99 protein-coding genes, 3 pseudogenes and 1 riboswitch (2 of these 103 running past the window's edge) are annotated in these 115343 nt (G+C 63.5%); of the genes and pseudogenes, 46 read left to right on the top strand and 56 right to left on the bottom strand.

Annotation, left to right across the window (positions count from 1 at the left end; all coding sequences use genetic code 11):
* Both DV532_RS11690 and DV532_RS11685 read left to right on the top strand, forming a co-directional pair.
* On the top strand, positions 1–884 hold the 3' portion of the coding sequence (locus DV532_RS11690; protein WP_056796788.1) for a tetratricopeptide repeat protein. 172 nt of this gene lie to the left of the window's left edge; only the last 884 of its 1056 coding nucleotides appear in the window; its start codon lies off the left edge, out of view; the stop codon is at positions 882–884.
* A 78-nt stretch (positions 885–962) separates the two neighbouring features.
* Complete coding sequence (locus DV532_RS11685; RefSeq protein ID WP_056796785.1) at positions 963–2606, top strand: response regulator; 1644 nt, start codon at positions 963–965, stop codon at positions 2604–2606.
* Here the strand turns inward: DV532_RS11685 and DV532_RS11680 are convergent.
* A pseudogene (locus DV532_RS11680) lies at positions 2586–4652 on the bottom strand (ATP-binding protein). The gene DV532_RS11685 and the pseudogene DV532_RS11680 overlap by 21 nt on opposite strands.
* Before the next feature lie 181 nt (positions 4653–4833).
* Between DV532_RS11680 and DV532_RS11675 the strand changes: the two are divergent.
* Both DV532_RS11675 and DV532_RS11670 read left to right on the top strand, forming a co-directional pair.
* The gene (locus DV532_RS11675; protein WP_056796782.1) at positions 4834–5520 is read left to right on the top strand and encodes a type 1 glutamine amidotransferase domain-containing protein; all 687 of its coding nucleotides are present in this window, start codon (positions 4834–4836) and stop codon (positions 5518–5520) included.
* Between the two features lie 133 nt (positions 5521–5653).
* Positions 5654–6463: a CSS-motif domain-containing protein gene (locus DV532_RS11670; RefSeq protein WP_056796779.1), complete on the top strand. Its 810-nt coding sequence runs from the start codon at positions 5654–5656 to the stop codon at positions 6461–6463.
* A 19-nt stretch (positions 6464–6482) separates the two neighbouring features.
* On the opposite strand, the gene hppD is transcribed toward DV532_RS11670, so the two are convergent.
* The gene (hppD, locus tag DV532_RS11665) at positions 6483–7559 is read right to left on the bottom strand and encodes a 4-hydroxyphenylpyruvate dioxygenase (protein WP_056796776.1); all 1077 of its coding nucleotides are present in this window, start codon (positions 7557–7559) and stop codon (positions 6483–6485) included.
* A gap of 295 nt (positions 7560–7854) precedes the next feature.
* Here hppD and DV532_RS11660 point away from each other — a divergent pair, with 295 nt between their 5' ends.
* Together DV532_RS11660 and rarD are read left to right on the top strand one after the other, a co-directional pair.
* Positions 7855–9441, top strand: coding sequence for an EAL domain-containing protein (locus tag DV532_RS11660; RefSeq protein ID WP_056796774.1), 1587 nt, complete (start codon positions 7855–7857; stop codon positions 9439–9441).
* A gap of 32 nt (positions 9442–9473) precedes the next feature.
* The gene (gene rarD, locus DV532_RS11655; RefSeq protein ID WP_056796770.1) at positions 9474–10361 is read left to right on the top strand and encodes an EamA family transporter RarD; all 888 of its coding nucleotides are present in this window, start codon (positions 9474–9476) and stop codon (positions 10359–10361) included.
* On the opposite strand, the gene DV532_RS11650 is transcribed toward rarD, so the two are convergent.
* Positions 10324–11895: a TerC family protein gene (locus DV532_RS11650; protein WP_056796767.1), complete on the bottom strand. Its 1572-nt coding sequence runs from the start codon at positions 11893–11895 to the stop codon at positions 10324–10326. The genes rarD and DV532_RS11650 overlap by 38 nt on opposite strands.
* Positions 11896–12207: 312 nt before the next feature.
* On the opposite strand from DV532_RS11650, the gene DV532_RS11645 reads away from it, so the two are divergent.
* Complete coding sequence (locus tag DV532_RS11645; protein ID WP_056796765.1) at positions 12208–12789, top strand: LysE family translocator; 582 nt, start codon at positions 12208–12210, stop codon at positions 12787–12789.
* A gap of 5 nt (positions 12790–12794) precedes the next feature.
* Here DV532_RS11645 and DV532_RS11640 read toward each other — a convergent pair whose 3' ends face one another.
* Together DV532_RS11640 and DV532_RS11635 are read right to left on the bottom strand one after the other, a co-directional pair.
* Positions 12795–13577, bottom strand: a complete 783-nt coding sequence (locus tag DV532_RS11640) for an AraC family transcriptional regulator (RefSeq protein ID WP_056796762.1) — start codon at positions 13575–13577, stop codon at positions 12795–12797.
* Between the two features lie 78 nt (positions 13578–13655).
* Positions 13656–14810 (bottom strand): hypothetical protein, encoded by a 1155-nt coding sequence (locus DV532_RS11635; protein ID WP_056796760.1) that lies wholly within the window; start codon positions 14808–14810, stop codon positions 13656–13658.
* Positions 14811–15130: 320 nt separating this feature from the next.
* Between DV532_RS11635 and DV532_RS11630 the strand changes: the two genes are divergently transcribed.
* From DV532_RS11630 to DV532_RS11620, 3 genes are all read left to right on the top strand, one after another.
* Positions 15131–16750, top strand: a complete 1620-nt coding sequence (locus DV532_RS11630; RefSeq protein ID WP_056796758.1) for an NADP-dependent glyceraldehyde-3-phosphate dehydrogenase — start codon at positions 15131–15133, stop codon at positions 16748–16750.
* Positions 16751–16860: 110 nt separating this feature from the next.
* Positions 16861–17328 (top strand): VOC family protein, encoded by a 468-nt coding sequence (locus DV532_RS11625; RefSeq protein ID WP_056796755.1) that lies wholly within the window; start codon positions 16861–16863, stop codon positions 17326–17328.
* Between the two features lie 64 nt (positions 17329–17392).
* On the top strand, positions 17393–18574 hold the full coding sequence (locus DV532_RS11620; protein WP_056796752.1) for a hypothetical protein: 1182 nt from the start codon (positions 17393–17395) through the stop codon (positions 18572–18574).
* A 105-nt stretch (positions 18575–18679) separates the two neighbouring features.
* Here the strand turns inward: DV532_RS11620 and ilvA are convergent, their stop codons facing one another.
* The 4 genes from ilvA to DV532_RS11600 all read right to left on the bottom strand — a co-directional run bounded on the left by ilvA (position 18680) and on the right by DV532_RS11600 (position 22900).
* Positions 18680–20239, bottom strand: coding sequence for a threonine ammonia-lyase, biosynthetic (gene ilvA / locus DV532_RS11615; RefSeq protein ID WP_082476761.1), 1560 nt, complete (start codon positions 20237–20239; stop codon positions 18680–18682).
* A 180-nt stretch (positions 20240–20419) separates the two neighbouring features.
* Positions 20420–20851 (bottom strand): PACE efflux transporter, encoded by a 432-nt coding sequence (locus DV532_RS11610; RefSeq protein WP_056796748.1) that lies wholly within the window; start codon positions 20849–20851, stop codon positions 20420–20422.
* A gap of 42 nt (positions 20852–20893) precedes the next feature.
* Positions 20894–22192, bottom strand: a complete 1299-nt coding sequence (locus DV532_RS11605; protein ID WP_056796745.1) for an ATP-binding protein — start codon at positions 22190–22192, stop codon at positions 20894–20896.
* 6 nt (positions 22193–22198) lie between these two features.
* Positions 22199–22900, bottom strand: a complete 702-nt coding sequence (locus tag DV532_RS11600) for a response regulator transcription factor (RefSeq protein WP_056796743.1) — start codon at positions 22898–22900, stop codon at positions 22199–22201.
* Between the two features lie 271 nt (positions 22901–23171).
* Between DV532_RS11600 and DV532_RS11595 the strand changes: the two genes are divergently transcribed.
* The 3 genes from DV532_RS11595 to mobA are packed head-to-tail and all read left to right on the top strand — an operon-like array spanning position 23172 to position 28123.
* Positions 23172–24347, top strand: coding sequence for an efflux RND transporter periplasmic adaptor subunit (locus DV532_RS11595; protein WP_056796740.1), 1176 nt, complete (start codon positions 23172–23174; stop codon positions 24345–24347).
* A gap of 11 nt (positions 24348–24358) precedes the next feature.
* Entirely contained in the window at positions 24359–27487 is a 3129-nt protein-coding gene (locus DV532_RS11590) for an efflux RND transporter permease subunit (RefSeq protein WP_056796737.1), read from the top strand.
* 60 nt (positions 27488–27547) lie between these two features.
* Entirely contained in the window at positions 27548–28123 is a 576-nt protein-coding gene (mobA, locus tag DV532_RS11585; protein WP_056796734.1) for a molybdenum cofactor guanylyltransferase MobA, read from the top strand.
* Positions 28124–28832: 709 nt separating this feature from the next.
* On the opposite strand, the gene DV532_RS11580 is transcribed toward mobA, so the two are convergent.
* From DV532_RS11580 to peaA, 5 genes are all read right to left on the bottom strand, one after another.
* On the bottom strand, positions 28833–30506 hold the full coding sequence (locus DV532_RS11580; RefSeq protein ID WP_056801202.1) for a fatty acid CoA ligase family protein: 1674 nt from the start codon (positions 30504–30506) through the stop codon (positions 28833–28835).
* 125 nt (positions 30507–30631) lie between these two features.
* The gene (gene peaD, locus DV532_RS11575; RefSeq protein WP_056801199.1) at positions 30632–31753 is read right to left on the bottom strand and encodes a quinohemoprotein amine dehydrogenase subunit beta; all 1122 of its coding nucleotides are present in this window, start codon (positions 31751–31753) and stop codon (positions 30632–30634) included.
* Positions 31754–31785: 32 nt separating this feature from the next.
* Positions 31786–32109, bottom strand: coding sequence for a quinohemoprotein amine dehydrogenase subunit gamma (qhpC, locus tag DV532_RS11570; RefSeq protein WP_004375838.1), 324 nt, complete (start codon positions 32107–32109; stop codon positions 31786–31788).
* A gap of 1 nt (position 32110) precedes the next feature.
* Positions 32111–33541 (bottom strand): quinohemoprotein amine dehydrogenase maturation protein, encoded by a 1431-nt coding sequence (peaB, locus tag DV532_RS11565; RefSeq protein ID WP_056801197.1) that lies wholly within the window; start codon positions 33539–33541, stop codon positions 32111–32113.
* Between the two features lie 49 nt (positions 33542–33590).
* The gene (gene peaA, locus DV532_RS11560; RefSeq protein WP_056801543.1) at positions 33591–35156 is read right to left on the bottom strand and encodes a quinohemoprotein amine dehydrogenase subunit alpha; all 1566 of its coding nucleotides are present in this window, start codon (positions 35154–35156) and stop codon (positions 33591–33593) included.
* A 493-nt stretch (positions 35157–35649) separates the two neighbouring features.
* On the opposite strand from peaA, the gene DV532_RS11555 reads away from it, so the two are divergent.
* Positions 35650–37143, top strand: coding sequence for an aldehyde dehydrogenase (locus DV532_RS11555; RefSeq protein ID WP_056801196.1), 1494 nt, complete (start codon positions 35650–35652; stop codon positions 37141–37143).
* 180 nt (positions 37144–37323) lie between these two features.
* Positions 37324–37587, top strand: a pseudogene (locus DV532_RS11550) (hypothetical protein); the annotation flags it as partial.
* Between the two features lie 37 nt (positions 37588–37624).
* On the opposite strand, the gene DV532_RS11545 reads toward DV532_RS11550, so the two are convergent.
* From DV532_RS11545 to mnxG, 23 genes are all read right to left on the bottom strand, one after another.
* On the bottom strand, positions 37625–38917 hold the full coding sequence (locus DV532_RS11545) for an NAD(P)/FAD-dependent oxidoreductase (protein WP_056801192.1): 1293 nt from the start codon (positions 38915–38917) through the stop codon (positions 37625–37627).
* Positions 38910–39587, bottom strand: coding sequence for a S8 family serine peptidase (locus DV532_RS11540; RefSeq protein WP_056801190.1), 678 nt, complete (start codon positions 39585–39587; stop codon positions 38910–38912). Before DV532_RS11540 ends, DV532_RS11545 begins: the two co-directional genes overlap by 8 nt.
* Complete coding sequence (locus tag DV532_RS11535; RefSeq protein ID WP_056801187.1) at positions 39577–41310, bottom strand: ABC transporter ATP-binding protein; 1734 nt, start codon at positions 41308–41310, stop codon at positions 39577–39579. The genes DV532_RS11540 and DV532_RS11535 overlap by 11 nt, the downstream gene beginning before the upstream one ends.
* Position 41311: 1 nt before the next feature.
* Complete coding sequence (locus DV532_RS11530) at positions 41312–43222, bottom strand: sigma-54-dependent Fis family transcriptional regulator (RefSeq protein WP_056801185.1); 1911 nt, start codon at positions 43220–43222, stop codon at positions 41312–41314.
* A gap of 258 nt (positions 43223–43480) precedes the next feature.
* The gene (locus DV532_RS11520; protein WP_056801183.1) at positions 43481–44329 is read right to left on the bottom strand and encodes a CsgG/HfaB family protein; all 849 of its coding nucleotides are present in this window, start codon (positions 44327–44329) and stop codon (positions 43481–43483) included.
* A gap of 34 nt (positions 44330–44363) precedes the next feature.
* Positions 44364–44777, bottom strand: a complete 414-nt coding sequence (locus DV532_RS11515; protein ID WP_056801181.1) for a curli assembly protein CsgF — start codon at positions 44775–44777, stop codon at positions 44364–44366.
* Positions 44774–45175 (bottom strand): curli production assembly/transport protein CsgE, encoded by a 402-nt coding sequence (gene csgE / locus DV532_RS11510; protein WP_056801179.1) that lies wholly within the window; start codon positions 45173–45175, stop codon positions 44774–44776. Before csgE ends, DV532_RS11515 begins: the two co-directional genes overlap by 4 nt.
* Entirely contained in the window at positions 45172–45699 is a 528-nt protein-coding gene (locus DV532_RS11505) for a type II secretion system protein (protein ID WP_056801177.1), read from the bottom strand. The genes csgE and DV532_RS11505 overlap by 4 nt, the downstream gene beginning before the upstream one ends.
* Entirely contained in the window at positions 45674–46048 is a 375-nt protein-coding gene (locus DV532_RS11500; RefSeq protein WP_056801175.1) for a type II secretion system protein, read from the bottom strand. The genes DV532_RS11505 and DV532_RS11500 overlap by 26 nt, the downstream gene beginning before the upstream one ends.
* A 5-nt stretch (positions 46049–46053) precedes the next feature.
* Positions 46054–46533, bottom strand: a complete 480-nt coding sequence (locus DV532_RS11495) for a type II secretion system protein (RefSeq protein ID WP_056801173.1) — start codon at positions 46531–46533, stop codon at positions 46054–46056.
* On the bottom strand, positions 46530–48395 hold the full coding sequence (locus DV532_RS11490; protein WP_056801171.1) for a secretin N-terminal domain-containing protein: 1866 nt from the start codon (positions 48393–48395) through the stop codon (positions 46530–46532). Before DV532_RS11490 ends, DV532_RS11495 begins: the two co-directional genes overlap by 4 nt.
* A complete protein-coding gene (locus tag DV532_RS11485; RefSeq protein WP_056801169.1) occupies positions 48392–48901 on the bottom strand; it encodes a hypothetical protein in 510 nt (169 codons plus the stop codon). The genes DV532_RS11490 and DV532_RS11485 overlap by 4 nt, the downstream gene beginning before the upstream one ends.
* Positions 48901–49464 (bottom strand): GspMb/PilO family protein, encoded by a 564-nt coding sequence (locus DV532_RS11480; RefSeq protein WP_056801167.1) that lies wholly within the window; start codon positions 49462–49464, stop codon positions 48901–48903. Before DV532_RS11480 ends, DV532_RS11485 begins: the two co-directional genes overlap by 1 nt.
* Complete coding sequence (locus DV532_RS11475) at positions 49451–49993, bottom strand: hypothetical protein (protein WP_056801165.1); 543 nt, start codon at positions 49991–49993, stop codon at positions 49451–49453. The genes DV532_RS11480 and DV532_RS11475 overlap by 14 nt, the downstream gene beginning before the upstream one ends.
* A 1-nt stretch (position 49994) precedes the next feature.
* A complete protein-coding gene (locus DV532_RS11470) occupies positions 49995–50816 on the bottom strand; it encodes a hypothetical protein (RefSeq protein ID WP_372339987.1) in 822 nt (273 codons plus the stop codon).
* Entirely contained in the window at positions 50770–52488 is a 1719-nt protein-coding gene (locus DV532_RS11465; RefSeq protein WP_056801161.1) for a GspE/PulE family protein, read from the bottom strand. Before DV532_RS11465 ends, DV532_RS11470 begins: the two co-directional genes overlap by 47 nt.
* 60 nt (positions 52489–52548) lie before the next feature.
* Positions 52549–53082, bottom strand: a complete 534-nt coding sequence (locus DV532_RS11460) for a response regulator (protein ID WP_056801159.1) — start codon at positions 53080–53082, stop codon at positions 52549–52551.
* A 248-nt stretch (positions 53083–53330) separates the two neighbouring features.
* Positions 53331–53972 carry a SurA N-terminal domain-containing protein gene (locus DV532_RS11455; RefSeq protein WP_056801157.1) on the bottom strand — a complete coding sequence of 214 codons (642 nt, stop codon included), beginning with the start codon at positions 53970–53972 and terminating at the stop codon, positions 53331–53333.
* Between the two features lie 12 nt (positions 53973–53984).
* On the bottom strand, positions 53985–55505 hold the full coding sequence (locus DV532_RS11450; RefSeq protein ID WP_056801155.1) for an ABC transporter substrate-binding protein: 1521 nt from the start codon (positions 55503–55505) through the stop codon (positions 53985–53987).
* A gap of 71 nt (positions 55506–55576) precedes the next feature.
* Positions 55577–56242: an SCO family protein gene (locus DV532_RS11445; RefSeq protein WP_056801153.1), complete on the bottom strand. Its 666-nt coding sequence runs from the start codon at positions 56240–56242 to the stop codon at positions 55577–55579.
* Positions 56239–56895, bottom strand: a complete 657-nt coding sequence (locus DV532_RS11440; protein WP_056801151.1) for an SCO family protein — start codon at positions 56893–56895, stop codon at positions 56239–56241. Before DV532_RS11440 ends, DV532_RS11445 begins: the two co-directional genes overlap by 4 nt.
* A complete protein-coding gene (locus DV532_RS11435; RefSeq protein ID WP_056801149.1) occupies positions 56892–58868 on the bottom strand; it encodes a cytochrome D1 domain-containing protein in 1977 nt (658 codons plus the stop codon). Before DV532_RS11435 ends, DV532_RS11440 begins: the two co-directional genes overlap by 4 nt.
* A gap of 18 nt (positions 58869–58886) precedes the next feature.
* Positions 58887–64739: a manganese-oxidizing multicopper oxidase MnxG gene (gene mnxG / locus DV532_RS11430; protein ID WP_056801147.1), complete on the bottom strand. Its 5853-nt coding sequence runs from the start codon at positions 64737–64739 to the stop codon at positions 58887–58889.
* 590 nt (positions 64740–65329) lie between these two features.
* Here mnxG and DV532_RS11425 point away from each other — a divergent pair.
* Together DV532_RS11425 and DV532_RS11420 are read left to right on the top strand one after the other, a co-directional pair.
* Complete coding sequence (locus DV532_RS11425; protein WP_056801145.1) at positions 65330–66400, top strand: enoyl-CoA hydratase/isomerase family protein; 1071 nt, start codon at positions 65330–65332, stop codon at positions 66398–66400.
* Positions 66401–66416: 16 nt separating this feature from the next.
* Entirely contained in the window at positions 66417–67568 is a 1152-nt protein-coding gene (locus DV532_RS11420) for an acyl-CoA dehydrogenase family protein (RefSeq protein WP_056801144.1), read from the top strand.
* 123 nt (positions 67569–67691) lie between these two features.
* Here the strand turns inward: DV532_RS11420 and DV532_RS11415 are convergent, their stop codons facing one another.
* Positions 67692–68624: a LysR family transcriptional regulator gene (locus DV532_RS11415; protein ID WP_056801142.1), complete on the bottom strand. Its 933-nt coding sequence runs from the start codon at positions 68622–68624 to the stop codon at positions 67692–67694.
* 123 nt (positions 68625–68747) lie between these two features.
* Between DV532_RS11415 and DV532_RS11410 the strand changes: the two genes are divergently transcribed.
* Positions 68748–69008, top strand: coding sequence for a DUF2790 domain-containing protein (locus DV532_RS11410; protein ID WP_056801140.1), 261 nt, complete (start codon positions 68748–68750; stop codon positions 69006–69008).
* Position 69009: 1 nt separating this feature from the next.
* Here the strand turns inward: DV532_RS11410 and DV532_RS11405 are convergent, their stop codons facing one another.
* On the bottom strand, positions 69010–69702 hold the full coding sequence (locus DV532_RS11405) for a tRNA (adenine(22)-N(1))-methyltransferase TrmK (protein ID WP_056801541.1): 693 nt from the start codon (positions 69700–69702) through the stop codon (positions 69010–69012).
* 137 nt (positions 69703–69839) lie between these two features.
* On the opposite strand from DV532_RS11405, the gene DV532_RS11400 reads away from it, so the two are divergent.
* Both DV532_RS11400 and DV532_RS11395 read left to right on the top strand, forming a co-directional pair.
* Positions 69840–70220: a RidA family protein gene (locus tag DV532_RS11400; RefSeq protein WP_056801138.1), complete on the top strand. Its 381-nt coding sequence runs from the start codon at positions 69840–69842 to the stop codon at positions 70218–70220.
* Between the two features lie 212 nt (positions 70221–70432).
* Complete coding sequence (locus DV532_RS11395) at positions 70433–72433, top strand: U32 family peptidase (RefSeq protein WP_056801137.1); 2001 nt, start codon at positions 70433–70435, stop codon at positions 72431–72433.
* Between the two features lie 17 nt (positions 72434–72450).
* Here the strand turns inward: DV532_RS11395 and DV532_RS11390 are convergent, their stop codons facing one another.
* Positions 72451–73779, bottom strand: coding sequence for a sigma-54 dependent transcriptional regulator (locus DV532_RS11390; protein ID WP_056801135.1), 1329 nt, complete (start codon positions 73777–73779; stop codon positions 72451–72453).
* 342 nt (positions 73780–74121) lie between these two features.
* Here DV532_RS11390 and DV532_RS11385 point away from each other — a divergent pair, with 342 nt between their 5' ends.
* A complete protein-coding gene (locus tag DV532_RS11385) occupies positions 74122–74388 on the top strand; it encodes a hypothetical protein (protein ID WP_013972506.1) in 267 nt (88 codons plus the stop codon).
* 106 nt (positions 74389–74494) lie between these two features.
* Here the strand turns inward: DV532_RS11385 and DV532_RS11380 are convergent, their stop codons facing one another.
* The 4 genes from DV532_RS11380 to cobW form a co-directional block, all read right to left on the bottom strand.
* Complete coding sequence (locus DV532_RS11380) at positions 74495–75061, bottom strand: VWA domain-containing protein (RefSeq protein WP_056801133.1); 567 nt, start codon at positions 75059–75061, stop codon at positions 74495–74497.
* Between the two features lie 101 nt (positions 75062–75162).
* The gene (locus DV532_RS11375) at positions 75163–76185 is read right to left on the bottom strand and encodes an ATP-binding protein (protein WP_056801131.1); all 1023 of its coding nucleotides are present in this window, start codon (positions 76183–76185) and stop codon (positions 75163–75165) included.
* Position 76186: 1 nt separating this feature from the next.
* Positions 76187–79951 (bottom strand): cobaltochelatase subunit CobN, encoded by a 3765-nt coding sequence (gene cobN / locus DV532_RS11370; RefSeq protein ID WP_056801129.1) that lies wholly within the window; start codon positions 79949–79951, stop codon positions 76187–76189.
* A 3-nt stretch (positions 79952–79954) separates the two neighbouring features.
* Positions 79955–81022: a cobalamin biosynthesis protein CobW gene (gene cobW, locus DV532_RS11365; RefSeq protein WP_056801127.1), complete on the bottom strand. Its 1068-nt coding sequence runs from the start codon at positions 81020–81022 to the stop codon at positions 79955–79957.
* Between the two features lie 99 nt (positions 81023–81121).
* A riboswitch (cobalamin riboswitch) is annotated at positions 81122–81335 on the bottom strand.
* A 378-nt stretch (positions 81336–81713) separates the two neighbouring features.
* Between cobW and DV532_RS11360 the strand changes: the two genes are divergently transcribed.
* Positions 81714–82733 carry a branched-chain amino acid aminotransferase gene (locus tag DV532_RS11360; RefSeq protein WP_056801126.1) on the top strand — a complete coding sequence of 340 codons (1020 nt, stop codon included), beginning with the start codon at positions 81714–81716 and terminating at the stop codon, positions 82731–82733.
* Between the two features lie 140 nt (positions 82734–82873).
* Here DV532_RS11360 and DV532_RS11355 read toward each other — a convergent pair whose 3' ends face one another.
* Entirely contained in the window at positions 82874–83305 is a 432-nt protein-coding gene (locus DV532_RS11355; protein WP_372339986.1) for a multidrug/biocide efflux PACE transporter, read from the bottom strand.
* A gap of 91 nt (positions 83306–83396) precedes the next feature.
* Here DV532_RS11355 and DV532_RS11350 point away from each other — a divergent pair, with 91 nt between their 5' ends.
* The 9 genes from DV532_RS11350 to DV532_RS30895 all read left to right on the top strand — a co-directional run bounded on the left by DV532_RS11350 (position 83397) and on the right by DV532_RS30895 (position 95468).
* The gene (locus DV532_RS11350) at positions 83397–84251 is read left to right on the top strand and encodes a LysR family transcriptional regulator (protein ID WP_056801121.1); all 855 of its coding nucleotides are present in this window, start codon (positions 83397–83399) and stop codon (positions 84249–84251) included.
* A gap of 640 nt (positions 84252–84891) precedes the next feature.
* The gene (locus tag DV532_RS11345) at positions 84892–86637 is read left to right on the top strand and encodes a hydantoinase B/oxoprolinase family protein (protein WP_056801119.1); all 1746 of its coding nucleotides are present in this window, start codon (positions 84892–84894) and stop codon (positions 86635–86637) included.
* Positions 86638–86650: 13 nt separating this feature from the next.
* Positions 86651–88735, top strand: coding sequence for a hydantoinase/oxoprolinase family protein (locus tag DV532_RS11340; RefSeq protein WP_056801117.1), 2085 nt, complete (start codon positions 86651–86653; stop codon positions 88733–88735).
* A 148-nt stretch (positions 88736–88883) separates the two neighbouring features.
* The gene (locus DV532_RS11335; RefSeq protein WP_056801115.1) at positions 88884–89840 is read left to right on the top strand and encodes a helix-turn-helix domain-containing protein; all 957 of its coding nucleotides are present in this window, start codon (positions 88884–88886) and stop codon (positions 89838–89840) included.
* A 111-nt stretch (positions 89841–89951) separates the two neighbouring features.
* Positions 89952–90914: a T6SS effector BTH_I2691 family protein gene (locus tag DV532_RS30660; protein ID WP_177339534.1), complete on the top strand. Its 963-nt coding sequence runs from the start codon at positions 89952–89954 to the stop codon at positions 90912–90914.
* On the top strand, positions 90835–93111 hold the full coding sequence (locus DV532_RS11330; RefSeq protein WP_177339533.1) for a T6SS effector BTH_I2691 family protein: 2277 nt from the start codon (positions 90835–90837) through the stop codon (positions 93109–93111). The genes DV532_RS30660 and DV532_RS11330 overlap by 80 nt, the downstream gene beginning before the upstream one ends.
* Before the next feature lie 197 nt (positions 93112–93308).
* Positions 93309–93863, top strand: a complete 555-nt coding sequence (locus DV532_RS11325) for a DUF6708 domain-containing protein (protein WP_256659111.1) — start codon at positions 93309–93311, stop codon at positions 93861–93863.
* 421 nt (positions 93864–94284) lie between these two features.
* Entirely contained in the window at positions 94285–94701 is a 417-nt protein-coding gene (locus DV532_RS11320; protein WP_056801110.1) for a hypothetical protein, read from the top strand.
* On the top strand, positions 94698–95468 hold the full coding sequence (locus DV532_RS30895) for a DUF6708 domain-containing protein (RefSeq protein WP_256659110.1): 771 nt from the start codon (positions 94698–94700) through the stop codon (positions 95466–95468). Before DV532_RS11320 ends, DV532_RS30895 begins: the two co-directional genes overlap by 4 nt.
* A 24-nt stretch (positions 95469–95492) precedes the next feature.
* On the opposite strand, the gene DV532_RS11310 is transcribed toward DV532_RS30895, so the two are convergent.
* Both DV532_RS11310 and DV532_RS11305 read right to left on the bottom strand, forming a co-directional pair.
* On the bottom strand, positions 95493–96386 hold the full coding sequence (locus DV532_RS11310) for a DUF2950 domain-containing protein (protein ID WP_056801109.1): 894 nt from the start codon (positions 96384–96386) through the stop codon (positions 95493–95495).
* A complete protein-coding gene (locus tag DV532_RS11305; protein WP_056801107.1) occupies positions 96383–97852 on the bottom strand; it encodes a DUF3300 domain-containing protein in 1470 nt (489 codons plus the stop codon). The genes DV532_RS11310 and DV532_RS11305 overlap by 4 nt, the downstream gene beginning before the upstream one ends.
* A gap of 272 nt (positions 97853–98124) precedes the next feature.
* Between DV532_RS11305 and DV532_RS11300 the strand changes: the two genes are divergently transcribed.
* Positions 98125–98370, top strand: a complete 246-nt coding sequence (locus DV532_RS11300; RefSeq protein ID WP_056801104.1) for a hypothetical protein — start codon at positions 98125–98127, stop codon at positions 98368–98370.
* A gap of 11 nt (positions 98371–98381) precedes the next feature.
* Here the strand turns inward: DV532_RS11300 and DV532_RS11295 are convergent, their stop codons facing one another.
* A complete protein-coding gene (locus DV532_RS11295; RefSeq protein WP_056801102.1) occupies positions 98382–99041 on the bottom strand; it encodes a VIT1/CCC1 transporter family protein in 660 nt (219 codons plus the stop codon).
* A 130-nt stretch (positions 99042–99171) separates the two neighbouring features.
* On the opposite strand from DV532_RS11295, the gene DV532_RS11290 reads away from it, so the two are divergent.
* A complete protein-coding gene (locus tag DV532_RS11290; RefSeq protein ID WP_056801101.1) occupies positions 99172–99423 on the top strand; it encodes a hypothetical protein in 252 nt (83 codons plus the stop codon).
* A gap of 81 nt (positions 99424–99504) precedes the next feature.
* Positions 99505–100224 (top strand): TorF family putative porin, encoded by a 720-nt coding sequence (locus DV532_RS11285; RefSeq protein WP_056801099.1) that lies wholly within the window; start codon positions 99505–99507, stop codon positions 100222–100224.
* Here DV532_RS11285 and DV532_RS11280 read toward each other — a convergent pair.
* Positions 100221–101093, bottom strand: coding sequence for a DMT family transporter (locus DV532_RS11280; RefSeq protein WP_056801097.1), 873 nt, complete (start codon positions 101091–101093; stop codon positions 100221–100223). The genes DV532_RS11285 and DV532_RS11280 overlap by 4 nt on opposite strands.
* 109 nt (positions 101094–101202) lie before the next feature.
* Positions 101203–101598 (bottom strand): RidA family protein, encoded by a 396-nt coding sequence (locus tag DV532_RS11275; RefSeq protein ID WP_056801095.1) that lies wholly within the window; start codon positions 101596–101598, stop codon positions 101203–101205.
* A gap of 203 nt (positions 101599–101801) precedes the next feature.
* Here DV532_RS11275 and DV532_RS11270 point away from each other — a divergent pair, with 203 nt between their 5' ends.
* The gene (locus tag DV532_RS11270; protein WP_056801093.1) at positions 101802–102122 is read left to right on the top strand and encodes a hypothetical protein; all 321 of its coding nucleotides are present in this window, start codon (positions 101802–101804) and stop codon (positions 102120–102122) included.
* A gap of 45 nt (positions 102123–102167) precedes the next feature.
* Here DV532_RS11270 and DV532_RS11265 read toward each other — a convergent pair whose 3' ends face one another.
* Positions 102168–102380 (bottom strand): PLDc N-terminal domain-containing protein, encoded by a 213-nt coding sequence (locus tag DV532_RS11265; RefSeq protein WP_056801091.1) that lies wholly within the window; start codon positions 102378–102380, stop codon positions 102168–102170.
* A gap of 96 nt (positions 102381–102476) precedes the next feature.
* Positions 102477–102947, bottom strand: a complete 471-nt coding sequence (locus DV532_RS11260; RefSeq protein WP_056801089.1) for a hypothetical protein — start codon at positions 102945–102947, stop codon at positions 102477–102479.
* A gap of 161 nt (positions 102948–103108) precedes the next feature.
* Between DV532_RS11260 and DV532_RS11255 the strand changes: the two genes are divergently transcribed.
* Entirely contained in the window at positions 103109–104116 is a 1008-nt protein-coding gene (locus DV532_RS11255; RefSeq protein WP_056801087.1) for a GlxA family transcriptional regulator, read from the top strand.
* Between the two features lie 29 nt (positions 104117–104145).
* Here DV532_RS11255 and DV532_RS11250 read toward each other — a convergent pair whose 3' ends face one another.
* A complete protein-coding gene (locus tag DV532_RS11250; protein ID WP_056801085.1) occupies positions 104146–104817 on the bottom strand; it encodes a TetR/AcrR family transcriptional regulator in 672 nt (223 codons plus the stop codon).
* A gap of 177 nt (positions 104818–104994) precedes the next feature.
* Here DV532_RS11250 and DV532_RS11245 point away from each other — a divergent pair, with 177 nt between their 5' ends.
* Complete coding sequence (locus DV532_RS11245; RefSeq protein ID WP_056801083.1) at positions 104995–105879, top strand: DMT family transporter; 885 nt, start codon at positions 104995–104997, stop codon at positions 105877–105879.
* Here the strand turns inward: DV532_RS11245 and DV532_RS11240 are convergent.
* On the bottom strand, positions 105876–106760 hold the full coding sequence (locus tag DV532_RS11240; protein ID WP_056801081.1) for a hypothetical protein: 885 nt from the start codon (positions 106758–106760) through the stop codon (positions 105876–105878). The two genes, DV532_RS11245 and DV532_RS11240, sit on opposite strands and share 4 nt — an antisense overlap.
* Positions 106761–106957: 197 nt before the next feature.
* On the opposite strand from DV532_RS11240, the gene DV532_RS11235 reads away from it, so the two are divergent.
* The 8 genes and pseudogenes from DV532_RS11235 to DV532_RS11200 all read left to right on the top strand — a co-directional run bounded on the left by DV532_RS11235 (position 106958) and on the right by DV532_RS11200 (position 113453).
* Positions 106958–107938: an aliphatic sulfonate ABC transporter substrate-binding protein gene (locus tag DV532_RS11235; protein WP_056801078.1), complete on the top strand. Its 981-nt coding sequence runs from the start codon at positions 106958–106960 to the stop codon at positions 107936–107938.
* A 16-nt stretch (positions 107939–107954) separates the two neighbouring features.
* Positions 107955–109346, top strand: coding sequence for an LLM class flavin-dependent oxidoreductase (locus DV532_RS11230; RefSeq protein WP_056801077.1), 1392 nt, complete (start codon positions 107955–107957; stop codon positions 109344–109346).
* A 106-nt stretch (positions 109347–109452) separates the two neighbouring features.
* The gene (locus tag DV532_RS11225) at positions 109453–110289 is read left to right on the top strand and encodes a bifunctional allantoicase/(S)-ureidoglycine aminohydrolase (protein WP_056801075.1); all 837 of its coding nucleotides are present in this window, start codon (positions 109453–109455) and stop codon (positions 110287–110289) included.
* Positions 110290–110608: 319 nt separating this feature from the next.
* Complete coding sequence (locus tag DV532_RS11220) at positions 110609–111010, top strand: DotU family type IV/VI secretion system protein (protein ID WP_056801073.1); 402 nt, start codon at positions 110609–110611, stop codon at positions 111008–111010.
* A 242-nt stretch (positions 111011–111252) separates the two neighbouring features.
* Entirely contained in the window at positions 111253–111435 is a 183-nt protein-coding gene (locus DV532_RS11215; protein WP_056801071.1) for a hypothetical protein, read from the top strand.
* A 667-nt stretch (positions 111436–112102) separates the two neighbouring features.
* Positions 112103–112240: a hypothetical protein gene (locus DV532_RS31210; protein ID WP_177339536.1), complete on the top strand. Its 138-nt coding sequence runs from the start codon at positions 112103–112105 to the stop codon at positions 112238–112240.
* A 110-nt stretch (positions 112241–112350) separates the two neighbouring features.
* Positions 112351–112665, top strand: a pseudogene (locus tag DV532_RS11205) (transposase).
* A 188-nt stretch (positions 112666–112853) separates the two neighbouring features.
* Entirely contained in the window at positions 112854–113453 is a 600-nt protein-coding gene (locus DV532_RS11200) for an START domain-containing protein (RefSeq protein WP_056801067.1), read from the top strand.
* Positions 113454–113511: 58 nt separating this feature from the next.
* On the opposite strand, the gene DV532_RS11195 is transcribed toward DV532_RS11200, so the two are convergent.
* On the bottom strand, positions 113512–113934 hold the full coding sequence (locus DV532_RS11195; protein ID WP_056801065.1) for an Lrp/AsnC family transcriptional regulator: 423 nt from the start codon (positions 113932–113934) through the stop codon (positions 113512–113514).
* 195 nt (positions 113935–114129) lie between these two features.
* Here DV532_RS11195 and DV532_RS11190 point away from each other — a divergent pair, with 195 nt between their 5' ends.
* A complete protein-coding gene (locus DV532_RS11190; protein WP_056801063.1) occupies positions 114130–115182 on the top strand; it encodes an ornithine cyclodeaminase in 1053 nt (350 codons plus the stop codon).
* A 23-nt stretch (positions 115183–115205) separates the two neighbouring features.
* Here the strand turns inward: DV532_RS11190 and DV532_RS11185 are convergent, their stop codons facing one another.
* Positions 115206–115343, bottom strand: the final stretch of a protein-coding gene (locus DV532_RS11185) for a LysR substrate-binding domain-containing protein (RefSeq protein ID WP_056801062.1). It continues 744 nt past the right edge of the window; only the last 138 of its 882 coding nucleotides appear in the window; the start codon falls outside the window, past its right edge; the stop codon is at positions 115206–115208.

The following is a 115343-nucleotide window of genomic DNA, read 5'->3' as shown; positions in this document are numbered from 1 at the left end:
TGTACCAACAGCTGCAACGCAACGATCTGCCGCCCATCCGCCGCGCGGCCCTTTACGCCGAACTGCCCAATTACCCTTCGCCACAAGCGTTGAAACTCGCTCGCCAAGACCTGGAACATGCCGACCCATTGGTGCGCCGCACGGCCATTGCCGGTATCCGCCGCCTGCTACCAGCGGCGCAACGCAGCTTGGTGCTCGGCCCGCTGCTGGACGACGAACAGCAAAGTGTTCGCTTTGCTGCCGTGGATGCCCTGCTGGGCCTCGATCCCGACGCCATAGGCCTGTATTTCGGCCCGCTGCAAGCAGCCCTTGAGCAATACCAGCAAGCTCTGGAGCAGCAGCCCGAGGATGCCGCTGCACAAGTGCACCTGGCGCGCCTGTACCTGCATGAAAACGACTACACCCAGGCCGCCGCCGCGCTGCAACGCGCCCTGACAGTAGCGCCTGACAACCTCGACGCATTGGCGACCCAAGTACGCCTGCTGGAGCGCCAGGGCCACCACGATGGCTCGCGGCAGGTGCTGGCCCAAGCGCTGGCGCAAAGCCCCGACTCTGCCTTCCTGCAGTATGAACTGGGGCTCTGGCTAAACCGTCATGAACAGCGCGAATACGCCTTGCTGGCCCTGTCTCGTGCCGTCGAGCTAGACCCGGACAACGCCGACTACCGCTATACACTGGCGGTCACCCTGCATGACCTGGAACAACTCGACGCCGCGCAAAAACAGCTGGAAACCGTGCTCAGCCGGCAGCCGGCCAATCGCCGGGCGCGGGTGTTGCTGATTCAGTATTGGAAGGAGACCGGCCAGCTACAGAACGTGCAGGTACTGTTGGCCGAGCTGGAGCAGCAGAACCCGGATGACCCCGTACTGCAACAAGGCCTTTAGGCAACGACCGAAATTTGTTGAACCCTGGGCGTGAGGCCAGGGTCCAGCCAATATCGAACCACCTGAAGGAGAGGCGTTTTGACCAGTTCGTTGGCGCTGGACGAACGTGCCTTGATCTTGGCACCCCCGCCATTAGCCGCAGAAACCGCTCGCCTGCTCAACTGCGCCGGCATAGATAACCTGTGCGCTGTCGACTTGGCCAACTTGCAGGCGTGCTTGGCCGAAGGCGCAGGCCTGGCGATCATTGCCGAGCAGGTGTTCAACCAAGGCCCAAGCTTGCTGTTGCAGGCATTCATCGACCAGCAACCGCACTGGTCGGACCTGCCTATCGTGCTGCTCACCCAGGGGCCGGCGTCAGCTATCGGTTCGCGCAACCACCCGGTGGGAAACCTGATGCAGGTCGCCGCCCCGTTCGAGAACGCCCATCTGCTGCACCTGGCCCAGTCCGCCCTGCGCAGCCGGCGACGGCAATACCTGGTACGCGACCAGTTGCTTGACCTGCAGCAACGCCTGGACGCCCACGGCGCGGCCCCCGCCGAGGAGCAAGCGCGCAGTGAGTTCGCCCGCCACCAGGCGCGCAAGATGGAAGCCATTGGCCAACTGGCCGGCGGCGTGGCCCATGATTTCAACAACCTGCTTACCAGCATTGGCGGCAGTTTCGAACTGATCGATCGGCGCCTGCAGCAGGGCCGTAGCGACAGCTTGGACGCGGTGCTGCGCATGGGCCGCGAGGCGGTGTCACGTGCCGCCCGCCTGACCCACCGCCTGCTGGCGTTTTCTTCCCGGCAATCGCTGCGCAGCCAGCGTATCGACCTGCACCACCTGCTCCAAGTGCAGCGCCTGGCGGCCTGCCTGAGCCCCGCCGTGACCTTGCAAGTGCACATCGCCAAGGGCCTGTGGCCCGTCGAAGCCGATGACCAGCAGTTGCAGGAAGCTGTCGACAACCTGCTGGAAAATGCCTGCGAAGCCATGCCCAGTGGCGGCGTGCTACGCGTCGCGGCAAGTAACCAGCGCATCGGCAGCGGGCAATTCGACGGCGGTGCCTTAGCCGCCGGTGACTATGTGAACCTGCGCATCAGCGACGACGGCCAAGGTATGGCAGCCAACACGCTGGAGCACGCTTTCGAGCCATTTTTCAGCACCAAAGCGATCGGCCAGGGCATCGGCTTAGGCTTGTCGATGGTATACGGTTTCAGCAAACAGTCCCGCGGCCATGTCACCCTGCGCAGCCAAATCGGCCGAGGTACCCAGGTAGACCTGTACCTGCCGCGCCATGTCGGCCAGGCCCAGGCATTGGGCAAGCCCATGCAGCCCGTGCAAGGCGGCCGAGGCCATCATGTGCTAGTGGTCGAGGACGACCCCCATGTACGTCAATTGCTGTGCCAGGCCCTGCACGAAGAGGGTTTTGCCTGCCATAGCACCGCCAACGCCAATGAAGGGCTGAAGGTACTGCGCTCGAACCAACCGGTGGATCTACTGCTCAGCGATGTGGGCTTGCCAGGCATGAATGGCCGGCAACTGGCCGAGATTGCGCGCAGCCTGCACCCCCGTTTGCCGGTGCTATTCATCACCGGCTACGCGGAAACGGCCATGGCTCGCGAGGGTTTCCTTGAGGCGGGCATGCAGCTAATCGGCAAGCCCTTCGAGCTGAAGCAACTGCAGGCGCAGGTGATGCAGATTCTGGGTAAACCCGGAGCCGCCTCAGCCATCGAGCATGCGTAGCGCTTCATCGGCAAGGTCCGCCAGCGGGAACGGCTTGTTCATCAATGCCGTGCCAGGCTGCGCGAGAAACTGCGCCTCGACTGGCTGGTCCGCGTAACCGGTGATGAACAGAATCTTCTGCTGTGGCAGCTGCATGCGCATCGCCTTGGCCACTTGTCGGCCGCTGAAACCGCCCGGCAAACCAATGTCGGTGATCACCAGGTCGAAAGGGCCGTCATTGCGGAAGCGCTCCAGCGCCGAATTGGCATCGCCCACCTCCGTGACATCGAAACCCCGCTCGGTCAGGTACTCACGCATCACAGCACGCAAATTCAGCTCGTCATCGACCAACAGCAGGCGCTCGCCCCGCGCCATGCACTGCGAACGCGGTGCCAGCTTAGGAACCTCGGGTACCGGGTCATGGCAGCGCGGAAAAAGCATCGAGACCTTGGTGCCCTGGTCAGGCACCGACTCGATCCAGGCGTAGCCCCCCGATTGGCCAACAAAGCCATACACCATCGACAGCCCAAGCCCAGAACCCCGCCCGATGGGTTTGCTGGTGAAAAACGGCTCGAAGGCCTTGGCGATGTCCGCCGCCGGCATGCCATGGCCATCATCCTCTATATGCAAGGCCACGTAGTCGCCTGGCGGCAGGCCATGCTCATCCGGAAAACTCGCGTTCAGCCGCCTGTTGACGCTATGCAAGGTCACATTACCACGCCCCAGGCACGCTTCACGGGCGTTGGCACAGAGGTTGATCAAGGCATTTTCAAGCTGCGGCACATCCAGGTTGACCGCCCACGAGGTGACATCCAGTTGCCAATGCAGGCGCATTTCAGCACCCAGGGTGCTCCGTAGCAGGGGTTCGCTCAGCCGCAATTGCCGATTGAGGTACAACGGCTTGGGCGCCAGGGGTTGATGGCGGGAAAACGCCAGCAGGCGATGAGTCAGTTCCATGGCCCGCTGCACCGAGTCGCGCGCCACCTCCACATAGGCCTCTACCCGCTCCACGCGCCCCTCCTAAAGGCGCCGTTGCAGCAGTTCGAGGCTGCCGCCAATACCGGACAGCACGTTGTTCATTTCATGGCCCATGCCCCCCGCCAACTGGCCAACCACCTCCATCAGCTCGTGGTTGCGCATCAGCGCCTCGGACTGGCGCGCGGCCTCTTCGCGGTCTTCGGTAATATCCCGGCCAACCGCGGTCAGCAGGTTGCCGTCGAACCGCGCACTCCAGCGAAACCAGTGATAATGGCCTTCACGGTGACGCAGCCGGGTCTCCAACTGCTCGGTGTTGTGGTATTGCAGAAACCCGGACACGGCCACCTGTACTTCCGCACGGTCCGCTGGGTGCACCAGTTCCAGCACCGACACATCTCGAACCTGCGCTTCAGTCCAGCCGAGGATGTGGTGCCAGGCGGGGTTGGCGGCATGCACCTTCAGCTCAGGGGTAATGGTCATCATCGCATCACGCGACAACTGCCAAAACTGCTCGCGCTCCGTGACATGCCGCTCGATCTGGCGCTCAAAGTGTTGCGCCTGCGCGCGCCAATGGCGGTACGCCTCGCCACTGGCGGTGGTCTCGATCACCGTGTGCAGAAACCCCGCCACACTGCCCAGCTCATCGTGAAGCGGTGCATAACCGAACGCGCACCACAGCGGCTCGGCACCCTCGCCACAGGTGATACGCAACGGTGGGTCCTCGACAAAATTGGAGCGCCCTTCAAGCGCCTTGAACACCCATGGCCCCATCGCCGGCCAAACATCGCGCCATAACGTATCGAACGGTTGGCCCAACGCATCCGGGGCAACGGGCCGTAAGGCCCGGTAGGCGCCGTTATGGACCACGCTAAGGTCTGGCCCCCACACCACAGCGCACGGGAACGGTGACAAGTGCATCATGTCGACGGCAATGCGCAACGAGGCTGGCCAACGCGGCAACGGCCCGAGCGATGTGCGCCCCCAGTCGAATCGTGCAATCCGTTCGCCCATCGTCTCGACCGACGGTGCAGTAGGCGGTTGCAGCAGAACCTGCGGTGCAGGCTCACGCGGTGTACCGTTAGCGACCAATATCGTAACTCCCGCACTGCTCTAGGTTGACCACCGGTGCCACCAGCGCCTATGGATTGGATTCACGTTAGCACAGCACGCGCCACACCATGGCGCACTTGCAGGTGGCAGCTATGCTGATTAGGTTTTCCCTCGGGCCAGGGAGCAACGGCCCATTCAGGTTGCCGACGGGAGCGTGGTCATGAGCAAGAAAATGCTGGTGGTGCTGACTAATACGGCCAAGTATCCGACCCTCAAGCGGGCGACCGGGTTGTGGCTGGGAGAAGCCGTGCACTTTGTGGAGAAAGTCGAACACGCCGGCTATACGGTGGATTATGTCAGCCCACTGGGCGGCTACGTCCCCGTCGACCCGCACAGCCTGCAAATGGCCCCCGACCTGGATTGGCAATGGTATGACGACAAGCGCTTCATGACGCGCCTGGGTAGCACCTTAAGCCCCGGCCAGGTGAAGGCCGAAGAGTACAGCGTTATCTACTACACCGGCGGCCACGGGGTGATGTACGACTTCGCCGATAACCAGGCCCTGCAGGAGCTGGCACGCCGGGTGTATGAGAACAAGGGCATTGTCGCGGCGGTGTGCCACGGTGTTGTCGGCCTGCTGAACATCAAGCTCAGTGATAATAGCCTGCTGTTGAAGGACCGCCAGGTGACCGGCTTTTCCAATACCGAGGAAAAACTGGCCGAACTGGACAAGGTGGTCCCCTTCCTGACGGAAAACGAGCTGGGCGCCCGCGGTGGGAGCTATAGCAAGCATGATGACCCGTGGCAGCCGTACGTGGTGACCGATGATCGGCTGATCACCGGGCAAAACCCCGCCTCCACGGCTGCGCTAGCCGAGAAAGTGCTCGCAAAACTAAAAGGTCGGTAGATGCCTATGCCGGTGATTCCGTTTTCCCAACCGGCACACTGCACTCGGCCTACAGCCGGGTGATCTTTGAGTAAATAGGCTCAGGGTTGCGCTGTTCACCACGAGCAGCTTCGGACCGGAGATCAATTGGCCTATGTCAAAATTCACGCACGCCGGGCGCAGCTTGCTGGAACTGCTGCTGCTCCTTGCGATGGGGCTGGTACCCGTGTGTACCGGGTTACTGGTGATGTTTTTCCAACTGGAAAAGAAACTCGCAGAAAACGCCAGCGTCTCGGTCAAAGAGGCCGTGTTCAGTGTTGACCAGGCGCTGGACCGGCTACATGAGGCCGCCCTTCTGGCGCTGCCTTTGGCAGGCAAACCTTGTAGCGAGGTCATGAGCACCCTGCACAAACAGGTGGCCAGCTACTCCATGATAAGGTCGCTGTCTCTCGTCGAGGGTAACCAGGCCTACTGCAGCAGCACCCCTGACTCATTGCCGCAGCTGACGGCCTTTGCCATGTCCGGCAACCGCGTCGAACTAGCCAACGCCCCAAGTGCAGCGCCCCCTAAACTGCTGATCAACTATTACCTGCCTAGCAATGAACAAGCCGTAATCCTGACCGCCCATGCCACACAGCTACGCAACGAATTGAATGCTTTCCAAGACGGTTTGACGTTGCTGCTGGAATTTGACGACCGTTACCTCTGGAGCCACGGGGACAGCCGCGACGAGCAGCGCCCGTCACAGTCCGAGTTTCCTGAAAGTGCGCTTTCGGCCAAGTATGGGTATCAGGTCAAGGGCGGCTACGCTGAAGGCTACACCGCCCGGGAGGCCCGCCAATCGATGCTGCAGACCCTTCCGTCACTGATGCTGGTGGGAATAATGACCAGCTCGATTGGCTATATGGCCCTGTTCAGGACCCGTGCCAGCAAAAGGCGTAGCACCGCCGCCGACAGTGCATGACGGCGGCACCCAGGGGGCGTCAGTCGGTGCTCAGCACACCGCGGCGCACCTGGTCGCGTTCGATAGATTCGAACAGAGCCTTGAAGTTGCCTTCGCCAAAGCCATCGTCACCCTTGCGCTGGATGAACTCGAAGAACACCGGGCCAAGCAGGGTTTCCGAGAAAATCTGCAGCAGCAGGCGCTTGTCATCGGGCTGCGAGGAACCGTCAAGCAGAATGCCGCGTGCTTTCAGTTGGTCTACCGGCTCGCCGTGACCAGGCAAACGCTCTTCGAGCATTTCGTAGTAGGTTTGTGGCGGTGCAGTCATGAAGCGCATGCCAAAACCTTTCAAGGCATCCCAAGTCTTGAGCAGGTCATCGGTCATGAACGCCACGTGCTGGATGCCTTCGCCGTTGAACTGCATCAGGAACTCTTCGATCTGCCCGGACCCCTTGGACGATTCTTCGTTCAGCGGGATACGGATCATGCCGTCGGGTGCGGTCATGGCGCGCGAGGTCAGGCCGGTGTACTCACCCTTGATGTCGAAGTAGCGGATTTCGCGGAAGTTGAACAACTTCTCGTAGAAACCCGCCCAGTACGACATGCGCCCGCGGTATACGTTGTGGGTCAGGTGATCGATGATCTTCAGGCCGGCACCTACCGGGTGGCGGTCTACGCCTTCGATGAACTTGAAGTCGATATCGTAGATCGAGCTGCCTTCTTCGAAGCGGTCGATCAGGTACAGCGGCGCACCACCGATACCCTTGATCGCTGGCAGGCGCAGCTCCATTGGACCGGTTTCGATTTCTACCGGCTGGGCGCCCAGTTCCAGGGCGCGAGCATAGGCTTCATGGGCATTGCGCACGCGGAACGCCATGCCACACACCGACGGGCCGTGCTCGGCAGCGAAGTAAGAGGCGATGCTCTTGGGTTCGTTGTTCAGGATCAGGTTGATGTCGCCCTGGCGATACAGGTGCACATCCTTGGAGCGGTGGGTGGCCACCTTGGTGAAGCCCAGCATCTGGAATACTGGCTCGAGTACGCCAGGGGTTGGCGAAGCCAGTTCGATGAACTCAAAGCCCATCAGGCCCATTGGATTGTCGAAGATATCAGCCATGTTAGTGTTCTCATCTGCAGCGAAAAATTATTGATTGCGTGGGATGTGGAACAAAAACGGCGGTGCACAGGGGATGCCCCGCACGCTGCGGGCGAGGAAGTCACCAATGATCAGCTTGAACCCATGGTATGTCATATGGACACATTCTCGGCGGGCTTGACCCTTCGGATTTGAAGGACCTTATTGTTGTATTCGTAAACCGATTCTACATTGCGTAAAATGGTTTGTCGCGTTTTAGTTGCTTGCGCATGGCGGCAACCGGCTATCCTCTCGTTACCTTCATATAGAGGTCAGCATGCCCCTTACCGTCAAACGCCCGGCCAGCTTGAGCTGGCGCACCCTGCTGCCGTGGCTAGTCGGTGTACTGCCCGTGGCGTTTGGCCTGGGCGTGATGAACTGGCAGATCGAGCGCGAAATGCAGGCCAGCAGCCAGGCCACCAGCCGCCAAGTGGTGGAGCATGTCGAGCGTATACTCGACAACCTGTCCAGCGCTGCCAACGCCTTGCTGCCACTTGCCGGCAGCCCCTGCGAACCGGCCCAGCTCACGCTGCGCGCCCAGGTCACACGCAACGCCTTCGTGCGTTCGACCAACCTGTTCAAAGCTAACCAGCTGTATTGCTCCTCGCTGTTCGGCGCCTTCGACGAACCGGTCAAGCCCAGCGACTACGCCGACGGCAAGCTGTGGCTGATGGAAGGCAACTCGGTTACCCCCGGCCACCCGCTGCTGGTGTACCGAGCCAGCGACGGTGACCGCGGCGCGATCAGCACGGTTGATGGCGACCACCTGCTGACGGCACTGCGCTTGATTGGCCCCGACGAAGACCTGCAGATCCGCGTGGGCGATGCCTGGATGGGCAAAGATGGCATCGTGCACCCAGGCGTGCCACCCGCCGCCACCCATGCCAATGTGCTGCTGGGTTCGACGCGTTACCCGTTCAGTGTGCATGGCGGCTACAGCGCCAACCAGCAGGGCCGGCTGTGGCGCAGCCACTACCCCGCCCTATTCGGCTTGCTGCTGGTGCTGGGCGCGGTGGCCGCGCTGATGTGCCGCTGGCAGATCCGCCGCGCCACCTCGCCCCGTGCTGAACTGCGCCGGGCCTTGCAAGCCGATGAGTTTCTGCCGTATTTCCAGCCGGTGGTGCGCAAGGGCGATTACCGTTGGGCCGGTGCCGAAGTGCTGATGCGCTGGAACCACCCACAGGAAGGACTGGTAAGGCCCGACCTGTTCATTCCCTACGCCGAACACAGCGGGCAGATCGTCGCCATGACCCGTGCGCTGATGACACACACCGCGCAAAGCCTGGCGCCATATGCCGGGCTGTTGGAGGACGGTTTCCATATCGGCGTCAACATCACTGCCGACCACTGCCGCGACTTCAGCCTGCTGGACGACTGCCGCACCTTCCTCCAGCACTTCCCGCCGGGCCGAGTGCTGCTGACCTTGGAGCTGACCGAGCGCAAGCTGATCGAAGCTACCCCAGTGGCCTTGGAACTGTTTGAAAAGCTCGACGCCATGGGTGTGAAGATTGCCCTCGACGACTTCGGCACCGGCCAGTCCAGCCTCAACTACCTGCGCCAGTTCAAGGTCGACTACTTGAAAATCGACCAGAGCTTCGTGGCCATGATCGGTGGCGACGCGCTGTCGCTGCATATCCTCGAGACCATCATCGAACTGTCGGCCAAGCTGGGCCTGGGCATCGTTGCCGAAGGCGTGGAAACCGAAGCCCAGCGCGACTACCTGGCCCGCCACGGGGTGGACTTCCAACAGGGTTACCTGTTCGCCAGGCCCATGCCGGCCGCCCAATTCCTCGAAGCGCTGGCCGCTCGCCCAGGCGCATCGCGGTTGCCGCAAGCCGCGCCCCCTGAGATCATGCGCGGCTGATCCAACCGCTCAACTCCTTATTCGAGGCATTCGTGTCAAAAGGCATTCTTTCGTCGGTCATGGCGTCCTGTCTGTTCGCCGTGATGTACTTCTACACCTCCCTGCTTACGCCACTCGATGGCGAAGAGATTTTTGGCTGGCGTACCCTGTTGACGCTGCCCTGCCTGACCCTGTTCATGCTTGTCTCGAAGGATTGGAAACGGGTGGGCGAGCTGCTCGCCAGAGTAAAACGCACGCCGCTGCTGTTGCTGGGCATGCTCGGCACATCGTGGCTGATGGGTGTGCAGTTGTGGCTATTCCTCTGGGCGCCCCTGCACGGGCGCAGCCTGGAAGTGTCGATGGGTTACTTCCTATTGCCGCTTGCCATGGTACTGACCGGGCGACTGGTGTATGGCGAGCGCCTGTCACGCCTGCAGAAGGTAGCCGTGGCCTGCGCCGCGCTGGGTGTAGGCCACGAGCTGTACCAGCATGGTCGTTTTGCCTGGGAAACCATGGTGGTGACGATCGGCTACCCGATCTATTTCGTGTTGCGCCGGCGCTGCCGCACCGACCACCTCGGTGGCCTGTGGTGCGACATGTGCCTGCTGTTGCCATGGGCGTTGTATTTCGTGATCCAGGGCCCGCTTTCTACCGCCGACCTACAAGCACACCCGGGGCTGTATGCGTTGATCCCGATCCTTGGGGCGATCAGCGCCTCGGCCCTGATCGCCTACGTGCTGGCCAGCCGCTTGCTGCAGTTCAGCTTGTTCGGCCTGCTCAGCTACGTCGAACCGGTGCTGCTGGTGGGGGTAGCGCTGCTGCTGGGCGAAACCATCGGCCCAGATCAGTGGCTTACCTACCTCCCCATCTGGGCCGCAGTGCTGGTGCTGGTGCTTGAGGGTTTCAAGCACCTGTTGCGTCAGCGTCGCCGCTCGGTGTAAGCCGAACCTGGCGCACCCGGCGTTCTTCCACCGCCTCCACGGTCAGCGTCCAGCCATTCCAGGCCAGGCGATCACCCACCATCGGCAGGCGGTCGAGCAGGCTCATCACCAGGCCCGCAAGGGTCTGGTAGTCCTCGGTAGCGCGGGCACAGAAGCCAGTACGCGCTTGCACTTGGCTCAGGTTCACGGCACCGCTGACCACAAAACCGTCACCTTCCTCGACGATGCCCGGGCCTTCAACCTCGCTGGCATCCGGCAGTTCACCGGCAATCGACTCGAGGATGTCGGTCATGGTTAACAGGCCGGTGAAATCACCGAACTCGTTGACCACGAAGGCAATGTGGGTCGACTGGCTACGCATCTGCTCCAACGCGTTAAGAATGCTGAAGCTCTCGAGCAGGTTCAACGGCACCCGGGCCATGCTCTCCAAGTCGGGCTCGTTGCCCGCCAACAGCTCCTTGAGCAGTTCTTTCTTGTGCACGAAGCCCAATGGCTCGTCCACGCGGCCATCGCGGATCAACGGCAAGCGTGAGTACGGCGAATTGGCCAGGGCTTGGGCAATGGCCTCTGCCGGCTGCGCCAAGTCGATTACATCAACTTCGGTGCGCGCGGTCATCACCGTGCGGATCGGCCGTTCGGCCAGGTTTAGCACGCCACTGATCATCACCCGCTCGCGGCGGTCGAACAGCACCTGTTCCTCACCGCCTTCGACCAGGTCGGCAATTTCTTCACCCACCTCGTCGGCCTCGACCCGGCGCCCACCCAGCAGGCGCAACACAGCATGGGCGGTGCGCTCACGCAGCGGCCGGTGCTGTTGCAGGCTGCGCTTGCGGCGGGCACGGGCCAGTTGGTTGAACAGCTCGATCAGGATCGAGAAACCGATGGCCGCGTACAGGTAACCTTTCGGGATATGGAAGCCCAGGCCTTCGGCGGTCAGGCTGAAGCCGATCATCATCAGGAAGCCCAGGCACAGCATGATCACCGTGGGGTGGGCGTTGACGAAGCGCGTCAGCGGCTTGCTGGCGACGATCATGATGCCGATCGAGAAGACCACTGCAATCATCATCACCGACAAATGTTCAACCATGCCCACCGCAGTAATCACCGCGTCCAGCGAGAACACTGCGTCCAACACCACGATTTGCGCCACGATCGGCCAGAACGCAGCATGGCGCACAGCGCCGCTGGCCTGGGTCACATGGCCCTCCAGGCGCTCATGCAGCTCCATGGTGGCCTTGAACAGCAGGAACACACCACCGAACAGCATGATTAGGTCACGGCCAGAGAAGCTCTTGTCGAACACCTCGAACAGCGGCGCGGTCAGGGTGACCATCCATGAAATACTCGCCAACAGGCCCAGACGCATGATCAACGCCAGGCTCAGGCCAATCACCCGCGCGCGGTCGCGCTGATGCGGCGGTAGCTTGTCGGCAAGAATGGCAATGAACACCAGGTTGTCGATACCCAGCACCAGCTCAAGGACGATAAGCGTCAACAGGCCTAGCCAGGCCGTGGGATCGGCTAGCCATTCCATTAGCGGGTACTCAGGAAGGAGGCGTCACGAGGACGAGGGAAGGATGGCCAGGAAGGCCGAAGACTGGGGGGCTCCGCGAAGGTGCTCATATAAACCTGATAGCAAATTGGGAATACGATCCTACAAGTACAGCTGGTTTCTCTGATAGCGCAAAACTATTACAAAACCTGTAACAAGCCGTTCAGCGCTAGGCATCGCCTTTCGCGCGACCAGGCCGCTGCAACAGCAAAATGCTTTGGGTACTTTTCTTCAATACCCTGAGCTATCGGTGTTGGACGATGGTGGCCTCCAACCACTAAACGGATCCCCATCATGAGCCTGTCCCTGTCCATGGCCGCTTTTGCATTGGCCGCTTCGATCTCCCCCGGCCCGGTCAACATCGTCGCGCTAGGCAGCGGCGCCCGCCATGGCCTGCGTGCCAGCCTGGCGCATGTGGCTGGCGCCACGCTGGGCTTCTGCCTGCTGCTGGTGCTGGTCGGGCTGGGCCTGCATCAACTGCTGCTGCGCTGGCCCTTGCTGGGCCTGCTGTTGCACTGGGGCGGCGTGGCGTTTCTGCTGTACATGGCGTGGAAGCTGGCCAGCGACGACGGGCAACTGGGCAGCGCACATCCCACTCAGGCCCCTTCGGCCTGGCACGGCGCTGCAATGCAATGGCTCAACCCCAAGGCATGGCTAGCGGCGGTGGCCGGGGTTGGCGCCTACACCGGCGGTGAGCAGCAGCTACTGTGGCTGTTTACCTGGATCTACGGGCCGATCTGTTTCATTTCGGTCGCCAGTTGGGCGTGGGCCGGCAGCGTGATTCGGCGGTACCTGGGCAACCCACGGCACATGCGCCTGCTAAATCGGGGCTTGGCCGTATTGCTGGTGGCCAGTGCGGTTTACCTGGTCCTTTGAGGCCTTCACTCAGCGGCATCGCGATAATGCCCCGGCGTCGCCGCCAAGTGCTGTTTAAAGGCCCGTTGCAGGTGCGCTTGGTCGGCAAACCCGGCCTCCTGCGCAACGTCGGCAATGGCTCTGCCCTGGCGCAGCTGCGCCCTGGCCAGTTGCACGCGCTGGTCAAGCAGGTAGCCATGCGGCGTCAGGCCAAAGCGTTGGCGGAAGGCACGAATCAGGTAGGAGCGCGACAAGCCACAGGCGGCACAAATGTCTGCCAGGCTCAGCGGGTCGCTACGATGGGCGCGTATGAAGGCTGCGGCGGCGTCCAACCGCGGGTTGCCCTGGTCATTCGCGCTGGCGTCACCGCCAAGCAGGCCGGGCAGTGCAGCAAACAGCGCAGCCAGCCGGCCTTCCCGATCGGCCACGCTGGCGTCGAACAGGTCGGCAAAGGCCTGCAACAATCGCCGGTACAACGCAGGCGAGGTACTCCAGGCCTGGGCCGGCAAAGCAAACCCCCGCGCCTGCAACCAGGGCAAATCGACGAATAGCATCAGGTAGGACCAAGGCTCCCCCGCGATGGGGTTGCAGGTATGCACAACGCCTGGGTTCATCAGCACCGTGGTACCCGCCGCCACCTCGATGTGTTGCTCACCACTGAGGTAGGTGCTGCGCCCACCGGTGATCACCCCGATGGAAAAACTCTCGTGGGAATGCGCGGCGTAGCAGACTTGGCGCCCATCCCCCACCCGCCTGGCTTCGACGAACGGCAACCCAGGGTCGCGCCAAAACCGTGATACCTCGATCATTCCCTACCCCATTGGCCGCCGCAGTGCGCCGGATACTACACGCTTATAGCGCGAACATATCCAACCTCCTGGCACCGCTCAATTGCACATAACCCTTTCCACGGTGGGCGGTGACTGCAGGTTGGCGTAACGGCCGCGTAGGGTTGCCACAAACGGCTCAGCCGCTGCGCTGCCCCCGTAAAGATAAATCTTGTGCAAGCCGCCAAACACCATTTCGTGGTAGCGGCTGGCAACTTCCTCCGCACTCGGGCCGTCTGGCAGCCCTAGGTGCAGTGTAAGTTTGTCGCCTTCCACCGCGAACATTGGCGTGTCCCAAAGAAACTTCGCCGTACCCGTGCTAGGCAAGCGGACAAACAGATAAGCATGGTTGCCCAGCGAATCGATATCGCCACCGCGGCGGCGTTTCCATTTCAGCAAACCGTCATCGGGGCGCGCCAGGCACAGGCCGATGTCGTAATAATCAAAGCCATGCTCCAGCGCCCATTCCAAGGCCATGAAGGTGGTGATCGAATTCACCTCGCGCAACGTGCGTGCATCGGCAAATACCGCTTCACAATAACCGAAACGCAAGGTGCTCCAATAACGCTTGCCAGCGCGCACCACTTCGCAGCCCAAGTGGCAGCCGATCACCTCATCGCCCAAGGTGATCAAGTCGAGCCGCCCCACGTGTTTGGCTATGCGAAATACATCCTCGGTGGGGAACTGCGCGGCATGAACACCCTGCCTGGCGCTGGCATAGGGGCGCAGCAGGTCGCGGTCCGCCATGGCGATCTCATCGTCCGAGAGGGCCTGGCGCATCTGGTACAGCGGGCGGTTCTTGCGGATGCTGCGGCGCAACTCGCTGTCGTAGCGTGCCGTGATGTCCTCCAGCGCGCGCCCTAGCGGCACCACGGCGCTGAGGTAATGCGGCACCGACAATGCCCCCGACGTCGGCATTTCGCTAACCACCACTACGTGGTCGGCCGCCGCCGTCGCGCGGGCACTGTCAATAATTGCAGCGCTGGCCTGGCCTTTGCCGGCAATCAGCAGCTTGGCCATTTCCCGCTGTTGCTTCCTGCCGATATACAAAAATTCGTAGGGGCTTTCCTGCTGCAGCCGAAACCTGGCAACTTCCCAGCGCCAGAAACAGGCACGCGCCAGTACTTCACGCACCTGGCTGGCCAGCAGCCTCAATGTATAGCGCTGGGAAGGTGATATGAATTTCCGGGCAATTGCCGTCAAGGTCGCTTTCATGTCTTCCTCTACGCCCTTTGAAGTGCTCAATGGTCTATCGAAAAAGGACAACGGCTCAGCAAGAGCAACAACTTCTCGCGCACATCGAGCAACAATCTAAGGGACGCACCACGGCCTTAGCAAGTGGCACTTTGATTGCAAATTTGTACCGCTTGTTGAATTTTCGTGAAGTTTAATGGCGTCAAAATCGTTGTGGCAACCGAAAGGCACGGGTGGCCAGGATAGGCCAGACTGGTGTTTTTCCGGCGGCCGGTGCATGCTCGTAGCTGAAGCGATTCACCTGGCTTGAAACCCGCCCCGCAATGTGAGGTGCAGTACCCATGGACCGTCTGCTCGATTCACTCTTCCCCAGCGCCGACAACATCCCTGAAACCTGGCGCCTGGAAGCCCCCCTGGAACAACGCGATTACCTGGTGAACGGCGAGCTCAGGCGCTGGGACGGCCCCTTGGCCACGGTGCGCAGCCCGGTTTGGCTCAAGGAAGGCAACGAAGAACGCCAAGTGCTGCTGGGCAGCGCCCCGCTGCTCGATGCCGACACCGCGCTCAGCGCCCTCGATGCTGCCGTGCAGGCCTACGACAAAGGCCGCGGCGCCTGGCCGAACATGCGCGTGGCCGAGCGCATCCAGCATGTCGAAACCTTCCTGGCGCGCATGCGTGAGCAGCGCCAGGCCGTGGTCAAGCTGCTGATGTGGGAGATCGGCAAGAACCTCAAGGACTCGGAAAAGGAATTCGACCGCACCTGCGACTACATCGTCGACACCATCAACGCGCTCAAGGACCTCGACCGCCGCTCCAGCCGCTTCGAGCTGGAACAGGGCACGCTGGGCCAGATCCGTCGTGCCCCGTTGGGCGTTGCGCTGTGCATGGGTCCGTACAACTACCCGCTCAATGAAACCTTCACCACGCTGATCCCGGCGCTGATCATGGGCAACACCGTGGTGTTCAAGCCGGCCAAGTTCGGCGTGCTGCTGATTCGCCCATTGCTCGAAGCGTTCCGTGACAGCTTCCCGCCGGGCGTGATCAACGTCATCTATGGCCGTGGCCGGGAAACAGTGAGCGCGCTGATGGCCAGCGGCAAGGTCGATGTGTTCGCCTTCATCGGTACGCACAAGGCTGCCAGCGACCTGAAAAAACTGCACCCGCGCCCGCACCGCCTGCGTGCCGCACTGGGGCTGGATGCCAAAAACCCAGGTATCGTGCTGCCCCAGGTAGACCTCGACAACGCCGTCGAAGAGGCGGTCACCGGTGCCCTGTCGTTCAATGGCCAGCGCTGCACGGCGCTGAAGATCCTGTTCGTCCACGAGGACGTGGTGGACGCCTTCCTCGACAAGTTCCAGCACAAGCTGGCCGCGCTCAAACCCGGCATGCCGTGGGAACCTGGCGTGGCACTGACCCCGCTGCCGGAGCCCGGCAAAGTCGACTACCTCAATGGCCTGGTCGCCGATGCCACGGGTAAAGGCGCACGCGTGCTCAACGAAGGTGGCGGGCATAGCCGCGGGTCGTTCTTCTACCCGGCCTTGCTGTACCCGGTGAATCAACACATGCGCGTGTACCACGAAGAGCAGTTCGGCCCACTGGTGCCGGTGGTGCCGTACCGCGATCTGCAGACCGTGATCGATTATGTCCTGGACTCCGACTACGGCCAGCAACTGAGCCTGTTCGGCAATGACCCGGCGACCATCGGCAGCCTGGTCGATATCTTCGCCAACCAGGTCGGGCGCATCAACATCAACGCGCAATGCCAGCGTGGCCCCGACACCTACCCGTTCAACGGCCGCAAGAACAGCGCCGAAGGCACCCTGTCGGTACATGACGCCCTGCGTGTGTTCTCGATTCGCACGCTGGTTGCAACGCGCTTTCAGGAGGCCAACAAAGAACTGATCAGCGAGATCATTCGCAACCGGCAGTCCAGCTTCCTGACCACCGACTACATCTTCTGACTGCGCGCTTATAGAGAATCGATCTAGAACAATTGTCGATTTTCCATCTGTGCAAACGACTCTAAACAAAAGGGCGCCCCCCGGCGCCCTCTTCAACAGGAGAGTCGAACATGGCAGTCAAACCCATTCCCGAAGGCCAGCGCAGCATCACCCCCTACTTGGCCATCAACGACGCGGCCAAGGCCATCGAGTTCTATAAGAAGGCCTTTGGTGCGGTCGAGATGTTCCGCCTCGATGCCCCAGGCGGTCGCGTCGGCCATGCCGAACTGAAGATTGGTGACTCGTCGCTGATGCTCGGTGACCCCTGCGACATGGAGGGCGGCCTGACCGCCAGCCAGAAACTCACCGGCGCGGGCGTGGGCCTGCACCTGTATGTCGAGGACTGCGACAAGGTCTACGCCCAAGCCATTGCCAGTGGCGCTACCCCGCTGCACCCACTGACAGACCAGTTCTACGGTGACCGCAGCGGCACCCTGAAAGACCCGTTCGGCAACATCTGGTTCGTGTCCACCCACAAGGAAGAGCTGACCCCCGACGAGATTCGCGCCCGCGCGGCCAAGATGTTCGCTGGTAACTGAGCGGCAAAGTTGAAAGCGGCGCGACTTTGCTTGAAGCTTGGGGCTCGTAGCTGGGAGCTGCTTCATGCGAATCATCGACAAAACCGCCGCACAGGTCCGTAGCCTGACCCCCGCAGAAGAAGCGCTGCTGGTCGGCTTTGCCACCGGCAGCCTCGCTGGCCCGCGCCTGCTACAGGCCAACCAGTTACTGATGAAAGTGCGCAACGCCAACCAGTGGTTGGCCTGCGACTGCCGCAACGATGCCTTGCCGGTGCTCAATGTCACCCTCAACGGCAGCACCGGCACGCTGTTCCTCAAGAACAACCCGGGTACCGCCGAGCACGCGCCCAACTGCCCGTTCACCAAGGACGAACGGGAACCGACCGAGCGCGAAAACGCCCCCACGCCACCCGCCGCCTGGCTGCCGCCCGACACCCCGTTGCGCCTGATCGGAGACTTTCGCAGCGGCACCGCCAATACCGGCGGCGATGGTAGCGAGCGGCGCGACCAACAGCACCTGCTGTCACTGCTGCTGACCTGGATCGAAACCAGCGGCCTCAACCTGTATGCCACGCACCTGAAAAAGGACCTGACCGGGCAGTTTGCCGAACTGCGCAGCGTGGCCGGCCGCTACCCGCTGCTGGAACGGGTGCCCGCCAGCAACTACCTGGAAACCCGTCTGGACATGAAGCACATGATGATGCTCAAGTCCCGCCTGCGTGAAGCCTCGGTGTTCGGCAACCACCGCCGTCACGGCCTTTTGCTGGACTGCGTAGACCAGATCAAAGGGCGCAAACTGTTCAACAACCGCAGTGAAGACGGCTTCGACTTCCAGGGGCACCACCTGTATTGGGGCGGCAACCGCACCGCCGGGCCGCTGCTGGCACTGATGATCTACTCACCGACCAGCGCCGGCAGCCATTACTACGAACTGATCCATGTGGCCAGCGTACCGGTGCTGTCACGTACCCACCTGTTCCCGGTGTACCGCGATGAAGAACGCGAGCCGCTCAAGGCCTTGGTGTCGCTGATTGACTGGATGGCCGGCAAGGGCGTGAAAGTGCAGATGCGCCGCCCGGTGATCGGCGGCCAGGTGATGGATGAGCTGGTGATGACCTCGGACCAGGACCGGGTGTTGTCGGTATCCCTGCTGGAGCAACCGATCGGGCCCGAGCCGGATACCGAGAACTTCAAGCGTTACGCCGACTTCAAGAGCCTGGAAACCTTCCGCAAATTCGTCGCCGGTTTCTTCATGCGTGAACGCTGAGGGCCACGCTGTACGTGTAGGAGCGGGTTTACCCGCGAACACCGGCAGAGCCGGTGCCATCCACGCCGAGGCCTGCTTCCCGGGCAAGCCCGCTGCTATTCTGGGTCAGCCGAGAAACAGCTTGTACGCGGGGTTGTCGGTCTCATCCCAATACCGGTAGCCCATTTCATCGAGCGCCAACGGCAACCCCGCCACCTCATCCCCCGGCACTTCCAGCGCTGCAAACACCCTGGCCTCCGCCGCACCATGGTTGCGGTAATGGAACAGGCTGATGTTCCAGCGCTTGCCCAGGCGCTCCAGAAAGCCCAGCAAGGCCCCCGGGCGTTCCGGGAACTCGAAGCGCAGCACCCGCTCATCAGCCCCAGGCGCCGCATGGCCACCGACGGTATGGCGCACGTGCAGCTTGGCCAGCTCGTTGTCGGTCAGGTCCAGCACGCTGTAGCCCTGCTCGCGCAGGCTGGCCAGCAACTGCTCGCGCGGGTCGTGCAGCGGGTGGGTCTGCACCCCCACGAACAAGCGCGCCTCCTTGCCGGGATAGTAGCGGTAGTTGAACTCGGTGATCTGTCGCTTGCCCAGTGCCTGGCAGAAGGCGCGAAAGCTGCCCGGTTGTTCCGGGATGGTGACGGCGATGATCGCCTCGCGCTGCTCGCCCAGTTCGGCGCGCTCGGCCACATGGCGCAGGCGGTCGAAGTTGACGTTGGCCCCGGAGTCGATGGCCACCAGGGTTTGCCCCTGTACGCCGTCGCGCGCCACGTATTTCTTGATCCCGGCCACGGCCAGGGCCCCAGATGGCTCGGTGATCGACCGGGTGTCGTCATAGATGTCCTTGATCGCCGCGCACAGCTCGTCGCTGCTCACCGTTACCACCTCATCGACGAAGTGCCGGCACAGCTCGAAACAATGAGCGCCAATCTGCGCCACCGCCACACCATCGGCGAAGGTGCCGACTTGCGGCAGGATCACCCGCTCGCCCGCGGCCAGGGCAGCCTGCAGGCAGTTGGAATCTTCCGGCTCGACGCCGATTACCTTCACCTCAGGGCGCAGGTACTTTACGTAGGCGGCGATGCCGGCGATCAGCCCGCCACCGCCCACCGGCACGAAGATGGCGTCCAGCGCACCTGGGCGCTGGCGGAGGATTTCCATGGCCACGGTGCCCTGCCCGGCGATCACATCTGGGTCGTCGAACGGTGGCACGAAGGTGGCGCCTTCGCTATCGGCCAGTTTCAGTGCATGGGCCAAGGCATGGGGGAAGCTCTCACCGTGCAGCACCACATGGCCACCGCGCGAACGCACCCCTTCCACCTTCAGCGACGGCGTGGTGGTGGGCATGACGATGGTCGCCTTCAGGCCAAGGTGCGAGGCCGCCAGCGCTACACCTTGGGCATGGTTGCCCGCCGATGCGGTGATGACCCCGCGTTCGCGCTGCACGGTGCTTAGGCGCGACAGACGGGTGTAGGCTCCGCGGATCTTGAACGAAAAAGTAGGTTGCAGGTCCTCGCGCTTGAGTAAAACCTGGTTGCCCAGGCTGGCCGACAACGCAGGCGCAGCTTGCAGGGGCGTTTCGATGGCCAGGTCATACACCGGGGCGGCAAGAATACGCCGCACCTGCTCCGACAGCAGTTGCTGGGGGGGTACGGTAGAACGAGGGCTGACGAAACTGGTCATCGATGACTCCTTGGCTGTGTTCACGTTGCCCAGGAGTCAGAGAGAAAAAACCCGCCTCCAGGGCGGGTTCGGTGCACGTACGCGCTAGCCCGCCAAGCTGATAATGGCGGTAATAATAATGGCGTTGACGTGCGGGAAAGTATTCATGTGGGGCAACTTAGCCGGTAGTGCAGCACAAAGTCAACACTTTGCCTGCTGCGCCGAAAGCGGCACATCGAACACCTTGTCGAAGCCCCACTGGAAGACAAACGCGTAAACGAAGAAGAACACGAACAATGCCAGGTTGGTCAGCAGCGCCGCCCACAAACTGACACCCAGCCAGTAGGCCACCAGCGGCAGCAGGATCAGCACCAGGCCGCCCTCGAAGCCCAGGGCATGCAGCAGGCGCCGGGCGAAGGTGCGCTCACGCAGGTGCTGGCGCGCCTCCCAGCGTTCGAACAGCCAGTTGTAGCCCATGTTCCAGCTCATCGCGATACCCGACATTAGCACCGACAGCACGGTCGACTGCGCCATGCCAGCGCCAAACGCCAGCTCCAGCGCGGGCGCCACGCAGGCCACGGCGATGGCTTCGTAAAGTATGGCCTGGACGATCTTGCGCGCCTTGCCTTGCATGTTCTGCTCCCTGGGTAAACGACCTGTAAAACTACAAGCCCATCAACCTGCTGGCAACCGTATTCGGAACTGCGCCCCACCCAGTGCCGACTGTGCCACGGTCAAGGTACCGCCCTGCCCCTCGATCGCCCGCCGGCTGATTGCCAGCCCCAGGCCAAACCCGCCGGTATTGCGGTCACGGCTACGGTCCAGGCGGTAGAACGGTTGGAAGATTCGCTCGCGCTCCTCCACCGGAATGCCAATCCCGTCATCCTCCACCGTCAACAGGCAAGCGCCGTCCTCGTCCAGGCGCAAGCGCAGCAACAGGCTTTCATCGCAATAGCGCATGGCATTGCGCACCAGGTTCTGCACTGCCCGCGCCGTCAGCCGCGGGTCCAGCACAAAGCGCGGTAACGCACCCTCGGCCCGCACCTCCCACTGGATCCCGCGGCCATCGAGCTCTTCGGCAAAACCGCCAAGCACGCTGTCGACCAGCTCCAGCAACGACACCTCGACCCGCTCGCGGGCCTGGTCGGCGTTGTACAGCCGGCTGTAGGACAACAGCTCGAGCACCAGCTCATCCAGCTCGCGCACATGCCCCACCAACTCCAGCAGGCGTTTGCGGCTGGCCGCTGGCACTTCGTCGAACAGCAGCACCAGGCCAAAATCCAACCGGGTCAGCGGCGTGCGCAACTCGTGCGACACCGCATTGAGCAGCTCACGCTGCTGGTTGACGTGGCGTTCCAGGTCACTGGCCATGGTGTCGAACACCCCGGCCAGCTCACCAATGTTGGAGTGCGGCGAAATGTGCGTACGCTCGGCCATCTGCCCTAGGCCCAGGCGCCGGGCGGTTTCCTTGAGGCGCTCCAGGTCGCGCCAGTGCGGCCATACCCACAGCAGCAGGCAGCCGAGCATGGCCGCCCCGATCAGCACGGTCACGCCCCATGACAGCACATTGATGTCCACCGGGTCTGGTGGTGAGTGCAGGCTTACTAGCCATTGCTTGTCCAGCGGCGCCAGCACGGTCTCGTAGTAGCCCCATTCGGCAATGCGCACGGCATGCAGGCCGTGCTCCAGGCGGGCCTGCTCCTCCTTGCTCAAGTCGGCCTGGTCCATACGCAGCAGTTGCAGTTGCAGCGGCGCGAAATCACTGGCCAGTTCTTGCGCCACCGCCGGCCACTGCTCGCGCGGGGCCTGGCGGAACTGGCGCACGATCAGCGACTGTACGCCTTTGGCCTGGTCCAGGTTGTAGGCCATGAAGCGGTCCTGGAACAGGCCGACGATGGTATCGGGGATGAACAGCAGGGCACCGGCATAGGCGACGATGATGACCAGGTACAGCCGCACCAGGATCTTGAGCATGGCCGCTCAGCACTCCCACTCGACACGGCTGAACAGGTAACCCTTGCCCCACACGGTCTTGATCTTGCGAGCTTCGCCGGCGTTATCGTCGAACTTGCGCCGCAACTTGGAAATGGCCACGTCCACCGAACGGTCGGTGCCGTTGAACTCGATCCCCCGCAGCTGCTGCAAGATGCGATCACGGTTGAGCACCTCGCCGGCATTGCGCGCCAGCACCACCAGCAGGTTGTACTCGCCGCTGGACAACTCCACCTCTTCGCCGCGCCAGCTCACCGTGCGCTCGGCCAGGTCGATGCGCAGGCCACCGATCAGGATCAGGTCGTGGTCCAGGCGCGGCTCGTTGACGCTGCTACGGCGTAGCAGGGTGCGCACGCGGGCCAGCAACACGCGCGGCTCGCAGGGTTTGGTCACATAGTCATCAGCGCCCATTTCCAAGCCAAGCACCTGGTCATGACTGTCGTCGCGGGCGGTCAGCATCAGGATCGGCAGGCTTTGCGATTCCTGGCGCAGCAGGCGGCACAGCTGCAAGCCATCGATGCCCGGCAACATCAGGTCGAGGATGACCAGGTCGGGCTTTTGCCGGTGGTACTCGTCCAGCACATGATCACCACGGGCGATGACCTGGACATGGAAGTCGTTGCGTTGCAGGTAGCTGGCGATCAACTCGGACAGGGCGCTGTCGTCTTCGACCAGTAAAATATTCGGCATAGGCGCTTGGCAGTCTAGGATGTGGTAGACCTCACTGGCCTCTTCGCGGGCTTGCCCGCTCCCACCGGTACAGCACAGGTTTCAAATGCTGTGGGGTCCTGTGAGAGCGGGCAAGCCCACGAAGAGGCCGGTACAGGAACACTCAGGATATAGAACACTACAACGCCACAGGATTGTTCTTCACACTTTTTCACACTCGCCCTACAGGTATTAACAGCCACCCAAGGAACGCCTGCCGTAGCATATAGGCGGTCATCATCGGAAGATCCGTATGTCTACTACCCTTTCCCCGCGCCTGCGCCCAGTGGCGCTCGTGGCATTTCTGAGCCTGTCCCTGGCAGGCTGCGGCGACAACGCCGAGCAAGACGAACAGGCCCCCACCCCGCAAGTGCGGGTAGAAACCCTGCAGTTGCAGCCACAGGCCATCAGCAGCGAACTCAGCGGCCGCATTCTCGCGCCACGTACCGCCGAAGTGCGTGCGCGTGTTGCGGGTGTGGTGCTCAAGCGGGTGTACCGCGAAGGCAGCGACGTCAAGCAGGGCGATGTGCTGTTCCTGATCGACCCGGCACCGTTCAAGGCCGACCACGACAGCGCCCGCGCCAGCCTGGCCAAGGCCCAGGCCACCCTGTACCAGGCGCGCCTGCAAGAGCAGCGCTACCGCGAGCTGGTGGACGACAAGGCCGTCAGCCGCCAGGAATACGACAACGCTAAGGCCAGCTTCCTGCAGGCCGATGCCGAAGTAGCTGCCGCCAAGGCCGCGCTGGAGCGCGCGCGCCTTAACCTGAGCTACGCCACCGTAACGGCGCCGATTGCCGGCCGTATCGGCCGCGCCCAGGTTACCGAAGGGGCGCTGGTGGGGCAGAACGAGACCACCCCGTTGGCGACCATCCAGCAGTTGGACCCGATTCATGCCGATGTCACCCAGTCCACTCGTGAACTCAACAACCTGCGCCGTGCCCTGCGTGCTGGCGAGCTACAGCAGGTTGGCGACGGCCAGGCCCGTGCCACGCTGATCCAGGACGATGGCAGCGCCTACCCGCTGGCGGGCAAGCTGCTGTTCTCCGACATCAGCGTCGACCCCAGCACCAACCAGATCACCCTGCGCAGCGAGTTCCCCAACCCAGACCTCGACCTGCTGCCCGGCAGCTATGTGCGCGTACGCCTGGAGCAGGCCGTGCAGCCCCAAGGCCTGAGCGTGCCGCAGCGCGCCATCCTGCGCGACAGCGCGGGTGTGCCCAAGGTGCTGGTGGTCGACCCGCAAGCCCGGGTCAGCGACCGCCAAGTGGTCCTGGGCAGCGCCCAGGGCGACCGCTGGATCGTCAGCGAAGGCTTGGCCCCCGGCGAGCGCGTGGTGGTCGAGGGCCTGCAACACGTCAAGGCAGGTGACCGGGTGCAGGTCGACAACGCATCAGAAGCACCGCCCATCGCACAGCACACCGGCCAGTGAGGGCCTGATTCATGCCGCAATTCTTCATCGACCGCCCGGTATTCGCCTGGGTGGTCGCACTGTTCATTCTGCTGGCCGGCGCCCTGGCCATCCCGCAACTGCCGGTGGCCCAATACCCCAACGTGGCACCGCCGCAGGTGGAGATTTACGCCGTGTACCCGGGTGCCTCGGCGGCGACCATGGACGAAAGCGTGGTCAGCCTGATCGAGCAGGAACTCAACGGTGCCGACAACCTGCTGTACTTCGCCTCGCAAAGCAGCCTGGGCAGCGCCACCATCACCGCCACTTTCGCCCCGGGTACCAACCCTGACCTGGCCCAGGTCGACGTGCAAAACCGCCTGAAGGTGGTCGAGTCGCGCCTGCCGCGCCCGGTCACTCAACAGGGCCTGCAGGTAGAAAAGGTATCCACCGGTTTCTTGCTGTTGGCCACCCTCACCGCCGAAGACGGCAAGCTCGACGAAACCGCCCTGGCGGATATTCTCGCGCGCAATGTGATGGATGAAATCCGCCGCCTCAAAGGCGTCGGCAAAGCCCAGCTGTACGGCTCGGAACGCGCCATGCGTATCTGGATCGACCCGCGCAAGCTGATCGGCTTCAGCCTCACCCCCAACGACGTGGCCGTGGCCATCGCCGCGCAAAACGCCCAGGTCGCCCCTGGCAGCATCGGCGACCTGCCCAGCCGCGCCACCCAGGAAATCACCGCCAACGTGGTGGTCAAGGGCCAACTGAGCAGCCCCGAGGAATTCGCCGCGATTGTCCTGCGCGCCAACCCAGACGGTTCCACGGTAACTATCGGCGATGTCGCCCGGGTCGAGATCGGTGCCCAGGAGTACCAGTACGGCACCCGCCTGAACGGCAAGCCGGCCACCGCCTTCAGCGTGCAACTGGCGCCAGGCGCCAACGCCATGGAAACTGCCACCCTGGTACGGGCGAAAATGCAGGAACTGGCGCGCTATTTCCCGGAAGGGGTCAAGTACGACATCCCCTACGACACCTCGCCGTTCGTCAAGGTGTCGATCGAGCAGGTCATCAACACCCTGTTCGAAGCCATGCTGCTAGTGTTCGCAGTAATGTTCCTGTTCTTGCAGAACCTGCGCTACACCCTGATCCCGACCCTGGTGGTGCCGGTGGCGCTGATGGGCACCTTTGCCGTGATGCTGGCCATGGGCTTCTCGGTCAACGTGCTGACCCTGTTCGGCATGGTGCTGGCCATCGGCATTCTGGTCGACGATGCCATCGTGGTGGTGGAAAACGTCGAGCGGATCATGGCCGAGGAAGGCTTGCCGCCCAAAGCAGCAACGCGCAAGGCCATGGGCCAGATCAGCGGCGCGATCATCGGCATCACCGTGGTGTTGGTGGCGGTGTTCCTGCCCATGGCCTTCATGAAGGGCTCGGTGGGGGTGATCTACCAGCAGTTCTCGGTGTCGATGGCGGTGTCGATCCTGTTCTCGGCGTTTCTTGCCCTTAGCCTCACCCCGGCACTGTGCGCCACCCTGCTCAAGCCGGTGGCCAAGGGCGAGCACCATGAACGCAAAGGCTTCTTTGGCTGGTTCAACCGCCGTTTCGAGGGCATGAGCAACGGCTACCAGCGCTGGGTGATGCAGGCGCTCAAACGCAGCGGCCGCTACCTGCTGCTGTACGCGCTGCTGCTGGCAGTGCTGGGCTATGGCTTCAGCCAGCTGCCCACGGCGTTTCTGCCCACCGAAGACCAGGGCTACACCATCACCGATATCCAGCTACCCCCAGGCGCCAGCCGCATGCGCACCGAACAGGTGGCCGCACAGATTGAGGCGCACAACGCCGAGGAGCCGGGCGTGGGCAACACCACGTTGATTCTGGGCTTCAGTTTCTCGGGGAGCGGGCAGAACGCAGCGCTGGCCTTCACCACGCTCAAGGATTGGTCAGAGCGCGGTGCCGACGACAGCGCCCAGTCGATTGCCGACCGCGCGACCCTGGCCTTCACCCAGCTCAAGGACGCCGTGGCGTATTCCGTGCTGCCACCGCCCATCGACGGCCTGGGCGAGTCGACCGGCTTCGAGTTCCGCCTGCAGGACCGTGGCGGCATGGGCCATGCCGAGCTGATGGCCGCGCGTGACGAACTGCTGGCCAACGCCGCCAAAAGCAAGGTACTGACCAACGTACGCGAAGCTTCGTTAGCAGAAAGCCCGCAGGTGCAGTTGGAGATCGACCGCCGCCAGGCCAATGCCCTGGGCGTGTCGTTTGCCGATATCGGCACGGTGCTGGATGTGGCCGTGGGTTCCAGCTACGTCAACGACTTCCCCAACCAAGGCCGCATGCAGCGGGTGGTGGTACAAGCCGAAGGCGACCAGCGCAGCCAGGTTGAAGACCTGTTGAACATCCACGTGCGCAACGACAGCGGCAAGATGGTGCCACTGGGCGCGTTCGTCCAGGCCAAATGGGTCAGCGGCCCGGTGCAACTGACCCGCTACAACGGCTACCCGGCGGTGGCGATTTCTGGCGAACCGGCGGCCGGCTACAGCTCGGGTGAAGCCATGGCCGAGGTCGAGCGCCTGGTGGCACAGCTGCCGGCCGGCGCCGGCCTGGAGTGGACCGGCCTGTCGCTGCAGGAACGCCTGTCTGGCAGCCAGGCGCCGATCCTGATGGCGCTGTCATTGCTGGTGGTATTCCTGTGCTTGGCAGCGCTGTACGAAAGCTGGTCGATCCCGACCGCGGTGTTATTGGTAGTGCCACTTGGCATGCTAGGTGCGGTGCTGGCGGTGACCCTGCGTGGCATGCCCAATGACGTGTTCTTCAAGGTCGGCCTGATCACCCTGATCGGCCTTTCGGCAAAGAACGCCATCCTGATCATCGAGTTCGCCAAGCACCTGGTCGATCAGGGCGTCGACGCCGTGGATGCCGCCGTACAAGCTGCGCGCCTGCGCTTGCGGCCGATCGTGATGACCTCGCTGGCGTTCATCCTCGGCGTGGTGCCACTGGCCATTGCCAGCGGCGCCAGCTCGGCCAGCCAGCAGGCAATCGGTACCGGGGTGATCGGCGGCATGCTCAGCGCCACCCTGGCCGTGGTGTTCGTGCCGGTGTTCTTCGTGGTGGTGATGCGCTTGGCTGGGCGAGGCCAAGCGCGTAATGGCGATACGCAAACGGTGCTCAACGAACGCTGACTGGACAAGCGCCACGTGACATGGGAGGGTTCCTGGCAGTGACTGCCCGGAACCTTTTTCATGCCTGATGCACTGCCCCCCTGCTCCATCCTGATTCTCGCCGGAGGGCGCGGCCAGCGCATGGGCGGCCGAGACAAGGGTTTGGTCGACTGGCAAGGCGAACCACTGGTAGCGCATGTGCAGCGCGTAGTGCGCCCGCTCAGCGATGACCTAGTGATTTCCTGCAACCGCAACCAGCAGACTTACCAGGCGTATGCCGACCAGCTGGTGGGCGATGCCGAGGCAGACTACCCGGGGCCGCTGGCGGGGGTAATTGCCGGGCTCACGGTGGCACGGCATCAATGGGTAGTGCTGCTGGCCTGTGATGCACCCTTGGTTGACCGCGGCTTGATCGAAGAGCTGCGGCGGCTGGCGGTGGCTAATGACAGCGCAGCGATGGTGCGCCAGGGTGGCTACTGGCAGCCGATGTTCAGTGTCCTGCCGCGCAGGGTGTTGCCAGCACTGGAGCAGGCCTGGGCGGCGGGTGAACGCAGTTTGCAGAAGGTCTTGCTGCGCGAAGCGGTGCAGGGGCTGGAATGCGCCGACGATGATCGCAGGTTGAGCAACTTCAACAGCCAGGCGTTGCTGCAGGGTTGAGATCATCGGCTGCCTGTGCCGGCCTCTTCGCGGGTGAACCCGCTCCTACAGGTACTGCACAGGCCTTTGGGCTGCGCTGTCGCGCAGAGAACTGGGTTCGCAGGCAGGTGCATGCCTTGGGATTTGAGGTGGTGCACAGATCGAGCGCCGCCCGCGCGGCGCTTCGCGGCACAAGGCCGCTCCCACATCTGTTTCGGGCCAATTATTCCTGTGCCAGGTGGGTTGCAGCCTTGGCGCATGGCTTGAGATGGATGAAAAGCAGCAGCGCAACCTTCGCTATCGAATGAAACAAACAAGGCGCCCAGAGGTGACCCCACAGGAGTGACTGGCCCGAAACAGATGTGGGAGCGGCCTTGTGCCGCGAAGCGCCGCGCGGGCGGCGCTCGATCTCACAGGCGCCAACTATCTCAAGACATGCGCCTGTCAGCCCAACCCCAATCTGTTTCGGGCCAATTATTCCTGTGCCAGGTGGGTTGCAGCCTTGGCGCATGGCTTGAGATGGATGAAAAGCAGCAGCGCAACCTTCGATATCGAATGGAACAAACAAGGCGCCCAGAGGTGACCCCACAGGAGTGACTGGCCCGAAACAGATGTGGGAGCGGCCTTGTGCCGCGAAGCGCCGCGCGGGCGGCGCTCGATCTCACAGGCGCCAACTATCTCAAGACATGCGCCTGTGTTTACCCGCGAAGAGACCGGCCTAGGTAACAAATCACCCGGCAGACAACTCCTCGACACTGATCTCGCGCATGCGAAACTTCTGCACCTTGCCGGTCACCGTCATCGGGAACTCGTCGACAAAGCGGAAGTGCCGGGGCACCTTGAAGTGGGCGATGCGCGCCTTGGCCCAGTCGCGCAGCTCCTCCTCGCTGGCCGTATGCCCCGGGTGCAGCCGCACCCAGGCTACGATCTGTTCACCGTACTTGCTGCAGGGCACACCAATCACCTGCACATCGGCCACTGCCGGGTGGGTGAAGAAAAACTCCTCCAGCTCGCGCGGGTAAATGTTCTCCCCCCCGCGAATGATCATATCCTTGCTGCGCCCGACAATACGCACATAGCCCTGCTCGTCCATCACTGCCAGGTCACCCGTGTGCATCCAGCCGTCTTCATCGATACTGTCGGCCGTGGCCTTGGGGTTGTTCCAGTAGCCCAGCATCACGCTGTAACCCCGCGTACACAGCTCGCCGATCTCACCGCGTGGCACGCTGTTGCCTCCGGCATCGATCACTTTGTTCTCCAGCCACGGCTGGGTGCGCCCGACGCTGGTCACGCGGCGCTCAAGGTCGTCGGTAGCGCCGGTTTGCAGCGACACCGGGCTGGTCTCGGTCATGCCATAGGCAATCTGTACCTCGGCCATGTGCATCTCGCTGATCACCCGGCGCATCACTTCAATCGGGCAGGTGGCACCGGCCATGATCCCGGTGCGCAGGCTCGACAGGTCGAACTCACTGCGCTGCGGGTGATCCAGTTCGGCGATGAACATGGTCGGTACGCCGTACAACGCCGTGGCCTTTTCTTCTGCCACCGCGCGTAGCGTGGCCAGCGGGTCGAAGGCGTCGTTGGGGTAGATCAATGTGCTGCCGTGGGTCATGCAACCGAGGTTGGCCATGACCATGCCAAAGCAGTGGTACAACGGCACGGGCACCACCAGCCGGTCATGCTCGGTCAGGCCCAGGCTTTCACCGACCATGTAGCCGTTGTTGAGGATGTTGCTGTGGCTGAGCGTAGCGCCCTTCGGGAAGCCGGTGGTGCCTGAGGTGTACTGGATGTTGATCGGGTCGTCACAGCGCAGCTGAGCCTGGCGCTCGGCCAGGGCCTCGCGGCTGACCGCCTCGGCGCGGGCCTGCAGCCCGTACCAGGCGAGAAAGCCCGCGGGTGGCGCGGCGGCTAGGCTGACCACCCCGCGTAGGTCAGGGAAGCGCTCGCAAATAAGGGCACCCGGTTCGCTGCTTGCCAGGCCCGGGACCAAGCCCAGCAGCATGGCGTGGTAATCAGAGGTCTTGAATGCGTCGGCGCAGATAACCCAGCGGCAACCGGACTGGCCGAGGGCGTAGTCCAGCTCGCTGGAGCGGTAAGCCGGGTTGATGTTGACCAGAATCGCGCCAACCTTGGCGCTGGCGAACTGGGTGATGCACCACTCGGCGCAGTTGGGCGCCCATATCCCCAGGCGGTCGCCGGGTTGCACGCCCAGGGCCATCAGCGCCCGGGCATGCTGGTCGACAGCCGCCGCCAGTTGCTGCCAGGTATAACGCAGGGCCTGGTGGCGGACGACCAGGGCTTCGCGCTCGGGGAAGCGGGCAACGGTGACGTCGAAGGCATCGCCGATGCATTGGCTGAGCAAGGGCTTTTGCTGGTTGCCCTGGGAATAGCTTGGCTGGGGCATGAGCGTTCTCTTGTTGTTCTTGTATTGTTTGTGCCGACCTATTCGCGGGCTCGCCCGCTCCCACAGGTTTTCGAGCTTGTGCAACACCTGTGGGGCGGGCAAGCCCGCGAACAAGCCCACAGCGTTTAACGGATGAACACCTGCGGCGTCGTGGTGGACATGTCACCCCCCGGCAGCTTGATGTTCTTCACCTTTTCCAGCGTGTCCGGGTTGAACACCGCCAGGTCATTGAAGGTGCCACCCAGGTACAGCTTGTCGCCCTTCTTGTCGAAGGTGACGCAGTAGTAGGTGTGCTCCAGATTAGCCGCCTTGATCAGCTTGCGCTGTTTGATGTCGTACTTGGCCAGGCGGTTGAGCACGCCGTAGATCTGGTTCGGGTCTTTCGGTGAACGCAGCCCGGTGAAGTACAACTCAGTCAGGTCGGCAAACTCCTGGGTGTGGCTCTTGCCGGTCTTCAGGTCGACGCTCAAGTAGCCGTACAGCAGCTCGGCAGTGGCCGGGTCCTGTTTGTCATCCTTGAACTTGGCGATGGTGTACAGCATCGAGAACTCGTGGCGCGGGCTTTGGTGCGGCCAGAAGTACAGCACATCCGGGGCGCTGTAACCTTTGCGGTTCCAGTTGCGCAGTGGCAGCGCCACCGTGTACTTGCCGGTCTTCACGTCCATCTTGTAGATATCCGGCCCGGCAACGTACAGGCTGCCATCGTCCGCCGCGCGCATCAGGTACACCTGGCGCGGCATCGGGAAGGTGCGGACCGGCTTGGCCTCAAGGCCATCGGCGGTGTTGAACACCTCCAGCCGCGGTGGCTTGACCACGTAGTGGTCGTTCAGCCGCTGGGTCGGGTTGACCGTGGCGTACACTTCCTTGCCATCCGGGCTGATGGCGAACGAGTACATCGACCTGCCGACCTCCCCTGCCACGCTGGACAGGTTGGCATGGAAGGTGTTTTTGCAGGTGTCCAGGTCGATGCCGTAGATGTCACCGTAGTGGTTGTTGAGCACGTAGGCGGTGCGGTTGTCCGGCGCCATCATCGCGGTGCCGGGGCCAAACTTGTCGGGCATGACGCAGGTCTTGTACACTGCGTCACTGGCTACATCGACCACATGCAGGTTGTTTGGGTAGTTGGTCACGATCAGGTATTCGTGGCCTGCCTTTAGCGCCGGCCCGGTGTCGGCGGCCTGTGCCAGCCCGGCGCAGGCCGTGGCGGCGATGGTGAGCGCGAGTGACGCGCAGCGTCCAGCTTTCATGCGGTTTCCCCTTGTCATTCTTGTTGGGCCGGTCACTTGTCTTTCGGGAACACGGTGCCGAGGTTGCGCCAGTCTTCTGCCGAGTTGCTCGCCTGGGCGTTCCAGTCCTGGTAGGTGCTCATCATGTCCGGCACCTGGGCCGGCCACCAGCAAGGGTCGGAGCAGCCATACAGGTCGGCCTCCATCGGCTGGCACAGCGAACTCACGCCGCCAAAAGCGTCCACTTCCCAGCCCGGGTCGGTGGTGGCGGTGCAGCCGGCCACTGCGCTCATGGCCATGACTTCTTCGACACGGTCTTCAGCAGCGGCCTGCTCAAGAATGCGCGCCTTGTTGTTCAGGGGCTTCAAGTGCTTCATGTCAGTGCGCCTTCCGCGGGGTGATGTAGCGATCGATGAAGGCCGGGTTGGCGGCCATGATGCGGCTGTAGACTTCGATGCCGAAGTCGACCCAGTCGCGCATCAATTCGCAATAGTGGTAGGTCGGGTGTTGCGGGTCGCCGTAGCGGGCGTAGCTTTCGTGGTAGCAGCCGCCGGAGCACAGGTTGCGGATACGGCAGCTTTCGCAACCGGTGTTGCTGCGGTCCAGGCGCTGCGACAGAAAGTCGTTTAGCTGCGCCTGCTTGACGCCCTGGTGTACGTTGCCGAAGGTCGGCAGGCTGGAGCCGGTGAAGCGGTGGCACAGGTTCAGCTCGCCCTCATGGTCCACCGCCAGCATTTTCAGCCCGGCGCCGCATGGCAGGGCTTTCTTGTGGCCTTCGTGAATGTCGGTGATCAGCTGGTGCAGGTTGGAGAAACCAATGTTGCGGTGCTGCAGCGCTGCCTCCAGGTATTGGCGGCCAAGTGCCTTCATGTTGGCGAACACTTGCACCAGCTCTTCACCCGTGAGGTTGAAGTCGGCCATGTCGCCAGAAGTGACCGGGGCAAAGCCGACTTCGGCGAAACCCAGTTCGTTGAACAGGTGGTTCCAAATGGTCTCGACGTCAGTGATGCCACGGGTTAGCGTCACCCGCGCGCCCACCGGCCGGCTGTTATAGCGCGACAGCAACAGCTCAGCCTTGCGCCGCACCACGTCATAGGTGCCCTGCCCGCCCACGGTAATGCGGTTGCGGTCGTGCACGGTCTTCGGGCCGTCGATGCTGATCGACAGGCCAAAGCGGTGGGCGTTGAGCCAATCGATGATCTCTTCGGTCAGCAAGGTGGCATTGGTGGTCATGATGAACTCCACTTGCTTGCCTGCCTCGGCAAAGCGCCGCTCGCAGTAGGCAACCATGTGTTCGATCAACGGCCGGTTGGACAGCGGCTCCCCTCCGAAGAACACCACGCTGTAGCGCTGCTCGTTGGGCGATTCCTTGAGCAGCATCTCCACCGAGGCTTCGGCGGTGGCAGTACTCATTTTTTTGCCGGCGGAGGGCTTGTCCAGGTCTTCCTTGTAGCAATAGGTGCAGCTGAGGTTGCAACCGGTGTTGACGTTGAGCACTACGGTGTTCAGCGCGGTGCGTTCGACCTGCTTGAGGGCGATTTCCGGGGTCAGCGGCGAGCCGTCGCTGACCAGCTCCAGCGCGATCAGCTCGCGCAGGGTGTCCTGGATATCGTTGCCGGCAAACTGCTGGCCAAGGCGCTGCAACAGCTCCTCGGCCGAACAACCTTGTTGGCGCAAAGCGTCGATGATGCTGCCGGTCACCGCATCGGTGGTAAACAGCGAACTGCTGGGTATATGGAACAGCATGCGGTCAGCATCGACCTGCACTTCGTGCAGGTTGCGTTCGACCAGGTTGAGTAGCGCGCCCATGGCGACCTCCCGATAATCGATCCGTTGGAAAACCCGTTGCACCCTGCCGTTATGGCAGCGGGGGGTTGTTCCAGCGCTGGACGGTGACGATCATGTGCCCTTCGCCCGTTTGGCCACCGTCGGCCAGCGTGGCGATGACCTTGAGGTTACCGGCGTTGTTGGTCATCATTTTGCGCGCCGGGTTCGGGCCGGCACCGCCTGGCACGAACACGCCATCGGCCTGCATCTGCCCGGCGAACTTGACGTCTTCGTCCTCGACCGCACGTTCGTTGAATGGCTCGACCTTCCAGTTGGCTGGCAGGTAGCCGATGCGCAGCGGTTGGCCGTTGGCGTCCTTGCCCCAGGCTTCGGCTTCGAAACGGCCCTGCACCTTCGGTACCGAAGCGCCGTTCTCGCCAATGCGGGCGATGGAGAACGCCGGCACCACTTTCACTTCCTCGACCTTGTCGTACACCGCCAGGTTGACGCCTTTGAGCGCCCCTACCGCGACTTCGCGCTGGCCAGGCCTGGCATCGGCCGCGGCGCGGGCCTTCACCCGTACCAGGGTTGGGGTCTGCTCCAGCACCTCGGTCACTTCCACCCCGGCGCCCAGGTCCGGTTTGCCGGCCAAGCCGCTGCCAACCAGGGCGATCTCACTTTCGCCGCCGGCCTTGATGAACGCCGGCTGTACCGCCAGCAGGCGCGCCTGGCCGTCTTTTACTGCGGTGAAGTCAAGGCCACGTTCATCGTGCTCGGCCTCGAACATGCGGCCCTTCATTTCACCATCCAGCGCGGCAAACACCTGGCGCAGGTTGGTGTCGCCGACCTTGACGTTGCCGCGCCACTCATAGCCGTTGTAGAGGATAGCCGTGCCACTGCCGTTGAACGGCGTGCCATCGGCGTAAGCGCCTTTGACCTCGACCTTGAAGGCATCGCCCTGGTCAGCGGTGACGCTCATCACCCCGCGCACATCGCCCTTGGCCAGCATATGGCCGCTGAATGCCCACTGCCCTGGCAGTGCGTCAGCCTTGGGCTTGGCTTTCTGCCATTCAGCCCAGGCGGCGTTTTCCATTGGGTAACGCTTGGCCAGCTCGGGCACCACTTGTTGCAGGGCGATCGGCAGCCAGTCGCGGTCACGCGCCTGGGCCTGGTATTCCAGCGACGGCCATTGGCCGAGGTGGAAGTTGACCAGGTGCTCCCATTCCTTGGCTGGGCGCCGCTGCAAGGCGACGCGGGCACCGGAGTGGCAGCGGCCGCAGGTTTCGCTGAGCTGGGTGTCGAACTGTTCGACGGTGTTGAGCCTGCGCTCCATGGCGTAGCGCACGCCATCGGTTTCGCTGGGCGCCAGGCCCTGCTTGTCGGCCAGGTACTTGACCAGGGTGCGACGGTCGTCGTCGCTGATTTGCAGGCCATGCATCACCTGCATGCGGGCGATGCTCATCAGCCAGCCCTCGGGGGTTTTGCGCTGGTGGCTGATGCGGCTGTAAGTGTCATTGCCTTCGGGGATATGGCACCCCATGCACTTGTTCTGCAACAGGCTCGGGCCCTGCTCGGCCGCCATGGCCTGGGTGCTCAGCAGCGCGGCGGCGACCAGCGCCAGTTTGCCCGCATGCCGCCGGAGTCGAGTCGTCTTCAAGGTCAGACCTCCACGGTTGTTGTTCTTATCGTTTTCGCACGCTTTGGTACAGCAGGTGTGCATGTGACGGTTGCAATACAGGAACTGTGCCAGTTGCTGTAAAAGCGTTTTCTTTCAACCTATTAGCCGGTTTTCGGGTCTTTGATAGCGGCAGGGATGGCCCATGCCAGCGTGCCATTTCGCGACTAGGTGTTTCATATTGAGACAGCGGGCTGCTGCGCAGGCCTTCGCGGGCAAGCCCGCTCCACATGGATAGCGCAGCGTTCAGGTTCGGCGCCGTACCGGTAGGAGCGGGCTTGCCCGCGAAGAGACCAGAACAGACAGTGTGTCACCCCCGTCTCACACCGTCTCAATGTGCAACAGCGCGCGCCTGCAACCGCCCCCTTGCGCCCAGGCAAAACCCAATGCCTTCAACGCTTTACGGCCATCTAGCCACCTTGGCACGGCCATTGCGCCTATGCCCGTCACACCCAATGACAAGAGGCACCGTCCCATGCTTTCCGAACTGCCCATCCTGCCCGCCACCCGCGCCTTCCTCGAACGCAAGCTGAAGATGCGCATCGGCGCCGACTGGCAGGACGCCGTCAGCGGCCGCACCCTGTCGTTCCGCAACCCGGCCACCGGCGAAGTGCTGGGTGAAGTGCCCGCCGCCGAGGCCGAAGATGTCGACCGCGCGGTGCGCGCTGCACGCCAGGCCTTCGACGATTCGCCCTGGAGCCGCCTGCGCCCGCGGGAACGGCAAAACCTGCTGTGGCGCCTGGCCGACCTGATGGAGCGTGACGCCCGCCAACTGGCCGAACTGGAATGCCTGAACAATGGCAAGAGTGCCGCCGTGGCCCAGGTGATGGACGTGCAACTGGCCATCGACTTCTTGCGCTACATGGCCGGCTGGGCCACCAAGATCGAAGGTAGCACCGTCGAAGCCTCGATGCCGTTGATGCCCAACGATCAGTTCCACGGTTTCGTCCGCCGCGAAGCGGTGGGCGTGGTCGGCGCCATCGTCGCCTGGAACTTCCCCTTGCTGCTGGCCTGCTGGAAACTTGGCCCGGCCCTGGCCACCGGCTGCACCGTGGTGCTCAAGCCCGCCGATGAAACACCGCTGAGCGTGCTCAAGCTGGCCGAACTGGTAGACGAAGCCGGCTACCCAGCAGGCGTGTTCAACGTCATCACCGGTACCGGCCTGAATGCCGGGGCCGCGCTAAGCCGCCACCCTGGCGTGGACAAGCTGACCTTCACCGGCTCCACCGAAGTCGGCAAGCTGATCGGCAAGGCGGCCATGGACAACATGACCCGCGTCACCCTGGAGCTTGGCGGCAAGTCGCCGACCATTGTCATGCCCGACGCCAACCTGCAAGAAGCCGCCGCTGGCGCGGCCACGGCGATTTTCTTCAACCAGGGCCAGGTGTGCTGCGCAGGCTCGCGGCTGTATGTGCACCGCAAGCACTTCGACAACGTGGTGGCGGACATTGCCGGCATCGCCAATGGCATGAAGTTGGGCAACGGGCTGGACCCGTCGGTACAGATGGGCCCGCTGATCTCGGCCAAGCAGCAGGACCGCGTCACCGGCTACATCGAACTTGGCCGTGAACTGGGCGCGACCGTCGCTTGTGGTGGCGAGGGCTTCGGCCCGGGTTACTTCGTCAAGCCGACGGTGATCGTCGATGTCGACCAGCGCCACCGCCTGGTGCAGGAAGAAATTTTCGGGCCGGTGCTGGTGGCGATGCCGTTCGACGACTTGGACGAAGTGATCGGCATGGCCAACGACAACCCTTACGGCTTGGGCGCGAGCATTTGGTCCAACGACCTGGCCGCCGTGCACCGGATGATCCCGCGCATCAAGTCGGGCTCGGTGTGGGTCAACTGCCACAGCGCTCTCGACCCCGCACTGCCGTTTGGTGGCTACAAGATGTCCGGCGTCGGCCGGGAGATGGGCGCGGCGGCCATCGAGCACTACACCGAGCTCAAGTCGGTGCTGATCAAGCTCTGATCATTCTCCTGTAGCGGCCGCTTCCCGGTAAACCCGCTCCTACAGCTGTAGGAGCGGGCTTGCCCGCGAAGAGGCCGGCACAAGCAACAACAAAACAACAATAAAAACCATGGAGCAAACCCATGAGGCACACACTCGCCTGCGCATTGACCCTGCTGTTAAGCGCTCCCGCCACCCCCTCATGTGGCACTGAAGGGTAAGCCACGGGACAACCTGACCGTGGGCGCGCTGTACTTCGACTTCGATACCCTGGACACCGACCAAGGCAACCTTGGCGGGCGCGAGCTGGACCTGTATGTGGAATGGATGGTCAACGACCACCTGCTGATCAGCCCGCTGGTGGGCTTCTACAAGCCAGAGCGCAGTGCGGCCAATGGCGGTACGCAGTTGGGTGGGCGGGATACCCGGACCTATATGCAGCTGCTGGTCGGGACCTTCTTCTAATCGGAAACACTGGGGCTGCGTTGCAGCCCCAGCAGTCTCAGCTATAACCCTGCTCTGCCAGCCACCGCCGCACCCTCATCTGTTGCACCATCGGCCAACCGCTCATGACTGCCTCAAGTGGCCGGCCCGCTTGCAACGCCCGCACCACAGGCGCCACCTCCATGCCTTGCAAATGCCACACGCCCAACGGCTGGTCCGCGGTCACCGCCACCTCGGCCTCGTCCACCCATCCCTCGCGCAGCACCGGTCGACGCTCAACCTTGACCGACTGCCAGTCAGCCGCCACATGCAACGCGTGCCCATCCGGCCAGCCCTGGCGCCGATCCCAGAACGGCTGCCCCGCCCGGCTCTGCTCCTGCCCGTAGAAATCCCGACCAATCCGGGCAAAGCGCAAAAACAGCTGCTCGACCCGCTGTTGGTGAAACTGCCGCGCCAAGGCTGCCCGCTCAGGCCTGCGCAGCAATGTGTTGATGACCACTGGCGCCTGCAACGCCGACGATAACGACTGAAAAATCCCATTGCCGGACAACGGGTCAACCGCCATTGCGGCATCGCCCACCCGTATCCAGTCCGGCCCCACGCACTCACCGGCCAAAATGGCGGTACTGCTGCGCGCATGCACCGGTGCCGGTGCCAATGCCTGGGCATCGAACAGCTCGGCCACCAGCGCGCTGCGGGCACGCCGCGCCGCGCAGTATTCTGCCAAACCGGCCTTGCCCGGCAGCCCGGCAGCGTCCAGGGTAACTTGCCAATAGCAGCGGCCATCTTCCAGCCGCGCCATCCACGCCCAGCCATCCTCCAGGCTCTGCACCGCCGACGCTGGCGCCGCTGGGCTACCCTGCCAGACATTGAGCAGGCTGACCGTCTCCGGCCCACGCAGGCGGTCTGTGGCCAATGGGGCCTGACGACCTCGGGCTTCGACCAGGAAACCGGCCAGCAGTACCTGCCCATCGTCCAGCCGAATACGATGACCGCCCTCGTGCGCGACCTCGCGCACCCGCCCCTCGACCACACTCACACCCGCACGCTGAAGGTCGTCGCGCAGGGCCCGGTCAAACCGTTGCCGGTCGAGCAGAAACTCCTGGTTCATTTGCAGGTGCTGGCCGTTCCAGTGCACCTGCCGGGCGGCAGGCATGGCCGCTTGGCTCAACGCGCCACCCAGGCCTGCATGGCGCAAGCCTTCCAGCACCCGTTGCGACACCCCTTCGACCGCCGCAAAACGGCGCCACTCGGACACCACCGTGACCGGGTAACCCAGGCGCCGCAAGCCAATGGCCGTGGCCGCACCCGCAGGGCCTGCGCCCAGTACCACAATGCGCGGTTCAAGCATGCCGGGCACCTCGTCGCTCGGGGCCGGTGAAGGTCGCGTGGCGGCGTAACCAGTCGTGCACCTGCTGGTGGTTTAGCCCTGGCTCTTCGCGCAGTAACGCAGCAATCCTGCCGCACAAGGCTGCGCAGCCCAAGCTTGCGCCAGCACGGTTATTTGCCCCCACATGACCACCGAAGTCCGCTTGGCGAGTGCCAAGCCACGACCACTGGCCCGGCGCGCAACGGGCATCGCCGGTGACCCGGATTACCCCGGGGTAGCTGGCTGGGTACACGGGCCCGCCCTGCGCCGGGCTGGATGCACACAACAGCACACCCGCAGCCTGCGCTTCGGCGCAGGCCTGATGCAGCACCGGCCGGTCCTGCTGCAGGCCAAGGCTGAGGTTGACCAGGGTAGCGCCCGCCTCTACCAACCACAGCAGCGCGGCGGCCACCTGCAAGGCGCTGGTGCTGGCCTGGGCAGTGAATACCTGGGCCACCAGCACCGGCATAGGCCCAGCCTCACGCTGCAAGGCGGCCAGTACCGCGCTACCGTGGCCAAGCTGGTCGGGCAGCATTTCACCTTCGCGCAGCTGGCCGTCTTCCAACCAGAAGCGTCGCGCGCCTCGTACGCTGCTGCCCTGCTCCGGCGAGCAGCCACTGTCGATGATGCCCACGCACACGTCAGTCCCCATGCTTGGTCACCTCCTGGGCCAGCACCTGCAGCTGGCCATCGTGCAGTTGCAGGTGCAGGTCAGCATCGGCCAGGGTCGAAGCACGGTGGCTGATCAGGATGCGCGTGCGGCCGGCGAACAACTGGTCGATGGCCGCGATCACTTCGCGCTCGGTGGCTTCGTCCACCGCCGAGGTGGCCTCGTCCAGCACCAGGATCGCCGGGGCCTGCAACACCGCGCGGGCGATAGCGATGCGCTGCTTCTGCCCGCCGGACAACTGCTGGCCACGCTCGCCCAACAGGCCGTCCAGGCCCAGCGGCAGGCTGTCGACCAGGCTGTCCAACCGTGCCAGGCGTACCACCTGTTCCAGCTGCGCGCGGCTGGCCTCGGGCACGCCATAGGCAAGGTTCTGCGCCAGGGTGCCCCGGAACAGCACGATGTCCTGGCTGACCACGGCAATACGCCGGCGCAGCGCGGCCAGGTCCAGCTCGCGCAAGTCGGTGCCGTCCAGCAGGATGCGCCCGGCGTCCGGGTCGTAGAAGCGCTGCAAAAGGTCGATCAGGGTCGACTTGCCCACGCCCGAAGCACCGCTGATGGCCACTTTCAGACCACCAGGCACACACACTTGCACGTTGTTCAGCACCGCGCCCTGGCGCCCCTCATGGGCAAAGCTCAGCGCCTCGAGGCGCAATTCGCCAGGGCCATCAGGCATCGGTTGGGGATTGGCTGCCGGGCGCACGGCCACGGCTTCCTGCTTGAGTTCCATCACCCGCCCCAGGCTCACCGCCATGCGCTGCACTGCCACGTACAGGCCAAGCAGGCTCTGCACCGGCCCTACCGCCATGCCCATGTAGGTGGAAAAGGCAATCAGCGCGCCCAACTGCCAGGTGCCCTGGATCACCCACCAGCCGCCGACCAGGAACGCGCAGGCGCGGCACCAAGAAGTCAGCGTGCCCGGGATAGCCTGGGTAAAGAATTCGGTCACCTGCACCTTCAACAGTTGGCGCATGTAGCCTTGGCCAAGCTGGTCCAGCCGCCCTGCTTCGCGGTTCTGCTGGCCGGCGGCCTGAATGAACTTCATTGCCGGCAAGGTCTCGACCAGGAACGACGACACATCCGCCGAACGCTCGCGCAAGTTGCGCACTTCGCGCTCGACCTTACGCCGCATCCAGCGCAGCCACAGCACTTCGATCGGCACCAGCAGCGCCAGCAATAGCGAAAGTTGCCACGACAACATCAGCATCAACGCCACCGCGCCCACCAGGCCGATTACCGCCGACACTGCCGAGAACAGCGAGTCCACGGCAAAACGTTGAATCTCCGCCACATCGCCATCCAGCCGCGAAAGAATGTCGCCGATGCGTCGCCGCCCATAAAAAGTCGGCGACAACTGCTGCAGGTGGCGGTAAAGGTCATCACGCAGGGCAAACAGAATGCGCCCCGACAAGCGCGTATGCAGGTAGCGATTGACCCCGGCCAGCACAGTGCCGAGCAAGCCCGCCCCGATCATGATCGCCGCCATGTGCCAGAGGGTCTGGTAATCCTTGGCCAGCAGCCCCTCGTCGATCAGCGTTTTGACCAGCCAGGGTTGCGCCAGGGCCAGCAACGAGGCACCCAGCGACAAGCCCAGCAACAGGCCGATGGCGCGCCGGTGCGGGCGCACGAAACCATACAGCCAGGCCAACGCCTGGCGCATCAGTGCAGGGTCGCTGGAGTCCACCAGCCGGGCGAACAGGCCGCCCACGTCAGCTGCGCAACTGTTTGAGTTTGCGGTACAGCGTCGCCCGGCTGATGCCCAGTGCTTCGGCGGCAGCGGAAACGTTGCCCTGGTGGCGCGCGAGGGCGCCGCGGATCTGTTCCAGTTCGTTGTCCTTGAGGCTTCCAGAGGGCGCCGTGCTGTAGGCCAGCTCGTCCAGCAGGCAGTCGGTGAGGTGGTCAAGGGTCAGCACCTGCTCGCCGTCCTCGCGCATCGCCAGCGCCGTGCGCACGACCATTTCCAGCTGGCGGATGTTGCCCGGCCAGTCGAAGCCTTCGAGCAGCGCACTAAGCGCAGGGTCGAGGGTTACCCCACGGGCTACGGACTTATCTAGCAGGCCCTGGATGATCGCGCCCAGGTCATCGCGCTCGCGCAATGCCGGCAAGCGCAGCGACACGCCGTTGACCCGGTAGTACAGGTCTTCGCGGAAGTGTTGTTCTTGTACCAAGCGCTTGAGGTCACGGTGAGTGGCGCAAATCAGTGCCACGTCGATATCCTGCTCGTCGCCCGCCCCTAGCGGCGCCACGCGGCGCTCCTGCAATACCCGCAGCAGGCGCGCCTGCAAAGCCAACGGCATGTCGCCGATTTCGTCGAGGAACAGCGTGCCGCCGTGGGCCTGCATCAGCCGGCCGACCATGCCGCCCCGACGCGAGCCGGTGAAGGCCCCCTCGCGGTAGCCGAACAGTTCGGACTCGATCAGCCCTTCGGGGATAGCCGCGCAGTTGACCGCCACGAACGGTTTGTCGGCGCGCGGGCTGGCTTGGTGTAGAGCTCGGGCGACGACCTCCTTACCGGTACCCGTCTCGCCCAGCAGCAGCACCGGCAGGCCATTGCCCAGCCCTTGACGGGCCATGCGCAGGTTGCGCGCCAGGCGTGGGTCGCCACCGGCCAAGGCCTCTAGTGCAGGCGACTGTTTGCTCAGCGCCGGCTTGCTCGGCGGCGTACTGCCGTTGACCCGGCCATGGCGTGGCAACTGCAAGGCACGGAAGTAAAACTCGCCCTTGGCGGTTTGCACACTGCTCACTCCGCCCTGCCACAAGCGCGCGATGAAGGCCGGCGAACGTTCGCCGAGCAGGTCGGTGCTACGCCTGCCAATCAATTCACTGCGCGGCACCTGCAGCAATTGGCAGGCGCTGTCGTTGGCGGCCAGTACTTCACCGTCCAGGCTAAGTGCCAGCAGGCCATGCCAGGCGCTGTTGAGGTATTGCGGGCGGCTGTGGAAGGCCAGCACCAACTGCTCTGGGTGGCACAAGCCGAACAGCCGGCTTTCGATGTTGCCGGCGGCCAGCATCAGCGTCGACAGGCTGTCCTGCGGTTGTGCCATCACCCCTTCGCGGGTGATGTCGAGCACACCGATCACTTCCCCGCGCGGGTCGCGCAGGGGGACCGAGGTGCAGGAGAACGGGCTGAGGCGGTCGAGGTAATGTTCGCCGCAGTTGATCAGCGTCGGGCGGCCTTCGACCACGGCGGTGCCGATGGCATTGGTGCCACGCAGCGACTCGCTCCAGCAGCTGCCCGGGTGCAGGTCGCGCAGGCCCTCGCGGCTAAGCACGTGGGTCTGGCCTTCGATGGCCAGCACGTTGGCCTGGGCATCGCCGAGGATGACGATACCGGCCTTGCCCTGGCGCGCGACCAGGTAGTCCAGCTCTGGGGTGACGGCGTCGACCAGCAGCCGGTTGCGCTCCAGCAGCAGGCGCAGGTCGTGGCCCTGTTCCAGGCCCAGGCCGACCTGCTCGCCCTGCAGGCAATCCAGGCCATGGCCCAGGCTGCGGCGCCACGAGGCGTCGATCTCGTCGCGCAGCATGCCCAGCGGCAGCTCGCCTTCGCTGGCCAGCTTCAGGCGGGCCTGGCGGGAGTCATGCAGCGGGTCGTGGGCGTTTGTTATTAGTTGTCGCGCCATTTTCTACTCCGGCTGTGCCCTGCAAGGTGGCGGGGTACGGGCTTGGGAATTTTCCGCAGTGTGCGGGAGAAAAGGCTGGGCGTCATCTGGTTGATGGATTGCGTGGTGGCTGGGGTGCATGGCTTGGGTTTTCAGCGTGCGTTGCCTGCACTGGCGCCTTCGCGGGTAAACCCGCTCCTACAAGGGATCGCGCCAAGCCTGAGACCAGCGCGGTTGTTGTAGGAGCGGGTTTACCCGCGAAGAGGCCCTCAAAACCAATCACGGCTGCTGATTCTGGCTCAGGTACTTGTCCACCGTCGCCTGCCCCGCCCCGGCTTCCCCAGCCACCTGCCACAACCGCCGTTCAATCCCTTGCGCCAGCAAGTGCCCCACCGCCGATTCGATCGCCGACAGCACACACAACTGCGCCGGCTCGTTGGTGGTGTACCCCACCTCAGCTTCCAGCAACTTCTTGAACTCGATGAACTTGAACACCCCGGCACTGCGCCCGACCGAGTAGATGGTCTTGCTGGTCATCACGTTGGCCAGCACCTGCCCGGTGCGTACGTCCACGGCCCGCAGGTTCACCGTTACCTGGTCGACCCGGTACTCACGAGAGATGTCTATCCCCAGGTAGCGGGCGCCCTCGCCGCCGCTGCGCACGTTGGTGTCGTAGGCGATGATGCCGCCCTCCAGCATCAGGTTGGCAGCCTGCAGCGGCGGCAGTTCGCCCATGATGTTTTCCGCCACGTCTGGCTTTTTCTGCGAAGCACGGATGATCTTGCGCTCGGTCAGCAGGTTCTGCAGGCCTTCACGCTCCAGCACCACGAACCAGCCGCTGGCGTTCAGGGCGTCCATCAGCATGCTCGCCGCGCCCTGGGTGACGCTGGTGGAGAACGAACTGGCGGGGGTAGGCTTGTACTGCCCGGTCTGGTCGCGGAAGCCGTACACCACCGCCATCAACCGGCCTTTGGGTCGTGGCATGTTGATCAAATCGTAGTAGGTTGAGGCGCGAGGGGTCAGGGTCGGGGTTTCCGAGTCCTGTTCGGCCGACATGGGTTCGCGCAGGCTGCAACCTTGCAAGCCCAGGGCGGTGAGGATCAGCAGCGTGCTCAGCAGACGTTTCATGGTGTTCTCTCCCCAACATAAAAGCCCTTCCCTCTCAGGGGTTCAGGCCGCTGACCTCAATGATCGAAGTTTCTCCTGTGACGCGATCGGTGACCTTGATGCTCAAGGCCCCGGAATCGTCGATGACGTCGATGAGAAACGCATCGGTCGCCATGCTGCCGGTGGTGCCGTTACTGATGTTGTCCAGCAACTGCGACAACATCCGCGACTCCAATTGGTTACTGAAACGCTCCAGAGCCGTGGTGCCGGTAAAGGCCGAGGCACGGTCCTTAAGGTCAGGGTCGTCGTAGTCGTTCTGCGCCTGGGCGTTGTTCAGCAGCCAGGTACCGTTCAATGGGTTGCCGCCAAACGCCGGGTTGACTGGGGTGTACACCAGCTCGGTGGCCTGGGCAGCACATGCGCTGACCAACAGGCAGGCAGCAATGCAACGGGGTATGCGGTGCTTCATAGCTCGTCCCTCTCCAGATCGGTGGTGTCCTGCAGCAAGCGTTGCAGCTTGCGTTGAATGATTTGCTGCTTGACCAGGTCGGCAGCTGCAACGGCCTCGTCTTTGAGCTCGGTGGTGTTCGGTGGCAGGAAGCGGCGGTACATCACCTCACGCTCGAACTCCACGGTGACCAGGCTGCCCCAGCGGGCATCCGGGCGTTCGCGCACCACCAGGTTGAAATCCAGCCGGCTGGTGGCACGCAGGCGGTCGGCGAAGTAGTAGTAAAAGTCGTGGCCGATGTGCGAGATGGTGTTGTCGACGATGAAGCCCTGCATCTCGTCCTCGTCACCGGCCTTGACCGAAGTGGCCAGGGCCGCTAGCAACAGCAGGCTCAGGTACAGCGCAGCCAAGCGGTTCATGGCGTATCTCCTGGGCCGGCATGGGTTTGCACGCCGCTGGCGTTCTCGGTAAAGGCCTGCTCGGCGACGAATTGCCAGTCGCTGTAGTGCTCCAGCCCTTCGAAACCGCTCCATTCGGTGCTGAAGCCACTGCGTTTGAAGGGGGTATCTGCCGAGCGGCTGTGCACACCGGTAATGCGGCCGTCGATCGAGCGCAGCAGGCCCCACTCGTCACTGTTGGTGACCGGGTCGGGGTACAGCCGACGAATGTGCCGCTTGGCCTGCGGAAAGCGGTTGTCCTGCAGCAGGTCGGCCAGGTCCTGGGGGTACTGGGCCAGCCCCGGCGAGGCGCGGTAGTAGCTGCGCAGGGCCTGGGCATATTGGCTGCCTACCCACAGCAGCTGGCGTTCGCGGTCACGCTGGGCGGCACTGGCCCAAATCGTGCCGGTGGCGGCCAGGGCCACGCTGCTGACTGCAATCAGCAGCAGCACGCCCAGGTAGGTGAAGCCGCCATTGGCCTTACCATTCAGCGAAGAGGCTGCCATCACGCGCCCTCCCTGTGGCACCGCTTTTGATATCAGCCACGCCGCCGGCCACGCCCTCAGGCGGTGGCACCAGTTGCCAGGCGTCGCTGCGCTCGGTGATCGGGTCGATCGGGGTGTTGCGCAGGTAACGCAGTTCGACCAGTTGCTCCAGTGAGTCGGGGTAGTGCCCGGTGTCGCCATAAAAGTGGTCCAGCGACTCGCGCAGCACCGCCAGGCTCTGACGCAGGGTGGCCTCACGGGAGCTTTCCAGGCTGTTGAAGTAGCGCGGCATGGCGATGGTCATCAGCGTGGCAATGATCGCCATCACCACCAACAGTTCGATCAGGGTGAAGCCTTGGCTGCGTTTCATGGCTGTCACCATTGCCCATATGGGATGTTGTTGAGGCCTTTGCCGCGGGCCTTGGAATACACATCGAACACGTCTTCGCCTTCACGTGGGGTCTCGGGGCTGCTGTCGTAAGCGCGAAGGCCCCAGGCACCTTGGTCTTCGTCCTTGGCCGCCACCAGCGGGTCGTGCGGGATACGCCGCAGGAAATAGAACTTGGCGCCCTTGGCACTGCGCACATCGCGCACGCCGTCAACCAGCACCTGCAGGTTCGGCGGGTAGCCGCTGGCATCCAGGCGCTTCTCGATGTAGCCGGCATCGAACGCGCGCTTGTAGGCGTCGATGGCATCGCGAATTTGGTACAGCGCCTCGCGCAGCTGCTGCTCCTTGGCGCGGCGCACCACGGTTTCGGTCAGCGGCGCGGCCATGCTGGCAAGCAACCCGAGCAGTGCCAGGGTCAGCACCACTTCGATCAGGCTGAAGCCGTGCATGCGCCGTTGCCGTTTCATGGTCGTGGGCTCCCTTTGGCCGGTGCGCTGGCCATCTGGCTGTCCACCACCGGTGCACCGCCAGCTGGCGCATCGCCGGGCACATCGACCGGTGGCAGCGGCGCCATTTGGCGCACCTGCATGGCCGACTCGGTACCGGTGGCGAATTCCATGTCAGACGGGCTTTGGTACGGCAGGTTGCGCACGATGCGTGGGGTAATCGCCAGCACCAGCTCCGACTTGCTCATGTCATCCTTGTTGCTGCCAAACAAGCGGCCCAGGCCGGGGATGTCGCCAAGGCCGGGGATCTTGTTGCCACTGGCGTTGTGGTCGTTACGCACCAGGCCGGCCAGCACCTGGGTTTCGCCATCGTGCAGGCGCAGGCTGGTTTGGGCGTTGCGGGTGTCAACCTGCACCGGGATAGTGCCCTGGCGGGTGGCTTCCAGCGGGGTGGCGTTGCTCACCTCCAGGGCAATCTTGATCGCCACTTCGTTGTTCAGGTGCACGGTGGGCTGCACTTCAAGCTTCAAACCGACATCCAGGTAAGTGACGCTTTCGGTGATCACCGGGCCCTGGGTGGACGGCACCGAGGTGGCGCTGATGATTGGCACCCGCTGGCCGATGTGGATGCGTGCCTGTTCGCGGTTGCTGACGCGGATCACCGGGCTGGCCAGGGTGTTGATGTCCTTGTCCTGGGCGTTGATCTTGGCCTGCGGCGCCGGCGAGATGCTGATGCGGCTGGAGTCGATGCCGCGCAGTTGGTCAAGCACGCTCACTGGCTTGCCGTCGGAGGTCAGCACGCCGAAGGTGTTGGGCCATTGCAGGCCGAGGTCGAGGATGCGCGAGGTGGCCACCTCCATCACCTCCACTTCCAGCACCACCTCGGGGTTGGACTGGTCCTGCGACTGCAGCAGCTTCTCGGCCATGCGCACGGCATCGGGGGTGTCGCGCATGGTCAGGGTGTTGAGGCGTTCGTCGACAAACACGTCACGGGTTTTGAGCATGGTCTTGACCATGTTCAACGCGGTGTTGGCGTCGATGCTGGTGAGGTAGAAGGTGCGCATGACCAGTTCCTGGTAGTCCTTGGTCTTTTGCGGCGAGTCGGGGTACAGCATCAACGTGTTGTCGTTGACGATCTTCTGACGCAGCTGGTTTTGCTCCAGCAGCAGCGCCACGGCGTCTTCGATGCGCACATCACGCACGAAGATGGTGGCCTTCATGTCCGGGCGCAGGTCCTTGTCGAAGATGAAGTTGATGCCGGCGACCTGGGACAGCACCTCGAAGATGGTCTTCAGGTTGGCATCGCGGAATTCCAGGGTCACCGGCCGCTCAAGCTTGCTGCGCAGCTGGGGGAACGGCTGCGCAGTGCGCGCCTGCACGTTCTCGATGTCGCTGCGCAGGGCTGCGCCCTTTTGGTTTTGCGGGTCCAGGCGCAGCACTTCACGCATGTAGCGTTCGGCGCCAAACAGGTCGCCTTGGCGCAGCGCCGCCTGGCCCAGGGCCACGCGCTCATCAAGGGTGCGGATCAGCTCCAGCTGACGGGTGCCCTCCTGGGCGCGGCGGTTGTTCGGCTCGATGATTAGCACCCGACCATAGCCCATACGGGCGCCGGTGAAGTCATGGCGGATGCGGTCGGCGTCGGCCTGGGCCAGCAGGGCTTCGACTGCGGCCTGGCGGCCATGGGCCAGGGCGATGTTCAGCTCGGTGTCGCGAGGGTCATCGCGCAGCGCCTCCTCCAGGCGCGCGATGCCGGCCTCGTACTGGCCCTCCTTCATCAACTGCTCGCTGTCCTCGCGGACCGCGCTGGAGCCGCAGCCGGCGATGGCCACGCACAGCGCCAAAAGCAAGAACGGAGCAGGCTTGCACAGCTTTGACGACTTCATGGTGCGCTCCCCACAGACAAGGTCTGCGACTGGTGCAAAGGCAGGTAAACCAGGCTCAGCTCACTGGCCGATACCCGGTCGAGGCGGTAGGTGTCATCGATCACGTCGCCCTGGCGCACGACGTAGAGTTTTTCGCCGCTCTGCAAGAAGATCTGCAGGTCGTCGCGTTCGCCCATGCGGCCGATGAACTGAAATGGCAAGGCCGGCGCGGTTGGGGCGGCGGCCACCACCGGGGCGGCGACCACGGGTTGTTCGGTGACGGTGGCCAGGGCTTTGGGTTTGGTCCATTGCTGGGTGGGGAACAGATCTCTGGAGGCCTGTTCCACCCCTGTCGCCGGCAAGCCGGTTACTACGGGGGGCGTAACGCTCTCGCTCGTTGTAGGCGCGGGTTTACCCGCGAAGGGGGCAACACCGTCTTCCTGGCCAAACCAATGGCCCGGTGCCCAAGCCAACACCGCGCTGACGCCGAGGAAGCCAACCCAGATGACGGCACGTTGTGTGTTCATCACGACCTCGACAGGTAAAGGGTCATGCGCAGGCGGGCGTTCAGCTCGCTGTCGCCGATGCGTTTGCGTTGCAGCTCCAGGTCTTCCAGTACCAAGGTCGGCAGCTGTTTGAGCAGGCCTTTGAGGAAGCCGCGAATCTGCGGGTAGCTACCGCGCACCGGCAGCACGATCTGATAACGCGCCAGCTGGGTCTTGGGGTCGATGCCCAAGGCGTACTCGCCGCGCGCCAGGCTGATGTGCTCGGCGCCGGCCAGGTGGTACAGGCGTTCGATCAGTTCGCTGGCCTGGGGCTGCCCCGGCAGTTGCTGGCGCAGGCTATCGAGGGCCTGCTGCTCGGGTTTGATGGCAATCTTCAGCTCCCCGCGCTTGACCCGCCCAACCTGCACGCTGGCATCCGCTTCGGTGGCGCGCAGCTCGCGGACGTTCTGCCACTGCGGCAGCACTGCGGCGCATGCCACCGCGATGGCTAACACGCCGGCGGCGGCGGCGGCCAGGCCAACCGGGCCGATGCGGCGCAGACGCTCCTGCAGGATCAGGCTGTTTAGCGAGTCAGGGGCGCGCATGGCCTGTCTCCCAGGTAGCAGTGAGGGTGAAGCGCACCGGGTGCTCCGGTTGCGCGGCCAGCACTTCGTGGTTGAGCAGCGACACATCGCTGAGTTCTTCACTGGCTTCGAGGCGCTTGTGGTACTGCAGCATGGCTTCCAGGTTGCGTGCTTCGGCGCTGATGCGTACCTGCCCCTTGCGTGCATCCGGGGTCAGGCCAAGCAGCGCGACATCGTCCTGCGGCATGGCTTCGAGCATGCTGAACAGTTGCTGCCAAGGCCGTTGCAGTTGCTGCGAGACACTTTTCATCTGTGCCAGGCGCTCGGCCTGCTCGCGGCTGGCGGCGTTGCTCAGCGGGGCGGCGGAGGCCGGGCGGCGCCCCAGTTGCAACTCCAAGCGGTGCACACTGGCTTCCAGGTCGACCTGCTCGGCCTGCAATGTATGTTGCAGCAGCACCAGGCAGGCAATCACAGCAGCAAAAAGCACGAGCAACGACCAGGCCAGGGGGCCGTTGCGCCGGGGCTGGAATTCCAGGTCGAGGCGGCGCATGTCAGGCCACCGCCCGCCACATGGCGCACAGGGGGTCGGCTTCGCTGGCCGGCGGGCACAGCTGCACCGCCGCCAGTTGCGGCACATCACCGCGGCCCGGGGCATGCAGGTAAACCCGTGGCAGGTGCTCGCCGTACAGCTCGCAGGTGCGCTCGATCAACGCTTGCAGGGCCTGGTCGCTGTCGGCGCAGCCTTGCGCCAGCACCTGCTGCCAGGCACCACCGGCAGCCAACAGCAGCACACTGCGGCGTGGCTCGGCCAGCACGAACAGGAAGTCACCCTGCTCCAGCTGTGCCGAGCAGCGGTTGTAGGCGGCCATCAGGTACGGTTGCACCGAGCGCAGGCTCAGGCGGCTTTCCCGGCCCAGTGCCTGCAGCCGTTGCAACAGCGCTTCGGGCAGCGCCGTGGCGATGCGCGGGGCACCGGCCGGCTCCGGCGACAGCACAATGCGCCAGTCGTCCAGCGGCTGCCCGTAGAGGTTTTCAAAGCAGGCCCGGGCGTAGGCGTCCAGCTCGCGCGGGTGGCCGATGGCATCACTCCAGGGCACCAGGCAGAAGCGGCTGTAGCGCGCCGACAACAGCACCCGCAACTGGGCACCACGCACGGCGTGCTCCGCCAGCAGCGTGGCCAGTGCGTCGACAGCAGCTTCCCAGGCCGGTTGGGCGGCATCGCTGGTAAATTCGCGGCTGCCCAGCCATTGATGTTGGTTGTTGTGCCAGCAACCCAGGCCGACACCCTCGGCGCCTAGAACGGCGCTGTATCTATAAGAGCCACGATTAGATGAATGTGACACGGTTGATCTCCTCAAGGGTGGTGCGGCCATCGCGGACCAGGTCCAGGGCCGAGGCCCGCAGCAGGCGCAAGCCGCGCTGGCAGGCAGTTGTCTTGATCTGCGACAGGGGGCGGCGCTCGACAATCATCTGCCGCAGGTCGTCGTCCAGGTGCAGCAGCTCGGCGATGGCGCTGCGGCCGCGGTAGCCACTGCCGCGGCACTGGCCGCAACCCTGGGCACGGACGAACTTCCAGCCCGCCACACCCGCACGGGTCAGGCCCGAGACCGACAGCGTGTCGTCATCGACTTCGCATGGGCTGGCGCAATGCGGGCAGGCCAGGCGGATCAGTCGTTGCGCCAGCACCGCGTTCAGTGCAGAAACGAAGCTGTAGGGGTCGACCTGCATCTGGCTGAAGCGACCGATCACATCGAACACGTTGTTGGCGTGAATGGTGGTGAACACCAGGTGGCCGGTGAGCGCCGATTGCACGGCGATTTGCGCAGTGTCCGGGTCGCGAATTTCGCCAACCAGGATTTTGTCCGGGTCGTGGCGCAGGATCGACCGCAGGCCGCGGGCAAAGGTCAGGCCTTTCTTTTCGTTGACCGGAATCTGCAGCACGCCGGGCAGCTGGTACTCGACCGGGTCCTCGATGGTGATGATCTTGTCCACGCCGTGGTTGATCTCGCTGATCATGGCGTACAGGGTGGTGGTCTTGCCGCTGCCGGTGGGGCCGGTGACCAGGATCATGCCGTAGGGTTCGGCAGCCAGCCGGCGCAGGGCGCGCAGGGTTTCGTCGGCAAAGCCCAGGGCTTGCAACTGCACACCGCTGACGCGGTCGGACAAGTCCTGCTTGTCGAGCACCCGCAGCACGGCGTCTTCGCCGAAGATGCTGGGCATGATCGAGACCCGGAAGTCGATTTGCCGATCACCCACGGCAACTTTGAAACGGCCATCCTGGGGTACACGTTTTTCGCCGATGTCCAACTCGGCCATGACCTTGATACGCGAGATCACCTGGTCGGCGAAGGCGCTGCCGCTGGCCTTGCCGGCACCATTGAGCACGCCGTCGATGCGGTATTTGATGGTCAGGCCCTGGCCGGTCATGCCCAAGTGGATGTCGCTGGCGTGCAGCTTGAGGGCATCGTACAGGGTGGAGTTGACCAGCTTGACCACCCGGCTCTGGTCCTCGCTGATGCTGGCCAGCGACAACCGTTGCAGCGGGTCGCTTTCGCTGCTGGCCTCGGCATCGTGGTCGAGGGCGTCGACGGCGTGGAAGCTTTCTTCGTGGCGGGCCAAAAAGGTCGCCAGTTCAGCGGCATGCGCCAGGTACAGCGGCGCGCCTTGCAGCACATCGTCGATCCAGGCCAGGCGGGCATGGTCGAAGGGGTCGGCGAACACGCCCAGCAATTGGCCGCCCTGCTCGATCAGCACGAATTCGCGCTTCAGGCACATGGCCAGGCTGACTTTGTCGAAGCGCGGTGTGCTGGCCAGCAGGGTGTGGCTGTCCAGCACCGGGTAATGCAGGGTCAGGCCCAGGCGGCGGGTAAAGGTGTCGGGAGTGTCGCAGGCCAGGCGTTCCAGGCAGTTGAGCAGGCGTTCGTCACTGGCTTGCAGGCGGGCCTGGGCCAGCAGGTCGCGGGGGTAGGCTGAATATTCAGTTACCGGTGCCGGCCTCTTCGCGGGTAAACCCGCGCCTACAGGTGCATCGAATGCTTCTGGCATGGCCTGCGACTCCGCTCAGGGGCGCGTCGCAGACTGGCTCGGCCAGGGGTGCGGGCGCCGCTATTCCCCTGTGAGCAGTTGATCGTCGTCGGGCCCTGGCGGCTTGGCGCCATTACGGCGGCGGTCAGCCAACACCCAGCTTCCATCGTACAACTGCAGGGGGAACATTTCGTTCCTGTTCTGGCGTCGTTCGACGAACCCTTCAGCCGGGTTGTCCGTGGCCCTGCGCCGGCGCTCGATGCCCATCAGGTCGAAGACCGCACGTGCCAGTTCCGCCAAGGGGAACGGCTTGAACAGGACATGACTCACACCGAGTTCGGCGGCCCGCTCACGCACCTCGACGGTGGGGTGGGCGGTAATCAGCACGAAATGGCACTGCCTGTTCTTGCGTACAGCCTCCAGAACCTGAAAACCCTCCATATCGGGCAAGCGGTAATCCAGCACAACTACTTGCGGTGCCAGGCTTGCAGCCTGCTCAATACCACTGGCACCGTCGTGGGCAACATGAACTTCCAGGCCTTGCGCCTGCAGGTAAGCTTGCAGGTTTTGCGCAAGAGTCTGTTCGTCATCGACTACCAATACTCTGTTCACCAAGGTCGACTCCCAAAAACTGCCCGGTTACCCGGTCTGCGAAGTGCGCCCTTGTACAAGCTTGAGCAGGCTTCGTGCCAGGCGTGAATAGTCATGCTGCACCACTGTAAGACATTGATTCATAAGGGGTGGCTGTGTGTGCCCAGTTTACGGTGAGCACGCACACCCAGCCGCTGCCCCACATCCGGGGAAACTGATGGCACTTTGCCAAGGCGTTATTCCCCAGCATTGGGGAACCGCCATCAGGGGCCCTAGTCGGCGATTTCCACTGTAGCCGATTCGCGCAAACGTTGGCGCACGGACTGGCGCGCCTGCCCCTGTAACTGCGCAATGAGCCTGGCCCTGGCCAGGACCAGACCCTGTTGGGGTATGACCGAAGGATTATCACTATGGTTCTGCGCTCCTTGCAGTGATTCACGGTTGGCCTGGTAAAAGGCCTGCACTTGCGCCTGGCTGGGCGGGTCAACTGCGCTCAGTTCAGCATACACCTGCTGGGCGGCCATCTCATGCCGGGTGTAGTCGGCGTACTGTGCCCGATCGAAACCCGCCTCTGCCAGCCGCCGCTCGAAAATTGCCGGGCTGCCGAATGCGGCCTCCACGTCGCCCACATGGGCCGACACCTGTTCATCGCTGATGGCGATGCCCCGGCGCTGGGCTTCCTGCCACAACAGCTCCTTGTCGATCAGCTCGTCCAGCGCCTGGTCGCGCAGGCGCTTGTACAGGGCTGGGTTGCGGATGCTGGTCACTGCGCGGCCCTGGGCCTGCAGGTATTCGCTGAAATAGCGCTCCAGGCGCATCAGGTCAATTTCCACGCCATTGACCCGCGCCGCTGGCAAATCGGCCCAGCTCGCTGGGGCTAGCGCCAGCAACAGGCACAGCAACACAATTCGCATGGCAACCTCTACTCAAGGGCTGTCCGGCAGCGGCCGGTATGGGGTGACTGCGGTGAAGTGCGGCCCGGGCAGGGTCACCGCCACCACGTGGGCTCCGGCCATGCCCTGCCGGCGCCCAGGGCCGAAGCCCAACGCCGGGGTCAGGCCGGTGGACACATCATGCAGGCCTTCCAGCGCAGCAATCAGCTGCTCGCGGCTGGTGTCACGGCCCGTCTGCTTCAGTGCTTCGCTCAACAGGCGTAGGGCACACAAGGTGTTGACCTGCAATGACGCCTGGCGTGGGTCAAGGCCCTGGCGCTGCTGCAGGCCGGCCAGGGTCGCCAAGCCCTGCTCGGTCCAGTCTTCGGGCACGTAGGGGTAAGCCAGAAACACCCGTTGCGACCACGGCTCGGGCAACTGCGCCACAGCCCCGGCCACCTGGCTGGAAGCCGCGAACAAATAGGGTTGGCGGCCAGCTGCCTGTAACACCGAGGCCAAGGCGGTAAAGGCCTGGGCGCGGCCGAGAAAGACAATGCCCTGCCCGTCTACAGCCTGGCCATCGAAGGCGTGGATGGCGGGTGGTGCCCAGCCCTGCTGGAGCAAGCGTTCGCGCACCTGTTCGGCAAGCGCCGCCTGCTCATTGCCGGCATACACCACCCGCAGGTCGCCCGCTGCCAGGCCCAGCGCCGCACGGGCATGGCCTGCCAGGCTCAGCAATTGTGTGGGCAAGCCAGGCAATGGGTCGAAAATCTGCATGCTGCCGCCGCTGCGCGGGGTGCTGCCGACGAGGGGGACATTGTGCGCTGCCAGCAAGGTCGCCAGGCGCTGGTCGAGCATCGGCGCCATTGGCGAGATCAGGGCGAACACCCGCTCCTTTTCCAACAACTGCTGCAGGGCACGTTCGGCGCTGGCCGGGTCCAAGCCTGGGTCGAGTACCACCAGTTCCAGGCGCCGTCCATTAATGCCACCCTGTTGGTTCAACTGCGCCAGGCCGTCTTCCAGCACCGCACGCACCACCTGCCCGGCATCGCCCAACGGGCCGGACGCGGGCAGCAAGGTGCCCAGCCGCAGTAAGCCCTCTTCTACGCCGGGGTCGCGCTCCTGGGCCAGGCGCTTGAGGTAGGCGGTTAGGTTGCGCTGGTCGGCCAGGGTCAGTTCGAAGCGTGGCATGGCAGGGTCCAGGCGGTTGCCGGCCGGGTCCACGCCGTGCTGAATGGCCCGCGCCAGGCTGCTGTCGGTGTAGGCTGGGTAGCTGCGGCCGTTGGCCTCACGCTGGCCCTGGCCCAACGCCAGGCGTTGCCAATCGAGGCTGGGTGGGCGCACGCCGCCCTCGGCACGGCCACGGCCATCGCCACCGTGGCAGCTGGCGCAGGGCAGCACGCTGGCCGGTACGCTCATGTCACTGGCGCCGACCCGCGCCAGCAACTGCGCGTCACTGCTGGAAACGCCCTCGCGGTACAGGCGCTTGCCGGCTTGCTCGTTGGCGGTGAGGTCGAGGGCAAAGGCCGAAGGAGCAAACACCAGGCTAGCAAGCAGGGCCAGCATTGTGCCCATGGCTCTGCTAGCCTGTTGCCGGCGATGAGGCCGGCAGCACCCGCACACGGCCGCCCAGGTATTCATGATGCTCACCGCCCTGCCAGTGGCTGAGTCAGCAGCTGCATGCGCTGGGCAATCGCTGCGGGCGGTGCATCCGGGCGGATCTTGCTCCAGCGCTTGCCCGCCACGTCACCGGCAATCAGTTGCGTCGAGTGCTGCTCGGGGCTGGGCAGGAACTGACCGATACGGCCTAGCACCAGGTCGACATTGGCCTTGTCACCGGTCAGGAACAGCCAGTTCGGCCCAGCCACCCCCTGTTTCTCGGCAAATGCCTTCAGCGCCTCGGGGGTATCGTTCAGCGGGTCACTGCTGATCGACACGAAGGTCACCTGGCTGGCCAACTCTGGCCCCATGGCCTCGCGCACTTCGCGCAATTTGCGGGTAATCAGCGGGCAGGCGTCGGTGCAGTGGGTGAAGATCACGTTGAGCATCACCACCTTGTCCTTGAGCACGTCGCTGTAAAAGCGCAGCTCGCGGCCGTTCTGGTCCTTGAGCACGGTGTCGGTGAACCAGGTTTGGGCATCGCGGGTGCCGCCGCCACTGGTCATCGCCTGCGGTGCCGGCTGCGGCGCTGGGGCTTGCGGGGCATGGCCTTCGTGGGCGAACGCCACCGAGGCGAGGATCCACAAGCAGCCGCCCAGCATCAGCCAGTCAAAACCACGCATGCTGGTGCGGCGTGAGGTTACAGTACTCATGGTTGCACCTCGTGATGGTCGGCAATTGCCGTGCTCTTGGCATGCACCCGGCGGGCGCTGAGGCGGTTGATTTCTTCAATCAGTACCGCCGGGTCGGTGAAGCCGTAGTAGCGCGTCCAATGCCCGCTGCGCCCGTCACCCACCAAGATCAGCGGCGGGTGCTGGCTAAGGTCGGCACTGAAGCTGCCCAAGCCTTTGAGGGTTTCGGTGATTGCGTAAGGGGTGCCGGTCAACCAGCTCCAGCCCGGCCCCTTCTGGAAGGCCTTGGCGTAGTTTTGCAGGCGATTGGCGTCATCGCGCTGCGGGTCGACGCTGATCGACACCAGGTGAATCTCGTCGCCTACCCGCCCACCCAGTTGCTGCTGGACCTTGCCCATGATCGACGACACCACCGGGCACACCGTGGTGCAGCTGGTGTAGATGAAGCCCATGACCACCAGGTGGTCGCCCACCAGGTCTTTTTCCAGGCGCACTGGCATGCCGTCCTGGTTCAGCAGCGCCACATCGGCAAAGCGCACGCTGGCCTTTTCCTGGCGCGCCGCTGGCGGCTGTTCGGCGTGGCCGTTGTGGTCGTGGCCGCCGTGGGCCAGGGCTAGGTTGCTGGCAAACGCCAGGCTCAGGGCCAGCAGTTTGAAAGAATGCTTGTGGTTCATCGCACATTCCTCACGTCGGTCTGGGAAGCGTTGGACGCTGCGGCCGGCAGGACGCGCAGGCTGGTGTAGTTTTCTTCGGCAAACTTGCGCCCCAGCGACGGCGACTGCACATGCAGGTACCAGGCGCCGGCTTCGGGCAGGCTCAAGGCCGCTTGGTAGATGCCCTCACCCACCTCCTCCAGCTGCAGGTTGCGCGGCATCGAGGTAGGCGCCAGGAAATAGCGCAGGCTCAGGTCACTCAGGCCCAGGCGCGGCTGGCCGTCGTCGCCGACGATACGCACCCGGGCGGTAATGGCGCTGTGCTGCGACAACGGCCGGTCCAGGCCGATGAACTCGGCATAGGCGCGCTTGCGCTTGCTGGCATTCGGCGCGGCGACTACATCGGTGCTGAAGCAGTGGATGATCTGCGGCTGGTTAAGCAGGAAAGCCACGTCGAACTTGCCGGAAGCCGGCAGCTTCACCGTCGAGCCGTACACGCCAGGCGCCACCTCGCGCAGGCTGCGGTCGACCACGATGGCCGCGCGGGCCTGGTGGCCCCGGTTGTTGTAGCCGGACATCGGCGCGTTCATGCCTTCGGCGTAGAAGTAGGTGGTGTTGTCCACCGGGTTGACTACGAACACCGAATTGTCATCGCGCGACACCGACAAGCCTTGGGCCAGCGGCAGGTCACCAGCCTGGCGCGGCGCCGCCGGGCCGGCCTCGAAGCCCTGCACGATCGGCGCGCGCCCTTCGCCCAGGCTGGCCAGGTTGATCATGCTCACCTTCGGTGACGCCAAGCCACGCACGTAGGCATAGCCCTTGGTGAAGGTCAGCTGGTACGGTTCGGCCGCCACCGGAATATGGTGGATCAGCTTGTCGGTACTGGCATCGATCACCAGGGCCTGGTTCTCCAGGGTATTGAGCACAATGCCGTAGCGGCCATCACTGCTGAAGCGCATCGGCCCCAAACCCTGCTGGGCCTGGACGGTGTGACGCAAGGTGTGGTTGCGGGCATCGAACACGCGCACGCTGCCCTCCTGGCCATCGACCACGTACACCGCCTGGGACAGCGCCGAATAGCTCACCGACAACGGGTGCGGGCCAACCTTGATGGTCTTGGCCAGGCGCATTTCCGCGATGTCGATGACGCTTAGGGTACCGCTGTCGCGGTTGCTCACGTAGGCAAAGCGCGAGTCGGCGCTAAAAGCGATTTCGTGGTGCCCGCTGCCGGTGTTGAAGGTTTTCAGAGTGCTGCGCCCCGGCACGTCGATCACGGTTACCCCGCCTTTGGCCGGGTCGCTGCTGTTGTTGCCTACCCACAGCCGGTGCTGGTCCGGCTGCAGGGCCACCCGCAGCGGCTGGTCACCGGCGTCCAGGTCGACCACGCGGGTAAAGGTTTCGGTGTCGATCACCGAGACCTTGCCTCGCTCGGGGATAGACACGAACACCTGCTTGTCGTCAGCGGTGGCCACCCAGTCCATAGGCTGCCCAGGCAGGTCGATGCGGGCCATGGTGCTGGTCACGCCGCCCACCGACACGGTGGGGTCGATTACCGTCAGGCTGGCGTCCTTGTTCAGCATCAACAGGAAGTAGCTGTTCAGGTCGAGCAATGGCCGGGCACCGATGCTGCTTTTGAGAAACAGCGCGACACGGGCTTTGCAGCTTTGGTCGCGGTCGCCCACCGGGGCCGACTGCGCCGGGTCGATCCACGCCCCCGGCGCCATGCCTGACAGCGGCTGGCCGCTGGTCTGGTCGCTGACCTTGAAGCGGATACTGGCAAAGTTGCCTTCCTGCAGCTCGCCGCCGGCCAGCGGCCGGGCCTCGAACTCCACGGTTACCCCGTCCCGGCTGAGCCGGTGCAGGGCCTGCGGCTGGGCAGGCTGCTGCAACAGCTCCCGCGGATCGCACCAGAGCTTTTCATACGCCATGCCCAGGCCGATCAGCGCTACCCCCAGTACTACCCCCAAGTAAGCAGGGCGAGTCTTCTTATTCATGCTCGCGCTCCCTTTCCATCACTGCGCCGGGGCGGTTGCCGGCGGCGCTTCGTTGGTCACCCGCAAAATCCCCCACAGCCCCGAGAGGTTGCCGTAGGCGGCGTAGTCGCGGAACAGGTAGTCACCCATCACCGCGTTGGCGCCCCCGGCACTGGGCAGCATGAAGCTGAAGTGCGCCGCCGGCAGCACGCTTTCCTGGGCACCGATGTACATGGCCATCGGGTTGTAGCCGAAGCGCACCGAGCCGATACCAGGCAGGCTCAGCGGGTAGCCGTCCACGTCGCTCTTCTCGGCCTGGTAGTTGTGCAGAGGCCACACATGGCCGTCCAGTTGGTAGACCATGCCGCGGCTGCCACCACTGGGCATCACGATATGGTTGCGCACCGGTTGCCCAGGCTTGGCGTACAGCACTGGGGTTTGCGGGTCGCCACCAACCAGGGCGTTGGCGTAGGCCATGTGGGCATTGGGTACATCGCCAAAGCCCAGGCCTGCGGCACGGCCGAATGGCGAGTCGGGGGCCATGCCGAAGCGCAGCCACAGCGGCTCGGTCTTGTAGTTGACCGCCATGTTGCCGTTGTCCTGCGGGTCGCCGGCAGCGCCATTGCCTTCGGTGTTGATGCCCTCAACCGGGCGGCCATCGGCCCAGCGCATGTTCAGCGCACGCTGCCACACCGTGACGAAGTCGCGGTAGTCCGGTTGGCCGCTGACCTTGACCGTGGCCTGGGCACGGGTCGCCGTGTCTTCGGTCCAGGTGGCGGTTTGCGGCAGGATGCTCATGGCTCCCACCAGGCCTTTTTGCGGCTGCTTGATGAAGTCCGACGGGGTCAGGTTGAGGCCGCCGAACTCGATGGCCGTGGTGTTGATGTTGTCCACCGTACGGCCCAGCTGCGACACCGGTTTGCCTTCACGTTCCAGGTGGCCGGCATAGTACTGGTAGGTGCGGGTTGGGTAGGCGCCGCTGGTACCGGCACGCGGTGCTACGGTTTGCACCGGGTTCAAGCCAACGTTGGCGCCGTCGGACTTGGTGATGTCATAGGCCAGCAGTTGCGCATGCAGGCCCACGTGGCTGGATGGGCGCATCAAGTTGTTGGCAAAGGCGGTGGAGCCCTCGCTGCCGAACCGGTCGCGCTTGACCACGTTGTGCATTACCGCCGTGCTCGGCAGGTCTGGCATCACCAGGGGCAGGCGGTTTTCCAGGGTAATGCTGATACAGTCGCCAGCGTTGGCACGCAGTACCAGTGGCTCTACCGGGACACCCGCCTTGAGCTTGCCGGTGGTGGCATCCAGGTCCGCCTTGCGCACGTACAGGATCGCAGTCGGGTCGTGCAGCGGCGCGCTGTGGCCACCGATGGTGAAGGGTTCACCATCTTCGGGGTCTACCCCACTTACCAGCGGGATGGCGGTCTTGCGGCTGTTGAACACCAAGGTGCCGCCAGTGGCCTTCAGCGCACCGCCAACATGCTGGCCGATACCGGCCGGGTCGTTGATGCTGACGCCGTTGCGGTTTTCAAGGATGTCGTTGGCCAGCGCCGCGACGATGTCGTAGTTGCGCTTGACCGTGGTGCGGCTGCCGATGCCGTTGGGGTTGGCCGTGGTTTTCGGGCAGATGCCATCAAAGTTCACGGTGTTGCGCATGGCCACCGGCTGCGGGTTGTTGGGCAGTGGGAACAGGTCGGGACGTTGCGCGGTGTAGTTGCGCATGATGCCCCAAATGCCGTTCCAGTAGCCTTCCAGGGCGGCGTCCAGCGAGTACAGGTAGTCGCCGTTGGTGGCGGCCGAACTGGAGATCATCGACACCGGTGCCATGAAGCCCAGCTGCTCGGAAATACCGATCATCTGCGACGACTTCCAGCCCGAGTTGGAACTGTTGCCGTAGCCAGTCCCGTTTTGCAGCCACTTCACGCCGTGCAGGGTGACGTTGTGCTCCTCTTCATGGCCACCGGCGTGCATGCGCAGGCGCACGTTGTCACCGGAGTAAGTGCGCAGCATCGGCGTGAACGGGTCGCCCGGTTCGCTGCCGGCCTTGTTGATGTGCGGTGGGAACAACGTGGTGCCACCGGTTGGGCCGACCGCCGAGGTGATCGCCGAAGGCGCCAGGTTCATCGCCGGGATGGCGCGGTCGGTACGGGTTTGCAGGGCATAGCTGAGGTCGCCGGCCAGGCCGTCGGCCTGCATGCCACGCTTGCCGTCGGGGCCGACCTTGTTGGGGTCGAACACGCGCAGGGCCAGTGGCTCGTTGCGGTAGTTGACGACGAACATGCCTGGGTCATCCACCGAGATCGCTTGCGGGCAAGGCCGGCTTGGGCAGCCGGGGTTGATGCCGCCACGTTCCTCGACAATGGCCTCCAGCAGGTTCGACGCCTTGCCGCGCACCGGCGGGTTGATGGCGTAGCGGAAGCTGTCGGCAGTGGCCGGGTACGACTGCGCATTAGGCACGCCGTCCGGCCCGGCACCTACGTACACCCCGGCTTCATAGGCATGCTGGAAGTCGCTGTACTCCAGGAAGAACTCACGGTAGCTGTCGTTCTTGCCGTCGCCATCGTGGTCGCCAGTCTGGATCACCGCCTGCCACGAGGTTGGGCCGCCATCCTGGCGCGTGGCCGGGTTGTACAGCTGCTCGCCGGTTTCGGCGTGGTACCAGGTGGAGTTGGCCGGTTCGGCCAGCACGGTGGCATACAGCCCCAGTTGCTGGTGGGTCGATGGGCCAAGGTGGTCATGGGTGAAAATGGTGCCCAGGCCACGGTCGACGTTGTGCACGTTGACCAGCGGGTCGGCGAACCAGCGCTGCATGGCGGTGCGCGCGCCCAGCCAGTCGGCCCGACCGAAGCGACCAAAGTACGGGTGCTGCTTGGCTTGCGGGCAAGCAGCGGTGCCGTCGCGGGTGTCCCCTTCGGTGCAGCCGTTGTAGGTACGAATGGCACGTATCCGCTCGACCACGCTGCCGGGCGAGAGAATACCGTCTTCGTAGTTCCAGCCGTTGGCCGAGCCGTCAGCGGCGGTCAGGTCCCACTTGGGCAGGTGGATGTGCTGGCCGATGACGTCGGTTGGGGTGCGCACCTGGTAGTCGTCCATCTCATAGATGTTCGGGATCAGGTTGGTGTGCTGGTACATGGTGCAGTCGAAGGTGTTCATGCGCATCACCAGCGGCTCAGGCGGGCGCTGCTTGGTGATCACCGGCCAGGCGTCTTCCCACAGGGCGATGATGCGCGCTTGCGGGAAGTGGTAGCCGACCTTGTTGTATACCGCATCGAACTGGATGTTGGCGCCCTTGTAGATGCGTGGGCGGTCGGCGGTGAAGGCCGAGGCGCCACGGAAGTTCAGGCCTGCCGCGCTCTCGCCACTGAAGAACTCGCCTACCCCCGAAGCCTGGGTCAGGCGTTTGCCGCGGTCATCCATGCACGGCTCGTAGAACGGCGCGCCGGCAGTGGGCAAGGCGCCGTTGGTGCGGAACGCCTTGGCTACCGGCTCGCTGCCAGGGATCAGGGCAAAACTTGGGTGTTCGGCCATGGCGTGGAATTGCATGGCCGCCTGCTCGACATCAGTGCCCTCTTCCGGCAGGTAGATCGGCTTGGCCTTGTTCACCACCTTGGTGAAGTCCAGCTTGGTGGTAATGGTTTCCGCTTCGCCGCCGGCGGACATGCCATCCAGCGCATGCCGGCCCAGGCCGCCGTCCCAGCCGTCGACCTGGTTCGGGTCGAGGTTGGCCCACAGCGCCTTGCCGCTTTCTTTTAGCTGCCGCGCCATGGCCGGGTCGAGCATGTCCAGTGGCGGGGTGGGTGGGCGGTTGCCCACGCTGCTTTCCATGCCGCCAATCCAGAACGGGTAGCCTGGGTTTTTCAGGGTGCCGTCTGCGTTGCGGTTGGCGTCGGTACGGTCGACCAGCGCCAGCGAGCCGATGGCCTTGCGCACCGGCGCCTGGTTGGCGTGGTCGTCATCACCTTCCTCTTCGTCCTCGTGGTCATCGTCATCATTGGCGGCGACCAGCGTTTCGGAGAGCTTCGGTACCACCACTACCTTGCCTGGCATCGGCGCCATGGCCTTGCCGGGCAGCGGCACGATGGCCGGGATCGGCGTACCGGCAACGATCTCGCCATCGGGCAGCGCCCGGGCGCCAACCGCCGGTTTACCGCTGCGCAAGGCGAACGGGGTGCTGTGGAAGCCATTCTCGCCCTGCCCGCTCACCTCTAGGCGGGTGCCTTCCTCGAACACGTCATGCACCCGCCACATGGCCCACATGCCTTGGGCGAAGTGCGGGTAGAAGTGGCAGTGGTAGATGGCGTCGCCCGCCACCCGGTTGCGGTTGCCCGAGCCGCCGTTGGCGATTTCGTAGGTGTAACCCACACCGGCACCGATGCCTTGGGCATCGATGTAGTCGGAGTTGTCGTCATTGGGGTTGAACAACCACTGGTGGCCATGCAGGTGGAAGATGTGCTGCTCATGGCCGTTGTGAGTATTGCGGAACTTGGTGAAGTCGCCGATGTAGCTGTGGTGCACGTTGGCAGGCTCGGCCGGGTACAGGGCCATGCTGGCCTTGACCCCGACGGCGCTGGCCGGTGGCACCTCGCCGGGGCGAATGTGCTCGAGGCCGACGTTGGCCGGCACATCCACCAGGGTGCCGACGTCGCCGACGGTGTGTGCACTGAGGAAGAACTCTTCGTAGGCGCACGACAGGCAGTCGTGCATCGGGCCCACGCCCAGGCGGTTGGCGACCACTTCGGCGCCCATGCCACCAGAACCGTAGTTGATCATGAACGAGTCGCGAGTGGGTTCCAGCACATGGCCCATCACCGGGTCGGCCCAGTAGCCAGGGAACGCCTGGGTGCCGGCGACTTCGTCAGCGAACTGCGAGGCGAAGTCGCGGAACGCCTCCAGGCGGTTGGGCAGCGCCGGGTTGCGCTTGCCCATGTTTTCCAGCGGGTAGGTGGATTTGGGGAAGCTGCCGTCGGGGTTGGGGCCCATGACGATGGCATCGGTTTCGCTGTTGATGATTTCGTTGCCGTTGACCATGGCAATGATCGGCTTGCCGGCCTTGCCCTCGGTGATCCACGGCTCCACTTGCGGGTAGCGGGCTTCGTAGTCGATCACTGGCTGGCCGGTAGCAGTGCGGCCGGTGGTGGCCAGGCGCATTTCTTCTTCGGTGAGGGTGTTGCGGTAGGTGCGGCCGAGCTTGGGCACCACCACCACTTGGCCGAACAGGCCGTTGGCGACGTTGCCCGCCGTGCCCTCGCCGCCGAAGGTGGCAGCCTTGCTGGTGGCAGCGAACGCGCCCTCGCGCTCGGCGTACAGGGTATAGCTGCGGGTGCTGCCGGGGCTGACGAAGAAGTTGCCGTTACGCCCGGTGTAGGCGGAGATGTCGGCGATGCTGTTGACCGCCTGCATGCCGTTGACCTGGAAGCCGACCATGCGCTCGGCCACTTGCTCATCGGCAACAAAGCCTTCGGCGGCTTGGTTTTCCAGCTCCGGCCCCTCCTCCTCGCCCTCGGGTTCCTCGGCCTCGATGCCGTGCTTGTTGGGGTTGGCTTTGTAGTCGAGCAGGTTAGTCAGGTTGACCGTCAGGCAGTCGCCGGCGGCAACCCGCAGCACAATGGGCCGCGGGCGCTTGTCTGGGCGCAGGGTGACCTTGCCGGGTACCGCCGCCCCGCCGCGGCTGAGGGGGACCCTCTTGTCGTCCACCACATCCTCGCGGAGGGCGAACATCATGCCGTTGGCGTTTTGCGCACCGAGGCGATTGAACATCATGGGTTGGTCCAGTGCCACCACGTTGGCGACCAGGGTGCGCTGGCACTGCACGGCCGCCTCGCTGGTCGACTCCCAACCCAACAGGGCCAGAACGAGTGATGACAGGATGGGGCCTTTGCGTGGCGTCGACATGCTACACCTCCGGGGCACAGGAACTCTGCGTTGGAGCTGGAGCAAGGGACGTGCCAGGTGAGAATTTATCGTTTTATCAGTGGGTTGCGCTGGCAAGCGAAACAAATTGGGGAGGAACCCCCAGCGGTTTTCCCCGAATTGGGGGGGTGGGGTTGCAGGTGTTTGTCGCGGCATTTTTTGCGCCTGTGAGATCGAGCGCCGCGATAGCGGCGGCGCTCGATCTCACAGGCACCGAAAGTGTGCTGCCTAGCCAACCAAGCCGGGTACGTAGAAGTACAGGATGGACGGGGCCATCAGGCAGCCCAACCTTGTATCGAGCACCACGCCGTCGGCGAGGTGGCGGCCCCGGTCGAGCCGGCGCTGTTTCTCGGCACGCCGCCGCGACCATTCTCAACCGCAGACCGTTACGATCACGTTAACGATTGCCCAGAACCTTGCTAGAGTGCCGCATCGCCGGCCAAGGCAAAAATGCAGAATACCCCTGCAGATTTGTCGATTGTGCAGGGCAAATTCGCATGACAGGATCCTGCGATCCTCCAGCGAATTCCAGACTTCACGTGGAAAATCAATAACAAAGCAGGGAGAACGCAATGACTGCGCACGCTCACACCGCGACAACCGACCCTGTGTTGGCCGAGGTCCGTAACCAGGTCGGCCACCTGACCCTGAACCGCCCCGCCGGCCTCAATGCACTGACCCTGGACATGGTGCGCAACCTGCGCCAGCACCTCGATTTGTGGGCCGAAGACCCGCAGGTGCGCGCCGTGGTGTTACGAGGCGAGGGCCCCAAGGGGTTCTGTGCCGGTGGCGATATCCGCTCGCTGCACGACAGCTTCAAAGCCGGTGATACGCTGCATGAAGCGTTTTTCGTCGAGGAATATGCCCTCGACCTGCTCATTCATCACTACCGCAAGCCGGTACTGGTGCTAATGGACGGTTTCACGCTCGGTGGTGGCATGGGCCTGGCGCAAGGCTGCGACCTGCGCGTGGTCACCGAGCGCAGCCGCTTGGGCATGCCCGAAGTGGGCATCGGCTACTTCCCGGATGTAGGCGGCAGCTACTTTCTTTCGCGCATCCCCGGCGAACTGGGCATTTACCTGGGCGTCAGCGGTAGCCAAATTCAGGCGGCCGATGCGCTGTACTGCGGCCTGGCCGACTGGTACCTGGTCAGTGACCAGCTGGCGGCCCTCGACCAAGGCCTGGACCAGCTGCATTTTGGCGACCAGCCACTTAAAGACCTGCAAAACCTGCTGGCCAAACTCGGCACCCAGGCGCTCGACGATGCACCCCTGGAAAAACTGCGCCCAGTCATCGACCACTTCTTCGCCCTGCCCGATGTGTCGGCCATCGTCGAGCAATTGCGTGCTGTCAGCATTGGCGACAGCCACGCCTGGGCCGTGGCCACCGCCGACCAGCTGGAAAGCCGCTCGCCGCTGGCCATGGCGGTTACGCTGGAGATGCTGCGCCGTGGTCGCCAACTGGGCCTTGAGGACTGCTTTGCCATGGAGCTGCACTTGGACCGCCAGTGGTTCCAGCACGGCGACATCATCGAAGGCGTGCGTGCGCTGATCATCGACAAGGACAAGCAGCCACGCTGGAACCCGCCGACCCTGGCCGCACTGCAACGCCAGCGGGTCGACCAATTCTTCGAAGGCCTGTGAGGCCGGGAGCACACCCATGCAAGACCTGGAACTGAGCGAAGAACAAATCATGATCCGCGACATGGCCCGGGACTTTGCCCGTGGCGAGATCGCCCCGCATGCCCAAGCCTGGGAAAAGGCCGGCTGGATCGACGATGGCGTCGTGCGCAAGATGGGCGAACTGGGCCTGCTGGGCATGGTGGTGCCGGAAGATTTTGGCGGCAGCTACACCGACTACGTCGCCTACGCCCTGGCTGTGGAAGAGATCGCCGCCGGCTGCGGCGCCACCGGGGCGATGATGAGCATTCACAACTCGGTGGGCTGCGGCCCGCTGCTGGCCTACGGCACTGCCGAACAGCAACAGCAGTGGTTGCCGCGCCTGGCCAGCGGCGAGGTGATTGGCTGCTTCTGCCTGACCGAACCACAGGCCGGTTCCGAGGCGCACAACCTGCGCACCCGCGCCGAGCTGGTCGATGGCCAGTGGGTGATCAACGGCGCCAAGCAGTTCGTCAGCAACGCCCGCCGCGCCGGGTTGGCGATCGTCTTCGCGGTGACCGACCCGGAGCTGGGCAAAAAAGGCCTGTCGGCGTTCCTGGTGCCCACTGACAACCCAGGCTTCAAAGTTGACCGCAGTGAGCACAAAATGGGTATTCGTGCCTCCGACACCTGCGCAGTCACCTTCGACAACTGCCGCATCCCCGCCGCCAACATCCTCGGTGAGCGTGGCAAAGGCCTGGCCATTGCCCTGTCCAACCTCGAAGGCGGCCGTATCGGCATTGCCGCCCAGGCCTTGGGCATTGCCCGCGCCGCGTTCGAGGCGGCGCTGGTTTACTCACGTGATCGGGTGCAGTTCGGCAAGCCGATCAACGAGCATCAGAGCATTGCCAACCTGCTGGCCGACATGCAGGTGCAAGTGAACGCCGCGCGGCTGCTGATCCTGCATGCCGCCCGCTTGCGCAGCGCCGGTAAACCGTGCCTGTCGGAGGCTTCGCAAGCCAAGCTGTTCGCCTCGGAAATGGCCGAGCGGGTGTGCTCGATGGCGATCCAGGTGCATGGCGGGTATGGCTACCTGGAGGACTACCCGGTCGAGCGCTATTACCGCGATGCACGGATCACGCAGATCTATGAGGGGTCGAGCGAGATCCAGCGGATGTTGATTGCGCGGGAACTGAAGCACTACCCGCTGTAACGGCAAGGCAACACGTTTTTTTGTGGGAGCGGGCATGCCCGCGAAGCAGGCGACGCGGTGGATGGCACCGGCTTTGCCGGTGTTCGCGGGCAAGCCCGCGCCTACAGAAAGCAAAATTACCTGTCAGCGCCAATAACGCGAATCATCCACCACTTTGGCATGCCCTTCGAACAACGCCGGCAGCTGCTCCTTGAGGTAATCAATCCAGGTGCGCACCTTGGCGTCCAGGTAATGCCGTGACGGATAGATGGCGTACAGCGCACTTTCGCGCAGGCGGTACGGCGCCAACAGCCGGCACAAGCGCCCCTGCTCGATCGCTTGGCTGGCGGTATAGAACGGCAACAGGCCAATGCCCATGCCCAGCTCGCTGGCCACCAGCATGGCGTCGGCGACGTTGGTGGAGAAACTGTCGTTCGGCGCGATCACACACTGGTCAACCCCTTGCGGGAACACCCAGTCGCCTTCGTACATCGGGTAAGCCATGCGCAGGCAGCGATGGTGGTGCAAGTCTTCTGGGCGCTCCGGTACACCATGGGCATCCAGGTACCCGGGGGCCGCGCAGGGGATGCTGAAAATGTTGCCCAGCGGCACGGCGATCAGTTGCGAATCCGGCAACGCGCCATCAACGGTAATCACCACGTCATGCCCCTCGGCCAGCGGGTCGGGATTGCGCTGAGACAGGGTCAACTCGATCACTACCTCCGGGCACAACGCGTTGTAGCCGGCCACCAGCGGCATCAGCAACAGCCCCATCCCGTGCGGGCAATGCAAACGCAAGCGGCCACGAGGCGTGAGGTGTGCGCCACGCGCTTCGCCCACCGCTTCTTCGGTCAGCAACATGATCTGCCGCGAGCGCTCAAGAAACCGCTCGCCCGCCTCGCTCATGCGCAAACGCCGGGTGGTGCGGTGCAGCAAGCGGGTCTGCAGCTGGTTTTCCAGCTCGGCGACGATGCGTGACACCTGCGCCGCGGAAATGTCCAGGGCATTGGCAGCCGCAGCGAAACTGCCGCATTCCACCACACGGGCGAAGGTACGCATGGCATGCAGCATGTCCATGAAGGGTGCTCCTTGATCGGCGTTATTCTTGCGTTATAGGCAGGAATCTATCACGGCTTAGCCCATTTATTGTGGATGACCAATGAATAGATCATTGGCCATTCATTGAAAAAGGACCCCGCCATGAAACGTTCGATCGTTGTTCTTGCTGTTGCCGCTGCCCTCACCTCGTTCGGCGCGTTTGCCGATGCGGGCAAAAACCAGCCAGTCAGCAGCAACTATGAATACGGCATGCCGCTGGACGTGGCCAAAGTCATCTCCATCACCCCAGCCAGCAACGCCACCGACTGCCAGGTGGGTACCGCACACATGGTGTATGTCGACCACCAGGGCCAACAGCGCGAAATCGACTACCGCGAAATGGGTAACTGCTCGCAGCACTAAGTCAGGCCAGCACGTGGGTGATCCAGGCCACTTGTTGGTTGAAGTCGTCGATTTTCGCTTGAGGCACCGCATCGCGGGCTCGCTCGAAGTTGGCCAAGGTCTGCTGCTTCTGCCGTAGCATGCGCCGCCACTTGACCAGAAACGCCTCGCTTTTCTCCTGCAACAGCACCGGGCCGAAGTACAGCTGTTCAGCGCTGTAGACCGCCGCGCCGGGCTCTGCGACGATGATTTCGTAGTCGAAGCGGTTTTCGCGCAGCAGTTCTTCGCTGACGATCCGCCACCCATTGCCCACCAACCACTGGCGCAATTCGCGTTCAGCGCCATTGGGCTGCAACACCAGGCGCGACACGCCCGCCAGGCGCTGCTTGCCGGCCTCGAGGATGTCGCACATGGTGTCGCCCCCCATGCCGCAAATGCTCACCACCGAGATACGGTCGCCCGGCTCGACTGCGGCAAGGCCATCGGCCAGGCGCACAGTGACGCGGCCCTCCAGGCCGTTTCTGCGCACGTTGCGCTGGGCCGAGGCGAACGGCGTTTGCGCCACCTCCCCCGCTACTGCCGCCTCCAGCACGCCGCGCAGCAGCAAGGCCACCGGCAGGTAGCCATGGTCCGAGCCAATGTCGGCCAAGCGCGCGCCCTGCGGCACATGGGCTGCCACGCGCTCCAGGCGCCTGGACAATGTCTGTTCGTTCAAGGTAAACCCCTGGCTTTGCAATGGGGCGCGATTCTGACGGCGAACGCAGCGCATTTCAAACACTGGGGCGCCCTCGACCGGGCCGGTGCGCTCGCGTAGGCTTGCCGCTTTCCTTCCGTTGCAAGGCAAAACACACCATGGCAAATGCAGACATCATCTACACCCCGGACCCGGATGCCGAGTCGATTTCGTCCGACGTCGCCGAATTCAACGGCGTACTGGTCACCACCCAGATCCCGACCCACGCCGATGGCAGCCTGGCGCTGGGCGGCATCGTCGAGCAGAGCGAATGCACCCTGCAGGCGCTGAAGGTGGCACTGGAGAAGGCCGGCAGCGGCATGGACCGCGTGCTGCACCTGACCATCTACCTGACCGACATGGCCGACCGTGCGGCGTTCAACGAGGTGTACCAGCGTTTCTTCAGCAAGCCCTGGCCGGTACGCGCCGCCGTAGGCGTGGCCGAGTTGGCGTTCGAAGGCATGCGCGTGGAAGTGACCGCAATGGCCGCCAAGCGTTAAAGGCATGCGCAACCCTTGTAGGAGCGGGCTTGCCCGCGAACACGGGCGAAGCCCGTGCCAACCCCCGCGGTGCCTGCTTCGCGTGCAAGCCCGCTCCTACAATTTGCGCGTAATCTACAAGCTAGCCACCTCTGGGCAGCCCAATGATGCCGCCAGCCCGTTTCGCCGCTACAATGCCCGCCTAAACCGTGACAGCCCGAAAATATAACGACATGTCCCTTCCAAAGAATCACCTGGAACTGCTCAGCCCTGCCCGTGACGTGGCCATCGCCCGTGAGGCGATCCTGCACGGCGCTGACGCCATCTACATCGGCGGCCCCAGCTTCGGTGCGCGCCATAACGCCTGCAACGAGGTCAGCGATATCGCTGAACTGGTCGAGTTCGCCCGTCGCTACCACGCACGCGTGTTCACCACCATCAACACCATCCTCCACGACAACGAGCTGGAACCCGCGCGCAAGCTGATCCACCAGTTGTACGACGCGGGTGTCGACGCGCTGATCGTGCAGGACCTGGGGGTGATGGAGCTGGACATCCCGCCAATCGAGCTGCACGCCAGCACTCAAACAGACATCCGCACCCTGGAACGGGCCAAGTTCCTCGACCAGGCCGGTTTCTCGCAGCTGGTACTGGCCCGTGAGCTGAACCTGCAGCAAATCCGCGCCATTGCCGCCGAAACCGACGCGGCCATCGAGTTCTTCATCCACGGGGCGCTGTGCGTGGCGTTCTCCGGCCAGTGCAACATCTCCCATGCGCAGACCGGCCGCAGCGCCAACCGTGGCGACTGCTCGCAAGCCTGCCGCCTGCCCTACACCCTGAAGGATGACCAGGGCCGCGTGGTGGCGTTCGAGAAGCACTTGCTGTCGATGAAGGACAACAACCAGACCGCCAACCTGGCCGATCTGGTCGATGCCGGCGTGCGCTCGTTCAAGATCGAGGGCCGCTACAAGGACATGGGGTATGTGAAGAACATCACCGCCCACTACCGCAAAGAGCTCGACGCAATCCTCGAAGGCCGCCCGGCGTATGCCCGTGCGTCCAGCGGCCGTACCGAGCACTTCTTCCTGCCCGACCCGGATAAAACCTTCCACCGTGGCAGCACCGACTACTTCGTCACCGACCGCAAAGTCGATATCGGTGCCTTCGACTCGCCAACCTTCACCGGCCTGCCGGTGGGCGTGGTGGAAAAGGTCGGCAAACGTGACATGCAGGTGGTTACCGATGTGCCGTTGACCAACGGCGACGGCCTGAACGTGCTGGTCAAGCGCGAAGTGGTGGGCTTCCGGGCCAACATCGCCGAGCCGCGTGGCGAGTTCGAGGAAGACGGCCACAAGCGCTACCGCTACCGCGTCGAACCCAACGAAATGCCCGAAGGCCTGTACAAGCTACGGCCCAACCACCCGCTGTCACGCAACCTCGACCACAACTGGCAGCAGGCCCTGCAACGCACCTCTTCCGAGCGCCGGGTGGGCGTGGAATGGCACGCGGTACTGCGCGAGCAGCGCTTGCTGCTGACCCTGAGCAGCGAAGAAGGTATCAGCGTGCAAGTGGCGCTGGACGGCCCGTTCGGCGCGGCCAACAAACCGCAGCAGGCACTGGACCAGTTGCACGACCTGCTCGGCCAGCTGGGTACCACGATGTACCACGCCGACAGCATCCAGCTGGATGCGCCGCAGGCCTACTTCATCCCCAACTCGCAGCTCAAGGCCTTGCGCCGCGAAGCCATCGAGGCGCTAACCGCAGCACGCGTGCAGGCGCACCCGCGTGGCGCGCGCAAGGCTGAGACCACGCCGCCGCCGGTGTACCCCGAATCGCACCTGTCGTTCCTGGCCAACGTCTACAACCAAAAGGCCCGCGACTTCTACCACCGCCATGGCGTGCAGCTGATCGATGCCGCCTACGAGGCCCATGAAGAGCATGGCGAGGTGCCGGTGATGATCACCAAGCACTGCTTGCGCTTCTCCTTCAACCTGTGCCCCAAGCAGGCCAAGGGCGTGACGGGCGTGCGCACCAAGGTGGCACCGATGCAGCTGATTCAGGGTGATGAAGTGTTGACCCTGAAGTTCGACTGCAAGCCGTGCGAAATGCATGTGATCGGCAAGATGAAGAACCACATCATCGACCTGCCGACCCCAGGCAGCGCAGTGGCCCAGGTGGTCGGGCATATCAGCCCGGAAGACCTGTTGGAAACCATTCCGCGCGGGCCGCATTGACCGGGTAGCTCAGCCGTTCAGCGTATTTGGTGCTTGTGCAGCAACCGGTAAAACGTCGGTCGCGAAATGCCTAGCACCTTGGCCGCCACGCTCAGGTTGTCGCTGTGCCGGTTGAGCACATCGCACAGTGCCTGGCGCTCCGCGCGGTGCTTGTACTCTTCCAGCGTGCCCAGCGGCTGTTGCTGCTGGTCGAGGGCCTGCAACCCCAGGTCCTGCGCCTCGATCTGCCGCCCTTCGGCCAGCACCAGCCCGCGGCGCACCCGGTTGGCCAGCTCGCGTACATTGCCTGGCCAGTCATGCCGCCCCATGGCCGCCAGGGCATGGTCGCTGAACGAACGCGGCCGGCGCCCGGTTTCCAGGCTGTAGAAATGGGCAAAGTGGCTGGCCAGCATGGACAGGTCGCCATGCCGGTCGCGCAGCGGCGCGGTCACCACCTGCAACACGTTCAGGCGGTAATACAAGTCTTCGCGAAAGCGCCCTTGCTCGATGGCCCGCTCCAGGTCCACGTGGGTCGCCGCCAGCACCCTGACATCCACCGGGATCGGCTGGCTACCGCCCACCCGCTCGATATGCTTTTCCTGCAGAAAGCGCAGCAGGTTGGCCTGCAGCTCCAAGGGCAGGTCACCGATTTCATCGAGGAACAGGGTGCCACCATGGGCCGCTTCGATGCGCCCAGCCTTGCGCTGGTGCGCGCCGGTGAAGGCGCCCTTCTCATGGCCAAACAGCTCGGACTGGATCAGGTGCTCGGGGATCGCCCCGCAGTTAATGGCGATAAACGGCTGGTCGCTGCGCTGTGACTGACGGTGCAAGGTGCGCGCCACCAACTCCTTGCCGGTGCCGCTCTCCCCGCGGATCAACACGGGCGATTCGGTGGGTGCCAATTTACCCAGCAGCTTGCGCAGCTCACGAATCGGGCGGCTTTCACCGAGTAACTCATGGGTGGCGTCGTCCACCCTTGGCGCGCCCCTGCCGCCGCGCAGCCGCGCCATGCCGAAGGCCCGGCCCAGGGTGACCTGCACCCGGGACACGTCGAACGGCAGGGTGTGGAAGTCGAAGAACCATTCACAGACAAAGTCGCCGACCGCCGGCATGCGCAGCTGTTCGGCGCTGAGCACGGCAATCCATTCGGTGTTGCTGCGCTTGATCATGTCCTTGACCGCGTCGGGGTGCCGCAGGTGCGAAGCCTGCAAACGCAACAGGCCCACATCGCAAGGATGGTCCAACGCGGCACCGAGCATGCAGCTGTGCACATCCCAGCCTGCGCTGCACAGGCCTGGCAACAAACGGTGGCAATCGTCGCAGGGGTCGACGATGAGCAAACGGCGTTGGGTGGCAGGCTGCTGCATAACCGATCCTTGGCGCCATTTTTTGGTTTTTTGAAGTAAAACAGCAAGTTGTGGCGCCCAATTAACAGTAGCAACGAAGTTGACGGTTCCCAGTACCGTCTGTCTGCCCAGGCATTTTTTTACACGCCGTCACGGGAATTTTCGCACTTTATCGACATCACATGGCGGCGTAGGCAAAAACCGATTCAACCCTGACAAAAATTTTTACAGCTAATGTGTGACTTGCCCCCAGACAACGAGCATCAGTACACATAACCCCGCGCTGCACTTCGCGATTACCGAGGCGACTTTGAAGCAACGCGGACTTTACTTCGATGTTTGGGACCATAGAGAGACCGAACCATGAATGCCCCGCTCCGTGTCAACGAAGCACTGCTGATTGCCGACCACGCCTTCGAACCCTTCCAGTGCGTAGCCTGGGATGCACCCAACGGTACTGGTGAACTGAGCCTGGCAGTGATCGACCGGACCAGCACCCGCATCGGCAGCAAGCAAGTGTCCTCGCGTATCTATTCCGACCCGGCCCAGTGGGCCAGCTTGATTGAGGAAGTGCGCGCCGAACTGTGTGAGAAAGGTTACGACCTGCAACCGTGGTCGATGCCGAAATAATAACGGCCGGTAAACCAAGTGCGTGCACCGCCACGCACTTGTAAAACTTCGTAATTGCCGTTCTGGCAACTTCACTTATTGCGACATAGTGTCGCGCCTACACGTTTCACTCCACCACCTTGAACTGTTGCATGTGCTGGTAATCGGCCTGCAGTTGTTGCGCCAGGCGTTGCGCGCGGCCCAGGCGCACAGGCGCCAGTTCCATATCCACCAGCACAGTTTCACACGGCATAGGTTGTACGGCATTCCAATGCTGCAGGCGGCCATCGGTAAACACCAGGCAGCGCAGCGCTTGTTCTGGGTGGGCACGCTGCCGTGCCACTAACCAATGCCGAGCTTGTTCCAGCGCGGCAATTAGTGGCGTCCCGCCCCCGGCACCCAGCGCTTGCAGCCACGGTTGCAAGGCGGCCGAGGCTTTCAGGCCGTGGCGCTGCCATTGCGGCGTGCGCCCGCTGGCGGTCAGCAAGGCCAGCCGCGCGCGCTGGCGGTAGGCTTGGTCGAACAGAGCAGCCAACAACCCTTTGGTCTGCGCCAGCGCCTGGTGGCGGCGGGTCGAGGCCGAGGCATCGACAATCACCAGCCACAGCTCCGCTGGTTTGGCCTGGCGTTGCTCCCAGCACAGGTCCTGGCGCTGGCGTGGACGGCCCTTGAGCAGGGTCGGCAGCCAGGCCACCCGGCCGCTTGCGGCACTGCGCGCACGGCCCCGGTTGGCACCGTACTGCTTACCTGCGCCGGCTTTGGCATCCGCCCCTTTGGCAGTTGGCTGGGGGATGCTCAGGGCTTTTTTGCCCAGTTCGGCACCTCGCGGCGAGCACCGCTGGCCACCGGCTGCGCCGGCAATGCGCCCCAGTCGCCCTGCCCGCCCTGTTCGCCAGGCTTGCCGGCGCCTTGCTGGCCGGGCTGCTGCTCCGCTTGCTGCGGTGCTGAAGGTGGGTTGGCTTGGGGCGTTACCCGGCGGCGATGGCGCAAGGCGAACTCGGCCACCGCCTCGACATCCATTTCTTCTATGGCCACAGCGCCGCGCCAGGCACAGTGCGCGCGCGCAGCACGCAACCACACCAGGTCGGCGCGCAGGCCGTCGACCCCGGCGGCGTAGCAACGCTCGGTGATCCAGGCCAACGCCTGGTCATCCAGGGCAATGCCGGCCAAGGCGTGGCGCGCCGCCTGGCAACGCTCGCGCAATTGCCTCTGGGCTTCAGCCCATTGCCCGCAAAATGCCTGCGGATCACTGTCAAAAGCCAGGCGACGGCGAATGATCTGCTGACGCGCCTCGGGCTCGGGCAAGCCTTCCAAGGCCACGTTCAGGCCAAAGCGGTCAAGTAACTGCGGGCGCAGTTCGCCTTCCTCCGGGTTCATCGTGCCGATCAGTACGAAACGGGCACTGTGCCGGTGCGAGATGCCGTCACGCTCGACACGGTTGGTGCCACTGGCCGCCACGTCGAGCAACAGGTCGACCAGGGTATCGGGCAGCAGGTTGACCTCATCGACATACAGCACGCCGCCGTCAGCCTGTGCCAACACGCCGGGGGAAAACTGCGCCTTGCCCTGCCCCAGCGCAGCATCCAGGTCGAGCGTGCCGACCAGGCGTTCTTCGCTGGCGCCCAGCGGCAGGGTAACGAAGGGGCCCTCACCGAGCAGGTCGGCGAGGCCTCGGGCCAGGGTGCTCTTGGCCATGCCACGCGGCCCTTCAATCAGCACGCCGCCGATTTTCGGGTCGATGGCAGTCAGACACAGCGCCAGCTTCAGGTCGTCGGCTCCGACCACGGCAGCCAACGGAAATTGTACGGGTTCACTCATTTCAAGCCTGTTCCTCGCCGTCGAGCAATTGCTCCTCGAGGGCCTCGCGGTAGTCGCCCGGCGCCTGCCACAGGCCACGCTGCTGGGCCTCCAGCAGGCGCTCGGTAAGGTCGCGCAGGGCCTCGGGGTTGTGCTCGCGCATGAAGTCGCGGGTCGCCGGGTCGAGCACGTAGGCATCGGCCAGCGCCTGGTAATGATGGTCGTCGATCAAGTGCGTGGTGGCATCGAAGGCGAACAGGTTGTCGACCGTCGCCGCCATCTCGAACGCGCCCTTGTAGCCGTGGCGCTTGACCCCATCGATCCACTTCGGGTTGAGCGCGCGGGCGCGGATGACCCGGTTCAGCTCTTCTTTCAGGGTGCGGATGCGTGGCCGGTCGACCTGGCTGTGGTCGCCGTGGTAACTGGCTACGTTCGCCCCGGCCAAGGTTTCCGACGCTGCCAACATGCCGCCCTGGAACTGGTAGTAGTCGTTGGAATCGAGCAAGTCGTGTTCGTGGTTGTCCTGGTTTTGCAGTACCGCCTGTACCCTGGCCAGGCGCTGGGCGAACTGGGCGCGCGCCGGGGTACCGTCGTCGCTAGCGCCGTAGGCATAGCCGCCATGGTTGAGGTAAACCTCGGCCAGGTCGTCGCGGCTGTGCCACAGGCGCCCGTCGATGGCGTTCTGCACCCCGGCGCCGTAGGCCCCGGGCTTGGCCCCGAACACCCGCCAGCCGGCCTGGCGCGCGGCCTGCTCAGCGCCCACACCTTGCGCCTGCAACGCGGCCCGCTCGCTGCGCACGCGGGCGGCCAGGGGGTTGAGGTCATCAGGTTCGTCCAGCGCCGCCACCGCCTGCACGGCGGCATCGAACAGGCGGATGAGGTTGCCGAAGGCATCGCGGAAAAAGCCCGAAACGCGCAAGGTCACATCCACCCGTGGGCGGTCGAGCAGGCTCAATGGCAGGATTTCGAAATCATCGACCCGCTGGCTGCCGGTGGCCCACACTGGCCGCACGCCCATCAGCGCCATGGCCTGGGCAATGTCGTCGCCGCCGGTGCGCATGGTTGCCGTGCCCCACACCGACAGGCCGAGTTGGCGCAAGTGGTCGCCGTGGTCCTGCAGGTGGCGTTCAAGGATCAAGTTGGCCGAGGCGAACCCCAGGCGCCAGGCGGTGGTGGTGGGCAGGTTGCGCACGTCCACGGTATAGAAGTTGCGCCCGGTAGGCAGCACATCGAGGCGGCCACGGCTGGGTGCACCACTGGGGCCAGCGGGCACGAAACGCCCGGCCAGTGCCGCCAGCAGGCCGTTCATTTCGGCGCTGCCGCAGGCATCCAGGTTTGGCGCCACCGCGTCGCGCAGGGCCTGTAGCACATCGTGCACCGGCTGCCATTCGCTCAGCGCGGGTAACGGTGCAGTACCGCCCAGCGCCTGCTCGATCACCTGCAGCGCCAACAGCTCAAGGCGCTCGCGGGCGTCGCCACAGGTGCGCCAAGGCTCGCTGCTGATGGCCAGCAATTGCGCGGGTCGCGCGCCTTGCCACGGCAGGCCGAGTTCGCAATCGAGCGGGTCAAAGCCCGGCACCAGCGCTTTGGCCAAAGCTCGCAGCAGGCTGGCATTGCCGCCCCGCCCATCGCCGCGCTCGACGCGCAGCAGCGCCAGCAAGGTGTCCAGGCGCAACCGCCCTTGCGGCGACTGGCCGAACACATGCAGGCCATCGCGAATCTGCGATTCCTTCAGGTCGCACAGGTAAGTGTCCAGGCGCGGCAGCCACACGGCGGCATCGTCCAGTTGCTGCCCGTCCAGTTGCAGCTCGCGGTCGATGTGGTTGGCCTTGACCAAGTCGAGGATATCGCGCTGTAGCTCACGGGCACGCCGCGGGTCGAGCAGCTGCGCTTCATAGAACTCATCGGCCAACTGCTCCAGGTGGCGCAACGGGCCATAGGTTTCGGCGCGGGTCAGCGGTGGCATCAGGTGGTCGATGATCACTGCCTGGGTGCGGCGCTTGGCCTGAGCGCCCTCACCTGGGTCGTTGACGATGAACGGATAGATGTTCGGCAGCGGGCCGAGCAAGGCGTCCGGCCAACATTGCGCCGACAGCCCGACGCCTTTGCCCGGCAGCCATTCGAGGTTGCCGTGCTTGCCCACATGGATCACCGCGTCGGCGGCAAAGGCGTGACGGAGCCAGAAGTGAAACGCCAGGTAGCCGTGCGGCGGGACCAAATCAGGGTCGTGGTAGACCGCGCTGGGGTCCACTTGGTAGCCCCGCGCTGGCTGGATGCCGACGAAGGTCAGGCCAAAGCGCAGGCCGGCGACCATCAACCGGCCACTGCGGTACATAGGGTCCTGCTGCGGTGGGCCCCAGCGGTCTAGCACCGCTTGGCGGTTGGCCTCGGGCAGGCGCTCGAAGGCCATCTGGTAATCGGCCAGGCTCAGGCTTTGCGCGCAGGGGCGCTGGTCGAGGTGGTCGAGGTCGTTGGTCACCCCCCCCAGTAACTGGTGAATCAGTTGCGTGCCGCTGCCCGGCAGGTCGGCCAGCGGGTAGCCTTCAGCCTGCAGGGCCTGGAGGATGTTCAGCGCCGCCGCCGGGGTGTCCAGGCCAACGCCGTTGCCAATGCGGCCATCGCGGGTCGGGTAGTTGGCCAACACCAGGGCCACACGTTTCTGGGCATTCGGCAGGCGCGCCAGCTCGACCCAGCGGCGGGCCAGTTCGGCGACAAAATCCATGCGCTCGGGGTGGGCGCGGTAGCACACCACGTCGGACTGGCTGCGCTCGCTACGCCAGGCCATGTCCTTGAAACTGACCGGGCGGGTGATGATGCGCCCGTCCAGTTCCGGCAAGGCAATGTGCATGGCCAGGTCACGCGCGCCCAGGCCCTGCTCGCTGGCTTCCCAGCCGGGCTGGTTGTCTTGCGCGCAGATCGCCTGCAACACCGGGATGTCACGGCGGAACGGGCGCAGGTTGGGGCGTTCGGGGCTGGACAGGGCAAAACCGGTGGTATTGACCAGCACCTCGGCGCCCACCTCGTCCAGCCACGCTTCGACCTGCTCCAGGCAAGCGCTTTCCTTGAGGCTGGCCACGGCGATCGGCAAGGGGTTCAGGCCGGCAGCCTGCAGGCGCTGGCAGAACACGTCAATGAACGCCGTGTTAGCCGCCTGCAGGTGCGAGCGGTAGAACAGCAGCGGTGCCACCGGCTGCTCGGGATGCCACTGGCGGTACCAGTCCGCCAGCGTCGCGCTGCCTTTGGCCGGGTGATACACCGCCGTGCGCGGCAGCGGCTGCGGCTCGTCCCAGGCATAGTCACGGCCCAACCACTGGTTGGCTAAACAGTTGAACAGGTTGATGGCGTTGGCCTTGCCGCCCTGGCGCAGGTAATGCCATAGGCGTTCGGCCTGCGCGCCACTGACGGTGCCCAGGCCGGTCAGCTCTGGGTCCGGGCGGTCGTCGCCCGGCACCAGGATCAGCTGCACACCACGGGCGGCCAGCTCGACCAGTTGCTCGACGCCATAGCGCCAGTAGCCGACGCCGCCGTGCAGCGACACCAGGATAACCTTGGCGTGGCGCAGCACCTGGTCGACATACAGGTCGACCGAAGCATGGTTCTGCACCTGCATCGGGTTGGCCAGGCGCAGGCTGGGGAAGCCTTCGGGCAATTGCTCGGCGGTATCGGCGAGCAATGCCAGGTGCGAATCGCCGCTGCAGAGGATCACCAGCTCGGCCGGTGTCTGGCCGAGGTCGGCAATGCTGTCATCCGGCACGAAGCCGCCGGGCTGGGTCCGCAGCAGGTGCATGGGTCAGGCGCCCAGGGCCTGGCGCAGGCGCGCTTCCAGCTGGGCGGCATCGAGGTCCTGGCCGATCAGCACCAGGCGGGTGATGCGCGGCTCGTCGGCCCGCCAGGCGCGGTCGAAGTGCTTGTCGAAACGGGTCCCCACGCCTTGCACCAGCAGGCGCATCGGTTTGCCCGGGATGGCGGCGAAGCCTTTGGCACGCAGGATGCCGAACTCCACCACCAGCTGGGTCAGGGCATCGAGCAACAGGCTTTCGTCGGCCTCTGGCAGGTCGATTGAGATGGAGTCGAAGGCATCGTGGTCATGCTCGTCATGGTCGTCGCCGTCGTGGTGCGAGTCGTGGTGGGTACGGCGGCCATCGATGTGCGCCTCGGACTCGGCGCCTACGCCCAACAGTACTTCCAGTGGCAGCTTGCCGCTGCTGGCTTCGACCACTTTTACCGCTGGCGGCAGTTCTTCGGCCACTTCGGCGCGGACCTTGGCCAGCCCTTCGGCGTCGATCAGGTCGGCCTTGTTCAGTACCACCAAGTCAGCGCTGGCCAGCTGGTCGGCGAACAGCTCGTGCAGCGGCGATTCGTGGTCCAGGTTCGGGTCGAGCTTACGCTGTGCATCGACCTGGTCCGGATAGGCGGCAAAGGTGCCGGCCGCCACGGCCGGGCTGTCGACCACGGTGATGACTGCATCGACGGTGCAGGCAGTGCGGATTTCCGGCCACTGGAAGGCTTGCACCAGCGGTTTGGGCAGGGCCAGGCCGCTGGTTTCGATGAGGATGTGGTCGAGGTCGCCACGGCGTGCCACCAGCTCGCGCATGACCGGGAAGAACTCTTCCTGCACGGTGCAGCAGAGGCAGCCGTTGGCCAGCTCGTAGACCCGGCCGCTGGCTTCTTCCTCGGTGCAACCGATGCTGCACTGCTTGAGGATTTCGCCATCGATGCCCAGTTCGCCGAATTCGTTGACGATCACCGCGATGCGGCGGCCCTGGGCGTTGTCGAGCATGTGGCGCAGCAAGGTAGTCTTGCCCGAGCCGAGGAAGCCGGTGACGATGGTGACGGGGAGCTTGGCCAGTGTTTTCATGTCGCATTGCCCTTGGCAGATTGGCGCGGGCATGCAGGACGACAGCCGCGGGCCAGGCCGGCCGGGCTTGTTCGCCACCGGATCACCCCGCCCGGTTGAAAGTCGAAAACGTGACGAGGCAGGTCTCCTGGCTCGCACCGTTCCAGTTGCCTGCAGGAGCAGCAGGCTGGCGGGATGACGCCTTCCCGCGCGCTGGCGCAGTGGCTGTGTCGATCCGTTGTCGGTGCTTACAGTTGCGGGGGCAGCCGCGGCTTGTACCGCGTTCCCGTCTTAGCTTCGGCTTGGCCGAAGAACCTCGAAGTGGCAAGGCTACGCAGTGGTTGGCGGGTGGTCAACCATTGGCTCGTGTTGATTTTTCTAGCGCCTTGGGAAGTGTCTGGCGAAGGTCTTTCAGCGCCTGGGGAGTTGTATGGCGAATCTCTTTCAGCGCCTGTGAGATCGAGCGCCGTGCGGGCGGCGCTCGATCTCACAGGCGCTAAAAGACCTTCGCCAGGCAATCCCACAGGCACTCGAAAACCTCCCGCCAGGCACCTTGCTGCTCTATGCGCTCCAGAATCCCGCCCTCATACCACCTTCCCACCACCATTTCGTGACTGGCCGTTCCCGATCTGCCACGGATGTATTATGGTGGCGTGGTGCGCATATAACAGCAGCCCGAGCGATCGGGCACTTGCAAGACAATGAGGGTGTCATGAGCAACGAAAGCATTAATTGGGACAAGCTGGGTTTCGACTACATCAAAACCGACAAACGCTACCTGTCCGTATGGCGCAATGGCGAGTGGGACAAAGGCACCCTGACCGAAGACAACGTGCTGCACATCAGTGAAGGCTCCACGGCGCTGCACTATGGCCAGCAGTGCTTCGAGGGCCTCAAGGCCTACCGTTGCAAGGACGGTTCGATCAACCTGTTCCGCCCGGACCAGAACGCCGCACGCATGCAGCGCAGCTGCGCCCGCCTGCTGATGCCGCAAGTGCCAACCGAGGTGTTCATCGAAGCGTGCAAGCAAGTGGTCAAGGCCAACGAAAAATTCGTCCCACCGCACGGTAAAGGCGCCCTCTACCTGCGCCCATTCGTGATCGGCACCGGTGACAACATTGGCGTGCGCACCGCCCCCGAGTTCATCTTCTCGATCTTCGCCATCCCTGTTGGCTCGTACTTCAAGGGCGGCATGAAGCCGCACAACTTCCAGATTTCCAGCTTCGACCGCGCAGCACCGCAAGGCACCGGCGCAGCCAAGGTCGGTGGCAACTACGCCGCCAGCCTGCAGCCAGGCGCTGAAGCGAAGAAGGCCAACTTCGCCGACGCCATTTACCTGGACCCGCTGACCCACACCAAGATCGAGGAGGTCGGCTCGGCCAACTTCTTCGGCATCACCGCCAACAAAGAGTTCGTCACCCCGAAATCGGCCTCGGTGCTGCCAGGCATCACCCGCCTGTCGTTGATGGAACTGGCGCAATCGCGCCTGGGCCTGACCGTGATCGAAGGCGATGTCGAGATCAACAAACTGGACCGCTTCATCGAAGCCGGCGCCTGCGGTACCGCTGCGGTGATCACCCCGATCGGCGGCATCGAGTACAACGGCAAGCTGCATGTGTTCCACGACCTGGAAAAGGTCGGCCCGGTTACCCAGAAGCTCTACAACGAGCTGACCGGCATCCAGAGCGGTGATGTAGAAGCACCGGCTGGCTGGATCGTCAAAGTCGCCTGAGGCGTTTTAGCGGTATGAAAAAACGGGGCATGCCAGCAATGGCATGCCCCGTTTTTTTATGGGTTGACGCGAAGGGCACCGGCTACGCCGGTGTTCGCGGCTAAAGCCGCTCCTACACCAGCCAGCGCCGGGCCGCATATTCATGCAAGGCGACGCTGCATCAGCAAATGCCGGGCTTTGTCGAAGGCCCAGTTGTACAGCACGGTGTAGGGCAAGATGATCACGAAGAAGCCCAGCTCCACCATGAACGCCTGCAGCAACGAGATATCCAGCATCCACGCTGCTACCGGCAGGCACCACACCACCAGCCCGGCTTCGAAGCCCAGGCCGTGCACAAAGCGTGCGCGGGCGGTCCAGTGAATACGTTCGACCTGTACGTAACGGTCGACCAGCGCGTTGTAGACCATATTCCACACCATGGCGATCACCGACAGCGTCACTGCCAGCGCCCCTGCCGTCGCCAGCGACTTGCCCATGACCCAGGACAGTAGTGGCGCACACAGCAGCACGGCGAAGACCTCATAACCGACGGCATGGACCAGGCGTTCGGTGAAGGAGACGTTGTTTTTCATTGCAATTCCATCCATTGCGTGAGTCGTGCTTCCTATTTTCTTTGATAGAACTGATACTCGCGACATAGCTACTATCAGTTTTATCAATACCATGCGCTACTCTCCCGAAGCTCTAGTCGCCTTTGTCGAAGCCGCCTCGCTGGGTTCGTTCTCCGCCGCAGCGCGCAAGCTGCGCAAAAGCCAGTCCACCATCAGCATCGCCATCGCCAATTTCGAGGCCGATGTGGGTTGCCCTCTGTTCGACCGTGGCGGCCGCCACCCCACGCTGAATGACGCTGGCCGGCAGGTGCTGAGCCATGTCGAGGCGATTCTCGATGCCAGCGCCCAACTCGATGCGTTGGCGGTACGCTTGGCGGAAAACGTCGAGGCGCTGGTCTCGGTAGTAATGTCGGACAGCTACAGCGTCACCTTCCAGGGCGCGGTGATGGCCTGCTTTGCCCAGCACTACCCGCATACCGAGCTGCGCTGCGGCCCGTCCGAAGACGCCGATGTGATCGAGCTGATCCAGCAGGGCCTGGCCCAGGTCGGCATCCTTGCCGCGCAGCCCAGCTACCCTGCCGACGTGGCCGTGGCCCGTTTGCCCGAGCAGGCGGAATTCGGCGTGTACGTGGCCGGCGAGCACCCGTTGGCGGGCTTGGCCAACGTGCAGATGCAGCACCTTGAAAGTGCACGGCGGCTGTATATCAAAACCTATGCCCCCAGCCTGCATCAGGGCCGCGGCCAGGCCTGGTCGGCGCCGGACTACCTCACCCTGTTGGAGTTCGCCGTGCGCGGGTTTGGTTGGGCTGAGCTGCCCAGGGCGTTGGTAGCGCGGTTTGGCAGTGGGCTGGTGGAATTGCACGTCGCCGGTTACCCGCGGCGGGTCGATATGGATGTGGTTTGGTCAAGCCGACGCGCGCTGGGCCCGGCGGGGCAGTGGCTGGTGCGGCAGATGCTGGCGCAGTAGCGCCTTTATCGCCTGTAGGAGCGGCTGTCTTGAGAGTTTTAGCGCCTGTGAGATCGAGCGCCGCCCGCGCGGCGCTTCGCGGCGCAAGGCCCCTCCCACATCTGTTTTGGGCCAGTCACTCCTGTATAGTCTCCTCTGCCCGCCTTGTTTGTTCCATTCGATATCGAAGGTTGCGCAGCTGATCTTCATTCGTCTTCAGTCATGCACCAAGGCTGCAACCCACCTGGCCAGTCACTCCTGTGTAGTCTCCTCTGCCCGCCTTGTTTGTTCCATTCGATATCGAAGGTTGCGCAGCTGATCTTCATTCGTCTTCAGTCATGCACCAAGGCTGCAACCCACCTGGCACAGGAATAACTGGCCCGAAACAGATGTGGGAGCGGCCTTGCGCCGCGAAGCGCCGCGCGGGCGGCGCTCGATTTGTGCGCCACCCCAAGACCAGAGGCAGGCACCCTGTCAGTTCACCTCTGTCCGCCTTGCTCCCACCGGGATAAAGACGCTCGCCCTGCTTGTTTGTGCGCCCAAACACAACAACCAGTACACCCAGCGACAAGCCTTCCGCCCACCCTGCGCCGTAGCCTGTCACCACGCGCCGCCACACCGCGGCACGCACCCAAAGCACAAGAATAAACGTTGGTGACCTATGCAAACAGTAGATCCGATCACCCTTGCGGTTGTCCGAGGTGCGCTGGAAACAGCGCAACGGGAAATGACCCTGACCCTGGAAAAGACCGGGCGCTCCAGTGTGTTCAACCTGGCCCATGACTATTCCAACTCGCTGTTCGACCACTTGCCGGAAATGATCCTGCAAGGCCAGGACATTCCCATCCATCTCGGCTCGCTGATCCCGGCCATGAAGTGCGTGGCCGCGTTCTTCGGCGACGACATCGCCGAAGGCGATGTGATCTACCACAACGACCCGGCCTACAAGGGCAGCCATATTCTCGACTGCTGCATGTACAAACCGGTGTACTACCAGGGCGAGTTGGTGTTCTGGACCGTGTGCAAGGGCCACCTGACCGACATCGGCGGCCCGGTACCGGCTGGCTACAACCCCGACGCCAAGGAAATCTATGCCGAAGGCCTGCGCATTCCCCCGGTCAAACTATGGGAAAAGGGCAAGCGCCGTGAAGACGTCATCAACTTCATGCTCACCAACATGCGCGCCCGCCCCTACCAGGAAGGCGACCTCAATGCCCAGTACGGCGCCTGCAAGGTCGGCGAGCGGCACCTGCTGGAGCTGCTCGACAAGTATGGTGTGGCGCAGGTGCGGGCCTGCATCGCCGAGCTGAAGAACATGGCCGACCGGCACATGCGCGCGCTGCTGCGCGACGTGCCGGACGGCGACTACAGCGGCACTGCGGTGCTTGAGGACTCCGGCCACGGCTTGGGTGAACTGGCCATCACCGCCCATGTGCAGGTGCGTGGCGACCAGGCCCACGTGCGCATCGAAAGCCCGCCGCAAGTGCCGTACTTCATCAATTCCTACGAAGGCAACTCGGTGTCCGGCGTGTACCTGGGGCTGATGATGTTCGCCCAGGTCGCACCGCCGTATAACGAAGGCCTGTACCGTTGCGTCACGGTCGACGTTGGGCCCAAGGGTACGCTGTGCAACGCCGCAGAACCGGCGCCCCACGTGAACTGCACCACCACGCCGATGGAGACCCTGGCCGATGCCGTGCGCACGGCACTGGAGCAAGCCTCGCCGCAGCGGGTGACGGCTTCCTGGGGCCACACCAGCGGCATCAACATCGCCGGCCACGACCCGCGCAACAGCAACAGCGAATACGTGACCATGGTGTTGGCCTCGATCATTGCCGGCGCCGGCGCCAACAAGGTGATGGATGGCTGGCACGCCTGCGGGCCGTTGTGCTGCTTTGGCGCGCTGATGAGCGGTGACATCGAACTGCTCGAACACGCCTACCCGGTGCTCATCCACCGCTACAGCCTGATGACCGACAGTGGCGGCGCCGGCGAGTTTCGCGGTGGCTCGGGCACCCGCCTGGAAATCGAGCCGCTGGACCATGCGATGACCGTGGTCGGTTTCGGCGAAGGCCGTCAGTTGCCCACCGCCGGTGCCGCCGGGGCACGCAACGCCCTGCTCGAACCCAAGCTGGGCCGGCTGATCCACCGCCACGCCGACGGCAACGAAGACCATTACACGCAGAACCCGATGCTCACCCTGCAACCCGGCGAGCGGATCATCAATATCAACCCCGGTGGCGGTGGCTACGGCGACCCGCTGCAGCGCCCGATCGCCTCGGTGTTGCAGGATGTGCGCAATGGCCTGGTCTCGCCCCAGGGCGCCGCCCTGGAATACGGCGTGGTCCTCGATGCCGATGGCCACCTGGATGAACCCGCAACCCGCCTTGCCCGCGCCCCGCACTGACCGGAGACTGATCATGCGCAACCAATATCGCCTGGGCATCGACGCCGGCGGCACCTTCACCGACTTCATCCTGGCCGACCGCGACGGCGGCGTGCAGCTGTTCAAGGCGCCGTCCACACCGCAGGACGGCACCTTGGCCATACGCGCCGGCCTGGCGCAAATCGCCGACGCCACCGGCCGCAGCCCGGCTGAGCTGATCGCCAACTGCGACCTGTGCATCAACGGCACCACGGTCGGCCTCAACGCCCTGATCGAACGCACCGGGGCCAAGGTGGGCCTGCTGTGCACCGAGGGCCACGAGGACAGCCTGGAGATTCGCCTGGGCCACAAGGAAGAAGGCCACCGCTACGACGCCCATTACCCCCCCGCGCACATGCTCGCCCCGCGCCACCTGCGCCGCCCCATCGGTGGCCGTATTCTCGGCGATGGCCGTGAACACAGCGCGCTGGACGAGCGCGCCATTCACGCCGCCATCGACTACTTCCGTGCCGAAGGCGTGGAGGCGGTAGCCATTTCCTTCCTGTGGTCGGTGCGCAACCCCAGCCACGAACAACGCGCCGCCGAACTGGTACGGACCGCCTTGCCCGGGGTGTTCGTCTGCACCGGTTGCGAGGTGTTCCCGCAGATTCGCGAATACACCCGCACCTCCACCACCGTGGTCAACGCTTACCTCAGCCCGGTGATGGCGCGCTACGTGGCCCGTATCGACAGCCTGTTCGAGGAACTCGGCGCGCAACAGCCGGTGCGTTACTTCCAGTCCAACGGCGGGCTGGCGCCCGGGCAGCTGATGCGCGAACGCGCGGTCAATGCAATCAACTCCGGGCCGGCCTCGGCCCCCCAGGCGGGGCTGGCGGTGGCCCGCCCGTTCGGCATCGACAACGTCATCACGGTCGATATGGGGGGTACTTCGTTCGACATCACCCTGACCAACGCCGGGCGCACCAACTTCAGCAAGGATGTCGACTTCCTGCGCCAGCGCATCGGTGTGCCGATGATCCAGGTGGAAACCTTGGGTGCCGGTGGAGGCTCCATCGCTCACCTGGATGAGTTTGGCATGCTCCAGGTCGGCCCGCGCAGCGCCGGCGCCACGCCCGGGCCGGTGTGCTACGGCAAGGGGGGCACAGAGCCAACCGTAACCGACGCCAACCTGGCCCTGGGCTACCTGCCCGATGGCGCGCTGTTGGGCGGCAGCATCCGCCTGAATCGCCAGGCAGCGCTGGATGCCATCCGCAGCAAGATAGCCGAACCCCTGGGCATCAGCGTAGAGCGCGCCGCCTTCGGCATCACCACCCTGGTCAACCTGAACATGGTCAACGGTATTCGCCGAGTTTCCATCGAGCGCGGCCACGACCCGCGCGACTTCGCCCTGATCGGTGCAGGCGGTGCAGCGGGCCTGCACGTGGTACGTCTGGCCGAGGAGATCGGCATGCAGACCGTGCTGATCCCTAAAGTGGCTTCGGGCCTATGTGCGTTCGGGCAGATTCTTTCCGACGTACGCTACGACCAGCTCACCAGCCTGTCGATGCGCTTGGACGCCGGGCACGTGAACCTCGCGCAACTCAACCAGGCCCTCGCCGAACTGCGCCAACAGGGCCTGGCCAACCTGCGCGAAGACGGCTTTGCCGACCAGGCCAGCAGCTGCCACTACACCCTGGAAATGCGCTACCTGGGGCAAATCCACGAATGCAGCGTGGAGCTGGAGCAGCACGCCCTCGACGACACGGGCCTGGCCGAGCTGATTGGCCGCTTCCATACCCGCCACCAAACCCTGTACTCGTATAGCGAAGCGGCCAGCCCGGTGGAGTTGGTGAACCTGGAATGCTCGGTAATCGGCCACTTGCCGCGCCCGCCGCAGCCCGAGTTGCAGGGCCCGGCCCAACCGCCCGCGCCCACCCCGGCCACGCTGCGCCCGATGCTGTTCAGTGCCGACGGCGACTGGCAACCCACGCCGGTGTTCAACGGTAACCGCCTGCTGCCCGGGCAGACCGTGCACGGCCCCTGCGTAATCGAGGAAGACACCACCAACATCGTCCTGCCACCTGGCTGGCAAGCACGCCTGGAGCCTTCGGCCACCTACCGGGTGACACGCGGGGCTTGATCTACAGGTCGGCTCGCGCCGATCATGGGCCTGCCAACCGCCCGGTAGCTTTGCGCTGCCGGGCGGTTGGCACAATAACAAGAGCTGCTTGAGTAGCTTGCCTGCAGTTCCTTTTTTCAATGCTGCCCTCTTTGAAAAAGGACAAACCATGCCCACCGAACTTTCGACCCACGGCTGGCCACAAGCGGAACGCCAGGCGCGCTGGGCCGAAGCCATCAGTGATACCTACTTCCCGTTGAGCCTGGAATTCGCCGCCGAGCAGCCATTCGATGGCCACCTGCAGCGCTGGAGCACGCCCAGCACGCCCCTCAGCTTGTCGCGCCTGCGCTCCAGCCAACTGGGCTACTCGCGCAGCAAGGCGCACATCGGCCAGGACCATGAAGCGTTCTACCTGGTGACCGTACCGCGCAGCAACGAGGTGCATTTCGAGCAGGAAGGCCACCTACTCAGTTGCAGCCCGGGCGGCTTCATCGTCGAGCGCGGCGATGCGCCCTACCGCTTCCATTACCGCGCGCAGAACGACCTGTGGGTACTCAAGCTGCCCGAACGCGCACTCAAGGCCAACCTGCTGGGGCACAAGCGCTATACCCGCCACTGCTTCGATGCCAGCCAGGGCCTGGGGCGTATCTTTGTCGAACAACTGGACCTGTGCGCCCGGCATTTTGACGCCAGCCCCGCGGCTGCCCGCCACCTGCTGCTGGAGCAGGCCACGGCTACCCTGCTCCTGGCCTTGCAACAGGATGAGCGGGTACTGGGCAGCGAAGGCAACAACCTCAGTACCCTGCACCTGACGCGGGTTGAGCAGTATGTGCTGCAACACCTCGGCGACCCCGAGCTGTCGCCAGCAACCATCGCCAGCGCCTGCGGGCTGTCACTGCGTTACCTGCACAAGCTGTTTGCGATCACGCCCTATACCCTTGGCGAGTGGGTGCGCCAGCAGCGCCTGGAGGCCGTGCATCGGCAGCTGCGCGACCCGCACTGCCACCTGGCCATCGGCGAACTGGCGTTCCGCTGGGGGTTTGCCGACCAGGCGCAATTCACCCGGGCGTTTCGCCAGCAGTATGGCTGCACGGCGCGGGAGGTGCGGGCTGCGCGTACCCATTGAGCCGAAAGCGAAGATTCCTACAAAGTTTTAGGACGCCCATTGCTCCCCTGCGAAAGCGTTCCTCGCTAGTGTTTTGGCCGTTGGGTCAAATCACTGGAAAAGGAATGCCTCATGAGCATCAGCAAAGCCATTCACCTCGCCGTGCAGGAAGCTATACCCGACACCTACGGCCGCTGTAATGCCTGCGAACGCTCCGGCCTGCCGATCCTGCTGCTGCGCGAAGCCTACGCGCCACGCCCCGATACCGGGCGCCCCTTTCGCCTGGCGGACGACAGCGAAATCACCTTCCACCCGATGCACACCGACCAATTGCGCCTGCTGCGCCAAGGCTATGTCTACGTGCTAGTCGACCAGGAAGTCTGGCAGGCCTACGAGGTAGCGGCAGAAGGCACCTTGCGGCGCTTTGCGGTGTCGCCGATACCCTTGGGGCCACCCAGGCCATTGCCCACGTGGTGCGCCACCGAGGGCCACACTGTGATTGCCTCGTTCATCAACATCGATACCCTGCTCTACCGCAAAGCCTGGATCGCCTTTGCCAACGATCCCTGGCCCCGCGCAGTACTCGACCGTTACCGCAACGGTATCGCCGCCAATGACCCCGACACCCTCGCCCGCTTCGTCGAAGTGGGCTTGGAGACCGCACGCAACGACCCCGCCAGCCTCGGCATCGCCATGACCGATACCTTCCGCTTCGGCCTGGACAATGTGCTGGAGTTCAGCACCTTCTCCTCAAACAGGTTTACCAGCGTTCACGGCTTTTACAGCCGCCTGGGCCGCTGGCAAGAAACCCACAATCATGTGCGCAAGGTTATCCAGCAAGAACAACTGCCCAATGGCGTGCTGGCGCTGGCGCTGACGCTGCCCGACCCGGTGGGCATGGTGATGGAACTCAACGCGCAACGTACTGGCTGGGTGCGGGCGATGCAGGAATGGCGGGCGCAGCCGCAGCGCCATTTCGAGTACTTCACCTCGCAGGCGTTGCTAGGCATCCGTGATGCTGCATGTTGCCAGGGCCACCGCACAAGGTACCGAGGATGCACAGCGGGAAGCCCAGCAGGTCGAGCAGTGGAATGACAGCCCCATCGCGGCCAAGGCCCATTTGCCGCCAGTGGATATCGAAGCGCAGAGCCAACGCAATATCGCGCGCAAACAGCAGGAAACCCGCGAGCGCCTGGAAGCGCGTTATGACGAAAGCGCCCGCGCCGCGTTCCAGGCCGATTACGACCGCGAACTGAAAAACTGGCAGGCGATGGTCGACCACGTTGGTAAGTTGTATGCGCACCATTACGCAGTACGAGCGTTCCAGCGGATCGGTTACCACGACTATGACGCGTTTGATCCGGTCTCGGTCGAGTACTTCATCCGCATGATGGCCGCCTGCCTGGCCGGCGGGCCCACTGAAGCCCTGCCCCAGGAGGGTCAGCCGCTCGGGATGACCCAGCATGTCTGGCAGCAGCTACTGGAAGACGATCAGAGCCTGCTGTACCAGGCATTGCTGGGCAAGAATCAGAACCTGATGCAGCAGGTGGTCAGCGCGCTGTCCGGTGACGACTTCGGCAAGGTGTACGACATCATCAAGGGCATCGCCGGTACTGACGACGGCCAGCTGTTGATGATCAGGCCGCTGCAAGATGCCATTGGCCAGTTGCTGGCCGCGACCAACAGCGCAGGTAATGCGCTCAGCCAGCACATCAGTGAGCGGACCCAAACGCTAATCGGCCATGTGCATCGTTCGGCATTTGCGCTGTTCGCCGGGCAGCAGGTGACCCCGCTGCGGGTGTCGCTGACAGTGGGCGAGTACATGAGCCTGCTCAATGAAACCTTGCAGGCACGAACCGATGCGTTTCTGCAGCAGATAGACAAACAGTTCCGTGATCCCCTCGGGCGCAAAGTGCGGGCCATGGTGCTGAGTGGGGCGATCAATATCGCGGCAGCGGGTAATCGCAACCAGATGATCGAGGTGGTGCTCTGGACGTTGGAAAGTGCCGAAAGCTTGCAGGCGCAGTTAGTTCTCTTGCGGGAACGTGCCGCAGCAGGTGCCATCACCCTGGCTCGTACTGTTACTGTCGGTGCGAATGTCGTTCGGCTAAGCGCAGTGGCGGCTCGTACCTTGGCGAGCGACACAACTCTTAGTTTGCGGAACGCTGTAACCACACCGATAAGTGCCAGCTTGATGCTTGGTTTAGGTGGCATATGGTTCCATCAAAATAGCTTACGCAAGAATTATCAGGCACTACTTAAAACCTCCCACGTAGACCCAGAAGCGCTTTCCGCAATTTGGTCTTCTTCACTTGGTGTAATCGGGGCAAGTGTCGAGAGCGCGGGGCTTACTGCACAGTTACTTCGCCCGGAAAAGCTGTGGCCAGGCGCCATTAGCACCGTGAGCTTAGGTGAACGCTTTGCTAAATTCGGGGGCGTCCTAACAGCGCTCGCAGGGGTATCTGACACAGCCCAATACGCCTGGGCTGCTAGAAGAGCAGATAAACAGGGTGACTATGTGTCCGCCCACACCTATGGCTATGCAGGTGCCATCGCCTTTGCCACGATCTTCCCAGCCGGCTATGCCGCCCTTGTCCCAGGCACATTACTGGGGCCGCTGGGAATTGCGATAATCTTGGGCTTGGCAGCATACGCATTGGCGGCCAGGGCGAAACAGCAAGAGTCCTCCGCGACAGAACTATGGGCTCGACGCAGCAGATGGGGACTGCCACCGGAACATCGCTATTGGTGTGAGGCAAAAAATATTGATTTGGCTATTGGTGCTCTGAATGCCGCAGCGCTGGGCATGAGAGCCGAGGCCTCGATAAATATTGGCTTCAAACAGAGGGAAAGTGAATTAGTCATCAGTGACGGTAGCACGGTGGCCGCTGGCTATGTACTGACCGCTTACATGAGCATGCCAAACTTCACGGTGGGTATTTCACATTATCAGTGGCAGCTGGACCTGCATCGAACAGGAGGAAGCAATGAAACCCTCACCTTATCAGGAGACAGCAGTAGTTTGGTCCGGCAGTCAAGCTCAACACTTAACGCCACCGGGTTTTTTGCAGACGACATATTAAACAGCCTGCACAAAAATACCGATACAGAAAGCAAGACCCTAAGCCTCCAAGGGGTATTTCCCTTGACAGACCACCACAACATTACCTCTCTGACGCTGAGTCTGATTTATTGGCCTGATGTTGATAATGAGTCAGCCAGAGCACAGATAACAATGGCAGAGAACAATATAAAATCTTTGGAGCAACTCAATTGGCCTCCCCATTACTGAACCCTCCCTGCGCTGGCTGGAAGGAGGATCTGCCTGGCCCAGACACCCGTCCAGGCGTTGACAGACATTTGGGCAGGCAGATACCAAACCATCAAGATACGATTTACCTTGAAGTGCCTCGCCCTCCTATTTCACCTAGAGGCATCCTTTCAGCACTCGCAGTGCCTGCAGCCGTATTCACACTGCAGGTTCCTTATATGATCGCCAACAGCTGGGGCATCGGCAGCATTGATCTTGTCGTCATTGGATTTTTCGTGCTTTTACTTAGCGTCTGGTGCACGATTTTTGGATTCCAAGTTGATATATATCCCCCTCGCGACGAACCCATCCGATTCAACCGTGCCCTCCAGAAAATCTACGCCTACAACTTCAAACGCCGATGGTGGAACCCATTCGACAAAGGCAAAGTCGTCCCCGTAAGTTACGACTGGTCCCAAGTACGCGCCGAGCGCTGGTCGCAGAACGGCGCACTGCCAAACGGTGGGTTCATTTTCAAATCGGGTGTCATGCTGTCCATCGTCGCGCGGGGCACGAACAACGTCATCGACCGCTTTCACCTAAGTACCATGGGCGCTGACCAGCATGCCTGGGCTTACATATGCACCTACATGCAGGAAGGGCCCTCAGCGCTGCCGCCGCCAGGCGAACCCAAAGACCATAACGATGTGCTGTGGTGTGAGTTCGCTCTGCGTCTGGCACCCAAAGTCGCCTGGCCAGCTGAGATGGATTTGGAGTCGAGAACAGCTCCCTGAGCTAACCGGACCTGAATATCGCTGGCAATCTATTGCCCCAAGATCGGCTGAAAATGTAAAAGCGAAACTTCCTACAAGTTTTTGGGACGCCAAAAACTCCCCCGCGAATTGATTCCTCGCTAGTGTTCTCCCGTCCCAGTCGACGCAAGTTACGGTGCACTAGCCGAAAAGGAATTTCACATGCTGACCCCATCAGAACAGGTCTGTAGCTACCCGCAGCGCCTCCATGATTTCGTCACCCGGCAGCGGAAACCAGAAAAATTCCCTATCCCGTCACACCGCCACAGGCAAGGTGCTATCCATGAGCTTCAACAAAGCCATTCACCTCGCCGTGCAGGAGGCTATACCCGCCCCCACGGCAGCTGTAATGCCTGCGAACGCTGGCCTGCCGATCCTGCTGCTGCGCTAAGGCTATGACTACGTGCTACTCGACCAGGAAGTCTGGCAGGCCTACGAGGTAGCGGCAGAAGATACCTTGCGGCGCTTTGCGGTGTCGCCGGTCCCCTTGGGGCCACCCAGGCCATTGCCCACGTGGTGCGCCACCGAGGGCCACGATGTGATTGCCTCGTTCATCAACACACCGGTGAAACCACACGCAAAAAATGAAGAACCTAGTGACCTTTTCTCGAAGGCATCCGATATGCAACCGGTTATAACGATCAACGACGCGACGGGAGGTCTAAGCATCCAGGGATCACTGCCACTGTCCGACCACCACACCATCACGGCCACTGAACTCAACCTAAGCTACTGGCCCGACAAACATGATCCAACGGCATGCGCCCGAGTCATTGTTAAAGAAAATAATATACGTACCAGCAAGGGCGACACACCATGAGCCGTCCGACACTTAATCCACCCTGCACGGGATGGAAAGAAGATTTGCCAGCCCCCTGCGATGCACCGCTTTTAGCGCCCCACTTGGGCAATCAGACTCCCAATCATCAAGATAGCAATTTTCTTGAAATACCTCGTTCTGCCATGGCATACCGAGGCGTGGTATCGGCTCTGGCATTAGTACTCATGATCTCCACCCTTATCGACCTGCCTTGGATGATTACCCACACAGACCCAACAGAACTAGAGAGTGTCCTCATACTCGTCATCCCGCATACCTTGATTACATGGTGCATCGTTGCCCTTTTGCGAATGGATCTAGCACCTCCACGAGACCTGCCGATCCGTTTCAACCGAGCCCGCAATAAAATCTACGCCTACAACTTCAAACGCCAATGGTGGAACCCATTCGACAAAGGCAAAGTCGTCCCCGTAAGTTACGACTGGTCCCAAGTACGCGCCGAGCGCTGGTCGCAGAACGGCGCACTGCCAAACGGTGGGTTCATTTTCAAATCGGGTGTCATGCTGTCCATCGTCACGCCTGGCACCCACAACGTGATCGACCGTTTCCCGCTGGTGACGATGGGCGCTGACCAGTACGCATGGGCCTACATCTGTACTTACATGCAGGAAGGCCCATCGTCCCTGCCATCACCAAGCGCCCCCAAAGACCATAACGATGTGCTGTGGTGTGAGTTCGCCCTGCGCTTGGCACCCAAAGTGAGCTGGCCCGCTGATATGGACCTGGAATCGCGAAGCGCACCTTGAACCGGCCACGGGGGTACGACCCATTCAATCCCCCGCCGGTACGTCCACCACCTTCCAGCTGTCATCTGGGTCGAAGCGTTTCATCTCTTTGGCCAGCCTGTCGCCATGCGGCCCGAGGTCTTTTTCGAACACCTCACCGTCATGGCTGATCATGAAGCTCATTACCCCGGTGTCATTGTACTTCGCCGGCCAGGCGACCATGGCAAAGCCGCGGCTCATCTGGTTGCCGATCAGGTAGCTGTAGGCCCCCCCGGGGGCAGACGGGCCTTGTGCATCGAGGATGCGGAAGTGGTAGCCATACCAGGCGTCACCGACCACGTCCTGGCCGAATAGCGGGCCCAGTGGGCTGACTTGCCCGTCACCGTCATCATCCCAGTACAGCCCGTCATGCTTGCCAGGCTCGCTGAAAATCTTCTGCGCGTATTCCAGCGCGCCGTTGCCGTTGTGGTCTTGGGTGGCATAGTCCATCTGCGCATCGTGGTAGGCCAGTAGCGACTGCATGGCCCCTAGCTCGTTGCGGCCAATCCGCCGGGCGCGGATTTCGGCGCTGCCGGCCTTGAGGTCGAAGCGCCAACCCTGGTTGCCTTTGGTCAACGGAATGGGCAGGGTCCAGTGGTCACTGCCCACCGCGAGGATGGCCTTGCCCTCACCCGACATGGCGATGCTGTGCTGCGCACGATACTGCTCCAGGAAGGTGTCCACGTCGCTGCGTTGTACCCCCCCGCGCGGAATGTAGGTACGCCAGTCATCGCCCAGCAGTTGGGCCAGGCGGGCTTCATCAGGCTGCTCCGCGCCAAGTGCCGCCACGAAGGATTCCACAGCCTTCTCGGGTGTTGGGAAAGTTTCCTGCGCAGCGGCCAGGTTCGACCAGGCCATACCGGCTGCCAGCACCAGTGCCGCTATCGATTGACGGTTCATCGACGGCCACCTCCGCCACGGCGTGCGGGGGCACTGGGCCTGGAAATCTGGTGCCCGGCGGCGCGCGACGTGCTGGGCCGCTGGGCGAACGACTGGCTGGTGCGGCCACGGCTGGCCTGCGCGCTGGTGCGCGACGGTGAACGCACGCCATCGAAGGCATTATTGCGGGCCCGCCCGGCGCTGTTGCTGGGCCGGTTCTGCGCTGTTTGCCGTGCCTGGCCTTCACTCTGCCTACGCTGGTTTGCCGGGGTTTGCTGTGGGCGCGGCTGGCTGTCGCGTGTTTGCTGCCCGCGGTCGGCTGCCCTCGGGTTATCGTTACGGGGCTGCATACGGTTGCCAGCCGAATTGCCTGCTTGCGCCTCACGCATTTGCTGGCGTGCCTGACGGTTACTGCTGGCCGGCCTTTCAATGCCGGCGCGGTCCATCGAAGCCCTGGCCTTATCCCGCGCCTGGGCGCGCTGGGCGTCGTCGCCACGGAAGGCGGTACGCTGCGTGGCACCGTCCAACTGGCGGCCATACTGCTGGCGGCTGCGGGCGTCGCGGTACGGCACACCGTCGCGGTTGGCGGCGTTGTGCTGCCATTTGTTCTGGTTGTTGGTGATGCGGTTATTGCCGTTGATGTTGTTGTAGCGATTGACGTCGATATCGATGTCATTGTTGCCCCAGTCACAATCGCCCCACAGCGAGGCTACGATCGCTACGCCGGTACCGAAGGCCAGGCCAGCAACCAACGCAGAACCGGGGTAGTACATGGGCGGTGGCGGGTAATACGGCGGCGGGGAGGCCGGGTAGGCCCAGGTACCGTAGGTGGTGGTCGGGTTGTAGCTGGGCACGTACACCACTTGTGGGTCGGCCGGCTCGATGATGATGGTGGTGGGCGGGCTGCTGGCCGCGACTACCTGGGTGCTGCTGCCACTGGAGACCGGCGCTGGGGCCGGTGCCGGGGCGGCCTGCACAGTCACGTTCTGGTACTGGTTGCTCTGCAGGTTGCCGGCGACCTGGGCCTGGTGACGCAGGCGTTGCACGCCGCCCATGACATCGTCGGGCTGTGCGAGAAAGGCGTCGCCCAGGCGCTGGACCCAGACCGGGTCCTGGCCCAGGGTTGCCAGCACCTGCGGGAAGGCCACCAGCGCTTGTACACTCGGGTCCCATGGCTGCTTCGCCACCTGCCTCACTGCATCGTCGCCGGAGGCCTTGGGGTTGGCCTTGGACCAAGTTACGGCTTCGTTTACCTGCCCCGGGTAAGTGGATGCCATCAGCACCTGGGCCAGCAGCGCATCAGGGTACAAGGCGATGGGTGCGAGCATCTGGTCCAGTTGCTCTTGGGTAAATACCGCGTCCTTGGCCGCGACCGTGTCGGCTTGAGGTGCCGGGTCGGGGGCTGGTACGTCTTCTGCCAGCACCAGGCTGGGTATAGCCCCCAAATAGAACACCGCCGACAGGACCACTAACAATGGCATGCGCATCGCTTCTCCCCATGGGCTCAGACCGCGTGGCTTAAGGGTAGCAATGGCGGTGTTTTTGGCCAGATCGGGGCGCGCAAACTTTTGCGTTCCAAGGGCAGTGGTGTTTGCTGCTTTTGAATCTATACCGCAGCTAGGTTGGCATCTGTAATTGACCTGTACCGGCCCTTTCGCGGGCAAGCCCGCTCACATGGGTGTGTGTGGGTCGAGCGGGCTTGCCCGCGAAAGGGCCGGCACAGGTATAACGAGTAATGTTCAAACAGGAGCCCGCCCCGATGAACACCCCCCGCTTCATCGCCGCCATCTTGCTGACCGCGCTGTGCACCTCGGCGTGGGCGGCCACCGACCGCGCCGAACGGCGCCGCGAGGCCCGTGACGTGCGCCAGGAAACCCGCCAAGACGCGCGCCAGACCAAGCAGGACTGCCGCCACGCTGACCAGCAGAGCAACGCCGGCTGCCGGCAGGACAAGCGCCACACCAAGCAGCAAGCCCGCGAGCGCGCCCGCGACATCAAATACTGAGCGGGCGCTGCTCAGCCGCCCAAGGCAATGATTGCCAGGATCAGCGCCGCCCCGACAGCGGCCAGGACCACGCCGGTCAGTTGGGTGCGCCCGCCGGAATAACGCGCCAGCAGCCACCCCGCCAGGTAAAGCATGGCCAACGCGACCAGGTGCGACACGCGAATAGCCGTGGATGTGGTTTCAATCAACAAGAACGGGATAACCATCGGGAATGTCGCCAGTACCACCAGCAGGAAGGTAGCAAGGGCAGCCTTGAGGTCATCCATCCCCAGCCGTGGCGGCAACGGGCGGGCGCCATCCCCCAGCATCCGCCCGCGTAGCAACTCCAGCCCGTCTTCATCCAGTGCCAGACAAATACGCTCTGGCAGCGCATCGGCAATCAATCGGCGCCCCTGGCTGCCTTCAGCGACCTGCAGGTGGGCCAGCAAGGTACGGCTGCGGGTGCGTTCGGTCCAGGTGCGCAGCAAATAGATGACCGCATCGGCCAGGCCCCAGGCCAGGTTGCAGCCAAACGCAGCAATCAGCATCAGCCGGGCATCCTCGCGCCCCGCGGTAGCAACGCTGAGTGAGCCGATGAAGGTCATCGCCATCAACAGGCCAAAGATGACTTCGGTGATCCGGTCGATCGGTTCCAGCACGCCCCATTTGCGCGGTTGTTGGTCTTGCGCCATCACACCCTCCCGGTTCACCTGGAACCATCAATAGTCACTATCGAGAATGGCAATTTCTACCGCACGGCCTGGCCGAATAACCTAGCTCCATTGACGCGTCGCCCACGACCCCGGCCCCTGGAGCACCCTGATGAACACCCTGGCCCGCCTGCTGCCCACCGCCCTCGCCGTTGTTGCCATCGCGCTCATCAGCGGCTGTGCCAGCCACCCCGAACTGCGCCCCTTCACCGCCGAAGAAACCCATCAACTGCAACTGGAAGCACTGCAACGCCGTGGTCTGTCGCTGGACGACTACGAGCAGCAACGGCGGGTAATCCAGCGTGCCGGCAGCCTGCCGGTGGTGACCGAAGCCGCCGACGGCGACCGTTCGACCAAAGGCTGAGTGGCCTAGCCAACGGTTCCCTCCCGCCAACTGCACAGGTATGCTTTACCGCTCAACCGCAAGCCTTCCAGGACGGAGACCATGACCAGGCCCCTTCTGTTGCTGAGTGCTGCACTGCTGTTCAGCCCAGTGCTGTTGGCTCAGCAAATCAAACGCGAATTGGGTAATTTCGACCTCACGCTCGGCACCACACCCTCACGCAGTATGGCCCAAGGGCTGATCTCGCCCAGCGCCATCGGGGCATTCCACGGCGGCCTCGACTTCAGCCACCGCAGTGGCTGGTACCTGGGCCAGTACGCCCCAAGCATGGGCGTGTCATCCAACTCCACCCTACGGCTGGACAGTTACCTGGGTTACAAGCACCGCTTCGACAACAGCTTGGGCTACGAGGTGGGGTTGATCCATTATAGCCAGCCAAACCTCGCAGGCCCCGACAGCTATGCCCTGTACGGCGGGGTGTCGGTCCTGGGCAGCCGATTTGGCGGAGCGCTGCGCGACAACCCCGACAACCGCACCAGTACCTTGTTCGCCGACTTCGGCCAACTGCCGCTGTTCGACCTCGACCTCACCATCAAGCTCGCCCATCACCGCCTGGGCACGCCATTCACCATCAGCAATGGCAACCCGGTGAGTACCTTTTCCGATTGGACGTTGGAACTGTCGCGCCCTTGGCTTGGCATCGACCTGAACTTGGTCTACAGCAATTCCAACCTCAGTGGCGGCAGTTGTGATGCCTATTCGGGCATCAACAGCTATTGCGACAGCATGGTGACGTTCAAGGCGCAGCGCCGCTTCTTTTAACGACGCGACGCCAGCGCCAGGGCAATACCACCCAACACCACCACACATGCCAACAGCAAGCGCAATGACAACGGCTCACCGATCAGCACCACCCCACCCAGTGCGGCAATCACCGGCACGCTTAGCTGCAGGGTTGCCGCCTGCTGGGCGCTAATCTGCCGCACCACGCCGTACCACACGGCATAGCCCGTCGCCGAGGCCAGCACACCAGAGCACAGGGCATACAGCAAGCCAAGCGGGGTTAGCTGTAGGCCGGCGCCCAGTAACAGCATCGGCGCCAGCAGCACCAGGCACGGCAGGCTGCGGGCGAAATTGCCGGCAGTATCGGCCAACGGCCTGGGCGAACCTTTGCCCAGCAGCGAGTACACGCCCCAGGCCACGCCCGCGGCGGCCATCAGCAAGGCGCTGGCCAAAGGAGGGGCTTCGCTGCCGGGCAACAGCAGTATCAGCAGGCCGGCAAAGGCAATCAGCATGCCCAACAGCACTCGCGCACTGAAGCGTTCGCCTTGGTACCAGGCGAACCCGAACATGGTGATCTGCACCGCGCCAAACAGCAGCAACGCCCCTGCGCCCGCGCCCAATTGCAGGTACGCCGCAGAAAACAAGAAGGCGTAGAGGAACAGGGCCAGGCCGCCTCGCCAGCTGCCGCCCATGGCGAGCGCGGGTTTGCGCAAGCGGATCAACAGCAGCAGCAACAGCGCGCCACTGGCCAGCCGCACCATGGTGAAGGAGACCGGGTCAATTGCGCCGTCTTTCAGCGCCAGCCGGCAGAACACCGAGTTGGCAGCGAAGGCGACTAGGCTGAAAAGTGCGGGCCACAGCCAGGGCCGGGCCTTGCGGTCAGTAAGCGTGGTGGTGCCGGAGCTCATGGTGTTGTCACCTCTGAGAAAGAAACGGTCGTTATGGCGCACATGCTCATACCACCCGCAGCGAGATACAACAACGCGTTTGTTTGGCGCCACCACCCATTGCGGCGGGCTACAGCGCTGCGATGGCCTCGATCTCTACCAGCATGCCGTCCAGTGCCAGCCGCGGCACCGGTATCAGCGTGCAGGTCGGCTTCATGTGCGGGCCCCAGGCCCGGTCAGCCTCGGCTACCCACTCGCGCAGGCGCGCTTCGCAATGCTCGACAACCAACAGGGTCAACTTGAACACCTGGGCCAGGCTGGCGCCTTTGCAGGCCAGGGCCAACTGCAGGTTGGCCAGCGCCTGGCGCGCCTGCTCGGCGAACAGGGGCGAAAGCTGCCCGTTACAGTCCTCCCCGCCCTGGCCGGCGATGAACAACAGGCGGCTGTCGGCACGCACCTCGGCAACATGGGAATAGGCATTGCCACTGGGGTCGTACAAGCCTGCTGGGTTACTTAGCTGGAACATGGAACGGGTCACGGTAAGCCCTCGATCGATCGAAAGAGTGGCGCAGTATCGAACCTTGAGTTAAGTCGAGGTCAAGTGTGGGATGTAGGACGTTTCGCACAGTGCACGAGTGCCCTTGAACCACGCGTCTGTTTGCCCTGTGGCCGCCAGGCGCTAGATTGCAAGGCCCGGCACGGAGGCCTGTATGCAGCAAGGAAAACACCATGAGCAAACACGAATTTCTACTCGCCTACACCATCAAGCCGCGCAACCCCGATGAGGATGAATATGATGCGGCACAGGCACGTCAGCACCTGCGCGAGAACATCGGGCTAGATACTGTGGAACACATCGAAACCACCCTGCTTGGGTTGGTCCAGCTCGACAGCGTCACGCCCGTTGACCAGGTCAACGAAGCCGAGCGGCTGATCCGCAATCATATCCACGCGGAGCTCAAGCGCCTACGTGTACTGACGAGTGTGAAGTTCTATGGCTGCCTGATGGTCGACGGCCTGGGGCCGGCGATCCGCTTCAGCATCGTCTAGCGTAAACCCGGCATCAGGCGCCCCCGCGCCTGATGCCGGGCACTGTCATTTTTCCTGGAGTACCGCCCTGCCCTTCACCGCCCGCGGCCCGCGCCAGGCCCAGAACAACAACCCGGGGAGCGGTGCGTAGACCACGAAGACAATCCACAGCATCTTGCGCTCGGCGCGCCGGTCGCTGCCGATGATGTGCCAGATGGCCCAGATTTCCAGCAGGATCACCAAGGCCGCGATAATGATCCAGATCGTTCCGATTTCCATGAGCGCTCTCCCAATTGGCATGTAATGGCTTGGGTTGCCGAAGGCGCTGAGGGTTCAGATTGATTTGGCTGGCTTTAGGGGCATCACAGGCGAACCTCAATGCCGTGGAGCACGCTCCAGCGCCGCCTTCAGCGCCGCGGCATCGGCAAACGCGCGCTGGCTCACCAGCGCGCCCTGCTCCAGCTGCAACCACTGAACTTGGCCATCCTGGCCAGGATAACGGCTGGCCACCCGCCCTTCCCGGTCGAGCAACACCCGGTAGTTGTAGCCCCGCATGGCAGGGATGGCGAACAGTTTACTGATCAGCGCCGGCATGCGCTGGATGTCGGCCACGAACAATGCATCGCGCGCTTCCAGGTAACCCTTGGGCTGTTCGGCCAGCGCCGCCTTGACCAGCTTGGCACCGTCCATGTCGCGCGCCACCAGCAGGATGTGTGTGCCGGCATCTAAACTGTGGGCCTGGTCGTACTGGTCGAGCAGTGTCCACGGGGCAAGCTTGTCACCCGTTTCCAGGGCGTTGCCCAGCAGTGGCAACAGGCAAAGCAACAGGGCAGCGGCGTATTTCATCTAGGGCATCCTCAGTGACGTGAGCGTCAGCATAGCGGCAACGGGCCAAGCCAGACAGGTTGCCTGAACACGACCTGGAATACGACAACGCCCCCCGGGAGATTGTCTTTCCATCGGCCACCCGCCACACTCCCCTGGCCAGCCAGGAAGCGGAGTCCAGAGTGCCCACGCCACGCCAGTTCAGCAAGAAGACCAGTACCAGCAACATGCTGCGCCTGAAGCCCAACAGCGCCAATGCCCAGGCCCCTTATCGGGTCGATTTCGTGTTGCTCGAACACTTCTCGATGGCCAGCTTCACCGTGGCCATGGATGTCCTGGTCACGGCCAACCTGCTGCGCGCCGACAGCTTTCAGTTCACCCCGCTGTCGCTGGACGGCGATCGCGTGCTCAGCGACCTGGGGCTGGAGCTGGTGGCCACCGAGCTGTCCGCCGGGGCACAGAGGGAGCTGGACCTGCTGGTGATTTGCGGCGGCTTGCGCACGCCCTTGAAATACCCGGAACTTGACCGCCTGCTGGGCGATTGCGCGGCACACGGCATGGCCCTGGGCGGGCTGTGGAATGGTGCCTGGTTCCTGGGCCGCGCCGGGGTGCTGGACGACTACGGTTGCAGCATTCACCCCGAGCAGCGCGCCAGCCTATCCGAACGCAGCCCGCAAACGCGCATCACCCCGGCCAGCTTCACCCTCGACCGCGACCGCCTCAGCGCCGCCAGCCCCAATGGCGCCATGGAGCTGATGCTGGGCCTGGTGCGCCGGCTGTATGGCGACGGCCTGGCGGAGGGCGTCGAGGAAATTCTGTCGTTCTCCGGTGCCCGTTATCGCCAGGTCGGCCCCGGCGCGAAGAAGTCCATGAGCCTGCACCTGCGCACCATTGTCGAACTGATGGAGAACAACCTCGAGGAAACCCTCAGCCTCGACCAGCTGGCTGCTTACAGCGGGCGCTCGCGCCGGCAGATCGACCGCCTGTTCCAGGCCCAGTTGGGCACCTCGCCGCGGCGCTATTACATGGAGCTACGCATTACCAAGAGCCGGCGCCTGTTGCAGTACTCCGACCTGTCGGTGATGGAGGTGGCAGTGGCCTGCGGTTTTGTCTCGGTGTCGCACTTCAGCAAGTGCTATGCGGCCTACTTTGGCTACCCGCCGTCGCGTGAGCAGCGGCTGGGCGAATGAGCAGTCGCGCTCAATAGCTACCACCGTACTTAAGCGCGGATATACCGCAACACCGCATCGCAAATCATGGCTTTGTGGCGCTGCTTCACCTCTTCATCGGACAAGTCGATCTGGAAGATCTCGCCAAAGGTATGGCGGTTCGACACCCGATAGAAGCAGAACGAGCTCATCAGCATGTGCAAGTCAATAACCTCGATACCGGCGCGGAATACGCCTTCCTGCACACCACGGTGCAGAGTGTTGCCCAACGCTTCGAGCACCATGCTGCTCATTTCACGAATCGCCGGTGATTGCTTGACGTACTCGCCATAGTGAATGTTTTCGGTGCAGATGATCCGCACGAAATCGACGTTGCGGTCGTGGTGATCGAATGTGAACTCCACCAGCCGACGAATCGCCTGCTCGGCTGGCAGCGACTCCAGGTCCAGGCTTTGTTCGGTCTTGCGGATGTCCCCGTACAGTTTGACCAGGCACTCGCAGTACAGCTGCTCCTTGCTGCCGAAGTAGTAGTAGATCATGCGCTTGGAGGTGGCGGTGCGCTCGGCGATGGCGTCGACACGGGCCCCGGCCAGGCCTTGCTGGACAAACTCGTTGATAGCGGCCTGGAGGATGTCCTCACGGGTTTTCTCGGGGTTGTTCTTGCGCGTTTTGCGCCCCCCTTCGGTTTCAGGCTGGCCGAGGCTGACTACGGAATCACTCATACCCACTCACAGGCTGTTTATTGGAATGAGGGGATTATCCGTGAGCGCGGCCATGCAGGGAAGCACGCTGTTGGTCGAGTAGCCCTGGCGCGCGGCTGCTGGCCGGCCTTGAACTGCCCGCCCACAACCCGCTAGCCTGCTTGCCCACTGCCTTCTGCCCTGGATGGACCTTGCCCCATGCAACCACGCGACCTTGCCGCCTACCTGTTTCTAGCCATTGCCTGGGGCTTTTCCTTCCTGGTGGTGCTCAAGGTGGTGCATGCCTTTGGCTGGGTTGGCGCGGTCAGCCTGCGGGCGCTGCTTGCCGGTGGCACGCTGGCAATCCTCGCGGCATTGCTGGGCCGGGCACTGCGCCTGCGCCCACTACTGGTACCGTTACTGGTTGTCGGCGCCACCACCGTAGCCGGGCAACTGATTGGCCTGTCGTACGCCACCCCGCGCATCGGCACGGCGATGTCGGCGATTTTCGTCGCCACCATTCCCCTGTTCTCGATGCTGATCGGGCGGGTCTGGGGGCTGGAGAAAATCACCCCGCAAGGCCTGGCTGGTTTGCTGCTGGGCATGGCTGGCATCGCCATCCTGGTGGGTTTCCCGACCCGGCCAATCGACGACGACTTCATCCATGGCTGCATCGCCTCACTGCTGGGCTGCATCAGTGCCGCCTACGGCAGCAACTACGCCAGCCTGCACCTGCGCGGCCAGGACCCGTGGGCGGTGACCGGCGGCGCGTTCCTGGCTGGCGGGCTGCTGACCCTGCCCCTGCTGCTGCTGGTGCCGCTGCCCAGCGTACCGCAAGCCAGCGATTGGCTTTACCTGCTGATCAGCGGCGGGGTGATGAGCGCCACCACCTACGTGCTGTACTTCGGCCTGGTGGCACGCATTGGCGCCACCCGAGCCATTAGTGTGGAGTTCGTGGTTACGCTGGTGGCGGTGCTGGTCGGCGCGTTGTTCCTCGATGAAGCCCTGAGCCTGCTGCAGGCCGCCGGTGGCGTGGTGATCCTGCTCGGCTGCATGCTGGTACTGGGCTTGCTGCCTACCCGCAAGCCGCGCCTGCCCAGCTAGTCACGCTGGGCGCTATTGCGCTCCGCGGGTGGGCTCAGGTGCAGCACACGGTTGCGGCCACCTTCGGCCAGCAGGTAGCCGCCTTTGCCATCAGCAACGATTGCCTGGGGCGCCTTGAGGAACGACAGTACGGTCTGGCGCACGCCATCGGCGTCGATGCGCAGCAGCCGCGCACGGTGGGTGTTGTCTTCGCTGATCCACAGCCCGCGCTGGTCGCAGAACAGGAACGTGGGGTTGCGCAGGCCATCGACCACCACCGGGTCTTTGCCATCCTCGGACAAGGCGCGGACCTTACCGTTGGCTTTTTCGGTGTACAGCAAGCGCCCGTCATTGCAGCGGGTAAGGCCTTCGGTTTCGGTCAGGCCAGAACGCAGCACATCGACCTGGCCGCTGTGCCAGTCATAGCGCATCAAGCGGCCATTGCCCTTGCGGTCTTCGATGGCGTACAGGTGGTCGCCGTCGTTCCACAGGCCTTGCACGCTCTCGCCGTCGAACAGCTGCGTAACCTGGCCATTACGGGCCAGGCTGACCGGAGCGCGGCCACCTTCCTGGCTGAACACCCAGCCGCCCTGCGCCGCCACCATGCCGTCGGGCTTGGACAGGTTGTCGATGACCACCACCCGGTCGCCCTGGGCGGTGATCTTGAGGATGCTGCCACGGCCATCATCCAGTTCACGGCTGACCAGCAGGCTGCCATCGGCTTGCGGCAGCAGCGACGCAGCCTTGGTCACGTCGCGGTGCAACACCTTGACGTCCCAGCCGGAGGCAGCCTGGACCGGGTAAAAACTCTGCCAGGCGAAGAAGCCCAGGGTGGCCGTGAGCAGGCCGGTGCTGGCGGTCAGGGCGATGCGGGTGCTGCGCTTGCGCAGGATGTGCGGCATGTCGGGGCTCCTCGGAATTGCCGGGGAGCCTAGCAAGCGAATGTGAAAAAAATGTCGAAATGGACCAACCATTACAAAACAAAAGGATATAAAAATAACTAAACAATCTAACAAATAGGCATATAAAAATTGAAAGCCAAACGCCACCTCCTTAGTCTGGGCGCATCGTTTCCTACTCGACTCAAGGAGCAATGCCCATGCCCTCCCGTGCCTTCTCGCCCCTGCGCCGCCTGTTGATCGGCGGCTTGCTGGCCAGTGTCGCCAGCGCCCTGCTGCCCTGGTCTCAAGCCCTTGCCGACCAGGCCAAGACCCTGCGTATCGGCTACCAGAAGTTCAACAGCATAAACATCCTCAAGGGCAGCGGCGCCCTGGAGAAGGCCCTGGCGCCGCAAGGCGTGAACGTCAGCTGGCACGAGTTCGCCGCCGGCCCACAGTTGCTCGAAGCCCTCAGTACTGGCGCCATCGACCTCGGCCACGCCGCCGACGCCCCGTCGGTGTTCGCCCAGGCCGCAGGTAAGCCGGTGGTGTACCTGGCCGCTGAGCAGCCCTACCCCCGCGGTATCGGCCTGGTAGTGCGCGAGCAGGATCACCTGGCCAGCGTGCACGACCTCAAGGGCAAGCGCGTAGCCACCGGCCGCGGCTGGAATGCCCAGTACCTGCTGGCCGTGGCCCTGGAGCAGGCCGGCCTCAGCTACCAGGACATCACCCCGGCCTACGTCAACAACGCCGCCGATGCCGTGGCTGCCCTGCAATCGGGCAGCGTCCAGGCCGTGACCCTGTGGGACCCGTTCCTCGCCGCCGCAGAAAGCCAGCCGGGCTTGAAGAACCTGCGCGACGGCAGCGGCCTGTCCAACAACCGCACCTTCTACCTGTCCACCGCCAGCTTCGCCGACCAGCATCGCGATCTGCTGAAGACCTTCTTCGTCGAACTGGGCAAGGTCAGCCAGTGGGCCAACGCCAAGCCTGCAGAAGTCGCCGCGCTGTTGGCCCCGCAGTTGGGGATCAGCGCCAACGTGCTGGAAGTGGCCAGCGAGCGGCGCAACTACAACGCCGTGGCCATCACCCCACAGATCGTTGCCGAGCAACAGAAGCTGGCCGATACCTTCCAGGGCCTGGGCCTGATTCCGCGCAAGCTGCAGGTGGCCGACGCGGTCTACCCGGCTTCTGTGTTGCCTTGAGCGGAGCGCACCCAGCATGCCTCGCCCAATCCGCTTCAACGCCTTCAGCATGAACGCCGCCAGCCACCAATCCCCCGGCCTGTGGCGCCACCCGCGCAACACCAGCGTGGCTTTCAACCGCCTGAGCTACTGGGCCGACCTGGCCCGCCTGCTCGAACGCGGCCTATTCGACGCCCTGTTCATCGCCGATGTGCTGGGTATCTACGACGTGTACCAGGGCGGCCCCGAAGCCGCCCTGCGCGGTGGCGTGCAAGTGCCGGTCAACGACCCGCTGCTGCTGGTACCGGCCATGGCCGGGGTGACCGAGCACCTGGGCTTCGGCGTTACCTTCTCGCTCACCTACGAACACCCCTACCCCTTCGCCCGGCGCATGTCCACGCTTGACCACCTGAGCAATGGCCGGGTTGGCTGGAACATCGTCACCGGCTACCTCGACAGTGCCGCGCGCAACCTGGGCCTGGCACGCCAACTGGGCCACGACCAGCGCTACGACCTGGCCGAGGAATACCTGCAGGTGCTGTACAAGCTGTGGGAGAAGAGTTGGGACGATGATGCGGTACTGCTGGAGCGTGACAGCGGGCGCTACATCGAGCCGGCCCGCGTGCACCCTATCAACCATGTCGGCGAGCACTTCCAGGTGCCCGGCATGCACCTGTGCCAGCCGTCGCCGCAACGCACGCCGGTACTGTTCCAGGCCGGCGCTTCGGCACGCGGCCAGCAGTTTGCAGCGCGGCATGCCGAATGCGTGTTCATCAGCGGGCCGACGCCCACGGTGCTGCGCCGCTACGCCGACGGCATCCGCCAGGCCAGTGAAGCAGCCGGGCGTGGCCGTGACGAAGTGTTGATCTACGCCCAGGCGTTGTTGATCGTCGCCCCTACCCAGGACGAAGCCGAGGCGCGCTTCGCCGAGTACCGCCGCTATGTCGACCTCGACGCCGCACTGGCGCTGTTGTCCGGCTGGACCGGCATCGATTTTGCCGGCCTGGACCCCGATGCGCCGATCGAATACGTCGAGAACGACGCCGGCCGCGCGGCCCTGGCCGCCTTCACCGCCGCCGACCCGAACCGCCGCTGGACCGTGCGCGAGGCCGCCGAGTTCGTCGGCCTGGGCGGCCGTGGCCCAGTGCTGGTGGGCGCCGCCAGCGAGGTCGCCGACCAGCTGGAAAGCTGGCTTGACCAAACCGGCATCGATGGCTTCAACCTGACCTACGCCGTGCAGCCGGACGACCTGGCCCAGGTGGTCGAGCTGCTGGTGCCCGAACTGCAACGGCGTGGCCGCTACCCGCTGAGCTATGCCGACGGCACTTTGCGCCACAAGCTGTTCGGCCAGGGCGACCGCTTGCCAGAAGGGCACGCAGGCCGTCAGGTTCGCATTCAGCCATCAAATACCGGGTATTCCAACATTTAATTTGTAGATGGCGCGCGCTCGCCCCTATTCTGTCGCCACATCCCCTGCGCCGCACCGGCCGGTGCGGTTCACGGCATGGGGAGAGAACAACAAGTCGAGATCGTCCATGTCGAACCATTCGTACTTCGCCCCCCACGGTGGGCACCCGGCTCAGACCGAGCTGCTGACTGACCGTGCCATGTTCACCGAAGCCTATGCCGTTATCCCCAAAGGCGTGATGCGTGACATCGTCACCAGCCACCTGCCGTTCTGGGACAAGATGCGCATGTGGGTCATCGCCCGCCCGCTGACCGGTTTTGCCGAAACCTTCTCCCAGTACATTGTCGAACTGGCCCCGGAAGGCGGCAGCGAGCGCCCGGAGCTGGACCCTAACGCCGAAGCCGTGGTGTTCATCGTCGAAGGCCAACTGGACATCACCGTCGAAGGCAAGCACCACACCCTGGTCCCAGGCGGCTACGCCTTCCTGGCCCCGGGTGCCGAGTGGAGCCTGCGCAACAACAGCAAGGCCAACGTCACCTTCCACTGGCTGCGCAAGCACTACCAGAAGGTTGAAGGCCTGGACGTGCCAGAGTCCTTCGTTACCCACCGCGACAACGCCACCGTTATCGAAATGCCGGGCACCGAAGGCCGCTGGAAAACCACCCGCTTCGTCGACATGGCCGACATGCGCCACGACATGCACGTGAACATCGTTACCTTCCAGCCGGGCGGGGTCATCCCGTTCGCTGAAACCCACGTGATGGAACACGGCCTGTATGTGCTGGAAGGCAAAGCGGTTTACCGCCTGAACCAGGACTGGGTCGAAGTGGAAGCCGGCGACTTCATGTGGCTGCGCGCCTTCTGCCCGCAGGCCTGCTACGCCGGCGGCCCAGGCAACTTCAGCTACCTGCTGTACAAAGACGTCAACCGTCATGTGCACCTGACGCTGAACCCTAAGCGTTGATGCATTGGGGGGCGAAGCCTCCCGTCTTCGAAAGGCCGACATACAACAGTTCGCTGTGGATGTCGGCCTTTCGGCGTTTCACCGGCCCTCACCTTAATATCCACGCCAATACTGACTCTCTTCCAGCCTCGTTACCTGGACTGTGCTGTTTCGAGCCCTCTGATTAAACGGAAGGCATATGAAAAGTAATTTTCTTACAGCACCTTCTGTTTTTACGCCCCATCAAATGAAATCGGTTCTACAGCGTATATTCTCCAACCTATCTTGTTCGCCGACCTACAGCGAGACGTAGATCGCGATACGACAAGGAAATTTACACATGGCCGTAAAGTCCGACATATCCAGTGTGCTGGAGCGCCTGCTGGAGGCGCCGGAAAAGCGCTGCGACCTGTTCGTGTTCCTGTTCTGGTGCCTGGCATTGGGTTACCGGGGCAAATACGCCAACCAGACCAACGGCGATCAGGCGCTGGAAATCTGGATGGAGCGTCTGCGCAAACGGATCGCGGAGCTACGCGGCCCCAGAGACCCCTCGCAACGTTTGACCGACCCGTTCACCAACATCGCACCCCGCCACTATCGCATGAACCGCCAGTTGCCCTGGTGGACGCCGTGGGCCGTCATGGGTGTGTGCTGTACCGGCGTCTATGTGTACTTCGCCAGCAAACTCAACGGCATTACCGAACAAGTATTGGCCTCGCTGCAAACCCTGTTGCAGCCATAACTTCTACCCGAACGAATTGACCTGACTCAACAGTCACTGCGCCTATCGGCGCAGCAAGTACGGCTTCACCCATAAAAACGATAAGCGCTGCATTTAGCGAAACTTCCTACAGCTCTTTAGGAAGTATCGGCAGCGACCTGGAACGGATTCCTCGCTACGGTCTTGCGTGCACTTTCGCCGTGCGTTTCACAACGCGCTCGGCTCCATGAACCTGTCCGAAGGAATGAACAGCAGGAGTCTGCATGAGCAACTTGAATGATGTGCGTTTTACCTTCACCACGCCTGCCGATGAGGCGATAGCGTTCGATGTGGTGTCGTTCGAACTGACTGAAGGGATCAGCGAGCTGTACCGCCTCACCCTCGAATTGGTCAGCGAAACCGACGATGCCGACTTCGCCAACCTGCTCGACCAGCCCGCGCGTTGACCATCTGGCAGCAAGAGCAGCCAGTACGCCATGTGCACGGCCTGATCAGCAGCTTCGAGCAAGGCAAAACCGGCCACCGTCACACCCGTTACAATACGCGCGAGCACCAGTGGCTGGATTACCTTACAAAGTCACAGGTTGCCGTGTTCACCCATGAATACGATGCTCTCAACCACCGTATCGCCACCACCCGCCCCGATGGGCACCGGGCCAGTTGGCTGACCTACGGCAGCGGGCATCTGCTGGCCATCAAACTTGATGACCAGGAACTGATCAGTTACGAGCGCGATGACCTGCATCGAGAGATCGGCCGTGTGCAGGGTAATGGCCTGATCCAGCGCCAGACCTGGAGCCCGAATGGCCAGTTGCTGGAACAGACCTTGGCGCGCCAGGGAGAATCCAAGCGCATTGCAGCGCGCAACTACCGTTACGACGAAGCAGGACAGCTGTGTCACATCAAAGACTTGAACCGTGGCGACCTACGTTATCGCTATGACCCAGTTGGCCGTTTGATCGAAGCCAGCCAAAACTACGAGAAGGAGACGTTCGCTTTCGATCCGGCGAGCAACCTGCTGGCCCCAGAGGCACCGCCAGCCGCCAATCCGCACTCGCCACGCAATCTGATGGACAATGTGCTACGGAGTTTCGGTATGACGAGCGCGGCAACCTGCTGGAGCGAATTGAGAACGGTAATACAGGCAAGTTCACTTGGGACCTGTATGACCGGTTGCGGCGCTATGAAGATGATCGATTGGTTGTGGAGTTTGGCTATGACGCGTTAGGCCGGTGGGTCTACAAGGATTAACGCTCGAAGTACCGCTACCCACTCGCCTTACTGGAAGGGTATCGGGGCTATGTCATGACCGATGATTCCGCCGGTACAACGTCCTTGCGGCGCAGGATGGGGTCGAGCGCTTGGGCTGCTGGGCACATGCACGCCGTAGGTTCATCAAAGCACGAAAGGTACAGCCCGAGGGCAAGACAAGACGTGCTGACATCGCGCTGATGTCTGAGCAACAAGCTCTATGTCGTCGAGCGCGACTTGAGGAAGAGCAGCGATGAAGATCTTAAGGCTGCGGCATGGAGCGCAGCGTGTCATTGCTGACTCAGGTGACGACGCAGAATGCCTTGGGCGAGGCCATTGGCTACTTGACCAGCAACTGGAGCAAGTTGGAGCACTACGTCGAGCACGGTTACTTGCCGATCGACAACAACGCTGCCGAGCGCTAAGTCAACCGGCCAAGTGGAGTAGGCGAACACCAGGCATCCCAGCCGTAGGCCTGTTGCCGCCGCTTCAGGCCTAAGCCAGCGCATTCGCCCAGACGGCTCATTCACGACATGGCACAGACCGATTGGGCCGTGGCACATCGTTCTTCCATCGCGCATACTGACTTCTCATCCCCCGCGCGGTACCAGCCATGAACCGCTGCCTGCTGCTCGCCGCCCTGCTGCTGTGCCCCCCTGCCCCGGCTGCCGATGACTGGAACCTGGCCTACGACCGCGAAGGCATCCGCGTGTACCTGAGCGCCGCCCCCAACTCGCCTTACCAGCAATTCCGTGGCATTAGCACCATGAAAGCCAGCGTAAGCACGCTCACCGACCTGCAGGAGAACCTGCGGGTGGCCTGCAAGTGGTTGTACGCCTGCGACCAGATGCGCTTACTGGACGTGGACGGTGCCAATACCTGGGTGTACCTGACTACCAACCTGCCGTGGCCAACAATGCCGCGGGACATGGTGCTGAAGGTCACCAGCGAACGGTTGGACGACGGCACACTGCTGCGGCACCTGAGCGCCGAACCCGACCGAATCCCCAAGGTGAAAGGGCTGATCCGGGTGCAGTACCTCAGTGGCGAATGGCGGATGAAGCCGCTGGGCGCACGGGAGACCGAGGTGACCTACCAGTTGCAGGCCGACCCGGCCGGGGATGTGCCTGGGTGGCTGGCCAACCGGTTTGTGGTGGATGCGCCGGTGGTGACCTTGCGCACCTTGCGCGCGGTGGCTGAGCGTCAGCCGTGAATGCAACCTGCACGTCGCCGTTGGCGCAATGCCGAGGCCAGAAGGCTTGATCCAGCAGTCACATTTTGTAGGTCGAGAGCAGGATGCTGGTCTCGGTGTTTTCGATGTGCGGAATCGAACGGATGGTGTTCAACGCCCGGTCGAAGGCCTCGAGGGTGTCGGCACGTAGCTCGGCCATGAGGTCCCAGCGGCCATTGGTGCTATGGATAGCCACCACGTTGGGATGCCCGCGCAGCGCGTGCTTGACCTCTGCGGCATGGTGGCCGCTGATGCCGATGCTGGTGATTGCCCGCACCCCCTGCTCCAGCACATCAGAGCGCAGGCGCACCGTATAGCCAATGATCAGGCCCTGCTCTTCGAGCCGGGTAATGCGGTTTTGCACCGTTGCCCTGGCCACCTTGAGCTTTTTTGCCAAGGTAAGCACGGGCGTACGGGCGTTGTCGCGCAGCAGCGCGATCAGTTCCCGGTCGAGCGTATCCATGTATGCCTGCCAAATGATCACATTGCTACTGTGTGGTAGCAGATTGTCTAGAAAGCTGACGAAACTGGCAACCTGCTCTCTTCATTTTGACGCCACCTTGCATCAACATTTTCCTGCTGACGACCCCCCCACAATTTCAAGCGTTCACCCTTGCAGTGTTCAAGGTGAGAACGCACTCATCAGGGTGCAAAGAGCATGACGTATTTCATCGATGTCCCAACCATGTCGGACTTGGTGCATGAGATTGGCGTAGCGCCATTCATTGGCGAACTGGCCGCGGCCATTCGCGAAGACTTCAAACGCTGGCAGGAGTTTGATAAATCCGCGCGGGTTGCCAGCCATTCGCAAGTGGGCGTGATCGAACTGATGCCGGTTGCCGACAACAGCCGCTACGCCTTTAAGTACGTCAACGGCCACCCGGCCAATACCACCCGCAACCTGCATACGGTGATGGCCTTCGGTGTGCTGGCCGATGTCGCCACCGGCTACCCGGTGCTGTTGTCTGAACTGACCATCGCTACCGCCCTGCGCACTGCGGCCACCTCGCTGATGGCGGCGCAGGCACTGGCCCGACCGAACTCGCGCAAAATGGCCCTGATCGGCAACGGTGCGCAAAGCGAATTCCAGGCGCTGGCCTTCCACAAGCACCTGGGCATCGAAGAAATCACCGCCTACGACACCGACCCGCTGGCCTCCGCCAAGCTGATCGCCAACCTCAAGGAATACAGCGGCCTCAGCATCCGCCGGGCAAGCTCGGTGGCCGAAGCGGTGAAAGGCGTGGATATCATCACCACGGTGACCGCCGACAAGGCCTACGCCACCATCATTACCCCCGACATGCTGGAACCCGGCATGCACCTGAATGCCGTAGGCGGCGACTGCCCGGGCAAAACCGAGCTGCATGCCGATGTGCTGCGCAACGCCCGGGTGTTCGTCGAGTACGAGCCGCAAACCCGCGTCGAAGGTGACATCCAGCAATTGCCGGCGGACTTCCCGGTGGTCGACCTGTGGCGCGTGCTGCGCGGCGAAACCGAGGGCCGCCAGAGCGACAGCCAGGTCACGGTGTTCGACTCGGTGGGCTTCGCCCTGGAAGACTACACCGTACTACGGTACGTACTACAGCAAGCCGAAAAGCGTGGCATGGGTAGCAAGATCGACCTGGTGCCTTGGGTGGACGACAACCCGAAAGACCTGTTCAGCCATACCCGCGGCCGCGCCGGCAAAAGCCGCATCCGACGCGTCGCCTGACCCAAAAGGGCCGCGCCAGATCGTCAGATCCCGCCGCCCGCCAGCAACTGCGTCATCACCTCGGCCAGCGCCTTGATCATCACATCCGCCGTCGGCCGGTGCACGATGACAATTTCGTAGCTATCGATGTCCGGCAGCCCTTGCCCTGCCCCCAGCACCCG

The sequence above is a fragment of the Pseudomonas sp. Leaf58 genome, from assembly GCF_003627215.1.
Classification (GTDB): Bacteria; Pseudomonadota; Gammaproteobacteria; order Pseudomonadales; family Pseudomonadaceae; genus Aquipseudomonas.
The sequence above is the reverse complement of the archived record's forward strand: the minus strand, read 5'-3'. Positions and strand labels throughout refer to the sequence as shown.

Coding starts and splice junctions, on each gene's coding strand:
- DV532_RS11675 (WP_056796782.1), top strand. CDS start 4,834: ATGAGCAAGAAAATGCTGGTGGTGCTGACTAATACGGCCAAGTATCCG.
- DV532_RS11670 (WP_056796779.1), top strand. CDS start 5,654: ATGTCAAAATTCACGCACGCCGGGCGCAGCTTGCTGGAACTGCTGCTG.
- hppD (WP_056796776.1), bottom strand. CDS start 7,559: ATGGCTGATATCTTCGACAATCCAATGGGCCTGATGGGCTTTGAGTTC.
- DV532_RS11660 (WP_056796774.1), top strand. CDS start 7,855: ATGCCCCTTACCGTCAAACGCCCGGCCAGCTTGAGCTGGCGCACCCTG.
- DV532_RS11650 (WP_056796767.1), bottom strand. CDS start 11,895: ATGGAATGGCTAGCCGATCCCACGGCCTGGCTAGGCCTGTTGACGCTT.
- DV532_RS11645 (WP_056796765.1), top strand. CDS start 12,208: ATGAGCCTGTCCCTGTCCATGGCCGCTTTTGCATTGGCCGCTTCGATC.
- DV532_RS11640 (WP_056796762.1), bottom strand. CDS start 13,577: ATGATCGAGGTATCACGGTTTTGGCGCGACCCTGGGTTGCCGTTCGTC.
- DV532_RS11635 (WP_056796760.1), bottom strand. CDS start 14,810: ATGAAAGCGACCTTGACGGCAATTGCCCGGAAATTCATATCACCTTCC.
- DV532_RS11630 (WP_056796758.1), top strand. CDS start 15,131: ATGGACCGTCTGCTCGATTCACTCTTCCCCAGCGCCGACAACATCCCT.
- DV532_RS11625 (WP_056796755.1), top strand. CDS start 16,861: ATGGCAGTCAAACCCATTCCCGAAGGCCAGCGCAGCATCACCCCCTAC.
- DV532_RS11620 (WP_056796752.1), top strand. CDS start 17,393: ATGCGAATCATCGACAAAACCGCCGCACAGGTCCGTAGCCTGACCCCC.
- ilvA (WP_082476761.1), bottom strand. CDS start 20,239: ATGACCAGTTTCGTCAGCCCTCGTTCTACCGTACCCCCCCAGCAACTG.
- DV532_RS11610 (WP_056796748.1), bottom strand. CDS start 20,851: ATGCAAGGCAAGGCGCGCAAGATCGTCCAGGCCATACTTTACGAAGCC.
- DV532_RS11605 (WP_056796745.1), bottom strand. CDS start 22,192: ATGCTCAAGATCCTGGTGCGGCTGTACCTGGTCATCATCGTCGCCTAT.
- DV532_RS11600 (WP_056796743.1), bottom strand. CDS start 22,900: ATGCCGAATATTTTACTGGTCGAAGACGACAGCGCCCTGTCCGAGTTG.
- DV532_RS11595 (WP_056796740.1), top strand. CDS start 23,172: ATGTCTACTACCCTTTCCCCGCGCCTGCGCCCAGTGGCGCTCGTGGCA.
- DV532_RS11590 (WP_056796737.1), top strand. CDS start 24,359: ATGCCGCAATTCTTCATCGACCGCCCGGTATTCGCCTGGGTGGTCGCA.
- mobA (WP_056796734.1), top strand. CDS start 27,548: ATGCCTGATGCACTGCCCCCCTGCTCCATCCTGATTCTCGCCGGAGGG.
- DV532_RS11580 (WP_056801202.1), bottom strand. CDS start 30,506: ATGCCCCAGCCAAGCTATTCCCAGGGCAACCAGCAAAAGCCCTTGCTC.
- peaD (WP_056801199.1), bottom strand. CDS start 31,753: ATGAAAGCTGGACGCTGCGCGTCACTCGCGCTCACCATCGCCGCCACG.
- qhpC (WP_004375838.1), bottom strand. CDS start 32,109: ATGAAGCACTTGAAGCCCCTGAACAACAAGGCGCGCATTCTTGAGCAG.
- peaB (WP_056801197.1), bottom strand. CDS start 33,541: ATGGGCGCGCTACTCAACCTGGTCGAACGCAACCTGCACGAAGTGCAG.
- DV532_RS11555 (WP_056801196.1), top strand. CDS start 35,650: ATGCTTTCCGAACTGCCCATCCTGCCCGCCACCCGCGCCTTCCTCGAA.
- DV532_RS11545 (WP_056801192.1), bottom strand. CDS start 38,917: ATGCTTGAACCGCGCATTGTGGTACTGGGCGCAGGCCCTGCGGGTGCG.
- DV532_RS11540 (WP_056801190.1), bottom strand. CDS start 39,587: ATGGGGACTGACGTGTGCGTGGGCATCATCGACAGTGGCTGCTCGCCG.
- DV532_RS11530 (WP_056801185.1), bottom strand. CDS start 43,222: ATGGCGCGACAACTAATAACAAACGCCCACGACCCGCTGCATGACTCC.
- DV532_RS11520 (WP_056801183.1), bottom strand. CDS start 44,329: ATGAAACGTCTGCTGAGCACGCTGCTGATCCTCACCGCCCTGGGCTTG.
- DV532_RS11515 (WP_056801181.1), bottom strand. CDS start 44,777: ATGAAGCACCGCATACCCCGTTGCATTGCTGCCTGCCTGTTGGTCAGC.
- csgE (WP_056801179.1), bottom strand. CDS start 45,175: ATGAACCGCTTGGCTGCGCTGTACCTGAGCCTGCTGTTGCTAGCGGCC.
- DV532_RS11505 (WP_056801177.1), bottom strand. CDS start 45,699: ATGGCAGCCTCTTCGCTGAATGGTAAGGCCAATGGCGGCTTCACCTAC.
- DV532_RS11500 (WP_056801175.1), bottom strand. CDS start 46,048: ATGAAACGCAGCCAAGGCTTCACCCTGATCGAACTGTTGGTGGTGATG.
- DV532_RS11495 (WP_056801173.1), bottom strand. CDS start 46,533: ATGAAACGGCAACGGCGCATGCACGGCTTCAGCCTGATCGAAGTGGTG.
- DV532_RS11490 (WP_056801171.1), bottom strand. CDS start 48,395: ATGAAGTCGTCAAAGCTGTGCAAGCCTGCTCCGTTCTTGCTTTTGGCG.
- DV532_RS11485 (WP_056801169.1), bottom strand. CDS start 48,901: ATGAACACACAACGTGCCGTCATCTGGGTTGGCTTCCTCGGCGTCAGC.
- DV532_RS11480 (WP_056801167.1), bottom strand. CDS start 49,464: ATGCGCGCCCCTGACTCGCTAAACAGCCTGATCCTGCAGGAGCGTCTG.
- DV532_RS11475 (WP_056801165.1), bottom strand. CDS start 49,993: ATGCGCCGCCTCGACCTGGAATTCCAGCCCCGGCGCAACGGCCCCCTG.
- DV532_RS11470 (WP_372339987.1), bottom strand. CDS start 50,816: ATGGCCGCACCACCCTTGAGGAGATCAACCGTGTCACATTCATCTAAT.
- DV532_RS11465 (WP_056801161.1), bottom strand. CDS start 52,488: ATGCCAGAAGCATTCGATGCACCTGTAGGCGCGGGTTTACCCGCGAAG.
- DV532_RS11455 (WP_056801157.1), bottom strand. CDS start 53,972: ATGCGAATTGTGTTGCTGTGCCTGTTGCTGGCGCTAGCCCCAGCGAGC.
- DV532_RS11450 (WP_056801155.1), bottom strand. CDS start 55,505: ATGGGCACAATGCTGGCCCTGCTTGCTAGCCTGGTGTTTGCTCCTTCG.
- DV532_RS11445 (WP_056801153.1), bottom strand. CDS start 56,242: ATGAGTACTGTAACCTCACGCCGCACCAGCATGCGTGGTTTTGACTGG.
- DV532_RS11440 (WP_056801151.1), bottom strand. CDS start 56,895: ATGAACCACAAGCATTCTTTCAAACTGCTGGCCCTGAGCCTGGCGTTT.
- DV532_RS11435 (WP_056801149.1), bottom strand. CDS start 58,868: ATGAATAAGAAGACTCGCCCTGCTTACTTGGGGGTAGTACTGGGGGTA.
- mnxG (WP_056801147.1), bottom strand. CDS start 64,739: ATGTCGACGCCACGCAAAGGCCCCATCCTGTCATCACTCGTTCTGGCC.
- DV532_RS11425 (WP_056801145.1), top strand. CDS start 65,330: ATGACTGCGCACGCTCACACCGCGACAACCGACCCTGTGTTGGCCGAG.
- DV532_RS11420 (WP_056801144.1), top strand. CDS start 66,417: ATGCAAGACCTGGAACTGAGCGAAGAACAAATCATGATCCGCGACATG.
- DV532_RS11415 (WP_056801142.1), bottom strand. CDS start 68,624: ATGGACATGCTGCATGCCATGCGTACCTTCGCCCGTGTGGTGGAATGC.
- DV532_RS11410 (WP_056801140.1), top strand. CDS start 68,748: ATGAAACGTTCGATCGTTGTTCTTGCTGTTGCCGCTGCCCTCACCTCG.
- DV532_RS11400 (WP_056801138.1), top strand. CDS start 69,840: ATGGCAAATGCAGACATCATCTACACCCCGGACCCGGATGCCGAGTCG.
- DV532_RS11395 (WP_056801137.1), top strand. CDS start 70,433: ATGTCCCTTCCAAAGAATCACCTGGAACTGCTCAGCCCTGCCCGTGAC.
- DV532_RS11390 (WP_056801135.1), bottom strand. CDS start 73,779: ATGCAGCAGCCTGCCACCCAACGCCGTTTGCTCATCGTCGACCCCTGC.
- DV532_RS11385 (WP_013972506.1), top strand. CDS start 74,122: ATGAATGCCCCGCTCCGTGTCAACGAAGCACTGCTGATTGCCGACCAC.
- DV532_RS11375 (WP_056801131.1), bottom strand. CDS start 76,185: ATGAGTGAACCCGTACAATTTCCGTTGGCTGCCGTGGTCGGAGCCGAC.
- cobN (WP_056801129.1), bottom strand. CDS start 79,951: ATGCACCTGCTGCGGACCCAGCCCGGCGGCTTCGTGCCGGATGACAGC.
- cobW (WP_056801127.1), bottom strand. CDS start 81,022: ATGAAAACACTGGCCAAGCTCCCCGTCACCATCGTCACCGGCTTCCTC.
- DV532_RS11360 (WP_056801126.1), top strand. CDS start 81,714: ATGAGCAACGAAAGCATTAATTGGGACAAGCTGGGTTTCGACTACATC.
- DV532_RS11355 (WP_372339986.1), bottom strand. CDS start 83,305: ATGAAAAACAACGTCTCCTTCACCGAACGCCTGGTCCATGCCGTCGGT.
- DV532_RS11350 (WP_056801121.1), top strand. CDS start 83,397: ATGCGCTACTCTCCCGAAGCTCTAGTCGCCTTTGTCGAAGCCGCCTCG.
- DV532_RS11345 (WP_056801119.1), top strand. CDS start 84,892: ATGCAAACAGTAGATCCGATCACCCTTGCGGTTGTCCGAGGTGCGCTG.
- DV532_RS11340 (WP_056801117.1), top strand. CDS start 86,651: ATGCGCAACCAATATCGCCTGGGCATCGACGCCGGCGGCACCTTCACC.
- DV532_RS11335 (WP_056801115.1), top strand. CDS start 88,884: ATGCCCACCGAACTTTCGACCCACGGCTGGCCACAAGCGGAACGCCAG.
- DV532_RS30660 (WP_177339534.1), top strand. CDS start 89,952: ATGAGCATCAGCAAAGCCATTCACCTCGCCGTGCAGGAAGCTATACCC.
- DV532_RS11330 (WP_177339533.1), top strand. CDS start 90,835: ATGCTGCATGTTGCCAGGGCCACCGCACAAGGTACCGAGGATGCACAG.
- DV532_RS11325 (WP_256659111.1), top strand. CDS start 93,309: ATGATCGCCAACAGCTGGGGCATCGGCAGCATTGATCTTGTCGTCATT.
- DV532_RS30895 (WP_256659110.1), top strand. CDS start 94,698: ATGAGCCGTCCGACACTTAATCCACCCTGCACGGGATGGAAAGAAGAT.
- DV532_RS11310 (WP_056801109.1), bottom strand. CDS start 96,386: ATGAACCGTCAATCGATAGCGGCACTGGTGCTGGCAGCCGGTATGGCC.
- DV532_RS11305 (WP_056801107.1), bottom strand. CDS start 97,852: ATGCGCATGCCATTGTTAGTGGTCCTGTCGGCGGTGTTCTATTTGGGG.
- DV532_RS11300 (WP_056801104.1), top strand. CDS start 98,125: ATGAACACCCCCCGCTTCATCGCCGCCATCTTGCTGACCGCGCTGTGC.
- DV532_RS11295 (WP_056801102.1), bottom strand. CDS start 99,041: ATGGCGCAAGACCAACAACCGCGCAAATGGGGCGTGCTGGAACCGATC.
- DV532_RS11290 (WP_056801101.1), top strand. CDS start 99,172: ATGAACACCCTGGCCCGCCTGCTGCCCACCGCCCTCGCCGTTGTTGCC.
- DV532_RS11285 (WP_056801099.1), top strand. CDS start 99,505: ATGACCAGGCCCCTTCTGTTGCTGAGTGCTGCACTGCTGTTCAGCCCA.
- DV532_RS11280 (WP_056801097.1), bottom strand. CDS start 101,093: ATGAGCTCCGGCACCACCACGCTTACTGACCGCAAGGCCCGGCCCTGG.
- DV532_RS11275 (WP_056801095.1), bottom strand. CDS start 101,598: ATGTTCCAGCTAAGTAACCCAGCAGGCTTGTACGACCCCAGTGGCAAT.
- DV532_RS11270 (WP_056801093.1), top strand. CDS start 101,802: ATGAGCAAACACGAATTTCTACTCGCCTACACCATCAAGCCGCGCAAC.
- DV532_RS11265 (WP_056801091.1), bottom strand. CDS start 102,380: ATGGAAATCGGAACGATCTGGATCATTATCGCGGCCTTGGTGATCCTG.
- DV532_RS11260 (WP_056801089.1), bottom strand. CDS start 102,947: ATGAAATACGCCGCTGCCCTGTTGCTTTGCCTGTTGCCACTGCTGGGC.
- DV532_RS11250 (WP_056801085.1), bottom strand. CDS start 104,817: ATGAGTGATTCCGTAGTCAGCCTCGGCCAGCCTGAAACCGAAGGGGGG.
- DV532_RS11245 (WP_056801083.1), top strand. CDS start 104,995: ATGCAACCACGCGACCTTGCCGCCTACCTGTTTCTAGCCATTGCCTGG.
- DV532_RS11240 (WP_056801081.1), bottom strand. CDS start 106,760: ATGCCGCACATCCTGCGCAAGCGCAGCACCCGCATCGCCCTGACCGCC.
- DV532_RS11235 (WP_056801078.1), top strand. CDS start 106,958: ATGCCCTCCCGTGCCTTCTCGCCCCTGCGCCGCCTGTTGATCGGCGGC.
- DV532_RS11230 (WP_056801077.1), top strand. CDS start 107,955: ATGCCTCGCCCAATCCGCTTCAACGCCTTCAGCATGAACGCCGCCAGC.
- DV532_RS11225 (WP_056801075.1), top strand. CDS start 109,453: ATGTCGAACCATTCGTACTTCGCCCCCCACGGTGGGCACCCGGCTCAG.
- DV532_RS11220 (WP_056801073.1), top strand. CDS start 110,609: ATGGCCGTAAAGTCCGACATATCCAGTGTGCTGGAGCGCCTGCTGGAG.
- DV532_RS11215 (WP_056801071.1), top strand. CDS start 111,253: ATGAGCAACTTGAATGATGTGCGTTTTACCTTCACCACGCCTGCCGAT.
- DV532_RS11200 (WP_056801067.1), top strand. CDS start 112,854: ATGAACCGCTGCCTGCTGCTCGCCGCCCTGCTGCTGTGCCCCCCTGCC.
- DV532_RS11195 (WP_056801065.1), bottom strand. CDS start 113,934: ATGGATACGCTCGACCGGGAACTGATCGCGCTGCTGCGCGACAACGCC.
- DV532_RS11190 (WP_056801063.1), top strand. CDS start 114,130: ATGACGTATTTCATCGATGTCCCAACCATGTCGGACTTGGTGCATGAG.